The sequence below is a fragment of the Paenibacillus sp. S-12 genome (genome assembly GCF_030363895.1).
In the GTDB taxonomy this organism is placed as follows: domain Bacteria; phylum Bacillota; class Bacilli; order Paenibacillales; family Paenibacillaceae; genus Paenibacillus_B; species Paenibacillus_B alvei.
Genome location: NZ_JASIUF010000002.1, coordinates 173,014 through 286,699, shown reverse-complemented (window position 1 = coordinate 286,699; position 113,686 = coordinate 173,014). Strand labels below are relative to the sequence as shown.

The 113,686-nt window shown below is 46.6% G+C and carries 108 protein-coding genes and 2 pseudogenes (1 of these 110 cut by a window edge); 26 read left to right on the top strand and 84 right to left on the bottom strand.

The window, feature by feature from the left end; all coding sequences use genetic code 11:
* Window positions 1–357: 357 nt before the first annotated feature.
* Window positions 358–1,248, bottom strand: a complete 891-nt coding sequence (locus NO352_RS01325; RefSeq protein WP_005551222.1) for a hypothetical protein — start codon at window positions 1,246–1,248, stop codon at window positions 358–360.
* 120 nt (window positions 1,249–1,368) lie between these two features.
* Here NO352_RS01325 and NO352_RS01320 point away from each other — a divergent pair, with 120 nt between their 5' ends.
* On the top strand, window positions 1,369–1,767 hold the full coding sequence (locus NO352_RS01320) for a DUF2614 family zinc ribbon-containing protein (protein WP_005551223.1): 399 nt from the start codon (window positions 1,369–1,371) through the stop codon (window positions 1,765–1,767).
* A 197-nt stretch (window positions 1,768–1,964) separates the two neighbouring features.
* Here NO352_RS01320 and NO352_RS01315 read toward each other — a convergent pair whose 3' ends face one another.
* From NO352_RS01315 to uptA, 16 genes and pseudogenes are all read right to left on the bottom strand, one after another.
* Window positions 1,965–3,728 carry a glycosyl hydrolase family 18 protein gene (locus tag NO352_RS01315; protein WP_268620040.1) on the bottom strand — a complete coding sequence of 588 codons (1,764 nt, stop codon included), beginning with the start codon at window positions 3,726–3,728 and terminating at the stop codon, window positions 1,965–1,967.
* Window positions 3,729–3,847: 119 nt separating this feature from the next.
* Window positions 3,848–4,288, bottom strand: a complete 441-nt coding sequence (perR, locus tag NO352_RS01310) for a peroxide-responsive transcriptional repressor PerR (RefSeq protein WP_005551225.1) — start codon at window positions 4,286–4,288, stop codon at window positions 3,848–3,850.
* Between the two features lie 146 nt (window positions 4,289–4,434).
* Window positions 4,435–5,631 (bottom strand): DUF4097 family beta strand repeat-containing protein, encoded by a 1,197-nt coding sequence (locus NO352_RS01305; RefSeq protein WP_289354769.1) that lies wholly within the window; start codon window positions 5,629–5,631, stop codon window positions 4,435–4,437.
* Between the two features lie 26 nt (window positions 5,632–5,657).
* Window positions 5,658–6,359: a DUF6677 family protein gene (locus tag NO352_RS01300; protein WP_005551227.1), complete on the bottom strand. Its 702-nt coding sequence runs from the start codon at window positions 6,357–6,359 to the stop codon at window positions 5,658–5,660.
* 12 nt (window positions 6,360–6,371) lie between these two features.
* Window positions 6,372–6,962, bottom strand: a complete 591-nt coding sequence (locus NO352_RS01295; RefSeq protein WP_289354768.1) for an RNA polymerase sigma factor — start codon at window positions 6,960–6,962, stop codon at window positions 6,372–6,374.
* Between the two features lie 418 nt (window positions 6,963–7,380).
* Window positions 7,381–7,848: pseudogene (locus tag NO352_RS25250) on the bottom strand (MgtC/SapB family protein); the annotation flags it as partial.
* On the bottom strand, window positions 7,802–8,314 hold the full coding sequence (locus NO352_RS01285; RefSeq protein ID WP_289354767.1) for a GNAT family N-acetyltransferase: 513 nt from the start codon (window positions 8,312–8,314) through the stop codon (window positions 7,802–7,804). The pseudogene NO352_RS25250 and the gene NO352_RS01285, both read right to left, overlap by 47 nt.
* Window positions 8,315–8,470: 156 nt before the next feature.
* Window positions 8,471–9,913: an Asp-tRNA(Asn)/Glu-tRNA(Gln) amidotransferase subunit GatB gene (gene gatB, locus NO352_RS01280; protein WP_005551233.1), complete on the bottom strand. Its 1,443-nt coding sequence runs from the start codon at window positions 9,911–9,913 to the stop codon at window positions 8,471–8,473.
* Between the two features lie 17 nt (window positions 9,914–9,930).
* On the bottom strand, window positions 9,931–11,373 hold the full coding sequence (gatA, locus tag NO352_RS01275; protein WP_483311809.1) for an Asp-tRNA(Asn)/Glu-tRNA(Gln) amidotransferase subunit GatA: 1,443 nt from the start codon (window positions 11,371–11,373) through the stop codon (window positions 9,931–9,933).
* Between the two features lie 39 nt (window positions 11,374–11,412).
* Window positions 11,413–11,700: an Asp-tRNA(Asn)/Glu-tRNA(Gln) amidotransferase subunit GatC gene (gene gatC / locus NO352_RS01270; protein WP_005551236.1), complete on the bottom strand. Its 288-nt coding sequence runs from the start codon at window positions 11,698–11,700 to the stop codon at window positions 11,413–11,415.
* Window positions 11,701–11,871: 171 nt separating this feature from the next.
* The gene (locus tag NO352_RS01265; RefSeq protein ID WP_005551237.1) at window positions 11,872–12,252 is read right to left on the bottom strand and encodes a hypothetical protein; all 381 of its coding nucleotides are present in this window, start codon (window positions 12,250–12,252) and stop codon (window positions 11,872–11,874) included.
* A 151-nt stretch (window positions 12,253–12,403) separates the two neighbouring features.
* The gene (locus NO352_RS01260) at window positions 12,404–13,633 is read right to left on the bottom strand and encodes a M24 family metallopeptidase (RefSeq protein ID WP_268620043.1); all 1,230 of its coding nucleotides are present in this window, start codon (window positions 13,631–13,633) and stop codon (window positions 12,404–12,406) included.
* A 325-nt stretch (window positions 13,634–13,958) separates the two neighbouring features.
* Window positions 13,959–15,635: a hydrogenase maturation protein gene (locus tag NO352_RS01255; protein WP_289354765.1), complete on the bottom strand. Its 1,677-nt coding sequence runs from the start codon at window positions 15,633–15,635 to the stop codon at window positions 13,959–13,961.
* Window positions 15,636–15,860: 225 nt separating this feature from the next.
* Window positions 15,861–16,484, bottom strand: a complete 624-nt coding sequence (locus tag NO352_RS01250; protein WP_289354764.1) for an MBL fold metallo-hydrolase — start codon at window positions 16,482–16,484, stop codon at window positions 15,861–15,863.
* A 23-nt stretch (window positions 16,485–16,507) separates the two neighbouring features.
* On the bottom strand, window positions 16,508–17,074 hold the full coding sequence (locus NO352_RS01245) for a thioredoxin family protein (RefSeq protein ID WP_268600685.1): 567 nt from the start codon (window positions 17,072–17,074) through the stop codon (window positions 16,508–16,510).
* Window positions 17,071–17,688 (bottom strand): undecaprenyl phosphate transporter UptA, encoded by a 618-nt coding sequence (uptA, locus tag NO352_RS01240; protein WP_268620044.1) that lies wholly within the window; start codon window positions 17,686–17,688, stop codon window positions 17,071–17,073. Before uptA ends, NO352_RS01245 begins: the two co-directional genes overlap by 4 nt.
* Window positions 17,689–17,955: 267 nt before the next feature.
* Here uptA and NO352_RS01235 point away from each other — a divergent pair, with 267 nt between their 5' ends.
* The 3 genes from NO352_RS01235 (at window position 17,956) to NO352_RS01225 (ending at window position 19,893) form a co-directional block, all read left to right on the top strand.
* On the top strand, window positions 17,956–18,414 hold the full coding sequence (locus tag NO352_RS01235; RefSeq protein WP_289354763.1) for a cupredoxin domain-containing protein: 459 nt from the start codon (window positions 17,956–17,958) through the stop codon (window positions 18,412–18,414).
* Window positions 18,415–18,487: 73 nt separating this feature from the next.
* Window positions 18,488–18,799, top strand: coding sequence for a hypothetical protein (locus tag NO352_RS01230; RefSeq protein ID WP_040735083.1), 312 nt, complete (start codon window positions 18,488–18,490; stop codon window positions 18,797–18,799).
* 140 nt (window positions 18,800–18,939) lie between these two features.
* Entirely contained in the window at window positions 18,940–19,893 is a 954-nt protein-coding gene (locus NO352_RS01225; protein WP_289354762.1) for a D-2-hydroxyacid dehydrogenase, read from the top strand.
* A gap of 547 nt (window positions 19,894–20,440) precedes the next feature.
* On the opposite strand, the gene NO352_RS01220 is transcribed toward NO352_RS01225, so the two are convergent.
* The 9 genes from NO352_RS01220 to yyaC form a co-directional block, all read right to left on the bottom strand.
* Window positions 20,441–22,540, bottom strand: coding sequence for an O-antigen ligase family protein (locus NO352_RS01220; RefSeq protein ID WP_289354761.1), 2,100 nt, complete (start codon window positions 22,538–22,540; stop codon window positions 20,441–20,443).
* 103 nt (window positions 22,541–22,643) lie between these two features.
* Window positions 22,644–24,080: a hypothetical protein gene (locus NO352_RS01215; RefSeq protein ID WP_268620047.1), complete on the bottom strand. Its 1,437-nt coding sequence runs from the start codon at window positions 24,078–24,080 to the stop codon at window positions 22,644–22,646.
* Between the two features lie 72 nt (window positions 24,081–24,152).
* On the bottom strand, window positions 24,153–24,830 hold the full coding sequence (locus tag NO352_RS01210) for a PilZ domain-containing protein (RefSeq protein WP_005542778.1): 678 nt from the start codon (window positions 24,828–24,830) through the stop codon (window positions 24,153–24,155).
* Window positions 24,831–25,236: 406 nt separating this feature from the next.
* A complete protein-coding gene (locus tag NO352_RS01205; protein WP_005542779.1) occupies window positions 25,237–26,439 on the bottom strand; it encodes a class I SAM-dependent methyltransferase in 1,203 nt (400 codons plus the stop codon).
* A gap of 11 nt (window positions 26,440–26,450) precedes the next feature.
* Window positions 26,451–27,218 carry a DUF6483 family protein gene (locus NO352_RS01200; protein WP_005542780.1) on the bottom strand — a complete coding sequence of 256 codons (768 nt, stop codon included), beginning with the start codon at window positions 27,216–27,218 and terminating at the stop codon, window positions 26,451–26,453.
* A gap of 5 nt (window positions 27,219–27,223) precedes the next feature.
* Window positions 27,224–27,895 carry an SdpI family protein gene (locus tag NO352_RS01195; RefSeq protein ID WP_268600084.1) on the bottom strand — a complete coding sequence of 224 codons (672 nt, stop codon included), beginning with the start codon at window positions 27,893–27,895 and terminating at the stop codon, window positions 27,224–27,226.
* On the bottom strand, window positions 27,892–28,176 hold the full coding sequence (locus tag NO352_RS01190; protein ID WP_005542789.1) for an autorepressor SdpR family transcription factor: 285 nt from the start codon (window positions 28,174–28,176) through the stop codon (window positions 27,892–27,894). Before NO352_RS01190 ends, NO352_RS01195 begins: the two co-directional genes overlap by 4 nt.
* Window positions 28,177–28,328: 152 nt before the next feature.
* Window positions 28,329–29,123: an alpha/beta fold hydrolase gene (locus tag NO352_RS01185; protein ID WP_268620048.1), complete on the bottom strand. Its 795-nt coding sequence runs from the start codon at window positions 29,121–29,123 to the stop codon at window positions 28,329–28,331.
* 458 nt (window positions 29,124–29,581) lie between these two features.
* Window positions 29,582–30,154 carry a spore protease YyaC gene (yyaC, locus tag NO352_RS01180; protein WP_268600082.1) on the bottom strand — a complete coding sequence of 191 codons (573 nt, stop codon included), beginning with the start codon at window positions 30,152–30,154 and terminating at the stop codon, window positions 29,582–29,584.
* Between the two features lie 218 nt (window positions 30,155–30,372).
* Between yyaC and NO352_RS01175 the strand changes: the two genes are divergently transcribed.
* Window positions 30,373–30,597, top strand: coding sequence for a DUF1128 family protein (locus NO352_RS01175; protein WP_005542806.1), 225 nt, complete (start codon window positions 30,373–30,375; stop codon window positions 30,595–30,597).
* Window positions 30,598–30,694: 97 nt separating this feature from the next.
* Here NO352_RS01175 and NO352_RS01170 read toward each other — a convergent pair whose 3' ends face one another.
* Both NO352_RS01170 and NO352_RS01165 read right to left on the bottom strand, forming a co-directional pair.
* Window positions 30,695–31,396 carry a copper homeostasis protein CutC gene (locus NO352_RS01170; RefSeq protein WP_289354760.1) on the bottom strand — a complete coding sequence of 234 codons (702 nt, stop codon included), beginning with the start codon at window positions 31,394–31,396 and terminating at the stop codon, window positions 30,695–30,697.
* Between the two features lie 52 nt (window positions 31,397–31,448).
* Window positions 31,449–32,456 carry an asparaginase gene (locus tag NO352_RS01165; RefSeq protein ID WP_289354759.1) on the bottom strand — a complete coding sequence of 336 codons (1,008 nt, stop codon included), beginning with the start codon at window positions 32,454–32,456 and terminating at the stop codon, window positions 31,449–31,451.
* Between the two features lie 154 nt (window positions 32,457–32,610).
* Here NO352_RS01165 and NO352_RS01160 point away from each other — a divergent pair, with 154 nt between their 5' ends.
* Together NO352_RS01160 and NO352_RS01155 are read left to right on the top strand one after the other, a co-directional pair.
* Window positions 32,611–33,288, top strand: coding sequence for a phosphatase PAP2 family protein (locus NO352_RS01160; protein WP_262866347.1), 678 nt, complete (start codon window positions 32,611–32,613; stop codon window positions 33,286–33,288).
* Window positions 33,289–33,380: 92 nt separating this feature from the next.
* Window positions 33,381–33,767 carry a YtxH domain-containing protein gene (locus NO352_RS01155; RefSeq protein ID WP_268600079.1) on the top strand — a complete coding sequence of 129 codons (387 nt, stop codon included), beginning with the start codon at window positions 33,381–33,383 and terminating at the stop codon, window positions 33,765–33,767.
* 89 nt (window positions 33,768–33,856) lie between these two features.
* Here the strand turns inward: NO352_RS01155 and NO352_RS01150 are convergent, their stop codons facing one another.
* The 8 genes and pseudogenes from NO352_RS01150 to NO352_RS01115 form a co-directional block, all read right to left on the bottom strand.
* Window positions 33,857–34,627: a sigma-70 family RNA polymerase sigma factor gene (locus NO352_RS01150; protein ID WP_163976704.1), complete on the bottom strand. Its 771-nt coding sequence runs from the start codon at window positions 34,625–34,627 to the stop codon at window positions 33,857–33,859.
* Window positions 34,624–35,082 (bottom strand): anti-sigma B factor RsbW, encoded by a 459-nt coding sequence (gene rsbW, locus NO352_RS01145; RefSeq protein ID WP_005542814.1) that lies wholly within the window; start codon window positions 35,080–35,082, stop codon window positions 34,624–34,626. Before rsbW ends, NO352_RS01150 begins: the two co-directional genes overlap by 4 nt.
* Before the next feature lie 34 nt (window positions 35,083–35,116).
* Window positions 35,117–35,437: an STAS domain-containing protein gene (locus tag NO352_RS01140; protein WP_289354758.1), complete on the bottom strand. Its 321-nt coding sequence runs from the start codon at window positions 35,435–35,437 to the stop codon at window positions 35,117–35,119.
* A gap of 118 nt (window positions 35,438–35,555) precedes the next feature.
* Window positions 35,556–36,746 (bottom strand): annotated as a pseudogene (locus tag NO352_RS01135) (response regulator); the annotation flags it as partial.
* An 11-nt stretch (window positions 36,747–36,757) separates the two neighbouring features.
* Entirely contained in the window at window positions 36,758–37,624 is an 867-nt protein-coding gene (locus tag NO352_RS01130) for a CheR family methyltransferase (protein WP_005542818.1), read from the bottom strand.
* Window positions 37,625–37,670: 46 nt separating this feature from the next.
* A complete protein-coding gene (locus NO352_RS01125) occupies window positions 37,671–41,066 on the bottom strand; it encodes a response regulator (protein WP_289354757.1) in 3,396 nt (1,131 codons plus the stop codon).
* A 20-nt stretch (window positions 41,067–41,086) separates the two neighbouring features.
* Window positions 41,087–42,229 carry a fused response regulator/phosphatase gene (locus NO352_RS01120; RefSeq protein ID WP_268600091.1) on the bottom strand — a complete coding sequence of 381 codons (1,143 nt, stop codon included), beginning with the start codon at window positions 42,227–42,229 and terminating at the stop codon, window positions 41,087–41,089.
* Between the two features lie 176 nt (window positions 42,230–42,405).
* Entirely contained in the window at window positions 42,406–43,011 is a 606-nt protein-coding gene (locus NO352_RS01115) for a DUF948 domain-containing protein (protein ID WP_268600075.1), read from the bottom strand.
* Between the two features lie 213 nt (window positions 43,012–43,224).
* On the opposite strand from NO352_RS01115, the gene NO352_RS01110 reads away from it, so the two are divergent.
* The gene (locus NO352_RS01110) at window positions 43,225–43,386 is read left to right on the top strand and encodes a DUF1328 family protein (RefSeq protein WP_268620052.1); all 162 of its coding nucleotides are present in this window, start codon (window positions 43,225–43,227) and stop codon (window positions 43,384–43,386) included.
* Between the two features lie 101 nt (window positions 43,387–43,487).
* Here the strand turns inward: NO352_RS01110 and NO352_RS01105 are convergent, their stop codons facing one another.
* The 3 genes from NO352_RS01105 to NO352_RS01095 form a co-directional block, all read right to left on the bottom strand.
* Window positions 43,488–44,891, bottom strand: coding sequence for an L-cystine transporter (locus tag NO352_RS01105; RefSeq protein ID WP_268600073.1), 1,404 nt, complete (start codon window positions 44,889–44,891; stop codon window positions 43,488–43,490).
* Between the two features lie 73 nt (window positions 44,892–44,964).
* On the bottom strand, window positions 44,965–45,420 hold the full coding sequence (locus tag NO352_RS01100; protein ID WP_241734665.1) for a MarR family winged helix-turn-helix transcriptional regulator: 456 nt from the start codon (window positions 45,418–45,420) through the stop codon (window positions 44,965–44,967).
* 129 nt (window positions 45,421–45,549) lie between these two features.
* Entirely contained in the window at window positions 45,550–46,128 is a 579-nt protein-coding gene (locus NO352_RS01095; RefSeq protein ID WP_081505649.1) for a hypothetical protein, read from the bottom strand.
* A 232-nt stretch (window positions 46,129–46,360) separates the two neighbouring features.
* On the opposite strand from NO352_RS01095, the gene NO352_RS01090 reads away from it, so the two are divergent.
* The 4 genes from NO352_RS01090 (at window position 46,361) to NO352_RS01075 (ending at window position 50,602) form a co-directional block, all read left to right on the top strand.
* Window positions 46,361–47,008 (top strand): hypothetical protein, encoded by a 648-nt coding sequence (locus NO352_RS01090; RefSeq protein ID WP_268600071.1) that lies wholly within the window; start codon window positions 46,361–46,363, stop codon window positions 47,006–47,008.
* Between the two features lie 131 nt (window positions 47,009–47,139).
* Window positions 47,140–48,615, top strand: coding sequence for an MFS transporter (locus tag NO352_RS01085; RefSeq protein ID WP_289354756.1), 1,476 nt, complete (start codon window positions 47,140–47,142; stop codon window positions 48,613–48,615).
* A 171-nt stretch (window positions 48,616–48,786) separates the two neighbouring features.
* A complete protein-coding gene (locus NO352_RS01080; RefSeq protein ID WP_268620054.1) occupies window positions 48,787–50,028 on the top strand; it encodes a macrolide family glycosyltransferase in 1,242 nt (413 codons plus the stop codon).
* A 148-nt stretch (window positions 50,029–50,176) separates the two neighbouring features.
* On the top strand, window positions 50,177–50,602 hold the full coding sequence (locus tag NO352_RS01075) for a MarR family winged helix-turn-helix transcriptional regulator (RefSeq protein ID WP_040734834.1): 426 nt from the start codon (window positions 50,177–50,179) through the stop codon (window positions 50,600–50,602).
* A 96-nt stretch (window positions 50,603–50,698) separates the two neighbouring features.
* Here the strand turns inward: NO352_RS01075 and wsfD are convergent, their stop codons facing one another.
* The 5 genes from wsfD to NO352_RS01050 all read right to left on the bottom strand — a co-directional run bounded on the left by wsfD (window position 50,699) and on the right by NO352_RS01050 (window position 56,354).
* A complete protein-coding gene (wsfD, locus tag NO352_RS01070) occupies window positions 50,699–52,117 on the bottom strand; it encodes a glycan biosynthesis hexose transferase WsfD (protein WP_268620055.1) in 1,419 nt (472 codons plus the stop codon).
* A 62-nt stretch (window positions 52,118–52,179) separates the two neighbouring features.
* Complete coding sequence (locus NO352_RS01065; protein WP_373568833.1) at window positions 52,180–52,707, bottom strand: GtrA family protein; 528 nt, start codon at window positions 52,705–52,707, stop codon at window positions 52,180–52,182.
* Window positions 52,695–53,717, bottom strand: a complete 1,023-nt coding sequence (locus tag NO352_RS01060; protein WP_005542834.1) for a glycosyltransferase family 2 protein — start codon at window positions 53,715–53,717, stop codon at window positions 52,695–52,697. The genes NO352_RS01065 and NO352_RS01060 overlap by 13 nt, the downstream gene beginning before the upstream one ends.
* 223 nt (window positions 53,718–53,940) lie before the next feature.
* Window positions 53,941–55,041 carry a serine hydrolase domain-containing protein gene (locus tag NO352_RS01055; RefSeq protein ID WP_289354755.1) on the bottom strand — a complete coding sequence of 367 codons (1,101 nt, stop codon included), beginning with the start codon at window positions 55,039–55,041 and terminating at the stop codon, window positions 53,941–53,943.
* A gap of 122 nt (window positions 55,042–55,163) precedes the next feature.
* Complete coding sequence (locus NO352_RS01050; protein ID WP_289354754.1) at window positions 55,164–56,354, bottom strand: anhydro-N-acetylmuramic acid kinase; 1,191 nt, start codon at window positions 56,352–56,354, stop codon at window positions 55,164–55,166.
* A 376-nt stretch (window positions 56,355–56,730) separates the two neighbouring features.
* On the opposite strand from NO352_RS01050, the gene NO352_RS01045 reads away from it, so the two are divergent.
* Window positions 56,731–57,168 (top strand): hypothetical protein, encoded by a 438-nt coding sequence (locus NO352_RS01045; protein ID WP_005542840.1) that lies wholly within the window; start codon window positions 56,731–56,733, stop codon window positions 57,166–57,168.
* A gap of 79 nt (window positions 57,169–57,247) precedes the next feature.
* Here NO352_RS01045 and NO352_RS01040 read toward each other — a convergent pair whose 3' ends face one another.
* The 8 genes from NO352_RS01040 to NO352_RS01005 all read right to left on the bottom strand — a co-directional run bounded on the left by NO352_RS01040 (window position 57,248) and on the right by NO352_RS01005 (window position 66,266).
* Window positions 57,248–58,435: a trans-sulfuration enzyme family protein gene (locus NO352_RS01040; RefSeq protein ID WP_005542842.1), complete on the bottom strand. Its 1,188-nt coding sequence runs from the start codon at window positions 58,433–58,435 to the stop codon at window positions 57,248–57,250.
* A gap of 126 nt (window positions 58,436–58,561) precedes the next feature.
* On the bottom strand, window positions 58,562–59,239 hold the full coding sequence (locus NO352_RS01035; protein ID WP_289354753.1) for a serine/threonine protein kinase: 678 nt from the start codon (window positions 59,237–59,239) through the stop codon (window positions 58,562–58,564).
* A 170-nt stretch (window positions 59,240–59,409) separates the two neighbouring features.
* On the bottom strand, window positions 59,410–59,682 hold the full coding sequence (locus NO352_RS01030; RefSeq protein WP_005542846.1) for a transcriptional repressor: 273 nt from the start codon (window positions 59,680–59,682) through the stop codon (window positions 59,410–59,412).
* Window positions 59,683–59,730: 48 nt separating this feature from the next.
* Window positions 59,731–61,200: a catalase gene (locus NO352_RS01025; protein ID WP_289354752.1), complete on the bottom strand. Its 1,470-nt coding sequence runs from the start codon at window positions 61,198–61,200 to the stop codon at window positions 59,731–59,733.
* Window positions 61,201–61,496: 296 nt separating this feature from the next.
* Window positions 61,497–63,347, bottom strand: a complete 1,851-nt coding sequence (locus NO352_RS01020; RefSeq protein WP_289354751.1) for an ABC transporter ATP-binding protein — start codon at window positions 63,345–63,347, stop codon at window positions 61,497–61,499.
* Window positions 63,340–65,085, bottom strand: coding sequence for an ABC transporter ATP-binding protein (locus NO352_RS01015; protein WP_289354750.1), 1,746 nt, complete (start codon window positions 65,083–65,085; stop codon window positions 63,340–63,342). The genes NO352_RS01020 and NO352_RS01015 overlap by 8 nt, the downstream gene beginning before the upstream one ends.
* Window positions 65,086–65,572: 487 nt before the next feature.
* A complete protein-coding gene (locus NO352_RS01010) occupies window positions 65,573–65,803 on the bottom strand; it encodes a hypothetical protein (RefSeq protein ID WP_289354749.1) in 231 nt (76 codons plus the stop codon).
* On the bottom strand, window positions 65,796–66,266 hold the full coding sequence (locus NO352_RS01005; protein WP_289354748.1) for a class I SAM-dependent methyltransferase: 471 nt from the start codon (window positions 66,264–66,266) through the stop codon (window positions 65,796–65,798). Before NO352_RS01005 ends, NO352_RS01010 begins: the two co-directional genes overlap by 8 nt.
* Window positions 66,267–66,429: 163 nt before the next feature.
* Here NO352_RS01005 and NO352_RS01000 point away from each other — a divergent pair, with 163 nt between their 5' ends.
* A complete protein-coding gene (locus NO352_RS01000; RefSeq protein WP_289354747.1) occupies window positions 66,430–67,686 on the top strand; it encodes a DUF438 domain-containing protein in 1,257 nt (418 codons plus the stop codon).
* A 155-nt stretch (window positions 67,687–67,841) separates the two neighbouring features.
* Here NO352_RS01000 and NO352_RS00995 read toward each other — a convergent pair whose 3' ends face one another.
* Window positions 67,842–68,690: an EcsC family protein gene (locus NO352_RS00995; protein WP_005542856.1), complete on the bottom strand. Its 849-nt coding sequence runs from the start codon at window positions 68,688–68,690 to the stop codon at window positions 67,842–67,844.
* A gap of 336 nt (window positions 68,691–69,026) precedes the next feature.
* Here NO352_RS00995 and NO352_RS00990 point away from each other — a divergent pair, with 336 nt between their 5' ends.
* Together NO352_RS00990 and NO352_RS00985 are read left to right on the top strand one after the other, a co-directional pair.
* Window positions 69,027–69,965 carry a hypothetical protein gene (locus NO352_RS00990; RefSeq protein WP_005542857.1) on the top strand — a complete coding sequence of 313 codons (939 nt, stop codon included), beginning with the start codon at window positions 69,027–69,029 and terminating at the stop codon, window positions 69,963–69,965.
* Between the two features lie 68 nt (window positions 69,966–70,033).
* Window positions 70,034–70,276: an NHLP leader peptide family RiPP precursor gene (locus NO352_RS00985; RefSeq protein WP_163976750.1), complete on the top strand. Its 243-nt coding sequence runs from the start codon at window positions 70,034–70,036 to the stop codon at window positions 70,274–70,276.
* Window positions 70,277–70,357: 81 nt separating this feature from the next.
* Here the strand turns inward: NO352_RS00985 and NO352_RS00980 are convergent, their stop codons facing one another.
* Window positions 70,358–71,428, bottom strand: a complete 1,071-nt coding sequence (locus NO352_RS00980) for a sensor histidine kinase (protein WP_262866349.1) — start codon at window positions 71,426–71,428, stop codon at window positions 70,358–70,360.
* A gap of 1,258 nt (window positions 71,429–72,686) precedes the next feature.
* Between NO352_RS00980 and NO352_RS00975 the strand changes: the two genes are divergently transcribed.
* Window positions 72,687–73,292: a pentapeptide repeat-containing protein gene (locus NO352_RS00975; RefSeq protein WP_289354746.1), complete on the top strand. Its 606-nt coding sequence runs from the start codon at window positions 72,687–72,689 to the stop codon at window positions 73,290–73,292.
* A gap of 61 nt (window positions 73,293–73,353) precedes the next feature.
* Here NO352_RS00975 and NO352_RS00970 read toward each other — a convergent pair whose 3' ends face one another.
* Window positions 73,354–74,493 (bottom strand): phosphodiester glycosidase family protein, encoded by a 1,140-nt coding sequence (locus NO352_RS00970; protein WP_289354745.1) that lies wholly within the window; start codon window positions 74,491–74,493, stop codon window positions 73,354–73,356.
* Window positions 74,494–74,692: 199 nt separating this feature from the next.
* The gene (locus NO352_RS00965; RefSeq protein ID WP_289354744.1) at window positions 74,693–75,448 is read right to left on the bottom strand and encodes an acyl-[acyl-carrier-protein] thioesterase; all 756 of its coding nucleotides are present in this window, start codon (window positions 75,446–75,448) and stop codon (window positions 74,693–74,695) included.
* Window positions 75,449–75,804: 356 nt separating this feature from the next.
* On the opposite strand from NO352_RS00965, the gene NO352_RS00960 reads away from it, so the two are divergent.
* The 3 genes from NO352_RS00960 to NO352_RS00950 all read left to right on the top strand — a co-directional run bounded on the left by NO352_RS00960 (window position 75,805) and on the right by NO352_RS00950 (window position 78,979).
* A complete protein-coding gene (locus tag NO352_RS00960) occupies window positions 75,805–76,515 on the top strand; it encodes a futalosine hydrolase (RefSeq protein WP_268620060.1) in 711 nt (236 codons plus the stop codon).
* A gap of 2 nt (window positions 76,516–76,517) precedes the next feature.
* Complete coding sequence (locus NO352_RS00955) at window positions 76,518–77,360, top strand: 1,4-dihydroxy-6-naphtoate synthase (protein ID WP_289354743.1); 843 nt, start codon at window positions 76,518–76,520, stop codon at window positions 77,358–77,360.
* Window positions 77,361–77,767: 407 nt separating this feature from the next.
* Window positions 77,768–78,979 (top strand): MFS transporter, encoded by a 1,212-nt coding sequence (locus NO352_RS00950; protein ID WP_268620061.1) that lies wholly within the window; start codon window positions 77,768–77,770, stop codon window positions 78,977–78,979.
* A 353-nt stretch (window positions 78,980–79,332) separates the two neighbouring features.
* On the opposite strand, the gene NO352_RS00945 is transcribed toward NO352_RS00950, so the two are convergent.
* The 10 genes from NO352_RS00945 to NO352_RS00900 form a co-directional block, all read right to left on the bottom strand.
* Window positions 79,333–80,244 carry an ABC transporter permease gene (locus NO352_RS00945; RefSeq protein WP_268598271.1) on the bottom strand — a complete coding sequence of 304 codons (912 nt, stop codon included), beginning with the start codon at window positions 80,242–80,244 and terminating at the stop codon, window positions 79,333–79,335.
* 4 nt (window positions 80,245–80,248) lie between these two features.
* Window positions 80,249–81,160 carry an ABC transporter permease subunit gene (locus NO352_RS00940; RefSeq protein ID WP_289354742.1) on the bottom strand — a complete coding sequence of 304 codons (912 nt, stop codon included), beginning with the start codon at window positions 81,158–81,160 and terminating at the stop codon, window positions 80,249–80,251.
* A gap of 212 nt (window positions 81,161–81,372) precedes the next feature.
* Window positions 81,373–81,951, bottom strand: a complete 579-nt coding sequence (locus NO352_RS00935) for a class I SAM-dependent methyltransferase (protein WP_005542878.1) — start codon at window positions 81,949–81,951, stop codon at window positions 81,373–81,375.
* Window positions 81,952–82,217: 266 nt separating this feature from the next.
* Complete coding sequence (locus tag NO352_RS00930) at window positions 82,218–82,979, bottom strand: restriction endonuclease (RefSeq protein WP_005542879.1); 762 nt, start codon at window positions 82,977–82,979, stop codon at window positions 82,218–82,220.
* A gap of 274 nt (window positions 82,980–83,253) precedes the next feature.
* Complete coding sequence (locus tag NO352_RS00925) at window positions 83,254–84,129, bottom strand: radical SAM/SPASM domain-containing protein (protein WP_289354741.1); 876 nt, start codon at window positions 84,127–84,129, stop codon at window positions 83,254–83,256.
* A 307-nt stretch (window positions 84,130–84,436) separates the two neighbouring features.
* Entirely contained in the window at window positions 84,437–85,075 is a 639-nt protein-coding gene (locus NO352_RS00920; protein ID WP_289354740.1) for a DUF1349 domain-containing protein, read from the bottom strand.
* 92 nt (window positions 85,076–85,167) lie between these two features.
* The gene (locus NO352_RS00915) at window positions 85,168–85,632 is read right to left on the bottom strand and encodes an OsmC family protein (RefSeq protein ID WP_005542885.1); all 465 of its coding nucleotides are present in this window, start codon (window positions 85,630–85,632) and stop codon (window positions 85,168–85,170) included.
* A 154-nt stretch (window positions 85,633–85,786) separates the two neighbouring features.
* A complete protein-coding gene (locus NO352_RS00910) occupies window positions 85,787–87,310 on the bottom strand; it encodes an ABC-F family ATP-binding cassette domain-containing protein (RefSeq protein ID WP_289354739.1) in 1,524 nt (507 codons plus the stop codon).
* Between the two features lie 476 nt (window positions 87,311–87,786).
* Window positions 87,787–88,560, bottom strand: coding sequence for a DUF6612 family protein (locus tag NO352_RS00905; protein WP_289354738.1), 774 nt, complete (start codon window positions 88,558–88,560; stop codon window positions 87,787–87,789).
* 168 nt (window positions 88,561–88,728) lie between these two features.
* A complete protein-coding gene (locus NO352_RS00900) occupies window positions 88,729–89,589 on the bottom strand; it encodes a DUF6612 family protein (protein WP_005542890.1) in 861 nt (286 codons plus the stop codon).
* A 207-nt stretch (window positions 89,590–89,796) separates the two neighbouring features.
* Between NO352_RS00900 and NO352_RS00895 the strand changes: the two genes are divergently transcribed.
* A complete protein-coding gene (locus tag NO352_RS00895; protein ID WP_005542891.1) occupies window positions 89,797–90,357 on the top strand; it encodes an SLOG family protein in 561 nt (186 codons plus the stop codon).
* A 169-nt stretch (window positions 90,358–90,526) separates the two neighbouring features.
* On the opposite strand, the gene NO352_RS00890 is transcribed toward NO352_RS00895, so the two are convergent.
* From NO352_RS00890 to NO352_RS00835, 12 genes are all read right to left on the bottom strand, one after another.
* A complete protein-coding gene (locus NO352_RS00890) occupies window positions 90,527–90,964 on the bottom strand; it encodes an SRPBCC family protein (protein ID WP_289354737.1) in 438 nt (145 codons plus the stop codon).
* 50 nt (window positions 90,965–91,014) lie between these two features.
* Window positions 91,015–91,602 (bottom strand): TetR/AcrR family transcriptional regulator, encoded by a 588-nt coding sequence (locus NO352_RS00885; RefSeq protein ID WP_268620069.1) that lies wholly within the window; start codon window positions 91,600–91,602, stop codon window positions 91,015–91,017.
* Between the two features lie 425 nt (window positions 91,603–92,027).
* The gene (locus tag NO352_RS00880; RefSeq protein WP_289354736.1) at window positions 92,028–92,456 is read right to left on the bottom strand and encodes an NUDIX domain-containing protein; all 429 of its coding nucleotides are present in this window, start codon (window positions 92,454–92,456) and stop codon (window positions 92,028–92,030) included.
* Between the two features lie 115 nt (window positions 92,457–92,571).
* Window positions 92,572–93,171, bottom strand: a complete 600-nt coding sequence (locus tag NO352_RS00875) for a response regulator transcription factor (protein ID WP_005542897.1) — start codon at window positions 93,169–93,171, stop codon at window positions 92,572–92,574.
* A complete protein-coding gene (locus NO352_RS00870) occupies window positions 93,168–94,298 on the bottom strand; it encodes a sensor histidine kinase (RefSeq protein WP_289354735.1) in 1,131 nt (376 codons plus the stop codon). The genes NO352_RS00875 and NO352_RS00870 overlap by 4 nt, the downstream gene beginning before the upstream one ends.
* Window positions 94,299–94,367: 69 nt before the next feature.
* Window positions 94,368–95,429 carry a Delta(5) desaturase DesA gene (desA, locus tag NO352_RS00865; RefSeq protein WP_289354734.1) on the bottom strand — a complete coding sequence of 354 codons (1,062 nt, stop codon included), beginning with the start codon at window positions 95,427–95,429 and terminating at the stop codon, window positions 94,368–94,370.
* Between the two features lie 234 nt (window positions 95,430–95,663).
* Window positions 95,664–96,485 carry an alpha/beta hydrolase gene (locus NO352_RS00860; protein WP_005542902.1) on the bottom strand — a complete coding sequence of 274 codons (822 nt, stop codon included), beginning with the start codon at window positions 96,483–96,485 and terminating at the stop codon, window positions 95,664–95,666.
* Window positions 96,486–96,563: 78 nt separating this feature from the next.
* Window positions 96,564–97,532, bottom strand: a complete 969-nt coding sequence (locus NO352_RS00855; RefSeq protein WP_157266613.1) for a FecCD family ABC transporter permease — start codon at window positions 97,530–97,532, stop codon at window positions 96,564–96,566.
* Window positions 97,533–97,578: 46 nt separating this feature from the next.
* Complete coding sequence (locus NO352_RS00850) at window positions 97,579–98,586, bottom strand: FecCD family ABC transporter permease (RefSeq protein ID WP_005542905.1); 1,008 nt, start codon at window positions 98,584–98,586, stop codon at window positions 97,579–97,581.
* Window positions 98,587–98,624: 38 nt separating this feature from the next.
* Complete coding sequence (locus NO352_RS00845) at window positions 98,625–99,650, bottom strand: ABC transporter substrate-binding protein (protein WP_262866351.1); 1,026 nt, start codon at window positions 99,648–99,650, stop codon at window positions 98,625–98,627.
* A gap of 102 nt (window positions 99,651–99,752) precedes the next feature.
* Complete coding sequence (locus NO352_RS00840) at window positions 99,753–101,396, bottom strand: AraC family transcriptional regulator (protein ID WP_268600055.1); 1,644 nt, start codon at window positions 101,394–101,396, stop codon at window positions 99,753–99,755.
* A gap of 168 nt (window positions 101,397–101,564) precedes the next feature.
* Window positions 101,565–101,858 carry a hypothetical protein gene (locus tag NO352_RS00835; protein WP_005542909.1) on the bottom strand — a complete coding sequence of 98 codons (294 nt, stop codon included), beginning with the start codon at window positions 101,856–101,858 and terminating at the stop codon, window positions 101,565–101,567.
* A 164-nt stretch (window positions 101,859–102,022) separates the two neighbouring features.
* On the opposite strand from NO352_RS00835, the gene NO352_RS00830 reads away from it, so the two are divergent.
* The gene (locus NO352_RS00830; protein WP_163976814.1) at window positions 102,023–102,409 is read left to right on the top strand and encodes a helix-turn-helix domain-containing protein; all 387 of its coding nucleotides are present in this window, start codon (window positions 102,023–102,025) and stop codon (window positions 102,407–102,409) included.
* A gap of 315 nt (window positions 102,410–102,724) precedes the next feature.
* Here the strand turns inward: NO352_RS00830 and NO352_RS00825 are convergent, their stop codons facing one another.
* The 4 genes from NO352_RS00825 to NO352_RS00810 all read right to left on the bottom strand — a co-directional run bounded on the left by NO352_RS00825 (window position 102,725) and on the right by NO352_RS00810 (window position 107,512).
* Entirely contained in the window at window positions 102,725–104,353 is a 1,629-nt protein-coding gene (locus tag NO352_RS00825; protein ID WP_289354733.1) for a type 2 periplasmic-binding domain-containing protein, read from the bottom strand.
* Window positions 104,354–104,410: 57 nt separating this feature from the next.
* A complete protein-coding gene (locus NO352_RS00820; RefSeq protein ID WP_005542914.1) occupies window positions 104,411–105,295 on the bottom strand; it encodes a carbohydrate ABC transporter permease in 885 nt (294 codons plus the stop codon).
* 13 nt (window positions 105,296–105,308) lie between these two features.
* Entirely contained in the window at window positions 105,309–106,214 is a 906-nt protein-coding gene (locus tag NO352_RS00815) for an ABC transporter permease (RefSeq protein WP_238555754.1), read from the bottom strand.
* 119 nt (window positions 106,215–106,333) lie between these two features.
* Window positions 106,334–107,512 carry a Gfo/Idh/MocA family protein gene (locus NO352_RS00810; protein WP_289354732.1) on the bottom strand — a complete coding sequence of 393 codons (1,179 nt, stop codon included), beginning with the start codon at window positions 107,510–107,512 and terminating at the stop codon, window positions 106,334–106,336.
* A gap of 722 nt (window positions 107,513–108,234) precedes the next feature.
* Between NO352_RS00810 and NO352_RS00805 the strand changes: the two genes are divergently transcribed.
* The gene (locus NO352_RS00805; RefSeq protein WP_005542919.1) at window positions 108,235–108,630 is read left to right on the top strand and encodes a hypothetical protein; all 396 of its coding nucleotides are present in this window, start codon (window positions 108,235–108,237) and stop codon (window positions 108,628–108,630) included.
* 375 nt (window positions 108,631–109,005) lie between these two features.
* Complete coding sequence (locus NO352_RS00800; protein WP_289354731.1) at window positions 109,006–109,914, top strand: NAD-dependent epimerase/dehydratase family protein; 909 nt, start codon at window positions 109,006–109,008, stop codon at window positions 109,912–109,914.
* A 50-nt stretch (window positions 109,915–109,964) separates the two neighbouring features.
* On the opposite strand, the gene NO352_RS00795 is transcribed toward NO352_RS00800, so the two are convergent.
* Window positions 109,965–111,014 carry a LacI family DNA-binding transcriptional regulator gene (locus NO352_RS00795; RefSeq protein ID WP_005542922.1) on the bottom strand — a complete coding sequence of 350 codons (1,050 nt, stop codon included), beginning with the start codon at window positions 111,012–111,014 and terminating at the stop codon, window positions 109,965–109,967.
* 273 nt (window positions 111,015–111,287) lie between these two features.
* Here NO352_RS00795 and NO352_RS00790 point away from each other — a divergent pair, with 273 nt between their 5' ends.
* Together NO352_RS00790 and NO352_RS00785 are read left to right on the top strand one after the other, a co-directional pair.
* Window positions 111,288–111,974, top strand: coding sequence for a glycosyltransferase family 2 protein (locus NO352_RS00790; protein WP_005542925.1), 687 nt, complete (start codon window positions 111,288–111,290; stop codon window positions 111,972–111,974).
* Between the two features lie 74 nt (window positions 111,975–112,048).
* Entirely contained in the window at window positions 112,049–112,867 is an 819-nt protein-coding gene (locus NO352_RS00785; protein WP_289354730.1) for a WcbI family polysaccharide biosynthesis putative acetyltransferase, read from the top strand.
* Window positions 112,868–112,938: 71 nt separating this feature from the next.
* Here the strand turns inward: NO352_RS00785 and NO352_RS00780 are convergent, their stop codons facing one another.
* Window positions 112,939–113,686: the 3' portion of a hypothetical protein gene (locus NO352_RS00780; RefSeq protein WP_289354729.1), read on the bottom strand. It continues 320 nt past the right edge of the window; only the last 748 of its 1,068 coding nucleotides appear in the window; its start codon lies off the right edge, out of view — the gene reads right to left on this strand; it ends in the stop codon at window positions 112,939–112,941.

Here is a 113,686-nt window from a genome sequence, read left to right as displayed (position 1 = left end):
TATCTTTTGACGAGGTATTGCTACCTCATTCACAAACGTTGCTCGTTGTTCAGTTTTCAAAGAACAATCTCAGTCAGTAACCAATCTCTTAGTTACTTTCTTTTTCTCACCGCTTTGTCAGCGGCGACTCTTATAATATATCATGTTTGCCTTTTGGAGTCAAGCACTTTTTTTAAATCTTTTTTTCAATCTTTCGAATGATTGCTTTATTCAGCTTTCGTTCGAAGTGCTTCTCTCGAAGAGGCGAGTATTAATGTATCATACATCTCAGGCCGAAGTCAACACTTATTTCAAAAAAGTTAAAACGCTGCATGAGCAGCCATGCAGCGACCTGTCTTAATCTCTATTGCATTGCTGTTAACCAACCCACTCATATGCACGCGTACTTCCTAGTTTGCCGTACGGACTGGCATGGTCAATCAATTGTTCCTTTACACAACCACGGTGTGCGAGCTTGCTTAATAGTGCAGGCATATATCCAGCCATCCACTTGAATTCGTGATGTTGCATAATATCTGATATAGGTACTGGCCCTTTTGCCTGCTTCAGCCAGTTCAATAACGGGGCACAGCATTCCGCACTCTTCGTTGCCAGTGAGAACTCACAGGCAAGCATGGCAAGCTCAATTCGTTGCGATACGGTTTCTGAGCTCGTCGTAAATTCCTCATACATTTTATAGACACCTAGATTTAATCTCTTTACTTGCTGCCAGAGTGCTTGTCTTGGCATTTCCCCTTGCTCCATAATCGCAAGTGAAGCCAAATGATAAAATGCAAAATCCACGCATCGATAGGCATCAAGCATATATTCCAGCTTGCGTAAATGCTTCGCTTGATTACATGCCTCCAGGAACAGCGCATATGTCTTCATATACTGCATTTGATTCGGCGTCTTCTCTTCCTGAATCAACTGCTCCTGCCATAATGCCAGCATCCCATCGCGATCCACTCGAATATTGCCACGCCCGAAAAATGGAAGCAGTGATCTTGCCTCATCCGAAACGCTCCATTCCTCCCACCTGTCTGGGTGAATGCATATCCAGCGCGCAACAGAGCTGTCGTCAGCAGACACTTCCATCGACTCATAAGGATGAGACGGACACTCTTCATCAACAACCAGCACATAGCGATCCCATTCAATATATTGGTGCATATCAGCATCCAATTGGTTGCGCTCCAATATATAAAGACCGCTAACTGTAGCTGCACCAATTAATTGATCAATGGAGTTATCCAATACATGTTTCATTCTCGACCCCACGCTTTTTTGGCTTTCTTTTACATCAAATGATAGTTTATAATTCTACATAGAAACTCTCTTTCCTTCTTCCTTCGAAAACATTTTCAATCTTGAAATGGAGAGGCTGCGATGAAACAACGTCTTTTTAAAACGAGTAAAATCAATGAATTTCGCTTGTGGGGACTTGTACTTACTTTAGCTGGAATGGGAATGATGGTGCTTGGTACATCCGGCATCCTCATGTGGGGCACACAAGGACGTGTCTTCGCTGGAGTGTTCATGGTTCTGGGGATGATTCTGCTTTTAGGAAGCGTTGCAATCTACTTTTGGGCCGGAATGCTGTCGACCAGTGCAGTAGTGCTAGAGTGCCCAGAGTGTGCAAGGCAAACCAAAATTCTTGGAAAAACTGATCGTTGCATGTTCTGCAGAACCATACTGACACTTGATCCTAATAAAGCTACTGCAGAAAGTGGAGCTGTAGAAAGCAACGCAGAGCAAGACAAGAAAAATGATATTACAATATCATAGCGATGGAAGCATGCTTGAAAAGAGATTTCCTGCAAGAAAACTCGTTGAACCCTACAACAGCATGAATATACATCTCTGATTTCACGAGCTCGCTCCTAGTGAGTGAACAAATCAATTTCTAGCAATAAGAAAGACCCTCTCTCTCTATTCAGAAAGATAGGGTCTTTTATTTCATTTCAATCATTGTAAAATTCTAATTATGAGTTCCGATATTTCAGTACATTCCATATTCCGTCATCCGCGAAGCTCCGGGCCCATACTGCTACTCCGCCAAGTTTGAGACGTTCCGCCAACTGAATCCGGGACTGAATGGAATGCTTGTCTTCAATCCATATTTTCTGAGTCGATCCTTCTTCCTCGTACTCGATGTAGTGTTGACCAGTGCTCTCTGAAAATAAAGGCTTTAACTTACGTTCCTGAATCAAATCTTGAACTTTTTGCATACCAACTGCTTTAGAGGATACCTTTACTTCTCCTCCTTCTGCCTTTTCCGTCCATATGCGTGTATACAACGGCATCCCGAGCACAAGCTTCTCCGAAGGCACATTGTCTTCGTCCATAATTCGCTTCATCGCATTTTCCACCCACGGCAAGGATGCGACAGAACCTGCCGTCGGACTGGTCGCCCAATGCTCATCATAGGCCATAACCATCATGAAATCGACTGAACGGGCAAGTTGTTCACGATCTAGAAATTGAGACCATCTGTCGCTCCCTGACTTGGCCGTTACATCAATGGATACAACAAGGCCTTTCGCATGCAAACGAGGAGTAAGCTCTCGGACAAACTGCGTTAATTTATCGCGATCTTCTACATTTACATTCTCATAGTCAATATTGATGCCATCTACACTGTATTTATCCGCCAACTTAACCAACTGCTCGATCGTTCGATTTCGCTTGTCAAAGGTCGCGAGCGAAGCAGTCGTTCGATCTGGATCAAAGCTGTTGCTATATAATGCCCATACCTGTTTGTCATTCTGATGGGCCCATTGTACAAGGCGAGGTTCTGCCTTTTCATCTACATTTCCCTCATTATCAGCCAAACTGAACCATGTCGGGCTAATAACATTCGTTCCAGGCATGGAAGGCAACTTAGCAGGATCCGGGTTGCGCGAATAAACAGCTTCCCAAGCCAAACTTACAGGCCGCTTCTCCTTCACGAACTTCGGTACGGGCGCCGGAGAAGCCAGCGGAACTGTGATCCTTTCCTTACGTTGAATCTCATCTTTCGCTGCGTAACCGATGTTGCCGCCTTCTGCCTCAACTCGGAGCCATTTCCCTTCCTCTTTCCAAATGGTTACCTTCGTTCCGCCCGCAAGTTTTTCTACAATCGCAGCTTGGTTATCCGGGCTTTGCCGCAAAACTATTTCCTTATCCTCCTGTTGCTGTGCAACGATACCAAGCTGAAGAGATTGACCCGGTGTACTAATCTGAACTGCACCATTTGTGTCGTATTGCTTAGCATTTAAACCGTATATGTCTTGTAAAGCGGTCATCGGAACATATATTTCACCGCCAATTCGTTCAGCGGCAGCCGACCATTTCTTTTCTTGACCATTCAAACTTCCAGTAGAACTTCCAAGCGGCAAAGAGGCAACATCCTTCGAACTTGTCATAATCACCGCATCGGAACTCTCCTCATATACAACAGGGAGCTTATCAGACAAAGCCTGAACGGGGATAAGCAGTTGCTTTCCTTTCCCCTTCGTTCCATATCCACTCCAAGTACCGTCCCATATTAATGGCTGTTCTACGCGAGACATTTCAGAATCAGCCATATTATAACCCGGGAGCCAATCCCTGATGCCATCCCAGCCCTTCCATATGCTTGCACCTAAAATAGCCAAGCCAATTATGATAAAGAGACAACCGCCTCCCCTACCTTTTTTGCGCTTCCTTCTGCCTCCTTGTGAAGCGCGGTAATGCGGGGCGCCTCTCCCCATCCCATTGTTTCTCATCTAAAGTCACTCCCACTCTAAGACTGCATACATGTATTCATTTCAAATAAAAAAGCGCGCTAGCATTAATTTGCCGCGCGCATTTACATTTGTGCATTATATTGAATATCGACCATCATTTATTGCTCCTTAGCCGATTCCGCACAGGATTGACATACACCATAAACTTCCATCCGATGTCCCCGTACGATAAACCCAGTTGCCTCCGAAGCCGATTTCTCCACCGATTCCATTAATTCTGGAATGGCGAAATCAACAATCTTGCCGCACCGCTCGCAAATGGCATGATAGTGATCCGTTACGTTGGCATCAAATCGACTAGAACTGTCCCCATATGTCAATTCACGAACGAGCCCCGCTTCAATAAACAGCTTCAAGTTATTGTATACGGTAGCAACGCTCATACTCGGAAAATCCGGTTCGAGTGCTCGATATATTTCATCTGCTGTCGGATGATTCATCGCATCCATCAGGTAAGCCAATATCGCATGTCTCTGTGGCGTGATGCGTACTCCGGACATTTTCAGATGCCCTAATGCATGTTGAACCCGCGTTTTCATCTTGTCCACCGCCTTCTACGCTCACATTAGTTCTATACGGGTTACCCAATCAAATCGTAGATTGTAACGATTCTCAGAAAATAATTTCTATATGTCCATTGTACGTGGAAGTTTTTTATTTTGTCAATCCTTAATACGACGCGCTGTTACCGTTTTTGTATGCTTATGTCACCATTTGTGTCCAAATTTACTTGATACATGGCATTTCCTATTGTACCCTCTACTTTATTCTTTACAATTCGGAATGGCAAATCCGAATCCACATTGATGTCGCCAAAGCTATTTGTCGCGTGAATCGCAATATCTGCCCATTCTGGAATGCCGATGGTCGTATCACCTGCCATGTTCTGTAATTTCCAATTCCCACCGATATCCTGAGACTCGATAAGCATGTCTCCACTTAAGGTTTCAGCCTGTACGGCACCTGCCGATTCATGAATGTCAATGTCTCCAGATTTCGTTTCCGCCGTTGTCTTTCCACGAACGTCATATATGGTAATATTCCCATGCATAGTTGATGCTTTGGCATCTCCATGGATATTTTGTACAAACAGATTACCATTCATCGTCTCTCCCTGAACTGATCCTTCGATGTTAAGCAGCTTAACGTCTCCATTATTGCTTCTTGCCACCGATTCGGCCTTCATATCATGGATAGCAATGTCGCCGTTACTGGCTTTCACATCCGTCGACCATGCGAGATGAAGCGGAATGGTGATGATCATGTCAATCTTGATTCGTTGCTGTGAACCTGCGTATTTCGCGCCATCTGCCGATATTGTCACCATGTGATTTTCAGAATTATCCGTAATGTTCACTCCAGATTGATGAGCCAACGATTGTGCAGTATCTCTATCTACCCCGATCGCAATCGCGCTCAGCTCTACCTCAATCTTCTGCACATTTCCTATTTGAACCGTTACCGATCCGTTGTCATTGCGCACAACCAGCTTTGACACCGATTCAGGAATGAGGTGCTCGACTTTAGGAAGCTGGATTGCCATTCCCTTATCACCAGTCATCTCCTTCATCATCGAGAAGTCAAATTGGATGCTCCTTACCCAATCGCGGAAAAGGGATGGTTGAGCAATCATAAATACGGATACTGCGACGAACACCGAAACAAATATGCCTAAAAAATCTAAACGGAGCCGTCTAGTATCTCCTTTTTTACTATGATACACGCCAGTCCATATATACTCGATGCCCCAAATAATAAATATCAAGGGCCACCATGTCAGTAACAATTGTAAGGTATGGAATCCAAACAACTGATCGCACAGCAACATAATTCCGACAGTGACAAGAAGCAATGATGCAGTTATTCTTCCTACCTTAACCACTGAAGACCATCTCCTCCTGTTGTCCGTCAGCGTCTCTTGCGTGATTCCTTAATAAGCAAAAAGATACCGCCGCCAATGAGGAGCGCAGCTCCCGCATAGGATCCCGCATACGTAAAGAACCATCGTAGCCAGACTGGATCAACGGTTAGCAGTAGCATTGCAACACCGCAAAACAAAAGAAGCAGCCCTAAGAGCGGCCCCTGCCGCACTGGCTCAAATCCCCCATACATCGCTTGATGATTTACTCGTTCCGTATACTGCAGCGCATCAAACAGATTGAAGAAGTAGATAACTGGGAGCATTAATCCAAGCAACACAACAAGCGGCACATTAACCTTAGCATCTATAGCTGTAAAGTATACAATCGCTACGATATCCAACGCCAGCATCATCATAATAAGTAGCCCGCGCTGCATTAATCCCAAGTAAAAGTGACCCGCTCCAGGGAAGATAAAGGATAGAAACAAGGAAACAAATTTACTTTTCTTCGGAGGCATCGTTCCATACATCGGATGCGGCGGGGGCGGTACAGGCGCTCCCGGGCCTGGGGAAAACCCACGATGATCCTCATGAGCGCGAGACATGCGGCCTCTACGTTCGAGCTGCTCCAGACGCTTACGAAGGAATTGTTCATCCTGTTCTTTATTTGTTGCTTGCTCCTTTGTCGTATACTCCCTGTCTATTTCTCTATTCAAATCATGAAACGGTTCGTCGTTTCGTTCAGCCACGTTATCCCCTCCTTACATAGCCCCTATTCCAGCACGTTCTTGCCATGCTCGCTTAAACAACATTTTAGCGCGATATAATCTTGTTTCAACCGTTCGAACCGGCATTTCCAACACCTGTGCAATTTCTGCATAGCTTCGCTGCCGCATATGGTACAGCTCCATCACCATGCGATACTTTTCAGGCAGTGCTCGAAGTGCGCGCCGCACTTCTTCACATCTTTCTTTCTTGATGATAAGTTCATCTGGCATGTCTTTAACGTCATGAAGTTGGATGGACGCAATATGATACGGTTCTAATCGTTCTACATGGCTTTCCTTGCGTTTTTTGCGCAATATATCAATCATTTGATTCTTCGTAAGCCGATAAAGCCATGTCGTGAATTTCGAATCTCCACGGAATGAATGAATATGGCGATAAGCCTTCACGAATACATCTTGTGCGATGTCCTCTGCTAAATAGCGGTCTTGTACCGTCTGACAAATACACGTTATCACAAACGGACGGTATCTTTCCACTAAAATACGCATCGCTTCCTCATTACCTTGCTGTACTTGACTCACGATAAGTTCATCCGAAAATTGCGTTAACTTACGATACACCATAATCTCTTCCCTTCTCCACTCAGCAACATTCTTGCGTGAATTTGCTTTGCCGTACGAAATAAGCTTACGTTTATTGTACGTTGGAAAGAGAAATGAAAGAAACCTTCCCGAGTCTAGGAAGGTTTCACCGACTTTAGTCTAGGATCACTTTGGACTTATTCCATAGTAACCGTCCGGACACCGTTTATTCGTTCAAGCTGCCCAACAAATAAAAACATGTCAAACTGCTTTGGAATACCGAGAATAAGCTGTAATTCTGCCCGCTTTCCTGTCATCGGATCATCGGGTTGGTTCAATAACCGTTAGAACGTCATCTTCTTCACGATAACATCATGTGATTCCATGAACACATGGAGCTCATGAAGAAACTCAGAAGTAGAGTCCGCATCCAGAGTCAAAACGCGAATACGCTTCCCACTGAAAAATCGCTGTTCCACCTTATTAAACCCAAACAAAATAACAATAACAAGGATCGTCGTTACCACAGCCGCGTATTGAAATCCAGCACCTACAGCCAATCCAATCGCCGCAACAACCCATAACGAAGCAGCCGTTGTAAGGCCTGCGATTGACTTGCCTGTAAAAATAATCGTTCCTGCGCCAAGAAAACCAATCCTGTAATAACCGCAGTGGCAAGACGAGCAGGATCTACACGTACATTTCCTTCATATACGAAGCTTGAAAATCCATAAATAGACAACAGCATAATCAGTGCAGAACCAATACAAACCAAAATAGGTGTACGCAGCCCCGCCGGGTGATTCGCCTGTTCCCTTTCCAATCCAATCAAGCCACCGAGAAGCATCGCAAGCAGTAATCGGAGGGTCAACGAAAAGTCATCAATTACCCACGGACTCGTTGCAGGTATCTCCGCGAGCAATTCCATATGAACCCTCCCCCTTTCTTTCCAAATGGCGAAGCCACACGCCTGGTGCAATTTCTTCGTCGCGCACATATTGAAAACCTTCGCGCTCATACAACGTCAATGCAGGTATATTGCGAACTCCTGTTGCAATTCGGTGCGTATGCACGTCCGGCATATGCAGCACATGGCTTAATAGACCAGCTCCAATACCTCTACGAAAATAGTCCGGTCGTACCATAAGCCTGCATATATCCATAACGACCGGTCCGATCATCTCAATAGATACGGCTCCAGCCAACTGCTGCCCCTCCCACCAGCCAAAAAATATTTCACTAGTTCTGCGCAGATCGTCTACCGTTTCTAACAAGGGCGGTATCTTGTCAAAACCGATCATATCCGCTTCTATTCGATATGCGGCCTGTTGCAGATTCCACAGTTGATCCAAGGTTGCATCATCACTCATTTGCAGCTGACGTATCACGAACATCCCCACCTTATCGGAATCACACATTACAATCCTTATGAAAATCATATAAAGCTACAAGAAAAGCGGAGATTCACTCCGCTTTTCTGCATTGCTCTGTATTTTCTAATGCTTTCCGCATTCCTTTTCTAAATTCGGTGCCAGATTCGATTGAATATCTTACAGCTCGCCCAAGCATTGAACCAGTAATTGATTTACAAGACCAGGGTTAGCCTTCCCCTTCGTTTCCTTCATGACTTGTCCCACGAGGAAGCCAATCGCCTTCTGCTTGCCCGCACGGTAATCCTCAACTGATTGCGGGTTGCTCGCAATTACTTGCTCAACGACAGTCTTAATTGCACCTTCATCGCTAATTTGTACAAGCCCCTTCTCTTCAACAATAGCTTGAGGAGCCTTTCCAGTCTCCAGCATCTCCTTGAAGACGGTCTTAGCGATTTTGGAACTGATCGTGCCCTTTTCAATCAAGCCGATCATTTCGCCCAAGCCCTGACCGGTAACTTTTGAAGCATCCGCTTCAAGGCCATTCGCGTTCAAGTACCCGAGTAGGTCGCCCATAATCCAGTTTGCTACTGCTTTCGCGTCCTTCGTATATTGAAGGCTCTCCTCGAACAAATCAGCCAGCTTCTTCGATGCCGTAATAACTTCTGCATCGTAGCTTGTTAAGCCATATTCGCTCGTATAACGAGCCTTGCGCGCATCCGGCAATTCCGGAATGGATTGACGTACACGTTCTCTCCACTCCTCATCGATAATAAGTGTGACCAGATCAGGATCCGGGAAGTAGCGATAATCGTGGGCTTCTTCCTTACTGCGCATCGTAAGTGTACGTCCCTGCGCTTCGTCCCAGCGGCGTGTCTCTTGTACCACTTTGCCGCCATCATCGAGGATATCCGCTTGACGCTCTTCTTCATATTCAAGACCGCGCTGAACGCCGCGGAAGGAGTTCATATTTTTCAGTTCCGCCTTGGTGCCCAGTTCTTTCTGACCAATCGGGCGCAAGCTGATGTTCGCATCGCAACGCAGAGAGCCTTCCTCCATCTTCACGTCAGATACGTCACAATATTGCATAATCGCCTTCAGCTTTTCTAAATATGCCTTCGCTTCTTCTGGTGAATGAAGCTCAGGTTCAGATACGATCTCTACGAGCGGTGTGCCTACACGGTTGAAATCAACGAGGGAAGCATAGCCGCCATCAACGTGAGTCAGCTTGCCTGCATCTTCTTCCAAGTGCAGTCGGTTAATGCCGATCCGCTTCGTTTCCCCGTTCACTTCAATATCGATCCAGCCATTTTGACCGATCGGTTGATCATATTGAGAAATTTGATATGCTTTCGGGGAGTCAGGATAGAAATAATTTTTCCGATCGAACTTGCTAATCGGCGCAATTTCGCAGTTCAACGCCATAGCAGCCTTCATTGCATATTCGACCGCTTGGCGGTTCAACACCGGCAATACACCGGGATGACCTAAGCAAATCGGACAAGTATGGGTATTAGGCGGAGCTCCGAATTCGGTGGAGCAGCCACAAAAGATTTTCGAGTTGGTGTGCAGCTCAACGTGCACTTCCAAGCCGATGACCGTTTCATATTTCGTACTTGGCATGTCGTAAGCCTCCTCAATTACAACTGCGGACGCAGCTTATGGAACTCCGTGCGTTGTTCGAACGCATGGGCCGCCCGAAGCACTGTAGCTTCGTCGAACGCCTTACCAATCAACTGCAAACCGACAGGCATTCCATCAGCAAGCCCACACGGGATACTAATTGCTGGAACGCCAGCCAAGCTGACCGGGATCGTCAATATATCATTCAAGTACATTGCTAGTGGATCATTAATTTGCTCACCGATGCGGAACGACGTAGTCGGTGCTGTAGGTCCAAGCAAAATATCGAACTTGTTAAACGCTTCGTCAAAGTCGCGCTTAATCAAGGTGCGGACTTTTTGCGCCTTCAAGTAATAGGCATCATAATAGCCGGAGCTGAGTGCATAAGTGCCTAGCATAATGCGGCGCTTCACTTCCTGTCCGAATCCTTCACTGCGGGAACGATGGTATAGATCAAGCAGATTGTCAGGGTTGTCCGCGCGTACTCCATAGCGAACACCGTCAAAACGAGCCAGGTTGGACGAAGCCTCCGAGGAAGCAAGCAGGTAGTAAGTCGCCACCGCGTATTCGGTATGCGGCATCGATACTTCTTCCCAAGTTGCTCCCATATCCTCAAATACTTTCAAGGCAGCAAGCACCGCTTCCTTCACCTTCGGATCGACGCCTTGTCCAATATATTCAGAAGGCACTCCAATTCGCAGACCTGCCACATTTCCTGTCAACTGGCCCGCATAATCTGGGATATCTACCTCCGCTGAAGTCGAGTCCATCTTGTCATAGCCAGCAATCGCTTGGAGCACTAGGGCTGCATCTTCTACGTTTCTCGTAATTGGACCGATTTGATCCAATGAGGATGCGAAAGCAACCAAACCAAAGCGAGATACGAGGCCATATGTCGGCTTCAAGCCAACAACGCCACAATAGGATGCCGGCTGGCGGATCGAACCGCCTGTATCAGAACCTAATGAAAATGCAACTTGTCCCGCAGCTACGGAAGCGGCAGAACCACCGCTGGAACCGCCCGGAACACGTTCCAAATCCCAAGGGTTGCGTGTCGTACGATAAGCAGAATTCTCATTCGAACCGCCCATTGCAAATTCGTCCATGTTCAGCTTACCGATTGTAATTGCTCCCGCTTCCTTCAGCTTGCGGGATACTGTTCCGTCATACACGGGTACAAAGTTATCAAGGAACTTACTTGCACAGGTTGTGCGAATTCCCTCTGTTACGATATTGTCCTTCACCCCTGCAGGGATACCGGCCAAGAAGCCGAGTTCTTCCCCTGCTGCAATGCGCTTGTCGATTGCAGCCGCCTCGGTACGGGCACCTTCTTCATTCATCGTAAGAAATGCTTGCACCTGCTCGTCCGTGCTGGCAATGCGTCGGAATGACGCGTCCACCAATTCAGAGACGGAGAGCTTGCGCTCCAATATTGCTTGTCTTACTTCCGTTAATGACATCTCAAGTGGCGTCAATGCGGGCATCCTCCTTTATTTCGCTTATTCCAGAACGGCCGGTACTTTGAATTGTCCTTCTTCTTCCTCCGGCGCGTTAGCCATTACCTTTTCTATCGGCAGCGAAGGACGCGCTTCATCCTCACGCATGACATTCCGAATCGGCAGAACATGGGTCGTCGGTGTAACGTCATCCGTATTTAACTCATTTAATTTTTCGGCATATTTTAGAATCGCGTTCAGTTGTTCCGTGTAACGCTCTTTCTCTTCATTGCTCAAGTCGAGTCTTGCCAACTTAGCAACGTGCTCGACGTCTTTTGCGTGAATGCTCATCGGCAGCCAGTTCCTCCTTGCGCCATCATGGCCAAATTCATCCCCTTATTATAGCTTAGAAGCGTAATCAACTCAACGCGTCATTCTGCATAAGGACGGTGTAATCTTCACTTCAATCCAAAATGCAAAAAAACACCGAAGCACCGGAATATCCGGTGATCGGTGTCTTCTTTAAATCCAAGCTCTTAAATTCACTTGGCGAATGAACTCTTCTTGTGACATTGCGCCGTCCTGTTCGCTCTCTTCACTCTCAGGTTCTGCGCCTCCGTTCATAATTCGACGGAATAACGATTCATTATGAGTCGCCAGTGCATAATCGATAAGTGCTTCCCGTTCGATGCGGTCCGCTTCCTGCTGCAGCAGCCGTTCCTCTTGATCGACGTCGGATGCTGGCACAAAAAAGTTGCGGTTTGCTCTCGGAACTCGGATGACATAGTCGAATGCGTTGTCTGCATTGCGGTCATAGGCAATAATATAGCCGTATTCCCCGATAGGCAAATGTTGTTCGAAACGGTCGGCAACAATGACTACTTTCTCTCCCAAAGGCAGCATTGTCCATGCCTCCCATCCGTTAGATGTAGTTTATATGGTACTAGAATTTATGGCTCCTGTAAATGTATACGTACGAGTATATCAATTGGTCACAAAAGCAGTCTCTATAATTACTTACGGCTATAGCTTCAAATCTGACCCTCGCTTGTGCCTATGCATACGAAGAAATGATCCGCAATCCTTCTTCAGCTGTCGTTAACGTTTCATATCCATCTGCAGTAATCAGGTATGTATTCTCAATTCCTACTACACCACGACCTGGAAAGGTGAATTTGGGCTCGATCGCGATAACCATTCCTTCTTGCAGCGGCTGCTTAAATCCGCGAGCAAGAACAGGCCATTCATCAATTTCCATGCCAATGCCATGTCCGAGAAATTTAACTTGATCCTCGCCATATCCCATAAAGTGATCTTGCAGCCCGAACGATTCCGCCATTGCAAGTGCGTCTACATACAGCGACTCGCACACCGTACCCGGCTTCAATCGCTTCTCCGTCGCACGCAATATCGCTTCCGACGCGTCGTATGCGCGCTGCAGTTCCTCCTCCAGTTGGCCCATGACGAGTGTGCGTGTCTGATCAATAACGTATCCGTCGATGCAGCACCCGATATCAACAAGAACAGGCTCATTCACTTCTATTGACTTCCGACTGGAACCTTGCGGACTCGCAGGCGTCAGCCCAAGCCCACCAGCTGGTCCATCGAAATAGGAAGGCTCTGCAGCTGCACTTCCCGAGGCCACCATCCCCGTAACAAGCTCCTGATTATAGCCATGCATCCGAATTAAACCAACATGCCCTTTAAGCCGGAATTCACGTTCAATATACGCAATGAGCTCCAGCTCTGTCATGCCTGGTCGAATATAATCTGCTGCGGCATCAAGCACTTGATGGGCCGCTGAGGCTGCCGTCCGAATGCGATCCAGCTCATAGGCGGATTTAAGCATTCTCAGCTCGCGGAACAGGGTAGAGCCATCCGTCCAACTCGTTCCAGGAATGACCGCCTTCAATCGTTCATACTGCTGAACAGGCAGCACATCGAACTCTGTTGCAATGACGACAGATCCTTCCCCTTGGAACAACGCTTCATAGTAAGATCGGATCGTCTCACCAAGCTGACGGAATGAACCAAGCGGAGCTGTGCGAATGATCGACTCCTTTTGCGCGCGCGGATAGCTGCGCTTCACGAAATAGACGGCTTCGCCGCATTTTGGCACAAGTACATAGCCGGTCTGCATCGAGCCTGTTAAGTAATATATATCCAGGTTGTGTGTAACTAAGTACAAATCGATCCCTGCAATCTCCATCTTGTGCTGAAGACGGGCAATTCGACCATGGTGCTCTGCTTTGATTATTTCATCCTTTGACTGTTCGGTATTCATAGGCTGTCTCCTCCCTATGTTACGTGATTATGCTTCACTTGCACAGATTGTGTTCCGTTTTGTGAAAAGGGACTGTCCAGAACCGTATGCAGACAGCCCATCGATGCTGTGTGCCTTCCTTCCTGAGCATACCATGAATAAGAAGAAGCTAGCAAAATTGAAACCTCTTCTTTTCAGCAAGCCAAAAAAGATAAAGAAAAAAAGCATCAAGCACCCTTGTATATCAGGAATACTTAACGCTTTTTTACTAGCCCATCAATACTTGTTTCTGCTTTTTAAACTTTGCAACAGAACCGAGAATGATAAACTGAATCACCTTTCTCTCTTAACTTAGAGTACAGTTTAATGTACTACTTGTACAAGGAATTTTATATACAAAATTATGTCGCGCGATATGATAGCTCTTATCTAGACCATAGAAATTATTCCACATATGCTTTAACTCTTCTTCTCGATATTGATTTAGTGCTTTGCTTGCTTCATCATTTTTTCTTTTTTCATTTTTTTTCGAAATAAACTGTTGAAAATCCAAAGAATTTGCTATTGTTTCCGCACGAAAAACGATTTGCTCTACAAACTCTACTGCAGTTTGACCAAATACATCATCTAATAACCCTATAGATTTTGCAGTTGCAGTACTAATTGGCAAGCATTTCTCTGTTAATTCGTACGCTTTCTTGTCCCCTACACGTTTTGGAAGAAGATATGTCCAATACTCTGAACCAAATAAACCACCCATTTTTTTATAATGAGGATTTAAAACCACACCATCTCGAGCATATATATAATCAGCTGCAAGTGCTAAAATTACTCCACCAGCTCCAGCGTTTCCTTGTAGAGCTGATATAACCAGTTTAGAGTTCATAGATATAATCTCCAAAATTAAATCATTCATAGCATTAATGTTTCTCCATGATTCATCCGCAGGGTTTTCACTGTGCTCAATCGTATTTAAATGAATACCATTTGACCAAAAATCATGTCCTCCCATTAATACAAGTACAGTTATCTCTCTTTTTTTTATATCAATCAACGTTTCTTGCAGACGTATACATTGTTCTGTACTCATCGCTCCATTATAGAAATTGAAATATAAATATCCAACTTTATTTTTTTCTTCATAAAAAATCTCTCTATATGAGTCTCCTGTATATATTTCAAAAGGCGTTAAAGAATACTCTGGTATATGATCTAACTTATTCTTTAACGCGAGTGCAGCAGGAATTTTAAAATATCCCTTAGGTTTCAAATGTGTGATCCAGATTGCTCCATCACCGGTAGCACGACAAATCGCCCCATCACGTTTTCCAATAATTTCACCCGGTGCTCCTCTGAGTTTACTTTCTTTGTGAGCCCCATACAAATAGTATTCTTCTTCAAAAATTGTATCAAGAACTCCCGGGTTACTGTCTGCTGCACAAATCTTTTTAAAAATCACTTCTGTAGAATCATTCCAATCAATCTTCCGATGTATTTGTTTCATTGTAATATGGAGCCGCCCTTTTACTTCTGAATTTTCATAATTAAGGGGGATAGGAGAAAATCGATTACTCTGAAATTTCTTTATTACATCTAATAAACATTTTACCCCTGCTTGTGTAACTTCGTGGCGATATAATGCACTCTTCGTTTTATTGCTCATCACAAAATTGTCTGTAGACCATATATCCCCTGCATCCATCTCATGATTTGCTTGTAGGAAAGTGACACCCCACTCCGGCAGATTATTAGTGATTGCCCAATCTAATGAAGAAGGGCCGCGATCTCCCACAATCCCTGGATGAACAATGATACACACGTAATTTTTCCAAATTTCTTCTGGAATTGCTGTTTTTAAAAACGGGCATATAATTAAATCTGGATTCTGATTTTGAACAGTTTTAATCATGTCACATTTAGTTGTTGTAATGTGAATTTCCACCTTGTAACCTCGATCTGTTAGTTCTACAAACATTCTTTGACTCATGCTATTATGAGCAGTTGTGATAAATAAAATTTTCATACCTGCTTATTCCCTTCGTATAATCTTCAATCTTTAAAAATGGAGTACTTGCAGACAGCCCATCGATGCTGCGTGCTTCCTTTCCTAAGTATACCATAAACAAGAAGAATATGGAAAAGATTGAAACCTCTTCTTTTCAGCAATCCAAAAAAAATAAAGAAAAAAGCATTAAGCACCCTTGTATATCAGGAATACTTAACGCTTTTTTACTAGTCCAGCCTCATATTAAGTAAACGGGTTATGGCTCTTCTCATAGCCAATTGTCGTTGTCGGGCCATGCCCTGGATAGACCGTTACTTCGTCACTCAGTGTGTACAGCTTTTTATGAATCGAATTCAACAATGTCTTCATACTGCCGTCTCTCAGATCCGTTCTCCCCACACTTTCGCGGAATAGAACGTCACCAGCGAACAAGTGCTTGTCATGGAGGAAGCTCACACTGCCTGGCGAATGCCCCGGCGTATGCATCACGTAGAAGGAATGACCGATAAGCTCCAGCGTATCCCCATCTTGCAGCAAATGTTCGGCTGGCTTCATAGACATTGGCGGCGTTACTTGCTGCCACATTGTCGAGCCATTAAGCTCTGGTGTTGTCAGCCATTCTGCTTCAAGCTCATGAATGTACACCGGGCATGGGTGTGCCTTGCGTACGAGATCCACACCGCCAATATGATCGAAATGCGCATGTGTGAGCAATATTGCCTTCACACTCAGCCCATCGAGCGCCTGCAGCAATCGATCTGGATTCATACCGGGATCAATAACGACCGCTTCCTTCGTCTCTGCGTTCGTCAACAGGTAAGCGTTCGTTTGGACAGGACCTAGGTTGAAACTTTTAATCGTAAACAATATCTTGTCAGCTCCTTGCTATATTAAAACCCTGACAGCAGTTCTCTCAACTCGCGCGTAATTCGGGCTTGATAGCCCGTTCCCTCGCCATATTGCTCCAGAATCCGCTGTCTGGCTATTTTTAAATTATCTTGATAATCTGGTGCTTCACGATCCGGATTCTCTTGCTTGAATCGAATCATGTGAGCCTGAACATCGCTTGGACGCGGTCCCCATTGACCAAGAACAAAACCGCCCGTATCTGCAAAAATAACGATTGGAACGGATCGTCCGCCCATTGTCAGGAATTGATCCATAATCTCGGGGAACCGCTCCATAATCAATACCTCAGTACTGATACCTGCTGCTTCCATAGCGCGGAATACAACAGGTACATTGCGAACTACATCGCCACACCAATCTGCCGCCAAGATAAGACAGCGGATATCATCACGATATTGGAGTGACTCGAAAAACTCCTTTTCCTCTTCACTTGACCAAGCAAACTGATCATACCAGGAAATGAGGGCTTCCTTGTTTTTTTGCATAGAGTCGATAAATGCTTGCGGTGAAATTCCTTGACCCAATATATTCGCTACATGTTTGCTCATTTCGGGTTCTCCTCTTTCCGCTTGGATTTCATATATTTTATAACAAAATATATCGTGAGACCGGCAAGTGCAATCAAAATAAATGGCTGTACATAAGGTGCCGCCTTCTCATTAATATGTTCCCACTGGTCTCCAAGCGCGTATCCCAAGTATACGAAAAGGATGGTCCACGGGATTACAGCCAGTGTTGTCAGGAACGTAAATCTTCCTACCGGCATCTTGGATATCCCTGCTGGTATGGAAATCGCGTGACGAACAACCGGTACGAAGCGTGCAGAAAAGATAACGCCTGTTCCGTACTTTTCGAACCACTCTTCTGACTTCTCGATATGATGCTTGCGGATCAGGATGTACTTCCCGAACTTCTCCAAAAAAGGACGTCCGCCATATCTGCCGATCGCATATACAATCAGCTGCGCCAGCACCCCGCCAATTGTACCGAAAATGACAGCGCCAATGAAGCTCACCTTACCAATCGAAACTAGATACCCACCATAGGCTAACACGATTTCGCTCGGTATGACTTCAATCATGAGCCCCAGCATTATTCCCCATTCCCCTAGCTGCTGCACCCAGTGAAGCAGCGAACTTACCACATCATGTATCCATGCCATAGCTCGTCTCTCTCCTTTTTAATTCCCAGCTTATTCTATCATACGGTTCATCATGACTCCAATCGTCGACTTTGGCTTTTTCGATCTTGGTGTTCCTTTTACCCGGAACAAACCAAGTCATGCGCCAATCTAATCATGCATACACATAGACTAAGCTTAAGCTTGTACTCTCAATCATTTTCAATAGTCATGAATGCTCCCCCAATATAACTGCCCGAGCAAGCACTAATATGTGATACTCATTTAGTTAAAAGGAGGTTTCAAAAATTGACACGCTTTTGGATCGTTTCTCGCAAGCAATTGCGAATTGGTGCAATTGTATTCTCTGCCATACTGGTCGCCGCAGCGTTCTGGCGATATGAATCCATTCGTTCGGAGCAGGCTGTAGAAGCCGATCCCCAATCGACCCGAATTGTTTACATGGTGACCGGAGAAGTGAAATCCAAGCTGGAAAATGGCAGTGAAATCGAAATGTATCAATTCATACCCGGAACGGTTCATGCTAAAGCCGGTGAGCGTGTAGAACTGCGCATACGAGGGGGTAACGGCATAAAACATGATTTCGAAATCGAAAGCATGAATCTAAAAGGAAGCATCGAGAAGGACAAGGAAACCGTAATCACCTTCACTGCAAAGGAAGGCGTCCATCGCATCGTCTGCCTAACCCATCCGGATATGAAGCATGAGGGCCCGATGGTAGGCTATATCGTAGTAGATTCCAAATAGCGTGTAACAAGGCACCTAGGTCGGAGACCTGCATATGATGAACATAAATATGCAGGAAAGGAGTCGTCATCGATTGAAAGCCCCGAAGGAGCGCCATGCAAGGCCTCTTCCTACCGCCAGAAGAATCCGCCGTGCCTGCAATAATGAATTGTATCGAACCATTAAGCGAATGAACGTCTGGATTCCCGAGGATCTTGTCCAGCAAGGAGAACAATTATATTACCGCAAGGTAATCGAGAATTTGATCTGGATTCATGAGAATGGAGCCAACCGCAAGAAGCTGTCCGATTGGTGGGACGAGAATGTATCCGCCGAGTTAGCTGCGCTGTGGAATGTGGATCAGGCCAAATTATCCGCAAGCTTCCGGAAATCATTCGGAGGCTAGCTTTTTCTAATTTACCCAAACTGTCGGCTGCCCTCCGTGCAGCCTATTTCTATTGTCTTTGTTCCACCGGAGCTCTCGTAGACGTGCCAATTGGATTCAGTATATGATGATAAGAAATAGACGCTAAGGAGGACTTCATCTTGAGAAATATCGTATGTGCACTAGATTTGCCGCCTGAACTTCTGGAGCACGTTCGGATCACTGCACCAGGCTTCAATATCATTGCTGGACGAGCTAAAGAACTGGATCGTGACGTGTTCCGCCAAGCTGAGGTCATATTCGGATGGTCACCCGCCGTCAAGGAAGAATGTTTCTATGATGATTCCCCGCTTCGCTGGATTCAGCTATGGACTGCCGGGGCGGATTATGTACCGATGGACGCGCTTCGCAAACACGATATCACACTCACAACTGCTGGAGGCGTGCACCCGATTCCGATGATGGAGACGGTATTCGCTATGCTGCTTGGCTTTACACGTAATCTTCCGCAAGCGATTCGCAATCAAGCTCGCCATAACTGGGACACGAAAGGAAAGTTTACGGAGCTGCACGGCAAGACGATGGGGATTATCGGTGTCGGTCAAATCGGTACAGAGGTTGCACGAATCGCCCAAGCTTTCGGTATGCGTGTCCTAGGTGTCCGCCGCTCTATTCGGTCGACTGATCATGTAGATAGCCTGTATACAATTGAGCAGTTGAATGAAGTCCTGCCTGAATGCGACGTAGTTGTAAATATATTGCCGAAAACCTCACAGACGGTGAACTTGTATGATGAAGCTGCGTTTGCCGCCATGAAGCAAGGAGCGCTGTTCATTAACGTTGGCCGCGGGGCATCCGTGAAGACAAGCGCACTTACCGACGCTTTGAAAAATGGCCATCTTGCAGGTGCAGGCCTTGATGTGTTCGACATCGAACCGCTGCCGGAGGATCATCCATTATGGTCCATGGATAATGTTATCATCACCCCTCATATCGGGGGCAATACCGATCAACTGAAGGAACGTGCTGTAAGGCTGTTCCTTGAAAATTTGAAGGCCTATGTTGAACATGGACAGCCTGCCCGCAGTATTGTCGATTACGATAAGGAATACTAAGAATAAGTGAAATCAAGCTTCTCACGAACAAAGACCGATCCAAGAGCGGTAATGGCTCAAGGATCGGTCTTTGGGCTATGTTAGGGAGATTAGCCGATAACGGCAAATGCTTCGACACCTGCCGGTACGCTGCACATTCGGAACAATATTCCTCCTAGTCGAAGATTTGTATCCGAAGCCTGCATTCGTTAAGGTTTACATTTTGTTAAAAGCGAACGACTCCAAATCTGTCGAAGGGACTTGTTTCGAGCACCCTGCCGTTCACAAAGAAACGGGCAAAAAATCCATTCGTTCTGAAAGGAACTCCGTGAGACTGAACCTACAATACCGTGAAACAATGTAAAATCGGCCCAAGTATTCGCGTCCTGTTGACATACTTTACGCGCCTAGACAAGCGTGTTGTCGAGCGTTTTGGATCCTTCTGCGGCGGTTGGATTCACGGTAGCTTCTTCATCATCGTCTCCTCTTTCGTCCATGAGTTACTTCCCTAGTAACGTATGTTCGCAGAGAGATGTGCGTGTGGGCATGTATGTCAGCCGCCTATAATCTACTGAATCATCCTGTACGAAGCAATGGAGCCATATGCACGCTTCGCTTCCTCTGTCAGCGCAAAGCGTTTATCGTTGGCAGGCTTGTGCATTCGCTGAACCAGCAGCACTTCCGATTCGTAGCGGCGATACAGTCTGCTCGCCGCGGTCGCATATAAAGCTGCTTGTTCGCGATTCGCATCGAGATGCGCCGCGAGAGCCAGCTTCTCAACCGCTTCGGTCTGCAGCGTGCGATCGAAGCGGTCGCTGCTTACCGCCGCCTCCCACCAAGCGCCGGCGTCATTAGCGCGGCCCAGGCGCATGCTTGCCAGGGCGAGCGCACGATAGAGCCCCTTGCCGTCGCGTTCATAGCGCAGCCCTTCCTCCAGAAGGGCAAGCGCTTCCCGCGGAGGCAAGGTGCGGCTCACGGCGATGCGAAGCGCCGTGTTCGCAGGCGCCCAGCGCAGCGCGGCCTCTTGCTGCGCATGCGCACGGGCTAGGCCGGCAGCGCCGGTGGCCCTGTCGGCAGCAGCGCTGGCAGCCGCGGCGAGCTGTTGTGCCACAAGGTGGCACGAGGCGAGCACAACTGCGGCTGCCAATGGCACGGCGAGCAGCAGTGCAACGAACTGCTTGCTGCGATTCGTGTCCGTATGCCGAGCCATAAAGCATAGTCTTACCGCTTTGCTGTTCATGTTCGCTGCGTCGTCATACATGCCAAGCGTTAGAAATGCAGCGAGCAGCAGTCCGACAAGCCCATAAGCCATGTCAAAATCAAGCAGACTATGTGCCAGCACCATTGCTGCTGCCATTCCCCACCCAGCATGCCGACGCCATACCATAATCCATGCTGCAATCAATAGACTGACGACAGCCAGAGTCCATACCAGCCCGACATCAAGCAGCATATCCAGGAGGCTGCTATGCACTTCCTTCCCCACATATGGCTGGCTCTGTATGCGGCTGAACTGCTGCCGCCATGCATCCCCCCCTGACCCGAACCATGGATGTTCCCTCCACAGCACTAGCGCATCCTTGTAGAACATCGTGCGTGCACCAGCAGTGGCATAATGATCCGTAATCCGGCTGCTTGCCCCTGTAGGCAGCAAGTAGCTGCTGCATAGGAGCAACAGCAGCATGATCGCTGCAAATAATCCGCTTTGCAGCCAGCGAATCCGACTCCGATACAGCAACACCCCTCCAAACAACATAATCGAGGCAATCCAAGCAACCAATAGAGGAAGCGGCAGCCAGCCTTTTCCGCTTTGCCATATGGAAGCACTCCAGGAGGCCGCCGCGAATGACCATGCCCCAAACCAGAGAAATGTCAGCACATAGGCAATGCGATGCCCTTGCGCCCTCCATATTCCGACTGCCCATACTATACTGAACACGATCCAAGATCCTCTCGATTCACTAAGACCAAGGACGGCTAGATGAGGAACAAGCGGGACAGCTATGATCAGCCATTGCTTGAAAGAACGACGTGTCAGCCCGTTCACCGATGCTCGAGCTTGAAGCGCTATGTATGCCGTTTCGTTCAGATGATATAGTGCAAATGCCCCCGCAAGCACGCCAAGTGTATTCGGATATTGGACGATCCCGCCTAAACGAAATCCAAACGCCGATAATTCCGAATTTCCACTCACCATCACACCGGATTTATTCGGCACCCATCCGTACAGCATGCTAAGCGCGCTGATACTGATCAGAAATCCGACAAACAGCAATATACCTGTAATATTCCTTTTGGCCTGATTCCCCCCTCTATTCAGTACAATGGCCAGCAGCACAATCCATGCCAACAACATGGCGTTTCGAATAAATTGCATCTGCGTGCCATATACGGTCGCAGGCCCTAGGGCCCAGTTTACGGAATATCCAATCATGAGGAGAAGCGGATACATGAGCGGAAGTGGAAGTGCCGCTTCCCAATTCGATTTCCATTTGACAAGCATGCCTGCCGATACCGCACATAGAAGGAGCGACAACACAAGCACATCGCGATCATAGAACAAGCCCTGCCGCCACAACGCAACAAGCAGTACAGCAAATAGGATTCCGATTCCTATATACAAGATAACTAAATTGCTGTCTCCGTCTCGTTGAAAGCCCGCCTTCATCAACACCCTCCCTCCTTTCTCGATTCTACCAATTCTATATCTATTATGATGGACAATCAAAAAGAAGGCCAACCCTATAGTTGACCTTCTGTCTATAACACTTCTAATTCGTCAGCAGTGCCATTACAATCTTGGCACGGACGAAATTATTATCACCCTTCGTGAACAGCCATTGCTGAGCGTCCACTATATTATAGTTCGATTCCCCTCTAGCAGCAGCCAGCTCCTTCAGTTCCCGAATGACCTTTTCTTTTCCTGTCAGTTCAATGGCATGTTCCAGCTTTACCGTGGATCCATCATATTGATAGAGACCGTATTTGCCCGCTTTAAGCTCCTTAGATTGACCACCTTGTTGATCAATAACGAACTTTAGGCTGCCCGCATTTGTAAGCTCCGCCTTCCGTGCGTCCCCCACAGTCACTTGCTGTTCAAGCTCTGCTTGCGTAGGGAGATATGTGGTGAATGGCGCCATATAATATTCCCCGTTATTAGCTGGCATCATTTCAACTTGGTTATCCACTTCAGGATATGTACCGGCAATCCCTACAGCAAGCGGCTTGCTGATATGTAGTGCAAGTTTGCCATGAACGGTGCCTCCCCGTTTATCATCAGCCTCTATGATGAGTTCGTCTTCTCCCTCTGCGGAAAGCATTGGGCTAATCAAGATCTGATCACCGCCCAGCAGACTAACTTGCACCTTGCCATTTTTAGACCGTATGGAATAGAATAGCTCATCATTATCCGGATCAGTAAATAGATGCTCTATTGAAATATTTGTCTCTACACCTTGCAAAAGCTGCAATGGAGCCTTGGGATCCGGTGTAAATGCAGGTTCTTGGTTCACTTTAAAATCTTTATAATAGGTCGCTGTTACGGACTCAGTACCGACCTTTGTTGTCAACTTGAATACCCATCTCTCATCCCCAGCCTTCATAGCTATAGCTGAAAATGGACTGCCCGGTTTACTTGTATCTTCACTTACTGGACTAAAGACACCGTTGTTAGACGCGTATTGAATCTGTCGATCGTTGGTTTGGCTCCAATCAGCATCAAATAAATCTCTAAAACTAATGATCTCAGCAGAATAAAGCTGCTTATAGCTATCTTTATAGTCATATTCATTAATAAATTTGACCGTTGGAATCTGGATCGATATTGCCGGATCCGTTACCGTTACCGTAAATTTATGATAGATATCTTCCCCACTGGGCTGAGTCCATTTGTATTCGACTGTGGTTGTACCTGCCTTGTGAGGATGAATGACATACTGCTGCTGCGGCAAATCAACATCAACAAGCGCAATCCCGGGATCAATATTCGTAACTTGCTGATACGTAACTCCTACAACAGTTGCCGGAATGTCCCTTCTATCCTCTTTATCCTTCACCAATGGCTGGTACGGAATTTTTTGAATCACTTTATCCGGAAAACGATTATTTACCCTCGCCGCAGAAGTTACTGATGGAAAGGCGCTTACTAGGAGCGCGATGCCGATACACCAGGCTAATATAATTCGTAAATGACGAGAAGCAAGCTTCAAGCATCTCCATCTCCTTTCTCTCCTACCATTTCATATCTATGTACCTGAGAAAGTATACACTATTCTGGCACGTTATGGGCGAGCTATTTTTGAATTATTTGATTTACGATCAATATGAAGCTTGATCTGTTCCCGCATAATAAATGCACGCAGCGAACGGAACGCAGAATCACTGGTCACCTGCAACTTGGCGCCATAGAAAGTATCCTCTTCGCGCATCATCGTGCGAATAATTTTCAATCGGCAAGGCACAGCAAAGCCAAGCTGCAATTCAGCTTCTGCTTCGCTCCCCTCCTCTAATGGAAATGCTCCTGTCATATAAAATCCGACGCCATTCAGGCTAATATCTTCAATTTGAATCGGTATCGGCGTCGGCGTAATTGCTATCCCCTCTGTCGGTCGTGGCGGCAATACATATCCATGCTTCCGTACCTCAATCCGCGGATACAGGCGTTGATCTGTAAATTTACGCTGCTGATGCGGCGGATGAATAAGCAGCAAAGAGCCTTCATGCCGCGCTACCGCCTGGGTATGAAAATTGAAGATGCCCACCGCTGAATAAATGGTCACCTTCAGTGATTCTCCAAGTTCAAACCGCTCGAACTCAGGCAGTTCTACCTCCATGACATCTCCTTCTAAATAAGACAATACTCCCGTAGCAATACAATTATCTCCCTCAAGCACTGTACGACTGTGCAAAAGCGACATTAGCAAGTACTCCGGAGTATCTGTGACATAAGCTCCCGTCATTGACTGTCAACCTCCTAGGTTTTTCGTTTGCAGTACAGCCTATTGTTCCGCTTTGTCCCGCTCTGTTCGTCCATCCTGCTCATGCTGTTCGGATCGAGCGGACATAGGCGTCCTGCATATTCTATTGCGACAACGTAATCTGCCCTGATCGATTACCGATGTATTTCCCTATGACGGGCATTGACATGTTATGTTGCCTAATCCAATTCTCCTATTCCTCTATATCGTCCAATTTCAATGGAATTTGAAGAGAAACATGTTGTTAGTTGTCCCAGGAGACGCCTTAAGTACGCAAGTGTGAACCTGTCTTCCTTTCCCTTACACCACTGCCCGCTCCATGTAAAATGGAAATGAAAAAGAACCCTCTAGAAGACTAGAAGGTTCTTTGAATTTGAATGATCGATATTTACATCGTTCGCTGACAGCCTCGTACTGCGAGCAGATCTTCCAGCGCATGCTCTAAATAAGGATCTGCCTTTAAAAACTGTCTGAACGTCTCATATTCACGCCACATCTGTGGATCGGTCTTTGACTCTTGCCCATCAGATTCTTCTGTACGAACAGCACGAATAAGAATATTTTTTGGTGTATGCTCCATGTCTATGAACTCGAGCAGTTGCGTGCGGTAGCCAATACAATCAAGCAACTTAGCCCGCAGCCCATCTGTCGCGAGTGCACTGAACCGCTCCTTTAAAATACCGTGTCTTAACAAAGGCTCCAATACACTCTGCTCAACCTGACGGTTCAGTTCATGCTGACAGCAAGGCACGGATAGAATCACCCGCGCTCCCCAGCGGACGGCCTTGTTCAACGCTGCATCTGTTGCCGTGTCGCATGCATGCAGTGTAACCACCATATCGACCTCATCGGTTCCTTCATATTGGGCAATATCACCCATCAGGAAGGATAGTCCTTCATAGCCTAGACGTCTTGCAAGCGCCTCGCACCGTTCAATAACGTCCCGCTTCAGATCCAATCCGACAATGTGAACGGGAAGCTTGGATTCTACATGCAAAAAATGATACAACGCGAATGTCAAATATGATTTACCACAGCCAAAATCAATAATGCGCACTGTGCGGTTACGCGGAAGATGCGGCAACACATCTGCCACCATTTCTAAGAAGCGATTAATCTGCCGGAACTTATCGTATTTCGCTGCGATAACATTGCCTTCCTTGCCCATAATGCCCAGTTCCACCAAGAAGGGAACCGGAACACCCTCATTCAGTACATATTGCTTCTTCCGGTTATGCGACACATCTACCTTGCGCACAACTGCAGCTTGCTTGCGAATCGTAACCTTGAATTTCTTGCTGATCAATACCTGGTAGTCGCCCTCTGTTGTCCGCAGCAGCCCCTGCTTGAATGTGGTCTCAAACAAAGACATCATCTTTACAGCCGCTTCTGTTAATGGTACATTATCGTGCGTTACCTTGTTAGCATAATGGTATTCGAATTGAATCTGAATTTGCCCGCGCAGCCGCACTGGTTTGACCAACACCTTGGTGTAACCTTCTTCCGGCTTGCGCCGCAGCTGGCTGAGCACCGCACTGCTCAATATTTGTTCCTGTACCACTCGTTCGACTAGCTTTGTTAATTGTTCCATTTTGTTAACCCCTACCGTTCCATATGCAATGCTGTAATCTTGCTAATATCCTCTATGCCAGTATGAATCTCCTCCCGGCTTAAACCGCCCTCTAGCAGCAATTCATCTGACATTGCATCCAGCCGTTCGTAAAATTGCAAGGCTTGTGCACAGCGATTTACTACCTGTTCTGGTTGATGCATCTCTGCACGACGCAGCCATATGAACAGAGAGTCCTCCGCGTCAGCCAAACGCCCTTCCCGTTCGAACCAGCGCCACATCTTTTCTCGCAGACGATCATCGATATGATAGCCCTTGATTGCCTGATAAATCGAATCCATCGCCTCCTGTACGGGAAGCAGCCTTCGATCACTGCCATGTGCAGTTGCCTCTATCAGCAGCTCGTAAGACTTCATCAATCTTCTTATATATAACGTCTCTTCCGTCCCAGCTTCCAACGTACTTTCTCCATACCGCGGCACTTCGGTAGCCCCATACGGCAATGCTGCTTCATTATTTCTGCTGCGTTCCCACTCCAGCTTAGCCCGCTCATACAGCACGATTGCCAAGGCTTGTATCTCATCCGCATGCAGGCGTTCTCCTGTCCGGAACAGCCGCATAATGTCCTCTGCCTGGAGCTTATCAGCAAGTTCTCCGCTCATACGGAAACGGCGCTGCAGCAATTCATCCCACTCGACAATCAGTTGTTCACGCTTTTTCTTCTCCCTAAGTCCAAGCGCTTGGCCAATCATGCGAGTCATCTCTTCAATTAATCGGAGCAAATAATCCCTTTGGTGCATGACAGTCACCTCGGTTGTGAATTAGATCGAAAGACAATATAGGAATAAATCGTCGGGACGAAAACCGATGTCGCTACTGCTAGTAAACCAATATATCCGTCCCAACGAACAGGCATCAGCCAGGCCCCTGTACATGCAAGTAAGCCTGATAAAAACCAGACCTTTCCTGCCAGCCGATGCGTACTGCGCCATACCTGCTCGTTGGCAAGCGTCCACGGTGTACGGATACCAAAAAAATAGTTGAAGCGAACGCGCCCAAGCATATTGCCAAGGAACATCCACAGCAATCCAAGCGCAGTCAAAATCAGGGATTGGACTGGAATATCGCTAACGAAATAATAGCCGATCATGATGCCAAATATGGCCTGCAGAAATACAGACAATGCCCACCCGAACCATATGTATGTCGATTCGAATTTCTTGTAATTGTGCTGCTGCGGATCTGCTCGTCGAAGTAGCGGCATAAGTACGGGGACAAGAATTAAGATGGCAGAGAAGATCGTAAACGCTATCGTCTTCTCCGTCGTGCCGTCAGGCTCGCCATGGAAGTTAAAATGGGATACGACCCTGTCCGGAAGCTTTGGATATGCCAACCACATCAATCCAGTTACGATCACATTGTACACTAACAATACAAGGAATGCCTTTCTCTCCGGATTTTGATTAGGCAGCTTCATTGGTCATCACTCCCTCTTTTATCCTGATATGAAATAATATCAAGAAACCAGCCAAGAGCCTCCTGCAATACGGTTGTGTTGAGCGAGTACCATATATGCTGGCCCCGCCGCTCATCGATAATGAGTTTAGCCTGCTTCAGCCCATTCAAATGATGAGACACGCTTGGCTTCGTCATACTGAAGTGTTCAGCGATATCGCCTGCCGTCATGTCCTTATCCTTCAGCAGGGTTATAATCTTCCGCCTCGTCGGATCCGCAAGTGCTTTAAACGCCTCATTCATGCCAAAGCCTCGCTTCATGTCAATATTTTCGTGAATGCAACATCCAAAAAGTAAGTCAAGTATAGCGAAAAAGGGCATCTTCCTCAAGTGAAGATGCCCTTAACGCCTTATCGCCCATTTATTCTGCATCTACTGGTACATTTTCCGATCGATTAACGAAATACCTTCGTCAAATACGTATGCAGCGCATCCGCTAGCGCCATCGGTGTCTCCATCATGCTCATATGGCCCGCCTTCTCCAGTGTGACTTGAGAGATATGTTCACCGCTGGCCGTAAATGCTTTCTCTTGCGTTACAACTTGATCATTCTCCCCTGCTAATAATAGTACAGGAATACGGGAAGCCTCCAGTACTGCAGTCCGGTCAGGGCGTTCTCTCATCGCCAGTGCTGCCCCAGCAGCCCCTTGCGGTGGAGTGCCATAACCAATTTCCTTCGCCTTGTTCACTTGTATCGCATACTCATCGAAATGCTGCGGTGCGAACAGCTTCGGAACCAGCCCATCTACAACAGGAACAATGCCTTGTGATTGCAATGTCTCAACAACAGACAAGCGGTTCTTCTTTCCTTCTTCGGTATCAGGCAAGCTAGTGGAATGAACGAGCCCAAATCCCTTTAATCGGTTGCTAAAGCGCTGAGCGAATGACAACGCAATATATCCGCCAAGGGAATGGCCAAGCAGCACAAATTCTGTAAGCTCAAGCTTATCGGCAAGTGCAAGCACATCATCTGCCATTTGCTCAATCGTATATGCACCTACTGGTGAATCTGACTTGCCATGCCCCCGCAAATCAGGTGCAATGACGCGATAGCTCGTCGCCAGCATCGGCATAAGTTCTTCCCAGTATTGCGAACTTCCGCAATAGCCGTGAAGCAAAATGACAGCAGGCCCTTCTCCTTGCTGCTCCACATTCATCGTAAAATTAGGATCTACCTGAATTCTTGCCATGTCTCATCCCTCTTTCATATAGGCGCACTCACTAAAAACGCAAATTTCCATTTTACGCAGAGCACACCGAATTATGCGCCTTTTATTACCATTACATAAAATTTTCAAAAAAGCTTGTCCAAAGCATTCTTTCATTCCAAAAACATCCATACATATATAGTATATTACACTACCCATATATACCCGAATCAGCAGCCAGTTCAAAGCATCGCTCATACCAGTAATCTGCGACTTCATACAGATGGGGGGTGAACGATATGCAAGGGTTCGAAATTTTCTTCGCCACGAGTGCATTTATTCTCGGGTTAGTTCAGCTCATTATCAAGCTGACGGACCGGGAAACCAAAAAATGATCCGTTCCCCTAGAACGGATCGGTACAGCATCTAAACATACATGCATATGAACCACATGATGGAGGCGGCGGGTGATCCGGCTCCATCTTTTTTTGCCCACGACATCATTTGTATGGAAGATGATTCGGATTTATGCTTGGCTGTGGAAGAAATGATTCGATGATCGCCCCCGCTACATCGTCTGCCATCTTCATAACGTGATGCAAGGATGTGGTCTGTAGGGTCCAGTATGGCTTCGGTCCGTTCACATTCACGACACAGGCTATGCTGTACTGCCCTACTGCCGGCATATCCGCACCTACCGATTCTGCTGGCTGCAGGGAGGAATACCTGACTAGATATTGTCCAACAGAACCCGGATGCCCCAGACAAGCGTCGATTGCAATCGTCACTTCCTCCTTACGCAAAGAAGAAATACGGAATTCCAGATTGGTGGCATCGCATGGCTCCTCCATGGTTCCAATCACCTTCAAGCCGCTTTGTGCAAGGCGCGATCCAACCAAGGGTCCGAGCGCATCACCTGTAGACCGATCTGTACCGATACAGATGAACACAACTTCCTCTCCTTGATGCTCGCTGGCAACCTGGCGCAGCCATTCACGAAGCCGTTCAATGGTGCAGCGAATTTTTTGCCCGCTCTGTTCATATACCTTATTCATCTTTCCATTGACTTGCATGGGCAAAAGCTCCTTCTGATCATTGTACTTAATGATTCATTCTACTGTACATTTCCACTGATGCCAAGCGGTGTGCGAACACAAGAAAAAAGCAAGCGCATCAAGAGAAACCGCATTGAAATAAGCAAGAACATGCATTTTGTTTCCTCTTCTTTCGTGATACAATACGGACATGTTGAATAGGACGTTATCGAGCATAGCGTCTAAGGAGGAGAACCATGATTACCAATGAAAGAACGCAAGCCAATGTAGAGATGATGATTGATGTGATCAAGGATAAATTAAAGATGGCTACAGCAGCAGCCATGCAGTCCTCTGCGTTCTCCGTGGAGCAATATGATGACATTAAGGACATTTACGATATCATTATGAGCAAGCCTGCCTTCAGCATAAGTGAAGTTGAGGCGATTGTGTCCGAGCTTGGCAAATTGCGCCGCTCTTAATCCACTAACCTGATCGCACCACCGATTATCGGATGAATGTAAAAATAGCTCCCAGCTCGCACTGCTTAGCAGAGCGGATTGGGAGCTATTTCTTATTTTACACCGTTATCGTATTAAGAGACGATCGCAATGCACGCAAGCGCTCAGGATCGATTGGCGCTAAGGAATGACCGCCAATGCGTACATTCGAGCCGAAGTGAACCTGCTTCACTCCAGCCTTTCTTACAAAATCAACTACCGTCTCTGCTGTAAGGCCGCTTCCGGCCAATATTTCAAGCGATGAACCGGCTGCTTGGACCATTGCCTGGATACATGCAAGTCCTTGCAGCGCACTTGGCTCGCCACCGGAGGTCAGCACGGTTGTTACTTGCGGATAAGCCAGCAGCACATTCAAGGCTTGAAGCAGGTCGCTGGATTGGTCGATCGCACGATGGAAGGTCAGCGGTATCTCGCCGGCTGCATCCAATACCCGTTCTAGCAGTTCAGCGTCTACTTTGCCCTCTGGTGTCAATGCGCCAAACACGATGGCATTCGCTCCCGTCTTACGTATTAAGCGAATATCACGCAAAATCGTTGCTTGATCATCCTTATCATATACGAATGAGCGGCTGTGAGGTCGCACCATCACATTAACCGGAATGCTGACAGAGGCGACCGCCTCTTCAATAAGCCCAAGACTGGGGGTCAATCCCCCTTCTGAAAATGCAGTTATCAGCTCAATGCGATCCGCTCCATGCAGTGCTGCTTCCTTCACTTCTTGCACAGTTGTTCCGATAACCTCTAACAGTATGGAATTCATAAGCTCACCTCTTCTGCAATGTCATGCTGCAACCGATTGCGCGTCATCTCGATCACTCTAATGCTTGGAGCTGGAATACCGCCTTCTGCTCACCGACTATTCGACCGTTGTCGTTCAGAATTGTACCTGGGAACACTTGACGGATACGCTCTATCGTTGACTTTTCTTGATACCCGATCTGCTCAAGTATGGAACCGACAATAAGTGACCATTCCTCATCTGATCCATCCGCAACCTTGAACGCGAATCCTAATCCCTCATTGCGCAGTCCGAAAGCGAATATTCCTTTGAAGCCGCCTTTGGCAACGATATTCTTATCCTCCATAAGCAGCGAGTCAATTCGATTCGTACCGCCAACTAATAATGGATGCTCCTGCATCGCGTTTCGAATCCGCTCAGCAGCCGTACGAGTCGCTTTATCCGCAATGAGCTCAGGACAGGCCATCTTCATATATGCGGTTGCCAACCCTTGAAGTGGAAGTGCATATACGGGGAAGCCGCAGCCATCGGTACCTGCATGCATCTGTTCAGGAGCAATGCCAGCCATCTCACTAATTGTACGCGTAATTTCCTGCTGTGCCGGATGGCTTGGCTCCGCATACGTATTCAGATCCCAGCCCATCATATGGCTCCATGCAAGTACGCCAAAATGCTTCCCGGCACAATTATGGTACGCTCTTCGGCGCTCTCCGCCATTGCGCAAATACTGCTCTTTCACTTCTTCGTTCAGTGGATAAGAGGGGGAGCAAATCAGATGCTTCTCTTCAAGCCCTGCACATTGCATAATGTGCTCCATCGTATCAATATGAATGGATTCTCCCCGATGAGAAGCCGTCATGAGTGCCAAATCCCGAGGCGCCAAACCATAATGCTCGAGTGTTCCGCTTCGCACAACAGGGATAGCCTGCAACGGCTTTCCTGCTGAACGCAGGAACATCGGTGTATGTATATCCCCAAGCGCATATTGAGGCTGCATTTGGCGATCAACACCACAAATTGCTCCGCGATGCTCACACTCCAACCAGCCGTTTCGTGTTTCCTCCACTAAACGTTCATTCATGGTCGTCTTCCTTTCATTCTTCCAGTTGCAACAAAGCATGGAAATATGTTATTGATATTACATATTTACCTTTTGTCCCTATTTCGTACATTAAGAAAGATTATCGGACATCTTGTAATGTAAACATACACCCAAAGGAGAAGTGTTGACAACTGTGAATCAACAATATCGAGGCATTACGCCAGAAGCAAAGCGCAAGTTTGCGCTAAATCTTCTTGGGGGAGCAGCCGCGACGCTTATCTTGGCTATCGTTTTCTTTTTTATAACTAGAAGTGTGCTTCTGAATCAAACGACTGATTTCGACCGTTACGTAACCGAAACGGTTCGCCAAGCAGCCTCCCCGACGTTAACTTCTATCGTTACCTGGATTACCCATATAGGCTCCAGCCGTGTCGTTGTGCCATTGGCTGGCATACTCATTATACTCCTTGCCTTTGTGTTCAAGCGCAGATGGGATGCCATGAGCCTGCTGACTGCCTCGCTCGGAGGCGCTTTAGTCAATGAAGGATTGAAGCTCTGCTTCCGGCGGGCAAGACCAGACTGGGAGCATTGGGTTGTTGAGCATGGGTACAGCTTCCCAAGCGGGCACTCCATGGTCAGTACCGCCTTTTTCGGCATGATTGGATATTTGATATGGGTGCATCTGAAAGAACAAGGAAAGCCTGCCGGATATGTTCTTGTGCTTACCGCTCTACTTATTATATGCATCGGGCTTAGCCGCATTTATCTAGGCGTTCATTATGTCACAGATGTGCTGGGCGGCTTCACGGCTGGTGCTATCTGGCTTCTATTCACGATCATGGCGATGCAATGGTTGAGGGATCGCAAATAAGGAATACGATAAGCGGCACCTCTGTTTCAAACTTCCCAAATATGTGTAATCCACTAGTAAGACAATGGACTACGCGTAAAGGAGAGGTTATCATGAGCCAAAATGCAGAATGCAACAACGCACAAACAAATTGCAGTACATTCGTAAAGGGGCTTCTAATCGGGAGCGCTATAGGTGCTGCTGCCGCTCTGCTTCTAGCACCGAAATCTGGACGTGAGCTACGCGCGGATATTGGAGATAAGGCACAGCAAGTAGGGGGTAAAACAAAAGAACTGGCAACAGATCTTGGATCCCGTACAGCCGAAACGGTAAAAAACGTCGGTTCAAAAGCAGGAGCCGTCGTGAGCAGCGTAAAAGAAGCATCTAAGGAATTCGCTGCAACAGTTAAGGAAGCAACAGCAGGCACTGCGGATCAATTGAAAGAAGCAACAGCAGATGTAGCTGAGGAAGTTGCAGAAGAACTGAAGAAGGAAGAATAGAAGGAAATCCTTCATTAAATGGAGTTCAAGAAATTGAATATCACACGAAATGAAGATGCTGTCTATATAGACAAGCATCTTCATCTATTCTACGAAGCGTCATTCGCAGTCAATATTTTTTTAAGCTTTTCCGTTGCACGACGCTGAATGCGAGATACGCTCATCTGAGAAATGCCAAGGCGATCCGCTGCGGTGCGTTGTGATAATCCTTCATTATAAATAAGTGCCAACACATTTTGTTCTTCCGGTTTGAGCTCTTTTATGGCTTCCATAAGATCCATCTTGCGTTCCACTGACTCGAAATCATCGGCCTCAGACCGAATCAGCTCCCCTAATGTAGCAGCACTCTCATCCTGAGATAGAGGCGTATCTAGGGAGACATAATGATAGCATTCGCGTCCTGCCAACACCTCGACAGTTTCCTCGACGGACAATTCCAGCTTCTCCGCAATCTCATTTACATTCGGCGATCGTTCGAGCTTCATCGTCAGTTCGTCAATGGTTTGCTGCACGAGCGCGCCTTTTTCCTTAATGCGGCGGGGTACTTGGATATACCATGATTTGTCACGCAAAAAATTCTTCATATGGCCGATCATGCTTTTCATTGCATAAGCTTCGAAAGGAACGCCTAATGAACTGTCAAACTGCTTCAATAAGCGTATTAATGCCATATTGCCAACTTGCATCAAGTCTTCATACAAATCTGGTCGGTTGCGCGATATCTTGCCAGCAGCCATTTTTACCATTGGATCATACTTCTGAATGAGGATAGTAGCGATCTCATTATCATTTGTTGCTTGGTATTCGTGGATAAGCCGGATTGCTTTATCGGATGAATGATGTTGAGGGGCAGCACTCATAGAAGTTCCCCGCTTTGTTGCAGCCGCTTCTTCATCTTCACTACGGTGCCATGACCATCGACACTTTTCACTTCAACCTCATCCATCAACGCCTGCATTAAATAGAATCCAAGTCCACCGGCCTGAATATCTTCGAGCTGCTTATCGTGCAAAGCTTCCAACCCATTGGTCTTGCTTGCTGCGTCAAAGCTCGCTCCCTCATCCTGCACGATGATCTCAATCTCATCCTCAGCAACCTCAAACAATACTTCAACGACTCCACCATGCGAATCATACGCATACAGCACCGCATTGTTACAAGCCTCCGAAATCGCTACCTTCATATCCTCAATATCTTCATAGGAAAATCCGATACGGCTTGCGATACCGTACAACGTTAATCGTGCCAACTCCACATATTCGGCCTGTGCCGGCAATGATAATTTAACGCGCTTCAGCTCTCTTGCGTGTTCCATAATTCTGATTCATTCCCTTTCATCGTTCATTTGTTTAGGCTTGCGGGGTCAGAAATTTCGAAATGCCAGTCATATCAAAAAGTTTTTGGACATGTGTCGGTACATTCGTAATACGGAAAGCAGACTTCTGCTCATGACGCATCTTCAAAATCGAGATCAAAATTCCAATCCCTGTACTATCTATATACGTCAATTCATTCAAATCTAATGTAAGCTCTGTCTTCGCATCGTTCACAATCGGTTCCATCGTGGAACGGAACTCCTTGGCTGCTGCCAAGTCCAAATCTCCACAAGGTTGAACAATTACTTGCCCCTCTTGCTGGATTATCTTCACTGCAAACTTCTTTCCGCTCATAACTTTCCTCTCCTAACACAGGTAAACTAGTAAAGTGTACTTTAATTGGTAAATAACCTTCATTCACTGAATCGAAACAAATGGGAAAAGAATGTGGCAATTACTCGCCACATTCCTTAAGCCATACGTCAAATGTAAATAATGCTCCCTCCGGAACCGGAGTAGCACGAATATCTCCATTCATCAGTTGCACGAGCGACTTGCATATCGCAAGCCCCAATCCACTTCCGCCATATTTGCGGTTCATAGACGAATCCAGCTGTGCAAATGGCTGGAACAGCCCTTCCATTTTATCTACCGGAATACCGATGCCCGTATCTCGCACATCGAATTGAACGTGGAACTGCTTCCCTTGTTCAGTCTGCTTCGTGTCGATAATAGACACATGGATACCGACATTTCCGTTATTTGTAAATTTAACCGCATTCCCTACGAGATTAATGAGAATTTGTCTTACACGCAGCATATCTCCATACAATAATGCAGGCACATCCTCATCCATCGAATAGGATAAGGTCAAATCTCTTTTATTCGCCTCGACCATGAACAGCTCGTACACTTCTGTAATGAGCGAGTTCGTATCAAACGGAAATTCTTCCAGCTCCAGCTTCCCCGATTCCATCTTGGTGAAATCGAGAATATTGTTAATGGTGCGGATGAGCGTATCAGCGCTCTTACGGATCAGTTCCGCATAGTTCAATTGATCGCTGTTCAGCTCTGTATCGAGCAACAGATCAACCATGCCGAGCACTCCATTCATCGGCGTGCGAATCTCATGGCTCATCATCGCTAAAAATTGCGTTCTGGCCAGCGCGGCACGTTCTGCAGCTTCCTTGGCTGCGGCCAGCTCACTATTCATCCGCTCCAGTTCTTTCGTCTTCTGATGAAGAAGCATTTTCTGCGCTTGCAGCCGTTTCTGTGCCTGAAATATGCCTACAAAGCTGTGAATCTTTGATTTCAAAATATGAGGAACGAACGGCTTCACCATATAATCAACCCCGCCGGCTGAATAACCAGCGAATAAATGCTCGGTTTCTTTATAATTAGCAGACACGAATATAATCGGGATATTTTTAGTCTTTTCTCGCGCCTTAATCCATTTTGCCGTCTCAATCCCATCCATGCCCGGCATTTGCACATCAAGCACAATAACGGCAAATTCCTCTTTCATCAAGTGGCGCAAAGCTTCCTCTCCAGAAGTAGCCTTGACCAAGCGATAGCTTTCCTCGGACAATACGGCTTCAAGCGCAAGTAAGTTCTCGTGCCTGTCATCAACGAGCAAAATATTGATTGGTTCCAAGGTGTTCACAATCGTGCCTCCTATCGTATTTTACGATAAATCTTCTCGTTACGATCAATCTCCTCGTATTGAGATTCTCTCCCTGTAAAATGCAAGGACTCCTTGCCTCCGACAATAAGCACACCTAGTGGCGCCAAGCTCTCATAGAAAAGATCATGAACCCGGTTGCGCAGCGGCTCATTAAAATAAATCATGACATTTCGGCATAAGATGACGTTAAATTCATTAAAGGATCGATCCGTTGCCAAGTTATGCTCCGCAAAAATGACATTTTTACGCAAGTACGGATGAATGACGACTCCCTCTCCAGAAGCTGTATAATATTCGGAGAAGGAGCTCGTTCCACCCGCATCCAAATAATTTTTCGTATACGTACGCATCTTGTCCATCGGGCAGACGCCTTCTTTGGCTTTCTGCAGCGATTGCGGATTCATATCGGTTGCATACAGCCTCGTCTTCTCATACAGCCCTTCCTCGTGCAGCAAAATCGCCATGGAGTAGACTTCCTCACCAGTTGAGCAGCCCGCATGCCATATCCGAATATATGGATAAGTACGCAGCATAGGGACGACCTGAGTACGAAAGGCCAAGAACATCGACGGATCGCGGAACATCTCTGTAACGGGGATCGACAAGCTGCGGACAAACCGCTGCAAGCAATCTCGGTTATAGAGCACTCGGCTCTGCAGCTCCGATATTGTTGCCACATTCTCGGCATGTACCTGATGCCAGATGCGCCGTTTGAGCGAAGGATATGCATAGTCCCGGAAATCGTAGCCGTAAACTCGAAAAACACCTTCAAGCAGCAATTCTATTTCAATGCGTTCTCGGTCCGCATCCTGGGGTCTTCTTCTCTCATCATGTAAACCGAGTCCGTTTCCGTTCATGTCTCATCCTTGCTCCTTCATTCATCGTCTCAACATTGATTCTCTGTTATTTATATAACCATACTCGCATCAATGAAAGCAGCTGCTCTGTTTGGAACGGCTTGCTGACATAATCAGACGCTCCTGCTTCAATGCACTTATTGCGATCTTCCTTCATAGCCTTTGCCGTCAGCGCAATGATCGGCAGCTTCTCAAACTGCGGCTGCTCGCGAATTCGCCGCATCGCTTCGTAGCCATCCATCTCCGGCATCATCATATCCATGAGAATAAGATCGAAATTCGTTTCCTTATCCAATGCTTCTAGCGCTTCACGACCATTTTCGGCGTACACGATGTTCATGTCATATTGTTCAAGCACACTGGATAGTGCAAATACATTGCGGACATCATCATCTACAAGCAGCACGCGCTTGCCTGACAGCAGCAAATCACTTGGCCCTCGGCTTTCCTCTTCAGCGCCTGACTGAGATTCCTCCGAGCGCTTCAAAAGAATCATCGTTTCCTGCAGCAGACGTTCAGGAGATTTCACATCTTTTATAATGATACTCTGCGCCCGCTTCTTTAGCTCCGTCTCTTCCTTTGCGTCCAACAGCTTGCCTGTATAGACGATAATTGGAATGCGGCGTAGACGAGAATGATTGCTAATCTTGTCCATTAATTCGAATCCCGTCATGTCAGGAAGCAGCAGATCGAGAACCATACCGTCGAACTTTTCTTCCCCTAGTACCTTGAGTGCTTCCGTTCCCGTCGAAACAGCCGTAACTGCTACATCTGCTCCTTCGATCAAAGCAATCAAGGATTGGCGCTGCGGCCCGTCATCTTCGACGATGAGCAGCTTCCTCTGTCCAAACGGCCACCCATGTCCTTCCTCTTCTTCACCAGCAGCAACTTCTTTAAGCAACGTTTCTTCCCATTCTGTAAGTGCAATTGCCTCATTAGTCATAGATGTTAATGGCATATGCGGCTTGCCAAGCTTACTATTCTCCAGTTCTGCATGCTCATGCTCCTTCTCTCCAGATAGAGAGGCTTGAGCTTCAGCAATTGCCTTTTCATACAGGGCAACCGAGGAATTGACCGGAATAGAAGACGGCTCAATTGCCTTCATAGGAAGGAAGAAAGTAAAGGTGCTTCCTTCATTCTCTTGGCTCACTAATTGCAGCTTGCCGCCTAGCAGCCTTGCCAGCTCGCGGCTGATGGACAGTCCGAGTCCTGCACCGCCATAGTTGCGGCTTGTTGTCCCATCCAGCTGCTGGAACGCTTCAAAGATCAATTCCTGCTTATTTCGCGGAATTCCAATTCCTGTATCTATCACATGTATAGCCAAATATGATTCTTGACTTTCCTGAAGTGAAGAAGGAAGTTGATCCGGTTTCGCCTTCGTGATTTGCAGGGTGACCGAGCCTTTCGTTGTGAACTTGAACGCATTGCCAAGCAAATTGCGAACGACCTGCTTCACCCGATGTCCATCTGTGACAAGGGAATCTGGCAAATCGGGTTCCATTTCTACATGGAACTTTAAGCCTTTTTGTGCCGCAATCGTCTCAAAGCTGTCGCGCATAAAGGATGCCAGTTCACTCAAGTAGATCTTTTCAAAATTCAATTGCATCTTTCCTGCATCTATCTTGGACAAATCCAGAATTTCATCGATCATCTTCAGCAAATCAGAGCCAGACATATTAATGGTGCGCGCATATTCGACCTGCTTCTGTTCCAAGTTGCCTTCCTTATTTTCCGCTAGCAGTTGGGACAGTACGAGCAGACTGTTCAGTGGAGTGCGCAGCTCATGGGACATATTAGCCAAAAACTCCGATTTATACTTCGACGCCAAGGCCAATTGCAGCGTCTGGCGCTCTAATATCGTCCGTGCACCCTCAAGCTCTTCATTCTTCTCTTGAGTTGCCAACATCTGCTCTTCCAGCGCACGCGTCTTGGCGATCAGTTCGGTATTAAAATGCTCCAGCTCCTCCTGCTGACGCTGAAGCATTTCCTCTGAACGCTTCAAGGCCTCGGTATGAGATTCCAAATGTTCATTCGAACGCTTCAATTCTTCTTGCTGTGTCAACAGCTCTTCAGACTGGGCCTGCAGTTCCTCAGTAAGCGCCTGTGATTCACGCAACAATTCTTCTACACGCAAGCGTCCTGAGATGGTATGCACGATTACGCCAAGCTTCTGTGCGAGCTGCTCGAGCAGTTGATGCTGAACAGGAGACATCTTGGTCAGCGATGCCATCTCCAGCACAGCAATTACTCGTTGTTCGAATGTTATTGGGAACAAGATCAGCTCAATCGCTTGAGATTGGCATACGCCTGATTCAATGCGAATGGAGCAATCCTTCATGTCGCTTATTATGATTGGCTTCTCATCAGCCACGCATTGCCCAAGCAAGCCTTGGCCAACAACCATTTTGTTCTGGGCCTTCAGCTCTTCTGTCGCCGCATACGTGCCGAACAATTCAAACTCATCCGGATGGTTTGCATCATTTCGAATGTACAAAGCTCCATACTGCGCACCAAGAGTAGGCACAAACTCACTGATGAACATCTGCCCTACTTGATTCAGAGTGGCTGCTCCGTTGAGCAACTCCGTAACGCGCGCAGCGTTGCCGTCAATCCATGCTTGCTCCTCTTGGGCCTTGCGATATAATTCCTCATTCTTCTTGCGCGCTTCCAAATCTTCAGCCATGCGCTTGAATACTTGAATGACTTCCCCGATCTCGTCGTTCGTATGCGGTTCAAGCTTGCGTACAATTCGAAGCCGGCCACGCGCTAGGCTGCGCATCATGATCGACATTGTGTTCAAGTTGCGTGTAACGCTAGGAATAACCCACATCATAATTGCAAATGAAAGAACAAGACCAGTAGCCATAATTCCTGCAGTCCAAGTAATCGATTGATCATAATGCTTTCTCGCATCCAGCACTTGATTGTCAATGCTCATTTCATGATAATTCGCGAGGTCATTCATGCTGTTTAGCAAATTTTGTTGATAGTCCAAGCCTTCGCTGTTGCGCAGCTTGTTGGCTTCCTCATAATTATTCTTATCAGCTAATCCCACTGTCTTCTGAACGTAATTATCGTACTTCACCCAATCGCGCTTCGCTTGATCGATAAGCCTCTGCTCTTGAGCCGTCGAATAGTCTTCTGTAAGCTCTTGAAATGCGGTAATGATGTTCTCATGATACATCTTCCCCTTTTTCATTAGCTCATGACCACTATTCACACCAACTGTCGGGTTTAGCATTTCTGTTACTAGTTCACGCGAAATGTTATTCATATTGTCACGGATCATAAAGGACAATTCTACTTTGCGGAAGCTTTTCGAATAGATTTCATCCAGATCCTGCTGCAAGCTGCTCATGCGATCATAAGACACCCAGCCAAGTCCGGATATGATAAGCATGAACAGAACGAAGCCAGCAATCAATTTCGTGCGTAACTTCACTGTCTGCTCCTCCTTCTATATCAATGAACGTCCACCCAAATCAGACACTTGTCATCTTCGCTGTCCTCTTCAGATCCATGGGCAAACAACTCATCCCACGCGCTTTTATCCAGCGTCTCCTCTTGACGGAGAATATTGGCGATGCGCTCCATCGCTTCCTCCACGCTGCCCCCTGCTGACTCCATCAGACCATCGGTATACATCGCAATTCGAGCACGCGAATGGCACTGTACCTCTTTGGTTTCTACCTCTAGATCCGGGAACATGCCTACCGGATATCCGGTAGATTCCAAAGATACAAGTTTACCGTCCTCCATCAATACAACGCCTGGCGGATGCCCTGCATTCGCATACTGAATGCAGCCCTTGTCCGTATCTACAACAACGTATAATGCAGTCATATAATAGAGCATTAAATTCCCGTTCATATGAAGCTGATGAAACTTCGTATTCAACCTCTTCAGTACAAGATCCGGCTGTTCAATCTGCATCACGGCATCCCGAAGGACAGATGCAATGAACATGCAAAGCAGGGCAGAGGATACACCATGGCCCATGACATCGATAATAATAATTCCGTATCTTCCCTTCCCTAATGGGAACCAGGCATATAGATCTCCGGCAAGCTCCTCAGAAGGCTGATACAGTGCATTGATCGCAATATGCTCATCCTGATAAGGCTCTGTCAGTACAGAGTTCTGCACCTTCGCTGCTAAGCTTAACTCATCGCGAATATGGCGATCCCGCTCCTTATGCCAATCCTTCTCCCGCTTCAGTCGAAGCGCCAACCGAATGCGAGCCAACAACTCTACCCGGTTGATCGGCTTCGTTACATAATCAACTGCACCTGCATCCAGCGCTTCAGCGAGCATATTAGAATCCCCAATCGCTGTTACGATAATGATCGGAATATCTCGAAGCTCGGAGTATTGCTGGATTGTGCGACAGGCTTCCAAGCCATCAATCTCCGGCATCATCATATCCAATAAAATAAGATCAATATCGGGTACATACATCGGTCCAAGCGGTCCATCCATTCCAAGCACTTCATACATTTCATGGGCTGACGAAGCCGTCTGCACTCCGTCGTAGCCGGCTTTACGAAGGATTTCCCGAATGAGCATGACATTCGTCGGATTGTCATCAACGACGAGAACGTTCATCATACTCTCCTCCCCTCATCGATTATGATATATAGTTCGTTTCTATTCGACATAGTCCCCCATAATTCCCAACTACCACTATACCGGAAAAAGTTAAATAAGATCATCTTTTTTGTTACTTGCTTGTGAAAAAAAGTGAAAGCCGGCTAACTATACTGTTAACCGGCTTGGCTGCGCTAACCGCGCTGTCTCCATAATTGCCACAGCTTCGTTCCGACATCAATCCATTCCTTCCAATCCTGCCGATGGGCAGCTGATGCATGAGCTTGACCCTGTCCCTGTGGCAGTTGTTCCCGCAATTGATTATCCTCAATTGTACAAGGTATCTCCTTCGTTGCTGCAGCAACCTCTGGCTGCCTCTGCGTCGCTGCCGGAGCTGGCGCTGATACAGATGTTGCCCGGTTCATCTTAGGTTCCCGTTTATCTATATCTGGCTTGCGTTCAAATCGGCCTGCTGCTCGGCGTACTCCCTTAACTAATCCGACCGAAACTTGCTTCGCAGCGATTGAGATTTCGTTCAATGCTTCACCTGCATGTTGAACGGAATCCATAACCGGCTCCATTTTCTTCAATTGCTCAGATAGATCCTGAGAGAGCTCATTTGCATTTTTGGCGACACCCTGCAAGTCTCCGCTCAATAAGCTCACGGTTTGCTGCACTTGTTCAAGCGTATCTGCAGCCCGCTCTAGGGAGCGCTTAGCTGACAACAACGTTTGAATCAAATAGAACACCAGCACTGCGAACGCTATTGCAGCAAGTAATGCACTAATCTCCAATATCATAGGTGAATACCGCCTTTCTCCGTGTTCCCAAGCATAACACATTTTTCCGCATAGCAATTATGAATTAATACCCTGAAGAAGGGGCTTTGAAACAGAATTAGCCAATTGTTTGGTAATCCTAAGCTGTGGTTAATCAACATGCAAACACGAAAATTAGGCATCTGAAATCATTATTTCGAAATCAAAATGATCACAATGAAGGAGGAACACCTTATGCTTAAATGGTCAGCCGTATTTTTGCTTATTGCCATCATCGCAGGTGTGTTTGGTTTTTTTGGTATCGTCGCAGCGGCAGCTTCTATAGCCAAAGCGCTGTTCTTTGTATTCCTTGTTCTCTTCGTTATCTCTCTAGTGACAGGAAAGCGTACATCCTAACTGTTATATATACGTTACATGCAACCAACTGAAAAGAAAGAAAAAAGGCTCGTCTGCATGACGGGCCTTTTTGGCTGCAATTCATTTCAATATGGCATTTTCTAAGACTCATCCTCGGTTGGGTGTTTATTTCCGCGCATGAAAGATTCTTTATCCCACTGTCCAAGCCAGCGCGAAGACAACACCCCTGCGAGCATTGAACCATTCACATTCAATGCCGTGCGTCCCATATCAATGAGCGGCTCTACAGAAATGAGCAGTCCCGCCAGACCGACGGGCAGGTTCATCGAGGACAACACAATAAGCGCTGCAAATGTAGCACCTCCGCCAACGCCAGCTACACCAAAGGAACTGATTGCAACAACAGCAATGAGCTGAAGAATGAATCCCGCGCTTAACGGGTTCATCCCTACGGTAGGTGCAATCATAACGGCAAGCATGGCGGGGTAAATGCCGGCACATCCATTCTGGCCCATTGAAGCGCCAAACGAGGCGCTAAAATTTGCAAAGCTCTCCGGTACCCCCAGCTTATCCCGCTGCGTATCCACATTGATCGGGATCGAACCAGCACTTGTTCGCGATGTAAATGCGAAAACTAACGCAGGCGTTGCCATCTTCAAATAACGGGCAGGCGAGATGCCCGACAATCCAAGCAGCAGAAGATGAATCAGGAACATGACAATGAGCGCTACATAGGAGGCTATCACGAACCGACCTAGCTTCCATATCTCCGCTGGTGCTGTCGTAGACACGACGCGGATCATAAGTGCCAGCACCCCATAGGGCGTCAATCTCAATACCAAAGTCACCATCCGCATAACAACGGCATGAAGCGCATCAATAATGGAGGTGAACATGCGCCCATGCTCTGGCTTTTTCCTTGCAACACCTAATGCCGCAATACCGACAAAAGCGGAGAAAATGACAACTGCAATCGTAGATGTTCTTCTTGCCTCCGTCATATCAAGAAAGGGATTCGTTGGTATAAATTCCAGTACCTGCTGCGGAATGGTCATGTCGCGCACTTCACCGACCTTCTCATTCAAATCCCGTCCGCGTTCGGTCTCTTGCTGCCCTGCCTCCATGTTCACGGCCGACAAGTCAAAAGCCAGTGCAGATCCGATGCCCACAGCAGCTGCCACAGCAGTTGTCGCAATGAGAATGCTAATAATCACTACACTCATCTTGCCTACACCGGTCTTCGTCGTCACATGCAAAATCGCGGATATGATCGATACGATAATAAGTGGAATGACGACCATATGCAGCAGACTCACATAGCCGCCACCCACAATGTAGATCCAATCATTGAGCACGTGCACGGTGTCATGCTCAACCCCGTATAGCTGCTGAAGTAGCGCTCCATACACAATGCCTATACCGAGTCCGGCAAATACCCGCTTTGTAAAGGATACATGTTTCTTCTGCATCCTATAAAGCAAGTAAAGAAGTCCGATTATTACAACAGCATGAACCATCAACCACCAACCGTTACTCACGGCCATTTCACTCCTTGGTCGCAGGAGGCGCGGACATTCTGATGTCCATGATTCCATCCAGCATCATGTGATGCTTTTATTACTCCCCAACTTCTGAGATTTCATCCAGATTGAGGTTCACTTGCTGGCAAATGTGCAGAAAATGCAGCAAATCTTCATCCGGTATCCCTTCAAAGTAACGGGCGAATACAAACTCACGTTGTATTTCCACTGCCTTGACCTTCTGCCGCCCTGCTTCCGTAAGCTCCAAATAATTGATACGGCGGTCAAGTTCATCGCGATTGCGCGCAACATAATCCATTTGAGTAAGTTTGTCGGTAATGCCCGTCACTGCGCCAGGTGTCAAACGAAGCTCCTTTGCAACATCGGTTACTTTCATCGAGCCATTCCGGAATAGTAAGTCCAGTACGGCAAATTGAGTCATATTTACATTCAAATTCTGCAGCTCCAAATGCCGTTCCCATTGCGTGCGCATCCCGCGCAGCATAGAGCGGAAGTTCATCTGAAGTTGGAGCAGCTGTTCACGATTAGGCAAACCGTCACATCCTCTTCTATCATCCGTATTCTTCAAGGTACAAGTCCTTGACGCGTACGTCACTTATATACTCCTGTCCAGCAAGGCCCGTAAACTCATTACTGCGTACGAAAAATGTACGGAGCAAAGTTACAGCTTCAATCCGAAGCGAAGCTTCCACCCATCTTCTAGGAATTTCACTTCCTTGACCTTAACCCATTCAGGGAGCTGTGAAGATAACGAGAATTCCATCGGTTTTAGCGAGAACCACGAGAGCGGAAGTGAAATGTTCTTCACGCGGGCATCAACGGGCACTGCACGAATGGATTGACCGCTGTCGCTCCATTCCAATTCATATTTAATCTTTACTTCAGCCTGCACATGAGAGATGGGCTCCATTTGAATGGTCGCTTCCATTTCTCGATTTGCAAGCCTTGTCTTCATCCCAGTAATGTTCCACTTTTCCTTCAACGAACGATAAGGCTCAGTTTCCTGCATATGCTGAGAGCCCCATCCATTAATTTCTTCCTCGCTAATTTGTATCGTAAGTGAACGATTGTGTACCATTTGCTCCAAACGATCAGCCAAGGACACTTCAACTTGAGGAGGCCAGCCTATCGCAGTAGAAGGCTGAATGTAAAAATACGCCGCTCCAGCAAGCAAAATAAACAATATGATGACCGTCAACAATCCACGGCGCAGCCACTTCCACAATGTCTTCACCCTCATCATCCTTTCCAAATTATTGTTTCACTACCATGTAAACGGGTTACATACTGAACAAGGCAGGGAACATTCCTCATATCACTCCTATAATTCGACCTTCATGACCTCATCACGAAAATATACACCTAAGAAAAGGCTATACCATGCTGACTTATTCAGCAAGCCCAGCAATTGGAATGTTCATCTTAGTAGTAAACCATACCATTGTATAACCATGAGAGAGGAGAATTCAATAATGAAGAAATTAGTGGCAGTGATGGCTTTGACTTTGGCGTTCAGTACGGTTGCTGCAACAGGCGCATTTGCTGAGCAAGCAGCGAATACAACTGGTGCCGTGACGAAAGAAACTGTATTCGTAGACCTGGAACAAAACACTACGCTCTATGATTCAGTTGGCGGCAAAAAAGTAGGACTCTTAGGCCCCCAAGTGATTTATGTGGAGGCAGCATCGAAGGATGAAAACAATATTACCTGGTACCGGGTATTTACATGGATAGGCACAGTGTGGATGAAGGATCCGAATGCTTACAACAAGCTTGTTACACTAAGCTCCAATACACCGATATATAACAGTCCAAACGGCAAACAAGTCGGCAATCTTAGCGCACAAATCGCCCCAATCATCAATGAGCAAATCGATAATTCCGGATTGATTTGGTATCAGATTAATAGTTATAAAGGAAAAGCATGGGTAAGGAATCCAGAGCAAAGCCAGCTTGTGAAGCTGACCAAAGCGACAGCAATATACCAATCCCTTAACGGCAAAAAGGCAGGCGAATTAAAACCTCAGACGGTAACTGTACTTGCAGTTAAATATGATAAAAAAGGACAGCGATGGGCCAACATTCCGACCTGGAAGGGCAATCTGTGGATGAAATGGTAATAACCTTTTCAAGCGAAAAGGATTGATTTACAGGTATTGACATAAATAATTGTCGTGCATATAATAGTCATAGCAACTAATAATGATAACGAAGAGGCATAACCATTGTATAGGATCCATACACGTCGGTTATGCCTCTCTTATCACTAAATAGTTGCTACGACCAATATCGTCAAAGCAATCTTTTTTTTGGAAGGAGGTGTGTTGGTATCCCCCCCGCTAACACTGGAATCTTTCAAGTCCCGTACCGTGCATTAACGATTGGCATCATACTTATTTTAACAACTGTCGCCTTCGAAGGCCTCGCCATTACGACAATTGCTCCCGCACTTGCACAAAGCCTGGAAGGCATCCATTTATACGGTTGGATATTCAGCACATTTTTATTGTTTCAAATTATCGGCTCAATGGTTGTAGGACAACAAATCGACAAACATGGTTTAATTGCATCCATTCTAATTTCGTTCTCTATCTTTGTAGCTGGCATCGTCATTGCCGCACTTTCCTTTCATATGTATATGCTTATAGCAGGAAGGGCCCTGCAAGGGTTCGGCGCCGGTGCGCTTGTCACCTGTGTGTACTACATTGTAACTGTCCGTTATCCTGACTCATTGCGCACCGCCATATTGGCTGCCTTCTCTGCCGCCTATGTGCTTCCCGCACTAATTGGACCCTACATTGCCGGCCTAATTGCCGTTTATGTATCGTGGCGATTCGTGTTTTGGCTTGTGCTCCCCTTTATTGCGATCGCACTTATCATGACGCTGCCTTCCTTCCGGAGCATAACGAAGTCAGGTAGCTCTCGTGCACAAGATAGACGCAAGGAAGCGTATTCCGTATTGCTCGCTGTCGGAACAGGGCTTCTACTGACGGGATTAGGTCGAATCGACGATTGGTTGGGCATTGCACTTACTGTGATTGGATTAGTCGTCATGGTATTACCGCTCCAAAAGTTGCTCCCGCATGGAACGTTTACTGTAGAACGCGGCTTACCCGCAATTATCGTATCAAGAGCCCTGTATATTTCCTGTTATTTCGCGACTGAAAGCTATGTGGTTCTCGGATTGACAAAGGTAAAAGGCATATCAGAAGCGAATGCAGGGCTACTCGTAGCGGCAGGAGCATTAAGCTGGTCAACCGCTGCATGGTTGCAAGCAAAACTGGACAGGCGCGACCAAGGAACTGGCCGAAAAAGGAGAATCACGCTCGGTTTATGTATTATGATCGTGGGAATTGGGCTCGTCATTACATCCATGCTGTTACCGGGCAGCAACATCGCGATGACACTGTTGTCGCAAATCATTACCGGTTTCGGTGTTGGGCTGGCTACTCCAACGATCGGTGCCATAGCCCTGCAGCAGGCAGAAGAAGGCAAGGAAGGCGAAGTGTCGGCCACACTCCAATTCGTTGATTCATTCAGCATAGCCGCAAACATTGGCATTTGTGGGGCAATTGTAGCCTTAAGCGAAAGTTTTCACTGGGGAATTTACGCAGGTGTCATGATTGCATTATCTTTGCAGATTTGCTTTGTCTTATTAAGTCTGATTGCCTCTTCCCGCATTGCGAAGAAGTCAGTCCGCATCGCTCAGTCATCAATCACCCCTTAAGGCTTGTTATTTGGATTTTAACGGAACCTCATTAGAAATAAAGCCGAAAGGTCGGCTCTGCGCCCAAAACTTGCTACTCCTGTGCTATGCTGACCTTTTCCAACCTGTACGCAATAGAGAAATGTCATGAGGAAACAATCTTATTCATATTCATTATCGGAGGTGGACGATTTGGCACGAGCATTAGTTGTTATTCCCCCTGCTGAAGGGCATGTTAACCCATCATTAGGCTTGGTGCAGCAGCTTGTGAAACAAGGCGAGGAAGTCACTTATGTATGTACGGAAGAATACCGCGAGCGGATTGAGGCAACAGGTGCGAAAGTGTTGACTTATACGTATGCCATGGGATCCTTTGCCGAGGATCCTGTATTGAAGCCTATTATTTACAAACATCCTTATCAATTTATCCAGTTCATCCTGCGCGGCATGATCAAGCCGATCATCCCAGAGGTTCTTGCACTGACTGAGCAGAACACATATGACTATTTGATTTACGATTATTTATTGGGCTGGGGCGGGCAAATGATTGCCGAACGGCTTGGCATGCCAGCAGTATGCTCCATCACTTCATTCGTGTTCACAAAACCACTTGGCTCGGAACAAAAAATGACCGAGCAGGAGGAGCGAGAGATGCAGGCGATTTATGATTCCTCGATGGAAATCGCCAAGCAATTAGCTGACCGTTATCAATTGTCTGTCCCTGCAATTTCAGATATCTTTAAGGCTTATGGGGAGCTAAAGGTCGTGCATCTTAGCCGTGATTTGCAGCCGGACGCAGAGCAACTGGATGACAGCTATGTGTTCACTGGCTCGTCCATCGTACCTCGCATGGATGCCCCAACTTTTACGTTGGATCGCAGCAAGCTTTCTTACACGCAGACGGTCTATATATCGCTAGGGAGCATTTTGAATAACAACCTTGAATTTTACAAGCTGTGTTTCGCAGCATTTCGAGATGAGCCAATTCAATTCATTTTATCATCCGGCAAAGAAACCAATATGGAGCCAATCGCTGACCTGATTCCAGATAATTTCATCATCAAACCGTATTTGCCTCAATTAGAGGTTCTGCAACAAGTAGATGCCTTTATTACACACGCTGGCATGAACAGCACCAGTGAAGCCCTATATTACAATGTTCCGCTCGTTATGATTCCATTAACATCCGATCAGCCTATGGTCGCTCAGCAAGTACAAAAGCGAGGCGCTGGTGTTATCGTCGATCATCAAAGTCTTACGCCGGAAGTGCTGCGAAATGCGCTATTGGAAGTATTAAATCACCCTACCTACAAGGAGAATGCCCGCTCCATCGGCAAATCTCTGCGCGAAGCAGGAGGGTATGAACGTGCCGCCGAGATGGTTATGAAGGTTGTCGGCAAAACGGCTTCACAGCCCCTGTCGACACAGAAGTAACCCGATTTGCATTGCAGCCGACCACCAACCAGTTTCATTGACACGTTATTTGTCCTTACCTATAATGGTCATAACAACTATAGGGGTTGTTCAAAGCAAGCGCTTTGAGCAATATAATAACGATGTGAATGAACCTGGGGGTCCACATTTGGAATTAGAAAAGTATATCGGAGTCATTGTTCATCGGGCGGATCTGAAGCTTAATAATTATTATCAGAAGGTCGTAAACCCTTTCGACATCACCGTAGACCAATGGGAAATCCTAGTGGTGTTGTGGGAACAGGAAGGAATTACACAGAAGGAACTTGCAGAGCGACTTCATAAAGACCAGACGAATGTAGCCCGCATGCTGTTCAAGCTAGAAAAGAAGGGCTTCATTTATCGGGTAACGCATGAATCGGATCGACGATCACTTCGTGTATTCTTAACCGTCAAAGGCCGAGAGATCAAAGAGGAAATACTAGCCCCATCAATTGAGGCTTATCGGAAAACAATCGAAGGATTGACGGAGGAAGAAGTAGAAACATTCCGCAGAATCTTAGCCGTCATGCACGACAATGTGAAGGATTTATAAGAAAGAGGCCGTCCCTATGTGGCGGCCTCTTTGTCATGAATCTTCCAAAACAGAAGACGGACACAGGTACAACCATTCCACCTGTTCTGCCATCTGTTACAATTCCGGTGAACGATCAAATATGCGGCGTACCTGAGATACTAGCCAAATGATTGTGAATACGATCATAATATCAAAGCTCACATTGAACAAAAACAAATGCTTGCCCAAATCCGCTTCTCCATCGCCGACTAGCGGCACCGCGACAGAAATGATAGCAACCAACGCTACAATGATCGTAACATCAAGTACATGCCGCTTATATTTATTGCGGATATATTCCTTTAATATAACGCCAAAGTAAAGCAAAAAGAAAATAAAGAAGAAGATGAAGTTCTTAGGAATCAAATTCTTTTTGCCCTCACTCCAAGTGCTGTAGGTGTACGCTATTGCACCGCGAGGCTGACCCAGTTCCTTCTCATAGCTCCCTAAGTAATAAGGACGAATGAATGTTGCCTGTGCAGATGCAGCCTCAAGCTTGTCGATGATTCGACTAGGATGGCGCAAATAGTAACCGACAATGTCCATATGTCCAAGCCTAGAGTATACATGCTCCGTCAGTTCAGGCGCATCCTGCTTGATCGGCACATCGGTCTGAAAATAATTTGTTCCAGCAAGTACGGCATATTTCTGAGGGATGCCCAACGCATCCAAGTCCTCTGAGACGTGAGGAGAATCTTTTAAGATACCGAAAAATATCGTCTGGTACAAATTAATCTGCTTCAATTCCTTCGGTGCGAAAACATAGATGAGCCCCGTCGTCGCGATCATGAAGGCGACCCCACCGGCAATTACCCGTTTCCAAGATTGGTCTGACCGCTTTCTATACAATCGAAGCCCGTACAAAGCGAATACCAATCCAACCGGTGCATTCTGAATTTTGGAAGCCGCCAGTATAAACGCACAAACAAACAACAGTACGAGCCAGGTAATCGAAGGTTGCTGCTGCCTTGCTAGAATGACGGAAATTGCTGTGGATAGCAGTAAAAACAGGAGTGAGACTGATTCTCCGAAAAAAGAATGAAAATAGGCAACATAGCCAATATCGAAAAAGACGAGCAGTACACACAGTGCTGCAGTTATCTGCAGCCAGCGCTTGCCAGCGCATGCGTAACGAATAATGACGAATAATGTACTTAGCAGCAGCAACGAATATACGATGCCCATTGCCTGCATCGGAAAATAAGATGAATTCAGCACTCTCCCAAGCAGACCTGCAATGAAGACAAACAGCACTTGCGAGGAGGCATAATTGATCGCAAATGGACCATACTCATATTTGGAATGGCTATATCCGAAATATTTGTCATCATAAGTAAATGTATCGGGCAGAGGCGATATTCCCCCACTGCGTACAATCCGGTCAAAGTCCCCGTTATCCGCGACTCCGATATATGGCGATGTAAACAGGATGCTGATTAAAATGATAGCTCCAATGAATACGGATCCCCAAGCTACCCAATCTTTTCGTCTCATGCAAAAATCACTCTCCTCATAAGAAAAACGGCACTTCCCCAAAGAGGAAGTGCATCATCCCATTATTGGCGTTCTGCTCTACGGTAATTGTCATAGTCTTCTCTGAGGTGTTCATCATTCGCTTGCCTCGAACGGGCAGTATTGTCTGATACAGATGATGATGCAGCGAAGGTAATTAGACGATGAAGAACGAACGAAGTCACTGTATATGCTCCCGCTTCACCTAGCACAATCAGCGATTGCTGCCATGACAGCGGCAATGAGCCAAATAATGACGTAACCAACGCTGAAAATGCAGGATGGAGCAGCACGTATGCTGCTGCATAGCACAAAAGGGAAATCACAAGGAAGCGTATGAAGCTGCGCAACTGCGCCCCCTCATACTGAAACGTAAAGCGCCGATTCAGGATGTAACTGCACAGCACCCCAATGGTATTCCCGACAAATGTCGCTTCGAAGTGAGCCCATCCTGCTAGATGCATCAATGCGTAGATTAATCCCAAACCGATGCACGTATTGATCACGCCTACAATGGCGTAACGGCTGAACAGTCCAAGCCAGCCTGCTTGCTTCTGGCTCAATGGGACCACCCCTGTGCATCTGATTTGGCACCTGGCCAAGACGGCTTGACTTCGTCTTTCGACACGTTTTTGTCCGACAATACAGTCTCCACAATATATGGCGGTCTGCGTTTTACTTCATTATATATCTTCCCAATATATTCACCGATAACGCCCAACGCCAGCAATTGAATGCTGCCGATGAACCAGACCGAGAACATCAACGAAGCCCAGCCAGATACGGTATGACCCGTCAGTTTCGATACAAGTGTGTATCCTCCTGCAGCAATACTCGCTCCTAAGCTGATGAAACCGAGTGTCGTAACTAGCCGCATCGGCTTAATGCTGAACGACGTAATGCCATCCCAGGCAAATGACAGCATCTTGCGAAGCGGGTATTTGGATTCGCCGGCAACGCGCTCCATGCGGTCATAGGACACCGTGGTGGAACGAAATCCAATCAAGGGAACTATCCCCCGCAAGAACAAGTTCACTTCCTGGAATTCACCTAAATGCTCAACCGCACGTCGGCTCATCAATCGATAGTCCGCATGGTTATAGACCAAAGGAATCCCCATCTTACGCATCAGCTTATAGAAAGATTCAGCACTCCAGCGCTTGAACCAGGTGTCTGTCGCTCGGCTGTTGCGAACGCCATACACCACTTCATAGCCTTCATGGAACTTGAGAACAAACTCTCGAATCGCCCCTGTATCATCTTGAAGATCAGCATCAAGCGACACGATGCAGTCTGCATGCTCCTTTGCATACATCAACCCAGCAAGCAGCGCCTTTTGATGACCTGCATTGCGAGCAAGCTTCAATCCGCAGATGGCAGGATGAGCGGCGCGAGCCTTCTCGATCTGCTGCCACGTGCCGTCGCGGCTTCCGTCATCAACAAGCACAATTCGACTATCGGCGGATACCAGCTTGTCCCGTTCAAGTCCTTCAAGCAGCTCTACCAGCACCGGTGTCGTAATCGGCAAGGCCTCCTCCTCGTTATAGCAAGGAATGACCATATAAAGAATTGGTAATGTCATCAAAATGCTCCTTTAATAATGAAAATGCGACATGTTTCCACAACACAGATGATTTCCATTATATCCTATTACATGCAAATATGCATAACCAAAAATAACAATTCGGCTCATCTATTATACCGAAAGACAAAAACGCCTGCTGTTCACTCATGGCGAATAACAAGCGTAAATGGATGGAAATCATGAAAAAGAAGTCACTATACCTCAATATAAAGCTGTAAAATCAGCTTTTTCTGTCTATTGCTTCAAAAACCGCTTCGTGAAATTGTTGGCGAAGCTCTACTACACTCTTCTCTCGGCCAAAGTGTACACGGTTTGTCAACAAGACAATGCTTGTATCCCATTCGGGATCAATCCATATACTTGTACCTGTGAAACCCGTATGACCAAAGCCGCGTAACGACCAGCCCTTCCCTGCAAAATCAGCAATATCGCCGCGCAGCACCCAGCCAAGCCCCCGCTTCGCACCCGGAATGGCAGTTGTCTGACAGCCAAGTGCATCTTGCATGATGCTGTCTGACAGCAATTGTGCCCCGTATCTATGCTCCGCTCTTCTTAGCCAGAGACTCGCATAGCGTGCAAGGTCACGCGCTGTGGTGAATAACCCCGCATTTCCCGCGATTCCGCCTAATGCAGCCGCGTTCTCATCGTGAACCCGTCCCCAGCAATACGCCCCCAGCCTCGCATCATATTCGGTTGCTGCAATCCGCAACCGCTTCTCTTGCGGCGGATTATAGCAGCTATCTGTCATGCCGAGCGGCTTTAACAGCATTTGTTCCACTGAATGAGCGAGCGACTGGCCGCATACATGCTCAATGATTCGCCCAAGGACAATATAACCGAGACAGCTGTATTGACACCCTTCACCCGGTCGATACTCCAATTTCATTCGATTAAGTGCTTGCGCGATTTTATCTTGTGACCATCCCTGTGAATACAAGTCTCGATGTGCAGGGAGTCCTGACGTGTGCGCAAGCAAATGGCGAATTGTAATCATTTCCTTTCCATAGTCATGGAATTCAGGGATATATGAGGCTACAAGATCATCCAACCTAAGATTCCCAGCTTCTACCAGCATCAGTGTTAGCGGAAGCGTAGCTACGACCTTCGTCAAGGATGCGCAATCATATAAAGTATCGATCGTAACGGGGAGCATATCGGTATCTGTCACAATTGCATTTCCACTGGCATACTCGAACGAACGGCCACCACACCGAATATGCACTACTGCTCCAGGAATAAGTTCGTTCGTAATCGCATTATCAATAAGAGCGAACGCGTTATGCAATCGTATACTGTCCATCTCGACATGCTTCTCCAACATCGTCCAATTCCCTCCACATTACAGTGATGAATCAAAGATCATAGAGTGCAAACGAAAAGCATGTATCTAGAAATAAGCCTCCGCTTCCATTTGAGTGTTGACACAGCTGTCATGATTGCATTTTACGGCATGGCCAGCTTGCCCATAACCGTCGGCCGTGCGGCTCCCGTAACACGAGGCAAATTATTCGGCAGCCCATGTATAAAATCATTTGCTAACAAAGCAAATGCGATTGCTTCTTTCGCATCTCCAGGCAAGCCCATTTCATCGGATGCCACAACCATCTGCTCTGGCAGCTCCTCTGCCAGCCACCGCATCAGCGTAGCATTTCGCGCTCCCCCTCCGCTTACAATGACATCGCGGACGGAATGATGAGGGAATACGAACTGTCGATATGCATCTGCGATCGTGCGTACTGTCAAAGCGGTGAACGTAGCTACAATGTCCTCTGCTTCTAGCCCACGCGCTCTCCCTTTTTCCAGCCATTCCAGAGCATAGTCCTCGCCGAACATTTCACGTCCAGTCGTCTTCACAGGAGGTTGATCATAGTAAGGATGAGTAAGCAGTTCATCCAGCAGTTCATGGTTCAATTGGCCGCGTGATGCCCATTCTCCATTGCGATCATAGGTCAGAGCACCGCCGGACAATTGATAAATCGCTTGATCTATTAACATATTGCCTGGGCCTGTATCAAAAGCAGACACCGAGTCCCGATCTCCACCAGCCGGAAGAATCGTACAATTGCCTATGCCGCCAATGTTCTGTGCAATTCTGCCCACCTTCGAATCCCGCAGCAATAAATAGTCCGCGTAAGGAGTTAATGGTGCTCCTTGTCCGCCAATCGCCATATCCGCCGGTCGATAATCTCCGATGACGGGAATTCCCGTATGCTTGGCAATGACCGATATATCCCCAATTTGCAAAGTAGAAGGAACTGCACAGCGATCTGCCAAATCCACCACAGGCTGGTGCCATATCGTCTGGCCATGGGAGCTGATAAAATCGATATCCTCCATAGCAACTCCAGCACTGCTTGCCGCCTCCTGTGCCGCCAATGCGAACACTTCTCCCATATATGCATTCATGATGCATATTCCTTCTGTGCTCGTTCCTCCTCTTGTACACAGTTTCTTCAGCCGCTCTCGAAGTTCATCGTCATATTCCTTGCAATGGAAAGCAAGCATATTCGCCTTAGACGATAGGCCAGCTCCCTCAATATGAACGATTGCCGCATCTACTCCATCTAGCGATGTACCTGACATTAGGCCGATGATAATATGCTCCGATTTCACAGCTAATGATCGTGTGCGCAATATGTTTCCTCCTTAGAACCTTTGTGATATCTATCTTTCATGCCTTTCATGTAAACGCATTCAAATACAGCAAGGATGCAGGTATCTTTCTTACGACAGTATGTCCTTCTCACATTCTATTTTTTATTATACCCTTCTGAAATATTATTTCAATTTATGATATAATTAAATAATTATTATTTTCTATTTGATAGCTTAAAAGGAAAATGGAAGCTTATTTTAAAGAATGATGGCAGCACGACTTTTACTTCCTTTCATTTTCAAATTACGCGAACTGGCCCTCGTAACAAAATTGACACATTGTATTTCTTTATCTGACAGATTATAATCTATCCAAATCAATCCAGAGATTTCATTCCACTAAGGAGCTGATTGTATGAACTTCCCTTCTCTTCAGGACATTGAGTCCCTTGAGAGAGACGAACAAATTGAAACCATTAAGAAGCTTCGTCTTACAAATCGTATTCATGAGATGGCAGAGGGCTTCGGGTTCAAAAGCTCTTCGATGTATTACAATTGGTTGAAAAAACTGCAAATCTATGAGGACCTGTGCGGGAAAAAGAGTGTCTTTAATCCAGTTGTGCCGCGTCCATCCAGTGACATGATGCATGCAGGCTCAAGTTATGCACTTCGAGATGAAATGGGCAGCTTTCCACAGTCATCTCAACAAATCGTTCTATCCCAGGACGAGATGAAATTCAAATATGAATTAACTGCTTCAGGATCACAGACTGCTGCCTTGCTTCGTAAAATTGCGGCCTATATTGAAGATGAAGAAAGCGATTTCAAAATCTCGCTATGTATTGAAAAATAATGAGCTGTAATCCAAACCAAAAGGGCTGCACAAATTTGATTTGTGCAGCCCTTTGCCATTCAAGCCAAATATGATGGTTCTACGACAGCCCCAACTGCTCGAAGGAACGATGCATATCCTCAATGAGCAAATTTGGATCCTCAAGCCCAGCATACAGCCGTACAAGCACAAGACTTTCGTTCTTTGAACCCGCTTGGGGACGAACGACCTGTACTAGGCTTTCATAACCACCCCAGCTTACGCCGATACGGAACATTTGCAGTCGATCCGCCCAATCCAGCACCTGCTCAAGCGGCAGATCCGTTTCGAATGAGAACAAGCTGCCATACCCGCTCATTTGCTGCTTTGCCAGTTCATGCTGCGGATAAGAAGCAAGTCCCGGATGATTGACTCGAGTAATATATGGATGCTCGTCCAAATAAGCAGCAATGGCCAGACCATTCTGCTGCAGTCGTTCCATACGCAGCGGAAGTGTCCGCAGCCCGCGCATGGCCATACATGCCGTTTGCGGCGTCATAATTCCCCCATACAATAGGAATTCTTGACGGCCGATTTCTTTTAGTCGCTCTTGTGAGCCGATAATCGCTCCTGCCATAATGTCGCTGTGTCCACCTACATATTTGGTTAAGGAGTGGACAACCAGGTCGATACCCAAAGCAAGCGGATTTTGAAATATCGGAGTTGCCCATGTATTATCAATAATCGTTGTGGCTCCAATCCGCTTGGCCAGTTCAGCGCAGGCGCGCAGATCCTGCAATCTGATCGTCATGCTTGTCGGGCTTTCCAGGTACAACAGCGATGTATTTGGCCGAACCGCAGCTTCTATACACTCTATTGATTGCCCATCTACGAATGTCGTCTCGATCCCGAAGCGATGCAGGTAATTCCCAAGCATCTCACGAGTTGGCCCGTATACATGCTCCACACATATGACGTGATCGCCGCTCTTAACGGCCGACATGATTGCTGCGGAAATAGCCGCCATTCCAGAAGCAAAGCAGCGAGCGGCCTCTCCGCCTTCCAGCATAGCCAACCGCCGCTCCAATTCATTCACGCTAGGATTGTTGCCTCGCGAATACAGATGGTGCTCAAGTGGGGAATCCAACGCCTCATAGAATTCCTTATGACAAGAAAATGTAAACAAACTATTCTGATACATGGGCATCGTAACTGCGCCAAAATGCCGTTCGTCGTGGCAATCATGCACGACTAATGTTTGCTTGTCCCACTTCTTGTCTGAAGCCGGGCTTTGTTTCTCGGTTGACATAATCCTATCGTTCCTTTCACAGCAGTAATCACTTCATTTATCATACACGAACTGTGGCCTGCAACCTCCATCTATCCTATGCCGGTGTATAATCGTTGAGGTTTATCTCATGCTCTATTTCCGCCTTTAATCCCTTGGATTTGTAAATACAGCCGCTCGTCTGCGATAGATCTGATAGCCTTTGCGCAGCAGCTCTAGCAGCCACTCTGGAACTGGAACTCCCCACTTCAGACCAAGCGGCTTATACAGTAGCTTGTAGGCACGCTTGAAATCTTTCCACATTCGATCCGGCTGCGGGATAAGAAAGTCAGACACGTCCACAACATAGCCTCTGCTGCCATCGTACATGACATTTTTCCCATGAATGTCCCTTGGTGTCAACCCCCTCATGGATGCATACATCAGCGCCTCATCAATATCGTCTAATACAGACTGCGGTATTGAAATTCCTTGCCGAAAGCAATGATACAGCGTCACCCCAGGAAGACGTTTCATTACCAAATAGCCTCTGCCCACGCAGTAGCATTCAGAATAGGCAGGGTGCTTGCCAAGCCGCCGATATACTTCAGCTTCGTCCTCCAGCCCTTTTCGACCTGTCGCATATACTTTTACGGCTAGATTGGCATATTGCTTGTGGCTAAATACGACAGCATAATTTCCTGCACCAATCACATCCCAGCCGGCCGGGATGTTGGACACTTGAACGGGATTATCTCCATTCAAGCTCCGAATATCTGCTTCAGGCAGCAGGACAAGTTCAATCTGCTCACACAGCGATTGAAGCTGTTCTGGATTCGGCTTCAATAGACATTTCTCCTAACCCTCGTTACAACATGTATAACCGATTCGTAGCGTTCACTACTCCCTTAATATACCATAATCATCCCATATCAGCTGCAATCATCGCCTGCTCATTTATAAAAAAAGAACACCTCTCCCTCTCGGAGAAGTGCTCTTATCATTCATCATTTTATTTACTTCGCAATACATTCATAGCGTTTCGAAGTATGGTCTTCATTCAATTCGCGCACGATACCGTTCTTCACAAAATATTTTAAGCTGCAATACACCGTAGAGAGCGAAATACGTCTTGTATTGGCACGCATCCCGATATAAATTTCAATCGCGGTAGCGGGGGATTCCGCTTGGTTCACGAACGATAAGACCGCTTCTCTCTGCTGTGTCAAATGTACGGATTCTCGCTTATTGTCAGGTTGTACGAATGAGTTCATCGAATGGCGATTCATATGGGTCCCTTCCCTTCTTATCGTTGTTTTTGTAATGTGAAATGCTTGTTATTGGTTCATATGCTGCATATGTGCACTTACATCAATTCCTAAACCTGCTGCAACCCGAGCACCATAGCCTGCGTCTGCCCGGAAGAAGTTGCACAATGCGCGCATTTGAACCTCCGGTCTCACCTGCTTTAGATCACTGACCAAATTCGCAATCAATCGTGTTTGCTCCTCTGGCGTCAGGCTGCGGTACTTATCGCCTGCTTGCCCGAAATCATTTGTCTTGCTAATCGTCCGTCTCATCGTCGTACCGTCAAGCAGCATTTCACTTTCTGCGTATTGTGCCCCAGCTTCAACATATGCACCTGGATGGCTGTTCGGTTCATAGTGAATCGGCGACGGATCCTGATTCACATTCATTGCACCGTCGCGCTGGTGATTGCGAACCTGAGCAAATGGACAGTTCACCGGAATTTGCAAGTAATTCGCGCCCAGACGATAGCGCTGTGTATCCGGATAGGAGAACAAGCGTCCTTGCAGCAGCTTATCTTCGGATGGCTCGATGCCCGGCACCAATACACTAGGAGAAAATGCAGACTGCTCAACGCTGGCGAAGAAGTTCGCCGGATTCTCATTCAAGGTCATTCGACCTATCTTTATCATCGGCACAAGTTCTTCTGGCCATACCTTCGTAGGATCAAGCGGATCGAAATCAAAATCATCGCTTTGTGCTGGATCGATCATTTGTACATGTAAATCCCACTCAGGAAATTCGCCTGCCTCAATCGATTCATACAAATCACGGGTAGCATGGTTGAAGTCCTTCGCTTGAATTTGCTCGGCCTCTTCTGCAGTCAAGCTGCGCACGCCTTGAAGCGACTTCCATGTATATTTTACATAGATAAATTTGCCATCGGCGTTCACCCATTTGAAGGCGTGCACGCTGAATCCGTCCATTTCACGATAATTCGCTGGGATACCCAAATCGGAGAACAGCCATGTCAACATGTTCGTTGATTCAGGTGACAGCGACATGAAATCCCAATAATGATCTGGAGTTTGGATATTGGTGTGCGGCGCTGGCTTCAAAGCGTGCACCATATCCGGGAACTTAAACGCATCGCGGATAAAGAATATAGGGAGGTTGTTGCCTACCAGGTCATAATTGCCTTCTGTCGTATAGAACTTTACGGCAAATCCTCGCGGGTCGCGAAGCGTCTCAGGAGACGTTCCTCCGTGAATAACTGTGGAGAAGCGTACGAATACCTTCGTTTCCACCGAAGGATCCTGCAAAAAGGCTGCCTTCGTATATTTAGCCATACTTTGATAAGGACGAAACACACCAAATGCGCCTGCACCGCGCGCATGTACGACTCGTTCAGGAATACGTTCTCTATCGAAATGCGCCAGCTTTTCAATCAGATGGTAGTCCTCCAGCAGCACTGGACCGTTTTGCCCTGCTGTTTTCGAATTTTGATTATTGGCTACGGGGGCGCCTTGGTTCGTTGTCAGTCTCGTCGGCTTGCTCAATACTATCGCCTCCACAGTATTTATTTTATCTTTTACATGATAATTATTATTATTAAGCGTGTTATTAATTTAGCACACTGCGGAGTTATTATCAATAATAATTATAATTTAATATTTATTTTTAGTTAAAACATCAGACCAATCCTGTATCCATTATGAGTCAACCCATCATAGGGAATTCGAATTATAGGGCTCAGAAATGTAGAGAGGAAAAGCCCCTTATTCCCTGCGCAAATCAACTATCAGATTACAGGAGATAAGGAGCTTCTGGTATTGAGTGATATATGCAGATGGTGTTAGGCTCTTCGTTGATTGGAACGAGAATGATGAATCAGTTCGGCATAGTATCCGTCCTGTGCTAACAGCGATTCATGTGTCCCCTGCTCTGTCACGCGGCCATGCCGCATCACGATAATACGATCCGCATGCTGAATTGTAGATAAGCGATGAGCAATAACGAGCGTTGTCCGTCCCTCGGATACAACTTGCAGTGCTTGTTGAATAAGCTGCTCTGTATGAGAATCCAGGTGCGCCGTCGCCTCATCCAAAATAAGAATGCGAGGCTGAAACACAAGAATGCGCGCGAAGGAGATAAGCTGTCTCTCCCCTGCCGACAAACCACTTCCGCGTTCTGACAGCCTTGTATCATAACCCTTCTTCAAGCGTTTGATAAGACCGTGCGCGCCGACAGCCTTGCATGCCCAGACCACTTCTTCACGAGTTATCGTATTTTGAAATAATCGGACATTATCGAGGATTGAGCCGGAATAGAGAAACGGATCCTGCTGTACAAGTCCTACAATTTGATGCAGTGTATGTTGCGGCAGCTTGCGGATATCGACCCCGTCAATTTCCACGCTTCCCCGCTTGACATCATAAAATCGGGCTAGAAGGTTCACAAGTGAACTCTTGCCTGCCCCCGTAGTACCCACGATGCCTATAAATTCGCCTGGTCTAATATGCAGATCCAGATCGTGCAGCACGTCTCGGTCATCGACATAGGCGAAGCGAATATGGTTGAAGTCAATCTTCCCTTGGACATCAGAGGCTGCCACTTTATGGGTATCTTCCGGTTTTGGATCGGTCACTTCCGGCTGCACGCGGAAAATGCGCCATAAGCGATCCATAGATACGCTCGTCGACTGAAGCGTATTCCACTGCTGAGTAATATGGTTGATCGGCTGGAAAAATTGCCGAATGTAGTTGATAAAAGCATATAAAACACCGAATGCCAAAGAAGTATCCAATACCGCATAACCGCCAAGCCACACGATGAATGCAATGGATACGTTGCCCAATATATCGAAGGAGCGGTTGAACATGATGCTTGTTCGCACCTCGCGCAGGTTTTCACGCAAATACTTTCGATTCTGCTCAGTAAAGCGTTCCGTCTGCTCCTGTTCCTGATGAAATGTCTGAATCAGACTCATGCCTGACAGATTCTCCGCCAAGAAACCTATGAGTCTGGATAGTTCTCCGCGCGCGCGTTGATAGGCAGATCGCAAGGCCTTGCGAAAGGCGACCGCAATCGCAAAAATAATCGGAAATAAAATTAAGCTGTACAACGCAAGCTTCGCGTCAAGCGAGAACATAAAGGCCACAACCAATATAAGCGACAATCCATCCCTTACTGCACTTAGTAACACCTGGGTAAAGAACCGATTAATCGTTTCGGTGTCGCTCGACACGTTCGTCACAAGACTGCCCATCGAATGGCGATCGAAGAACGACATTGATTGCTTCGTAATATGCTCGAACAAGTCTTTCCGAAGCTGTCCGACAATCCCTTGCCCTACCTTCTGCAGCAGATTGGCCTGGATGTACGTAAACAATAAGCTGAGCAGCGCCAGCAGCAAATAACCGCCGCCAAGCATAAACAGCGTCTCCACTCCATGCTTGCCAGCTAGTACATGATCGTCAATTGCTATCTTTACAAGGTAAGGCTGCAGCAGATCCGCACCAATTGCGAAAAAGGTACATAAAAAAATCGCGAGAAACGTAAGGCGGTACGGCTTTGCATACGCAAGCATGGCGCGAAACGATTGCCTGCGATCGTCTGGAGATCTATCTGCAAGGCGTGGGCCGGGATTCTTAGGCTGGATCCGAGGGTTATTCCTACTGTTCTCATTCATTGTCGGCTCAGGCATTTCTCATCCCCTCCTCTTGAATCATATAGAGCGAGGCATAGTAGCCGCCTGTCCGGACAAGCTCTTCGTGCGTTCCGCGTTCCGCAATGCATCCATTTTCAAGCACAACTATTTCATCGGCGTGACGAACAGCACTAATGCGATGCGCAATAATGATATTGGTCTTGCCCTTCCTTACTGCTCGCAAGTTGTTCAATATCGTCGTCTCTGTCACAACATCGACTGCACTTACACTATCGTCCAATATGAGAATGGGGGCATTCTTAATAATCCCCCGCGCTAGGCTTGTGCGCTGGCGCTGGCCCCCGGACAAGGTAAGACCGCGTTCACCAAGCTTCGTACGGAATTGATCCGGGAATCCCATAATATTGTCCCATACATCCGCATGCTTTGCTGCATCCTCAACGGCTTCGTCTGCTGCATTCCGGTCGTAGAAAGCAATATTATCGCGAATCGTGGTACTGAACAGGAATCCATCCTGCGGTACATAGGCAATTTGCGTCCGTAAGCTCTCCAGCGTTCCTTGGCAAATGTCCTTGCCCCCAATCCATATCGTCCCTTCCGGTGGATCGTACACGCGTAGCAGAAGCTTCACCAGTGTCGACTTGCCGCTTCCCGTCTTGCCGACAATCCCCAGCGTCTTCCCGGTCGGAACATGAATACTCACGTCAGATAAGGATGCGCCGGTACCCTCAGGATAAGTAAATGATAAATGTTTGATTTCAATTGCCGCTTTCTCTGCCGAAATAGGCATCGCATCATCCAGTTCGCGGATGTCCGGTTCTTCAGTTAGCAGTCGGTTCAAGCGGTCAAGCGAGGCTCTGGAGCGCAGCATCACATTAATTACGTTGCCGATTTGCTGGAGGGGCGTCATAATCATGCGCAAATATAGGGTCAATGTAACGAAGCTGCCAAGAGACAACTGTCCCTGAATGGACAGAATGCCTCCGTACGTGATCGCAATAACGAGCGAAAGTGCGCCTGCGAACGGAATGAGCGCCTGAAACAAAGAAGTCATACGAACAAGCCCCAATTGATTGTCACGAATTTCATCGACTGTAGCTCCAAAGCGTTCCTCTGCCACATGCTCCACTGCGAACGTCTTCGTCACCTTCATGCCTCCGAATTGCTCTTCTGCAGATTCGGTCATTGCCGCCAGTGATTCCTGCACCGCTCGCGAGCGAGTTCGAATGCGCGGCCCGAAATAGATGACGATCAGCGGTATCGTTAGCAGTGGAAGCACACATACGAATACCAAGTACAACGGAATACCGCTTATGCCCATCATGATGATGACAGACAAGAGCAGGATCGTAGCATTCGTTGTCTGGTTCACACCGTTGGCGATCGTTTCTCGGACTGAGGTCACGTCATTCATGAAGTAGCTTAACAGCTTGCCTACACCATGATTCGAATAATAGTGCTCGCTCAGCTTGGTGAATTGGACGAACAGCTTCTGCCTCGTATTGAATTCGAACTCGCGTCCAAGGCGGTGATTCACGTATTGTCCGATACCGAACAAGAGACCGTAGCCTATTGCCACTCCCAGCAGCCATAAGCTGTAATGAATCACCGCTTCCTTCGTCAGCCCCTTCATCTGCAAATCATCTGTGAACCGCCCTAGCAAGGTCGGGAATAGAGAATAAATGATATTGGCTAATGCCATGCAGCCCACAGCTATCACATACAGCGGCAGATGAGCCCGGACATGACTAAGCAGCAGCGTCTTTCCCTTCATGGATAGCACCACATCCTGTCTCTTATTCTTTTGTTATAGCCGCTGCTTCACCATACAGCATCGGCTGACTCGTTATCAGCCGCATGCGGGTGCAGCGTGTTCATTGCATTTTTTGAAAGTTATTTTGTCACTGCATTTTCTTTATCGCACTGTGTATATCTGTACATAAATAGTAATGGAAATGTCCACCACACACAAACCATATTTTTACATACAGACATACAAGCAGCCATACTTTACTTTACAAAATATTCATCCCTTCCTTCTTAAATATAAGGTGTTCACCCCATCCAAATAGGCCGTACGGTTCAGGAGTAGGTATAGAAGAAATGAAGTCGGCAAAAGTTTTGCGTTAGAGATAATGCGGACAACGTTATTGCACAGGGAAACAGAAAAGCCGCTTGCCTCGATCTGAGGAAGCGGCTTGAAACTGCAAATAACGTCATCTACGTGCGACTTATGAAATTGTTCGGAAACAAGCTACAAGCTAATTATGGGCAGCTAAAATCAATGCCGAGGCATCTGATGCATAAGGCGCCTTTTCAAAATTACTGTAAGCTTCGATATGATCAAATCCGCATTGTTCAAGCATCTGCACTAGCTGATTGTACGTAACCGGGATCAAGGGGATGGAGCTGCTCACCGACTGACCATTAGCCGTCAACGTCGTCGTAAACAGCACCTTATCATCAACAAGCTCGTAGCTTCTTTCAAACATTGCGAATGACCGGGAACGTAAAATTGCTTCCGGCAAGTACGTTATCATAGTTCACAACTTGAATGAGCAGTGTTCCGTGTGCCCGCAAACTCCCGTACGACTGCTGCAGAAATTGATGAATCTCCTTCCTGTCCTGAAGGTGTGCAAGCGTATTGCCCACACAGTATATGCCATCATAGTGATCGGTGAGCTGCTCCAACTCCAGCATAGAGGTTGAGATGGCCGTAAGCCGCCCGCATTGCTTCGCTTTCGCTCGGATGCGAGCACACATCGCCACCTCAGGTTCGGCCGCAGTAACGTTGTAGCCCGCTTCCGCAAGCGCGTAAGCAATATTGCCTGTGCCCGCTCCCATATCAAGCAAGGAGCTTCCTTCTGCATAATAGGATGAAATATATCGCAGCTGCTTTTCATTTGCCGGAAAGAGAACATCATAATACGGAGTTAAAGCGCGATAGAACGTCATGTGAAAGATCTCCTCTGTTAAGCCTTTATTAGCATATAATCGGATTTAACTATATCGTAAAAACTTGATGCAAAATGTGATCTCAATCAAATCATCCAGAGTCTTTCTTTGCTATCATAACCATGCATTGATAATGAATCTCAATTGCAAAGGAGAGCTAAAAATGAGTGAACTTATTAATAATCGCGAGAACTGTACCTTACATCATACAGAACGTCAACAGCTTCTTAAACAAATCATAAAGGATCTTCATAACGGACAATCAGAAGATGCTGTGCGCGAACGATTCAAGCAAGCGATCGGCAATGTTACCGTACAAGAAATATCGCAGTTGGAAGAAGCCTTGATGAGGGAGGATGGCATTCCTGTTCAAGAGGTGCAGCGTCTTTGCTCTGTGCACGCTTCCGTCTTCGAAGGATCGATTGAGGATATCCATCGTTCGGATCGCGCCGAAGATCAACCAGGACATCCCGTTCATACGTTCAAGCTGGAAAATAAAGCGATCGATCAGCTCGTCAATTTCAAAATGAAACTTCATAGCGAACAATATGCCAAAAATGATACAGAGCAGAATCGATACAAGCTCTTAAATGACCTGAACTTGTTGTTAGACGTCGATAAACATTACAGCCGTAAAGAAAATCTGCTATTCCCTTATCTTGAGAAATATGGAATTTTCGGTCCAACAAAGGTAATGTGGGGCGTTAATGATCAGATTCGGGCTTCCATTAAAGAGGCGAAGCGTCAATTAATGGAGCACACACCTAATCAGCAGAAAATCCTGAATCTGCTTCAGATCGTCATACATGAAGTGACTGCCATGATATCGAAGGAAGAGAATATTTTGTTCCCGATGGCATTGAACGCCTTAACGGAAGACGAATGGCTCAAAATCGCGCATGAGAGCGAAACGATCGGCTATTGCTTGGTAGAGCCTGCTGGAACGTGGAGCCCAGCGCGCCATCACATTAAAGACTTCCCCGAACAGAATGATTCGACTGATGAGGAATCACTTGACGGTTACGTTCGCTTTGAGACTGGAATCTTGTCCGTCAAGCAACTGGAAATGATCATGAACCATCTTCCCGTCGATCTTACCTTCATCGATCAAGATGACGTGGTTCGGTTCTTCTCTCATGGCAAGGATCGAATCTTCGCGCGCACGAAAGCCGTAATCGGACGGACGGTTCAGAACTGCCATCCGCCACAGAGCGTCCATGTCGTGAATGAGCTGTTGGCGGACTTTAAGGCAGGCAAGAAAGATGTCGAAGATTTTTGGATACCATTCAAGGATAAGTTTGTATATATACGCTATTTCGCGGTTCGGGATGAATCGGGGCAATATATGGGGACATTGGAATTTACGCAAAATGTAAGCGAGATACGAGCATTAGAGGGACAAAAGCGCATCATGTCCTAGATAACTCTGTTCTCCAACACTGGCTCACCGGTACCGTCTTTCTTACGCGAAATGTACCGTAGGCAGCACAATCAGCCCAACTGCTGCTTGCAAGCCGCTTTCCTTTTCATTCAAGGGAGCGGCTTGAAGCAATAAGCACTGTCTGCAACTAACGCTTAGCAACTTGCATCCGGCACCTTCATGCGTTCCAGTACCGCCCGCTTGCGATACAGCATCTGCGCCGTCTCCGCCATGTCATGAATCATGGAGCGGTTCATGAACGAACCGAACACCATTCCGATGACCGGCACGGATTGGAACAGCTTCTTCCAGCCAAAATTATCAGTAAAGGACACCATCGTTTCCCGCCAGCCCTGTACTTCAGACAGGGAGTCACGAAGCCTATTCGGGTTGTCATAGTCGCCAATGTCCTGCAGCACTGCCTGCTTGCCTACAATGTCCGACATCGTAAGCTGCATGCACTTTACAATAAAGAGCCTCTCTCTTGGATCATCCGGATCAAAGCCGTAGCATATCGCCGTCTCCTGAAGCACTTTCAAAGCAATCCCTAGAACCGCGGGGATATCAACCGCCAACGTAAATATGCCGCCAAATCCGGTCGTCGCTCCTTGCGCAAATGCTACTGTTTTATTGGATTCCTTTACCGAATCCGCAACAGCATTGCTCAGGGCCAGCGGCATCTGCCTCACACCTGACAAATCCAGAGGACTCCCCTGTGCAGTGAAGGCCGCGAACGAGTCAGGCTCTTCTTCTTTCCACTTGTTGCAGAGCTTCTGCAATATGCTTTTTTTCTGGACTAAATAGCTTCCGCCTGTATGGAGATAGCCCCCCAGCTCATCCAGCAATTCAGCCATTTTGTTTTGTATCCCTTTGGGAGTAAAGCGATCCAGCAGCGTGAACGGCAGCCGTCCTACTTTTTCAAAAATGGATAAATCCTTCTGCTCGCGTTCCCATACTTCAATCGCTTGCAGCATCTGTTCAAGTTCAAGTCTCGATTCTCCCATCGTTCTTTATCTCTCCGTCCCCGCATTAGAATAAACAATTATTTCTATACCATACGGAATGACTTCATGTAGGTTGCGTCTCCTTTTCTCCCAAATGCTCTGCAGTTCGCTTAATACAATCGGAAACACAGCAGGGATATAGATGCCAGCGAAAAGTTGGAAGAGATTCATACCGAAGGGTCAGCAATTTTCTTGTCGTTTTGTCCAATCTTCCTCTATACTTGGTGGTAATTAAATAAATTTTTATATTTTCATATATTTATGTTCCTGCAACTTAATCTTTTATCTATCTTCATTGATGTCTTCATGTTCGTTCCATAGAAAGAAGGGATAACTATGCATTGGTATGAACCGTTCCAGTCTGAGATTGAACAAGTCTTTCATGAGGCCGAATGTATCATCGGAGCATTCCCAGCCCCTTTGAATGCGGCAGGATTACGTTATTTGGAGAAGTTCAACCCTGGCAATGATCGAAGCACGGACAATTATATATGTTATTGTCTGCCTTATTGGATGCAGGACATGACTGGACTCACGACAACGCATTGCCGCCGCTTGGCTCTGGCAGGAATATTCGTCATGCTCTATTACTTCATTCAGGATGATGTCATGGACAACGATTGCGGTAATCCAACCGAGCAGCTTGCCTTAGGAAATCTATGCTACATCGAGCTGCTTGACATCTATAGACAGCTATTCCCTCCCCAGTCCCCATTCTGGGACAGCTTCAGGCAGTACACATTAGAATGGGTCCATGGCGTCACAAGCGAGCGTATTCAGGATGTATTCATGACGAATCGCCTTAAGGTCGCTTATAAGGCTGCACCTGTCAAGCTGGCAAGCAGCGGAGCTCTATACTTAACAGACATGGAGGACAGGCTCCCGCAAGTATCCGAGGCCATTAATACTGCGCTTATCTGTTTGCAAATGAATGACGATTGGGCAGATTGGCAGACAGATCTGCAAGATGGAAGCTATAATTGCCTGCTGGCCTGGATTCGTTCTATAAATCAAATTCCGACAAATGAACCACTTACTGAGCAGTTCGTTCGACATGCCATTACCGTATCGGATGTCCTTTATTCCTTTGGTCAAGAAGCGTTGACACTGCAAGCCAAGCTGGATGCCATGCCGGAATCAGCCCCTCATATCATTGAATTCAGCCGCTCATTAGTAGAAAATCTGTTTGAAGAAGCCGACCGGATTCGACAACATCGGGAAGCTCTGATGATGGGCGGATTGTCATATTGGTTGTCGAATTCGGTAACAAAGTAGTAGTTTGCGGAATACGCAGAATGATACATTGGAAGCGCAAGATATCCCATTCTAAAGGAGGGGTACACATGGTTTCTGCGGATCAACTACTTAAAAACCAAATCATTCACAAAGCTTGGGAAGATCCCTCATTTAAGGAACGATTGCTGTCTAATCCGAAAGCAGCTATTAAAGAACTACTGGGCATTTCAATTCCTGACCATGTTGAATTGACGACTCAGGAAGAAACAAAAGATCACTTCATCCTCGTCATTCCTCCAAACCCGGCAGAAATACTTCCTACCGACAATGTTCGGCGTTTTTTCTGGTAATCCATTTTTCCTTCCTCGAAAATGGGCTTCCCTATCATTCTCATGACTTGTGGGATGCCCTTTCTCTCTAATTAATCTATTTTATGCCCCACTATGTAACGATAGAGGCGGCTCCTCAAATGCTGCGGGGAAGCGCACAACTGCTTCCGTCCCCTTCCATTTTTCGCTATAAAAATGAATACTTCCTTTCATAACTTCTATAATTCGGAAGGTAACCATTAGACCTAACCCTGTCCCCTTTGTCTTGTTTGAGAAGTAAGGTTCACCTAATCTAGCAATCTCCTGATTATCCATACCAATGCCAGTGTCCTTGACGCAAATGATAATATTCCCCTCTGCTGCATACCCCTCAATTCGAATCGCTCCTCCATCCTGCAGTGCTTCGATGCTATTCTTGATCAGATTGATAAAGACTTGCTTGAACTTAGAAGAGTTTCCGTAAATAAACAGATCTAGTTCTACGTCCAGATCTATGACTCCACCCTGCATATTTGCAAGCGGAGTCAGTATCCCTTCTATTTGCCTGAGCTCATCCCCAACATCCAGAATCACAACATCCTCCAGCTCCGGCTTCGCGAAAGTTAGAAAATCAGTTATTATTCCTGAAGCCCGATCAAGCTCAGTTAAGGCTAGCTTCACATATTCCTTTTCCTTGTCATCGGAATGATTTCGCAGAAGTTGAAGGAATCCTCGGGTCACTTGGAGCGGATTACGTACTTCATGGGCTACAGAAGCCGCAAGTTCACTGATGATGTGCATCTTTTCGGAGTGCTGCAGCTTACCGTTGTACATTTCTAGCTCTTTGGAATACTCAATTACTTGTTCATGGTTGGCAACAATTCGTCTGCCCATAATCATAATAAAGGCAATAACAAAAGCCACAACGCCCCATTTCCAAATGGTAAGTTCATATTGACCAGATCGAACCAAAAACCAAACTAATTCTCCTAATGTCACTACAGCAAAAACAATAAAGCCAATCGCAAACAATATTGCATCCACATTTTTTCGAACAGCATATACAATCGATAGACCAACTAGCAAACACAACTGCAGGACAATAATAATGGCATACACAGTAACTGTAAGAAAATAAAAGACGCCGTAAAATTGATTGTTCATAGGGGATATGAAAATCACGCCCAAAAGCATAAGGATTCCATATCCTATTTGAAACTTTCGGATTTTAGAGGTTAGAGAATACGGTCCAGGACCGGTAATTTGTTCAAAATAATAGGTTAACGCAGGAAAGAGAAATTGCATGGCTATATCGAATAAGCGAACAGTATACCTTCCATATTCTCCGAAAAAAATATAAATAAATTTTGAATGCGTGATCATAATAATACCCGCACACAATATAACAATATTCAGAGACAACCAGCTCGGTAAGTCAATGTTGCGAAGACATAGGACACAGATGAACATCACGAGGGCGACAAATATCAAGGAGCTTCCTAGTAGGATATCAATAAGCCCTTGGCTCGCATAATCTTGTATAATGTCTTGATAATCGCCAATAATAACTGGTTTTTGAATCCCTATTCGTTCAACTGTTGAAAATGCGTGAATGTAGATGTGCTGCCCGCTTGAAGAGGGTTTTATCGGTACTAAGACCTGAAAAACATCAGATCCATAATCGCGTGCAGAATGGTATAGTCTTCTTCCTTCCTCCGAATATACATCTACACTAAATCCGTATAACATACTTATGTATAATCCGGGTTGCTCCCAATGGACAGAGGGAATTGATATTCGATACCAAGCAGATTGGTTTCCTTGGGGCTTCAACGGAATGTTAGTTTGAATATCAACAGGCTTCCATCCCTCTGCTCTGCTTTTAATGTCCTTCCATGCGCTTTGCCGCTGCTCCCATATTACATCCCATTGGGTAAGCGTGATTTTTGAGGGTTCTGGTTGTGTGGATAATAGAGAAGGGAATGTTATTGCTCCAATAACCAATAGAATGAGGCCAATGAAAATACCTCGCGTGATCCAGTTTCTAAATCCCATTTCACACCTCTGCATGTATTCAAGGATCATTCCATATCCGATAAGGGCAATACTTCAACAAAAATATGTAAAATCCTTCTTATAATCTGGAAATCGAACCAATTCTGATACGCGTCTCCAAAAAATATAATGAAGTACAGGGATCTTGTTGAAAATGCCCGCTCATGCCACTTATGTGTCGATCAATGTGAGGGAGAAGACATAGTGATAGTATATACGAAACAATTGCGAGATGACTGTCGAAAAAAGAATGTCGAATGGATTTTTTCATAATCGTATCCTTTGTTGGGTTCGTTCCTAACAGATGCATTGCAAGCAGGCAGATTTCCTTGTTACGATGAATACATAAATAGATGATATACATCGTACGTAATGTAATCTACAAAGGAGTAACCCTATGACAACTTATATAGAAGAACATTATAACGGCAACGATTTCAGCTATGTGAATTGGAGCGAGTCTGAGCTTCGCAACTGCACGTTTACCTCCTGCCGTTTTCGAGGCGCTCAACTGGCCGGAGCATTGACAACAGGCTGCCAATTTATTGACTGTGACTTCACTGGAGCTATACTTAATGGCTCTATCCATACGCGAAGCGCGTTTACGAATTGCCGATTTACAGGAGTTAATTTATTCGCAGCAAAATTTGAAGAATGTAAAATGGTAGGGACTGATTTCACCAATGTATTATGGGACGGCATTACGATCAACGGAGGAGATTGGTCGTATACAAATTTGCGCCATGCGAATTTTACGAGGCAGGATTTGCGCAGTGTTCGTTTCATGGAGGCGGATCTAACAGAAAGCAAGCTGGAGAAAGCTGACCTGCGGGATGCCGACTTAACCCGCACAAATCTTACCAAAACTAAGCTTACAGGTGCAGATCTGCGAGGGGCTGATTTGAGCGGAGTGAATTTCAAAGCGCTGGATCTTGCTAAAGTCCGAATTGATATGTTCCAAGCCGTTGCATTTGCTAAGGCATATGGAGCCAAGGTAGATTAGTATATAGTAACAGCCGTAATCTGCTAATATAGCAAATTGCGGCTGTCATTCATCATGCTTTTTATTTGAAAATAAGCAGCGCATTGCTAATGCTGCGCCCAGGGTATGTCATATATCTTCCATTGTAATAAAGGCCACTGGATGCCCCGCCATCCAAATTCATAGCCTGATAAGCGCCAGCCTGCTTCATCACTCTAGCAAGCTCTGGAATCGTAGCACTAGATGTAGTCAAGATAATTAGCTTGTAATCCTTCGTTAGACCAACAGCACTGCGTATACTGCTGTGCTTCAATATTTTAGGGTCTTTAAATCCCTCGCCTTTCAGATTGACGGTGATCTTGCCATCTGTAAGAAGACGCGGCCCTACCTGCAGCGCTCCTTGCACATCTCCTTCATTAAATCGCTCCAAGAACGATTCTCCCGGGATCATCTCTACCTGATTCCCCTTCGTAAACACAAGCACACTCCGTTTATCACCAGAGCCATTATGTATCATTCTTCCATTTCTAACTACATAGCCATACGGGACTCTCACCTTATTCTTGGAGTAGGCATCAAAATAGCCCCCATTTATCGCAGCTACGGCATAATTACGCTGTGCCATATGCTTGAGGTTATCGACCGAGCCCTCTCCTCCGTAACCAACTCCTACGCCGAGACGAATACGAGGATGCAGCAGATTTATGGTCAGCATCGAGGCATACACCCGCTTGCTTCCAACCTTGAATGCTCGCTTACTCTTCTCAATCGATGATGCTTGGCTGCTCCGCTGCTTCGAAACGACAGGCAGGCGAACATGACTGTCTCCACTCCAAAAATGGACAACCGATCCGTTCTTGTCCCATTCCATGTTCAGACTCATCGCTTCGCTGACGATTCGTACCGGAACATAAGTCGTCCCCCCTGATCGGAAGGGGGCTGCATCCAGCTCCGTATCAACCCCATTGACATATGCCTGCGTCGTACCTAATGTCATCTCCAGATAATTATCGTCGCTTACCACCTCTATGCGCTTGCTCACAGGCTCCCATGTCACTTGATAATGAAGTTTATCGCTCAAATAGCGTATTGGAACGTAAGTGCGGTACGCCTTCGTATCCATAAGCCCATATGAACTCGCATCTGCATTAGCTTGCCCCTGCGGTATAATAACTGTAAAAGTTAAGGCTAGCCCTAGAACTGCTGTGATTATTTTTTTCAATTTTGGCACTCTCCCCAAGGTGTAAATCCAAATTCAGGAATATAGTATCATATCATCATTTTGATGACGGTGTCTTTTTTCGACAACAATATCAATTTGCCGACGTGATCTGAGGAATCTGACGATTGATGTCGTGGTCAATGAGAAGAGGAGCGCAACGTCAGCGCTCCCCAATATCCGGCACCATCTTATCCAGTAACTAACCTTCTCGATAAATAACTTCCGCATCGAACAGCGTACTGCCATCTGAAGCTTGTCCACGAATAAAGCAGCGGCTATCTTCTGCATGCAGCGTTTCAGCAGTAGATCGATATATATCTACCTGATCCCCGAGAATGATTTCCTTATGGTACGTAATTCGAAAGCGCGACACACCTCGCTCCAATTCCTCTTGCGTCATCGCATCCAAGCATATATCAGCAAATCTGGCATTGTTCAAATGGCCGTTCATATCAATGCTGCTCTGTCTAACGTATAGCGTGTACGACAATTCAAGATGAGTCTCATCCGGTATCACGACTTTCTCCGGCATGTCTCCTACAGAATCCTTATCATTCACCGGAACGTCATAAGGAAACGCTGAGGCTCGCAAGATGCGCCGCTTGTTCAGGTCGACAAGCGCCCATGTGGTGCAGGACTGTGCCACTAACTGCCGCTCTGCATCATACGCAACATAATCACGCAGCCATTGTACACCCTTGGCCCCCTTATGCCATGTATCCAATTGAAGCACATCACCGTACTTCGGCGTGCGCATCAGTTCAAGGTCAACTGTCAGCAACATCCATGCCATACCGCTGCTCACCAACTCATCCATCGATACTTGATGTGCTGCGAGGTGGGAATCCCCTGCCCGCTGCATCCATTCCATCAAGGTCGATAAGCGGCAATCCCGCTTATAATCACAGTTATCGGATGATACTTCATGCTGCTCACTCCAACGCCGAGTGTCCACTTGTACCCCCCACTCCTTCCGAACCAACGGCCGTCTACATCTGACTCGCCTATCGTTTTATTCCTTGTTTATCATAACCGATAATCACTTCGAATGGCGTTATTCATCTGACCAAACCTGTTATTTTTACCGACATTTCATCTCTTCATCAATCTCCGTATAATATGTTAGTATAAACATAATGTATGAATCAAGCTAAAAATCAAGCTGAGCTTGTACGAATTCAGCAAGTAATTCCGCTCTTTACAGAAATTCATGAACAAGATACTTTGAATGAAGTATATCAATTTTAAATAATCATGGATGCAATAAACGGCGAACGAAGCGTTTGTCTTGCATGGGTAAGGAGTAAACACATGATGAAGGAAATGAAAGCTGCCTCAACATGTACCGATGAGGCGGTTGCACAAGATGCGGGCGGACGCGTACTTATTGTGACCTCAGTAGCGCCCGAACGGGATGCTGTATTGCGTGGTCTTCAACAGCATCCGCAATTTGACGTTATCATCGGCGGAGTAGGTGTCGCATCTGCCGCTGCTCGGACGGCACGGGCGCTGACGCTCGCGAATTCATCGCATTATCGGCTCGTCATATGCGCAGGTATCGGCGGAGGATTTCCAGAGCAAGCTGAAATTGGCTCATTAGTCGTCGCAAGCGACATCATTGCTGCCGATCTTGGCGCAGAGACGCCGGAGGGCTTCATCAGTCTGGACGAGCTTGGATTCGGCTCCGCACGCATCCCTGTCGATGCTGAGCTTGTTGCTCGCGCAACGGCAGCACTGCAAGCAGCGAATCTGCCAGCACGCTCCGGCCCTGTGCTAACAGTTGCAACTGTCACAGGCTCGGCAGCAACAGCGGCACACATGGCAGTACGTATTCCCGGTGCTGCCGTTGAAGCGATGGAAGGCTATGGCGTAGCTACCGCAGCACATGAATTTGGCTTGCCGGTGCTGGAGCTTCGTTCCATATCGAACGCCGTCGGCCCGCGCGATCGTGCTGCTTGGCGTATTCAAGAAGCGCTGGAATCACTGGAAGCTGCCAGCGCTGTATTAACGGAGGTGCTGTAAACATGAAGATTGCCTATTCCCCTTGTCCAAATGATACATTTGTATTCCATGCCTGGGCGCATGGTCTTATACCGGGTGCCCCGGAATTAGAAGTCACGTATGCAGATATCGACATCACGAACCATCTCGCTGCTAGCGGCAATGGATTGGATGTACTCAAAATATCGTATGCTGCGCTGCCATGGGTGCTGTCCGAATATGCGCTTCTGCCTTGTGGCGGTGCGCTAGGCCGCGGCTGCGGGCCGCTTGTCCTAACGAAGGAAGGGACTTCGTCCCAAGCCAGCCCATCCAGCTTGTCCGGCCGCCGTGTAGCAGTTCCAAGTGAACGCTCCACAGCCTACTTGTTGTTCCGTCTATGGGCAGCGCAGAACGTGCCTGGCGGTGTTGGGGAAATTGTCGTGATGCCGTTCCATCAGATCATGCCTGCCGTTCGCGATGGCCACATTGATGCCGGACTCGTTATTCATGAAGCTCGGTTCACTTATCCATCCTACGGTCTTACCATGCTCGCCGACCTAGGCAACTGGTGGGAGGCTGATACAGGATTGCCGATTCCGCTCGGCGCCATAATCGCCCGCCGCACACTTGATGTGGATGCACTTGCTGGCTGGGCTCGCGCATCCGTCGAATATGCATGGGCACATCCGGAATCATCGCGTGAATACGTGTTGGCTCATGCACAGGAGATGTCCCCAGAAGTAACAGATGCCCATATTAACCTGTACGTCAATGAATTTACGAGAGATTTAGGAGAAGACGGCTATGCCGCGGTCGAGGCTTTGCTTGGCCGCGCGGCGAAGGAGGGTCTTGTTCCTGCCTTCGATCTTGCAGCACTTCGCTTGTAGTCTGCCGTATGATTCGCGAACGCTAGAGGTGTACCAAAAAATAGAGCGCCCGCGAGGAACGAGGGCGCTCTATTTTTTTCGCAGTCTAGCTATCGTCATAGTGATGCCAGAGCCGACTCTCGAATTGGGTTGCAGCACACAAAATGAGTGATAACTGCTATAGAGAGTCATATGCACTGTCTCTATTGGGATCGCCCATTCTTACTAAGTTGCAGTCCATTCGACATTTCCCAGCATACGCTACAACGAGAAATAAGATGCAAAAGCTGCCGACGTAAGCTTTTCATAGATGGGTCGTGTATAATAGTTTCGTGCTAAAGGAAATAGGCAAATAGAAACGAGATTCTAGGAAAACACTCCGAAGGATTCGCTCTCTTGCTGAAAACAACTACAGGAGTGAAAGTCCAATGGAAACATGGAAGAAAAATTTATGGATTCTATGGTTTGGTACATTCATTGTTTCATCAAGCTTTTCCATGGTTGTCCCGTTCCTGCCGCTCTTTTTGATTCAGATTGGTGTAAAGGATCATATTGAGCTGTGGTCGGGTATCTTATTTAGCAGCGTATTTCTAGCTGGTGCCATCTCCTCTCCGTTCTGGGGGGCAATTGGTGATAAATACGGTCGCAAGCCGATGATCATCCGAGCCGGAATTGTGCTATTTGTGACGTACATCATGCTGGCCTTTGTTACAAATCAGTACCAGCTGCTGGTGATTCGCATCTTGCAAGGTCTACTGACAGGCTTTATCCCGGGATCAATTGCGCTCGTCGGTACGAGTACGCCGGAAAAGAAGGTCGGTTATGCCTTATCGATGATGGCGACCGCCACCGCGACCGGGACCATTATGGGCCCGCTCCTTGGCGGCATCCTATCGAAGCTATTCGACAGCCGACTGACATTCGCATGTGCAGGTGTCTTGTGCTTGATTGCAACACTGCTCGTAATTTTCTGGGTGAAAGAGGAGAACTTCGTTCCTACCAAGGATAGCGGCTCGATCGTCAATACCATTCGGATCGCATCTGTCAATCGTCCATTTATGATTGTACTTCTGCTGTCTCTGTTGACTCAATTCTCGGTCATGACGATTGAACCCGTTCTGCCTCTCTATATTGTAGAGATCGGACATTCGGCGAAGGACGCCTCCCTAGTTGCAGGATTTGTGTTCTCGCTTGTTGGTATTGCAAGTATTCTATTCGCAGCAAGATGGGGGAAGCTTGCCGACCGTATCGGCTTCCAGAAGGTTCTTCTGATCGGCCTGCTTGCGGGTGGTATCGGTACACTCGCTCAAATTCCGTTCCAAAATATATGGTGGTTCTCGATTATTCGCTTTACATATGGCATCTTCTTCTGTGCTGTGTTCCCAGCATTAAATGGACTCGTAGTGCGGACAACAGATAGTGATTTCCGCGGACGCGCTTTTAGTTTGAACCAGACCGCGAATCAATTTGGCGGAATGCTCGGCCCGCTCGTCGGGGGAGCAATTAGCGGTATCTTCTCGATTCATATGGTATTCTGGGTCACCGGTATACTGCTGCTCGCTACGATGGGTCTGGCCTTCTGGACGCAGCGCACCGCTCCCGTACCCGTAAGTGCTTCTGGTATCAACAAAAAGGGATAATGTTATAAAGCACTAATCACTGCAAAATTTTCATAGTAATCATAAGGGGCTATCGTCGCTGCAACATGGGTTGCGAGTGATGAGCCCCTTTTCCATTCCCCAATAGAAGGTTGAGATTCTCCTTACCGAGTTGGTTCTTAATTTCTCCAATAGGTCGATAATATTGTCCGCCTATCGCCTACATACGCTTACTTCATCAGCGTTCACAATGTTCATTTCATATCCGTCCGCAAACATAATTGTGATTTGTCATCTCCATTTCATTAAAAAAGATGCTCCCTCAATTGAAGGGAACATCTTTTTGTTCGTCTTAATCTGGTTCGTTTACACAAGACTACTTACCCGGGTCACTTTTATAAATACGATCCCATTCTGCGGTTAAAATGACGTCTCAGGCCCTCTCCCAATAGATTGAAGGTAAGCACCGTCAGCAGGATCGCGAGCGCTGGGTAAAAGACAAAGGTAAATTTGCTTACATAAATATCTCTGCGTGTCTCTGCCAGCAAAGACACCCAGTTCATGCTCGTATTCAGGAACTTCATAGTGAAGTAATTAACCTCCACCCAGTTATGCGTCAAGAAAATACTCAATACGCCTAATTGTCCAATAAGCAGCATAACCTTGCCTACATCAATACAGAAGTTTATGATGATTTCCGGAACGAGTGACGGCATATAATAATTGCGAACCATGCGCCATCTGCTTAATCCCAGCGACTCCCCTGCCTCCACGAACAGTTCATGCGAGATATGGTTCGCTTGCTGCTGCACGATATATGCTACCCGTCCAACTTCAAGCAGAGCCAAGATCGGAATAACCCACATGATGCGATTGCTCGAGTATTGAATGAAAGGCATACTAAGCAATAAAATAGCCGAGAAAATAACAGGCAAAAACGTAAAGATTTGATTGAAACTTGTCAGTATCCAATGGGCAATCCCCTTCTGCTTATAGGCAAACAGACCTAAAGGCACTGCTATCATATAGCGCAGCAGAGCGATGCAAAATACAATATAAATCGTTTCCTTCGTCCCCACGACAAGCTTGCTCAAGTTGTCGACACCATTCTTATCGGAGCCGAGCCAATTCAAATCCGAAGGTTGGAACGGAGGCAGCATGAGCTTGCCCTGCTCTGACCATCTATGTTTTTCAGGCGACAGCGACTTGTCTATGAACGGCAATTCCGGACCGAGGAACATGACAAAGAGGATGACGGCCAGCATCGCCCCACCGATCCATAGGGTATAGTTTTTCAATGAGGACACTCCTTTATCTCGATCTCGGTGTAACGGAACGCTTCGCAATGAAGGAAATCCACTGGACGAGCACAATCATAATCATGAAGCAGCAGGCGATTCCAATGATAACGCCCGGCTCATAATTCTCACCAGATCCAAAGCTTGTATCATAATCAATCGCTTGGAACAAACGGTAGGCTGCACCCGGATAACTCATTAAATATTCGACCATTAGTAAATTAGACAGCAAGTATCCGAACAAGGAAGGCAAGTGGGACAATATCGTCCCCAAGCTGTTGCGGCCCACATGCTTGTACAAAATCATTCGCTCCGCCACGCCCTTCGCTTTCGCGACCTGAATATACATCTGGCCTTCTTGTCCTGCAATGGCGGCACTCGTAATTCTAGCAATATACATAGCCGGATATATGGAAACAAGTACAGATGGAATAAGAAAAGCATACCACTCTTTTTGCTCAAAAAAATGAATAAACGGCATATACCGAATTACAAACCATTGAATAAGCAGTACAACCATAAAGTCAGGCACGGACTGAAACAGCCACGTCGTTCCGTTCCCAATCGCATTCCATTTTGATTTGGATAGCTTATAGTCTGCAAGCCCCTTCATGACACCAAGTATCGAGCTTAGTAAAAAGCCGATCACGATAATCGTCAAGCTTTTCCCGATCGCTGTCTGTACTACAGCACCTATGGGCTCCACATAACGCGTTACTCCTAAGGTATGATCTACAAAGACACCGTGCAGGAAGCCTGTAATGTTGTCGGCATACTGCGACCAACTGAAATGATAGCTTGCCGACATCTTATAACCTTGCAGGCCAATATCGAGCTTGCGTGGAAATAACACGATAAGCACAACTACAAGTAATGCAAAAATGCTTAGGCATAGTGATTTCAACATATGCAGTACTAGATTCATAATTTCCTCCTGCGCACCCTCTCCAGATCCTTATGATAGTGATACCATATCATTCCTGCATTGTGAAGACTATGAAATACTGATTTGGATATTTAATCCATAAGGTGGATAGTTATTCGTCCCCCTACGCAAAAAAGCCGTCCATTCCCAATCCAAATTGAAAATGCACAGCCGTCGCGATTTTCTTTTTCTATGCTCCCGGATTACCGAATCTACGAATCTGCATCGCCCTTCTGACATACATATACAAAGGCTGGGGGGACATTCAAGAGTACAAAGTGGATGTTTTGAATATCGAAATAACGGGATAACTGCGGCTTCATCTGCTGGGAATATTGAAAGGCGATGAATAATCCCCCTGGCTTAAGTGAAGCATGAATTTGCCCAATGAGGTGTTCTCTTAGCTGCTGTGGGAAGTTGTAGAAGGGAAGGCCACTCAGCACGCAATCCAGCTGCTTTATGTTTTCTCGATCCAATACTTTGTCAAGCTCGCCAGCATCGGGATAACAAGCGTAGTCTGGAAAACTGTTCGTCAATCGGGCAAGCAGTATTGGATCTTTTTCAAATAAAAGAACTTTTGCCGCATCCGGCTTCACCGCATCAATGAATGTGGTAATTGCTCCTGTGCCCGCACCTAATTCAGCTACATGTTGTATCTCTTGCCATGCTACAGAGCCCAACATGCGCTGTGCAAGGAACTTAGAGCTAGGTATAATGCTCCCAATCTGTCGAGGTGATCGAATGAATGTTTTCAAAAATAAAAACTTTTCCTGAATGGTGTTCGTACTCATATGACTTCTCCCCTTCGTACTTCTTCCTGGATGTTCTTATCATATCCAACATGTCTTGGGATCATAGGGGAATTGTTCTGAAGAAGTAATAAATGAGTTCGTAAAGATTTCTGAATGGAATGGACAACTTCCATATCTATGCTTAATAGTAACACGGTAATTCTAAAAAACGTATAGAGGATATAAAAAAATCGCCCGCATCGAGTTGATCCGGGCAATCAGTAAGTTAGAAATGTATTCTGTTCCTGAAGCTTCCTAGCGTATCATCATATAGATTGCGTATGTCTGCATTTCGGATAGGTTGAGCATCCCCAAAATGCTTGTCCTTGCTTACTTTTTCTTCTCACCATTGGGGAGCCGCAAGTACAAGTCTTTGACGCAGTTGCTGCACTTTCCTTACTACCTTTCTTCCACTCTGCTTTTGCAGTTTCTATTTCCTGACGGCTTTTCTTCGAAGTTCTTTTGCCGGGATTCCACTTCCCCCATGAACGAAGCTTTTGTTCAATTAGTGCACCATGCCAATAATCTACTTTGAATTGCTCAGCTTCTTTCTTAGCTGGCCCAGTCAAATCTGAAGTCGTAACCAATAAGGACAGAATACAATCATGATTTCGCTTAGCTCCAACGAGTTCACGAACTGTCTGCACAGGAACCTTATGGTGACTTGCATAGCATTTCGCTTGAACAGCAGTCTTCTCTCCTCGTCGATCCGTAATCACAAGGTCCACGCCTCCGTCGCTTCCGCCGACCCCGACCTCTGTGACCCCATAGCCTTGATCTCGGAAATAAAGGGCCAACAGACGCTCAAACTCAACCCCAGTCAAATCCTCTAACTTACTTGATAAAATTGCTTCATCTTCTCGACAACGTGTTGAGGCTCTATTTATAGTCCCTCTCTTTGTCCGATTTTGGGACGCTCTCCCGTTCTTCTTCGGTGACTTCTTACCTTGAAGCGCAGCCATGATCGAGATCCCAAGCAAAATTGCGATTACAACAACCGCGATCAACATCCATTCATTGTTTCCCATGATAAATCTCTCTCCTGTTGTTCGTATATCAACATTTTACAACTTGGAAACATTTTGATAAACCCTTGAAATGTCTGCCTCCTACAGTTCCCCTCAATCAAGCAGCGAATAAAAAAATAAGCAATCCTTAAACAAGCAGCCAAAGCCAAAGAAGCCCTTATCCACCTTGTACGGTTGGTAAGGGCTTTACTTCTTGCAATATTTGTAATGCTCGAACCAAAAAGAACTTTCCTCTCCTCGATCCTCTATTCGTTTCGATCGCCAATCCATCGTCCTATGTGCCGAAGCGTTTGCGATATCCGCATTTGCGGCACAGCTCTTCCACAGCTTCTCTGCGAGAGAATCCATAGAACAGGTTGTTGGCTCGCTCACTTTCGACGATCTCTGAGAACGAGTCCTGATTCACGTTACCGAGGTTAATGACACCTTCCCCATCCAGGCAGCAAGGCACGACTGTACCATCGACCAATATCGCAGCTTGTGTGCGAAGCGCATGACAGAAGCCTTTGCCTTCATCTTCAGGAGCATTCAAGCTCGGCCATTCAAATTCATGGTCTTGATTCAAATAGACACGATCCGCAATTTTGACACCGCTGCCCGGAACGATCTTCTCTTCAATTCGGAAGTCCAAATTGAATTCTTTTTCGATAATTTCAAGCGTCTCGCGGTTGCGATTCCGCTCCATGTTTGTTTTATTATCTTGGGTCAAATTCCACAGCCGGAACGAGAAAATGACCTTATGCTCTTCAGCCTCACGCACGAACTCCAAAATATCGGCAAGATATTTGTCACGGTTCTCCGAGCCAATATGGCCATCGAAGCTGTGGAGCGAGAAGTTCATCTGGCGCAGCGCTGGCTTGCCAAGCAGCTTATGCTTGTTCTTGCGTATGAGCGTCCCGTTTGTCGTAATATTGACCTTAAATCCCTTCTCATGGGCTGCGTCCAATATTTCATCAATCTTCGGATGGAGCAGGGGCTCCCCTTTGACATGCAAATAAATGTGCTTCGTATGCGGCTTAATCTCATCTAGAATATGATGGAATGCATCCAGCTTCATGAAGTTCGCCTTGCGCTCCGTCGGCGGGCAGAATGTACAAGCCAGGTTGCATACGCTGGTCAGCTCTATATATACTTTTTTAAACATTTTCAAGATTGTTCCCCATTCTATTGTAGTAGTTCCGAACTTTCCTCATCCTCTACTATGCACGAAAACGCCCCTGCATTCAACTTATTCCAAGCGGAACATTCAGGCACTAACACGAAAGAGCATAATGCAGTCTACTGGAAATCCACACGACTGGAAAATCAGAGGGGATACCGTCATTAGATTCGAACATCACATTCTTTTCCTTTTCCTTTTCCTTTTCCTGTACAGAAAAAAAGACCCTTATCAGGAAGGGTCTCTCTGGATACCATTTCGCTTATAAACGTGAAAAACAGTCTCGTGCAAGAACAAGTTACGCATATACTTGCGTGCGATCATCAGAAAGTTCTTCAATCGTTATGTAATCAAAATGCGCCTCATATCCTTCGCCCTGCGGACTGCAGGCATAGATGCCCACTTGAATTGGTTTGGACTCCTGCTCGAACAAATGTGTCATGCGGAGCTGCTTCCAGGCAGAACCGTCAAGCGAGTAATCGACATAAAAATCATTGCTGATTCGTGAAATACGGAAATAAAGCGGAGCCTCGCCGTTATCGACTTCTTGGGTCGACCAATCCGAATAGCCGTGGTTAGTCACAACCGCGCCGAGCTTGTTGCTGGCATCCGGGATATACTCTACAGATGTTTTGAGCCAAGTGTCTGGCGAATAGCGAACCATTAATCCTGCCTGGTCATAACGGTGTACAGGATACGAGCAGACCTTCGTCGTCAATCTGAAGTTCCCTTCCAGCTCCCTATATAGAAAATGTCCATTATCGACCTGAAAGCCATAATGCGTCTTTTGCCAGTAGTCGGTTTCTTTGGCAGTACGAACAATGAGTCTTGCTGTTTCTTTATTGATTTCCCAATCCCGGGGCGGCGAGTACCACTTCAAACTGTTGTCCAATTGCCCATTGCTGAAATCTTCATTCAGCCGAATTGAATTGCTCATCTGAATTGCCTCCATGTCGTAGTCTCTCTTCATCATAGGAGGAATCAGCCGTATTGTACAGAGCAAAGCCCAAGGTTAAGGGAAACCATAATTTATGAAGTGACCTGTGGAGTATCCTGCTCCAAAATAATGTCATTCAATACAAGACGAACAGGTGCGCTGATCGTATCTCCTACCGGACAGGTGCGCTCAATGAACTGCACGAATTGTTCGACTTGCTCATAGGAAGCACTGGTCTTGACATGAATGTTGTAGCGAATTTCGGAGTAGCCTCGGCGGACGTCCGACTTGTTCATAAAGCCGTCCGTATCCAAATCCCCCTCGAGCTCAACAAAAAATTGCTCCAAATCAATATTGAACTTGCGGGCGTATGCTCTCGCCACAATGGACTGGCAAGCGCCTAATGCACACAGCACTACTTCTACCGGGTTCATTGCCGTGTCCGTACCGCCTAAAGATTTGGGCTCATCAATCGTTATCTCGAAATTTCTCGATCTGGCCTTTACAACCATACCCTTTTGCAAATGTGCAGTAGCAGTAAATGTCTCAAGTGGCATTCACACGACCTCGCCTTCCTAATTTTAACCAATATTATATCACGGTTATAAAATATGAATAGTATAATTTTGCATAACGCGATGAAAGGAAGAAAAGGAGACTGCAGCATTCTGCAATCTCCCCCCTGTTGATCGAGCTGTAAACCGGCAGCCCTTATTTCAACGACCACACCTGTGTAACCCAATCTGCATAAAAGTCAGGCTCATGAGATACCAGCAGCACTGAACCGTTGTAGCTGCGAAGCGCCTCAATGAGCGCCTCCTTCGCCCGCACATCCAAGTGATTCGTAGGTTCATCCAGTACGAGTACGTTGCTATCTGTCAGCATCAATTCACATAACCGCACCTTAGCCTGTTCCCCACCGCTTAACGAACTGAGCGGCTGCCGAATATGCTCCTCCGTTAGTCCAGTCATCGCAAGCAGCTTGCGAATTTGCTGCTGCGTCAGATCAGTACGGAACGCACATAGTTGATCGAGGGCTGTATCATCGGATACGAACACTTCTTGAGCAAAATAGGCAACCTTTACTCGTTCCCCTTGGTGCACGGTACCGTGTAATGGTGATAATTCTCCAAGCAAGGTTTTGAGCAAAGTCGTCTTGCCGACGCCATTATGACCGATAATCGCGATCTTCTCCCCTCGCTTCATGGACAGATTCAAAGGCCTGCACAACGGCTTGGCATAACCAACCTGCAATCGCTCTGCCTTGATAATTGTCCCCTCTGGCTCCATATTAACTTGGAATTCAAATCGCGGCTTCAAGCCTGATATCGGGCGGTCAATCCGTTCCATACGCTCCAGCATCTTCTCCCGGCTCTTAGCCTGCTTCGCCTTGCGAATCTTATTTTTCTGGACAAAATCTTCGAGTCTGGCAATTTCCTTCTGTTGTCTACTGTACGCTTCGTGCTGCTGGAGTTTATTAAGCTCGTATACGCTGCGGAATGCCTCATAGTTGCCGACATAACGCTTAATGTTCTGGTGTTCGACATGGAAGATCGATGTGGCAATCTCATTCAAGAAGGAATTATCATGAGAGATAACTAAGAAGGCTTCCTTATACCCCTTCAAATAGCCCTTCAGCCAATCAATGTGCACCTCATCCAAATAGTTCGTCGGTTCATCCAGCAGGAGAACATGCGGCTCTTCCAGCAGCAATCTCCCTAGAAGCAGCTTTGTCCGCTGACCTCCGCTCAGCTTCTCGACATCTCGATCCAGACCAATATCAAGCAGCCCTAGGCCTGCGGCGATCTGTTCCAGCTTCACTTCAATATCGTAAAACCCTGAGTGCTCAAGACGATGCTGAAGCTCTCCGTACTTGGCAAGCCACATTTCGAGATTTTCGGCATCCTCTGACATCTTGTGCGCAAGCTCCATTAAGCTCTGCTCCATGGCATACAAATGCCCGAATGCCCCCCGTAAATAATCTAACACTGTCGTGCCGGGCTGTAGGTCAATATGCTGCTGCAGATAGCCTACCTTTACATGAGGAAGCCATTCGACAGTGCCCTTATCGGGCAATAGCTCCCCAGATAGGATCCGCAGCAAGGTTGATTTTCCAGCTCCATTGCTGCCAACAACTCCAGCATGCTCGCCTGGTAGCAGGCGGAAACTAATATCGAGAAAAATTCGCTTATCCCCATGGTAATGGGTTACTTGTTCTACAGATAACATACTCATTTCATTCTCTCCTTTAACGTGTGCATAATCATGCTCAACGCCAAGCGAGAGAACAGCCTAATAAAGAGTTATTCAATTCGGTATGCAAAATAGGGCAAGGCGAACAAACGCCTTGCCCTATACAAATATCCCTATATAGATTCATCCAAAAAGCTTCAGGTTACGCCGCACTACAGCTGTTCTGCATAGTGATCGTGCGCCTAAGCTTCATAGAGACATACTTGTATATGAAAAAGGAATCGGTTCTTTATCTACTGTTCTTCGATTTGGCGTTAAGCTAAAAATGGGCAGACTTCTCCCGTCTTAAGCCAATTTCCGTTGAAGAACAGTTGACAATACCGCCATCCCCTTTCTAATCCTTATCCTCATAAAATGGTATTACGAGGAAAATGATACATGATCTATGCTAGTCCTGTCAAGAATATGCAAAAAACCGCTGAATCCGATGGATCCAGCGGTATGTATTCGTACGATGATTAAGCCGCGTTATCTACTACTTCCTTCGGCACCTTAATTTCGGCCACTTCATTGTGCTTAGAAATGGTGCTTGTCATTTTCATACTGATTGAAATCTTCTGTCCGTTCTCTTCCCCTTCGAGCACGAGTGTAAAGTCACTCTTCGTAGGGAAGAAATTATCCTTGTTCACACCATATGCCATCGTAAGCGTCTTGACGTTCATCTTGCCTAGCGCCTCTGCTGCTTCTGCGCCAGATGACTCGGACAACAACGTCTTCGCCAGCTCCTTGCCCTTATCGCCGGACACATCCGTAGTCATCATATACTCATTGCCTTCAAGAGTGATTTTCGCTTCCTTCTCCAGTGACTTGAATTTGTCCAAATTTTGCGTCAAGCTTGTTTGGCTTTTGATGTTCGCTTCCCATTGGCTCTTCAACTCATCTGGAACCTTGGCCCATTCGCCATTAACCTGAGAGTATACCCCTTCTTTGGCGAAATATTGTTTAATCGTTTGGTTTGTTTGGTCAGACACAATAGACGTATCTTGATAGAAGCCAAGCGGCTCCTTTGTGAAGTCGGTTTTGATTTTGATATCCGATTTTTGTTCCTGACTGCTATCGCCTTGAACTGCATTTACTTGCTCGACATGAACATCCAATGAATAGCTTTTCAATGTCTTATCTGCCTCAGTTGCCTTTTGAATCAACTCTTCCGCCGTAGGCGTTGATTTGCCGCAAGCGGTTAATCCTATAACTACCACGATCCCAACTAGTACTGCCTTCCACTTTTTCAAAATCGTCTGCCTCCCAAAATAGAATCCTTTCTCATCTTAACGAATCTATGACAGCAGACAAAGTGAGCATAGCCCTAATCCGATACAGTAACTAGTAGGATAGGACTATTCATCAAATAAAAAACCGCCGAATCCATAGATTCGACGGTTTTGGATATGCACTTGCAATTATTTTACGCTGTCCAATACTTCTTTCGGCACCTTAATTTCGCCAATCTCATTATGCTTGGAGAACGTGCTGTTCATAACCATATGAATTTCAACTTTTTGGCCTTGCTCCTCTACGTCCATCGTCATATCAACATCAGATTTCGTAGGGAGATGCGTATCCTTGTTCACACCATATGTCATTTTAATGCTTTTAATATTCATTTGATCCAACATCGCTGCCATTTGCGGGTTGCTATTCGAACCAGATTGGCTCATTAACGACTTCGCCAGTTCTTTCATCCCGTCACCGGACAAATCTGCAGTCAAGATATAGTCATTTCCTGCTTCGGATACTTTCGTATCTTTCGCAATCGATTTGAATTGTTCCAAGGACTGCTCCGGGCTTGCCCCTTTTTCGGCACCTTCCAGTACTTGCGCCTTCATATCATCCGGCATCTTCGTCCATTGCCCGTTCATTTGTGAATAAACGCCATCCTTCGAAATATACTGAACAATCTTTTGCTCGCCTTGTCCCGTTACGGTCATTGTCATTTCTTGATACAGGTTGAACGGCTCTTTCGTTATGTCGCTTTTCAGCTTCATTTCTGTATTTTGCTCTTGCTTCTGCTCCCCTTGGCTAATCGTAAGATCCGTCTTAATTTGGGCTTCCATAGCGAAATTCTTGAGCGATTTGCTTGCATCAATTGATTTTTGAATAAGTTCATCGACAGATGGAAGCGAAGCTTCTTTTTTCTCCGTATCAGTTGTCGTCTGTGCTGTAGAAGAGCTGTTTGTTCCGGCAGCGTCTTTTTTATCTCCACAAGCCGTCATGCTTACTACTAATATTGCCCCCAATAATAGTGCAACCCATTTTTTCAAAATTTTTACCCCCTAAATGTTAGTACACTTACTCATATTAACCAATGCATACGTCTCTGCAACAGGGATTTTAGAACTAAAACATGTGTCAAAACCGTAGAGGAAACTAGATATTTAGACCTAGTTAACGTAAAATTTATTCATTTCTGGCTGTACAGTCTATAATCATCCTATACAGACATATACGTTCTTCGGAGGATTCATGCATTGAAAAATCTACTTGTCACCGGCTACCGAGCACATGAGCTTGGTATTTATAGCAACAAGCATCAAGGCATTCCTTATATACGCAAGGCTATTGAATCTCGGCTAATCCCCCTTCTGGAGGAAGGGCTGGAATGGGTCATTACTCCTGGACAATACGGAGTCGACTTATGGGCTTGCGAGACTGCCATTTCGCTGAAGAGTCAGTATCCTCAATTGAAGTGCTCAATCATAACGGCGTATGCCAACCCAGAAGCACAGTGGAGCGAGGAGAAGCAGGCCTATTTTGAAGAAATTATGCGCGGCATTGATTATTATGGAACGGTAAGCAATGCGCCCTATAGCGGCAAGTGGCAGTTCATTGCAAGGGATGACTTGCTCTTTCGCAAATCAGATGGCATTCTGCTCGTCTATGATGAGGATGCTGGGGAGGCAAGTCCGAAGTTCACGAAGGAGCGTGCCTTGAAGAAGCAGGAGGAAGAAGGCTATATCTATATCAGTATCGGAGCAGAAGAGATTCAGGCTATCGCCGATGAGGAAAGAAGCAATATGTTCTTCGAATGAGGAATATACGGAATGAAAGATCCTGAAAAAAGAAAAAAGAACCTGCTTATGCGATTGACGGGCGGGTTCTTCTGCTTGCGCAAATTAGTTCAACCGATCCAGCATCTCGTACTTGTTGCCGCAAGGGTCTTTGAAATAAACCGCGTATTAGGTCGGACTGATCGGCATATTAGGATTGGGAAGTTTGCTCCCGAATTGCAGCCAATACGTCTTCCCAGTGCAGCTTCATCTGCTCACGCGTAACCGGGTGATCCAAATTTTCCTGGTGGAAACTGATCGTTGTTTTGTCTGGTTGATTGGACAGCAGCCGAATTTGCAGCGTGGACGGCTCCACCCACTCCTTCTTCGACCATCGTAAACGGAGCTGCTGGTACGGTTTGACGACCCGGAATTGGCCGGAAATGCCTTCTGCGGATCGAAAGGTCTCCCCCACGCTAAAGGACAGGGGCGATACGGTTCCAATCCATAGCTTCAAGCCTTCGGCAGAGGTTAGGTACGCCCATGCTCGTTCTGGCGAGATCAACAGCGTTCTTCGAACCCCTACCTGATAGCCCATCGAAGCCGTTAGACCGACAATCTTGTTCGATGTGGATCTTTTACTTATCATTGTATCCCTTCTCTCATTTTTATTGTCCGTACTTACAACGCACAAAACTATCAGGGACTCACCCCCCTAACGAACAACTCGATGCTCGACTCTATAAATGCCTGAAGGGATACTTTCGTAATCGTCGTCGCCCCAAATAGCTGTGTCATAAATGCTCCGTAATTCATCCACATAAACGTGATCGCCTGCGTTTCTGCGTCTATCTGAATCATTCGATTTCTACTCTGCATGTCGGTAAAATATTGCGTCAGCAATTCCAGCAATTTGCGCGGATGCTTCTGAGCCTTCTCACGGATTTCGATCAATTCGTCGTCCCTTAAGACGATGAGGAACAATTTGCGATTACGGTCCATGATCTCATGATACATCTGGCTAATCCCAAGCAGATCCTTCCTCAGATCCCAAGTCACTGTCTCGTTAAAGATCCGGGTCATTTCAACCGAATAATGATAACGGTCAACCGCATTCTCCAGCAAATTGAGTTTGCTCCCGAAATTACGGAACAAGGTCATCTCACTGACGCCCGCTGCTGATGCGATTTCCTTGGTCGATACACCCTTGTAGCCTTTCTCAGCCATTAAGTCGATGGCAGCGAGCATCAGCCTGCTTTTGCTGTCCAAGGTCTGCTTGTCTTTCACATGATCACCTTCCTGGTACTCTTCGAACGATACAATAGATAGTTAGTGCTCACTAACATTTAATATGTTAATATTATCCTTATCTATCCTGAGTGTCAATGACCTTTTTTGCGGTGTTGCATGCAAACAACCGATTGACGCTGTATAAATAAGAGCTGTGTATTTTCATGGGTTTTGTTCTACATGAGAAGAGTTCAGCTTTTTCAACAGTTTGATCGGTATTTGCGCTCTGCAGTATTTAAAATTTTTCTGCTCGTTAGCGTAACAATTATTCCTCGATAAATAACAACAGCAACAGGATACAAGAATTCTGTTGCTGTTAGCAGTTTTGTTCTGTTTTGTCGCTCCACCACATTATTTCCCGGAAAATGTTGCGCCCCAACATATTTTCACTCGTTCCACTTAAACGAAACTAGATTCAAGTCTTATACTTTTCCTAGTAATCTATCTATTGCCGGCTTCGTGAAGCATGCCAATTGATCGGGCAGCTCGTTCAGGGAGAACCAGCGCATATCCCCGATTGCTCCGTCTGCCTCATTATTTCGCGCTTCGCCTCTCTGTACCGTCGTATCGAAGATAAGTGACACCCAGTGCTCTTCATTTTCGGGACGGATCGTTTCCGCTGTGCAAAGCAATTGGGTTACGGTAATGTCGAGGTTAACTTCCTCTTTCACCTCACGGATAACGCATGCCTCTAACGATTCGTACATATCCAACTTGCCTCCAGGAATGCTCCATGTCCCTTTTTCCGGATTCCGATTGCGCTTGACCAGCAGAATTTCGCCTTGGTGATTGCGAATTACCGCTCCTACACCTAATTTCGGAATTGCTGTTATCTGATTTGAAATCGTCATTATCAATCACCTCGTATCGAATATTCACTCATTAGACTGTTCAGATTCTGCTATGGTTTCATAAAAAAAGGAGTCGCACATTGAGCGCACTCCTCTATTGATATAGATATCCGGCTTACTTGAACCAGCCCTTCTCCTTAAAGCGCGTAATCGCCTCAATACGATTACCCACATTCAGCTTGTCGAGAATAACAGAAATATAGTTGCGCACGGTTCCTGTCGTGATATACAGCTCAGAGGCAATTTCCTTCGTGTTCTTGCCGTCTGCAATCAGGCTGAGCACTTCCTTCTCTCGTTCCGTCAGCGGATTTTCCTCTGCATAAGCCTCATCAACCAATTCCGAAGCATAGATGCGTCTGCCCGCCATAATATTGCGGATCGAGTCTGCCAGTTCCTCGCTCGGGCTGTCCTTGAGCAAATATCCATTCGCGCCAGCTTTTACAGCTCTCTCAAAATACCCCGGACGGGCAAAGGTTGTCAGAATGACGACCTTGCAATCGGAGCCCTTCAATTCCTCGGCCGCATCAAGCCCACTTTTTCCCGGCATTTCAATATCCATCAGGCAAATATCCGGATTGTGCTGATGAACGAGCTTCACAGCCTCATCTCCATTACTTGCTCGTCCGACAACACTCATATCCTCTTCCAAATCCAGCAGAGACGCTAGCGCTCCAAGCAGCATCCGCTGATCTTCCGCAATAACAATTCGTATCACGTCCCCACCTCCTTAATCGGTTGTTTCGTTATGATCGGCACTCGAATAATAATGGTCGTCCCTTGATCACATACAATGTCCATACTTGCGTTAATAAACTCAAGCCTTTCCTTCATTCCCAGCAAGCCATTCCCTGTTGATTGAATGCTGCTGTCTATTCCGATCCCATTATCCTTTACCTTAACAGTATGCTCAGTCGGAGAGGTCTCAAGCTGAATCGAGCAGACCGTTGCATTGCTATGCTTCACGATGTTCGTTACTGCTTCCTTCAAGCACATACTGAGTACATTTTCATGCAAGAGAGAGAGATTCGTAAACTTATCGCCTTCCAGCCTGAACTCAATTTGAGCTGCCTTCAAAATTTGCTGGATGCGGAACAGTTCATCCTCCAGACGCGTCCCCCGCATTTGCGTCACCAGTTCCCGCACTTCCTTCAATGCCGTTCTCGCGGTCTGCCGCACATCATTGATTTCCGCTTGTGCTCGCCCGGGATGTTTATGAATAAGCTTGCCTGCAAGGTCGCTCTTCAGCCCGATTAATGACAGCTTCTGACCGAGTGTATCATGCAAATCACGAGCTATGCGATGACGCTCCTGCAGCTTAACGAGCTCGGCAATCCGCTTGTTGGCATCCTCCAGCTCCCCCTGCAGCTTATCCCGCTTATTGCGGTTATAGGTTGTTACAGGCAGGAGGATGACTCCGATCATACTGACTAGGACAAACGGAAGCTGCGTAATGAGCACAGGGTTCTTCGTTACAAACCCATAATTAATTGTCACAATGGTACTTATAAGGTGAATCGTATACAGCGTAATAAACCCGATCTTATGTTGAATGTTCCCAATAAAAAACGCTAAGAACAGTGAAAAATAAACATACCCAAACAGCACGGTCATTGTAATCGAAATGATCACTTGGAAGGCAGTCCAAAAGTAAACCCACCAGCCTTTTGATACAAACGACAGCACATAACAGCCGAAGAACGCTAGGATCATAACGATTCCGATAACAACTTCATACGGTGAAGAGGCCCGAAAAATAAAATAAAAAGGAAGGATATAAAAGACCACCCATACATACGGGCTCAATCCCGTACTCCTGTGAAATATATGGTACCATTTCTGCATGGTTGTCCCCTCCTTCCCTTACGCCATATTTAATTGTATCTTACCATAAATGATGCCAGGCAGTGCTTATTATTCCCCTTGCATGCCTGCTCTTGGAGCCGGCTTGATAGAACTTCTAATGCGGCCTGATTTCTGCAGCAGCAACTGCTTGTGTTCCTTGAAGCTAACGAATACCTTTCTCTCTTCATCCCATAGTCGGAATCGGAGCGATTTCAAGCTCGTATGCAAGGTGATCGTCGTTGCCTTCTGCAGCGGGATGGACGCATCATGCGCCTTCTCCAAATTGTAGTTCGGCACCTTCGGGCTCAGATGATGCACATGGTGGAAGCCGATGTTGCCGGTTATCCATTGAAGCAGCTTCGGCAGCTTGTAATAGGAGCTTCCTTCTACGGCCGCCTTCACATAGCTCCATTCATCCTCATGCTCGAAGTACGTCTCCTCGAATTGGTGCTGCACATAGAACAGCCAGATGCCGAGCATGCCCGACAAGAAGAAGATTGGCCCTTGGATCATTAGAAATGCCTGCCAACCAATGGCCCAACACAGCAATGTATATAACACTACAATTGCAATATTCGTAATGTACGTATTCACTCGCTCCTTACGCTTCGCACCTTTACTATTGAAGCGATACGCAATAAGGAAGATGGCAATCGGCCCGATGCAGAGCATAACCAGCGGATTGCGGTATACACGATACACAAAACGCGTCCACCAGGGAGCCTCCTCGTACTCCTCAACCGTCAGCACCCACATGTCGCCAATTCCCCGTTTATCTAGGTTGCTGCTTGTGGCATGATGGATAGAGTGACTGTGCTTCCATTGCTGGTACGGAACAAGGGTGATCACCCCTGTAATCGTCCCAAGTATATCGTTTGCCTTCCGGCTCTTAAAAAATGATTGATGACAGCAGTCATGAAATATAATGAATGTCCGAATGACAAAGCCGGACGCAATTACGACGAACACGAGCGATAACCAGTAAGATACCGCAAGGCTTGCATAGGCGGCATACCATAGAGCCAAAAGCGGCAAAATCGTATTGCATATTTGTCGAATGCTCGATCGCATATCGATCTGTTCATACGGCGCAACTTCCTTCTTCAAGCTAGTAAGCTTCGAATCGGCCATCGTGTCAGTTCCCCCTAAATTGTTAACGAACATAGGTGATATCGCGTAATTCCTTAACTTAATAACCTTAAGTATAAAGAATCCGACAAGCACGCAGTAGTCACAAACGTCAGTTGGAGGACATGATAAATGTCATATAGGACAGTGTGTCGCAGTTAGTCCAAATACTACTGTTTTCCAAAGCCAATGTTAGAACAAAACAGCCTGCTCTATGAGCAGACTGCTAGATCAACCTTATTTATGAAGCGCAAATCGAACCGCTCTACCAATCAAGCCGGGTAATACCGATAAATGTCCTTCACCGGGAAAAACGTGAAAATCAACGGATAAGCCGTTCTCCTCCAGCTTCTTCAAGCGCTGGTGCATCTCTTCCGCATTATGTAACATCCGGTTCGGATGCGAGGCCTCCTCTTCCCCGACGGTCATGAGCAGCCGCACAGGGGATGGATCAGACTCCACAGCACGGATCGACGTAAAGGTCTTCTCCGCCTCCAACACGCAGCGATTGCTCCACCAGATGGAGGGGCTGCCCGCAATATAAGTCTGGAACAGGTCAGGCTTCGTGAACATCGTATTCAGCGTGAACAAGCCCCCAAGCGAATGACCGAATAGCGCTTGCTTGGATCGATCTATCGGATAAGCCTCTTCTATTTTCGGCTTCAGTTCCTCCTCTATATAGCGAAGGAAGTTGTCGCCGCCGCCTGTAGGCGGCCATTCCTCCCCGCCCGGTCTTGGCGGCAAGGATGCGCGATCCGTTGGAGGCGTTAGTTCATAGAAGCGATCCGCAGGAAAGTCCCCTTCCGTCAAATAACCAATCCCCACAACAAGCAGCGGACCGAAGCCGCGAATGCCTCGCCCCTTCAACACGCGTGCCGACTCCGCGCAAAGAGGAAATAACGCGTTGCCATCGAGCACATACAGAACCGGGTATCCCTCCGAAGGAGCTTCGCCCTCGGGAACACTGACACTAATTCGGTAGTCTCGGTTCGTATGCGTAGACACCATATTATATACCGTAGAACGCGGCAGCGTAATCGGTTGTTCTGCTATTTTCATGCTGGTTCCTCCCCTATTGATGCGGAATGAATTCCGATGACTCTGCCGAGGCCAATATTATGCCTTTCTAGCATTGAGCTATTTCGGAGCTCGATACAGCAAATAAATAAAATACGGAACGCCGAGCAGCGCCACAACGATACCTGCCGGCAGTGAAATCGGCGCAAAAATCGTTCTGCCGATATAGTCCGAAACCACAACGATAACCATCCCGATAATCCCGCAAACGGGCAGCATACGATGATGGCTCACACCGACCAGCTTCCGCGCTATATGCGGTGCAATCAAGCCGACAAAGCCAATGCTGCCGGATACGGATACACAAGCACTGACAAGACCAATGCTGGCTATCAACAGCACATTCGTCTCCCGATTGACCGCCACGCCAAGACTCATCGCACTGTCGCGCTCGAATTGCAGCAAGTCTAACTTCCTTGACTTAAACCAGATGAAAGGGACGCAAATGATAAGCCATGGCAATGCGGCTACAACGTAATGCCAGTTTGCATTCCACACACTTCCTGACATCCACACCGTTGCCATCTCAAAGTCCTGCGGGTTCATCTTCAACGAAATATACATGGACAAGGCGCCGAGACCTGATGCTACCGCAATACCGACAAGAATCAAGCGCTGCGGATCCAATCTGCCTCGATGCCATGAAAATGCAAAAATAAAGATGGCTGCCAGCAGTCCACCGATAAGTCCGAACAAAGGCATCGCCATCACAGCAAACCAATCTGTGCCGACGATTTTCCCTTGGAAGAAAAACATAAATAGTACGACTGCTGCACCGGCACCGGAGTTTATGCCCAAAATGCCTGGATCAGCAAGGCCGTTTCGCGTAATGCCTTGTATGACAGCGCCTGCTGTGCCCAAGCCGAGGCCCACTATAGCAGACAGCACAATGCGCGGCAATCTGAACTCGAAAATGACAAGATCATGATCCGGCTGCGGGTTAATACGCAGTAGCGTATCGACGACCTCTTTCACAGTCATGTCAAAGACACCGTTCGTCGTGCTAACATAGACAGCGGTTAAGAACATAGCAATTCCTACGCCAAATACAATCCACCAACGAAGCAATGAATCTCTATGCACGTTCTCCCCCTCCTTTTTTGCGAATGAGATAGAGGAAGAATGGAACACCGATTAAGGCTGTCACTACACCAACCGGAGTTTCGAATGGATAGTTGATGAATCTGCTGAGCACATCAGCGAGGCCAAGGAACAATGCCCCCAGCAAGCCTGCACAAGGCACCGTCCATCGGTAATCGAGTCCAACCAGCATGCGTGCAATATGGGGAACAATTAAGCCAACAAAGCCAATTTTACCTGCCAGCGCCACCGAAATACCGGTCAAAATGACGACTGAAGCGGTTGCAAGCAGCTTCACGAAAAATGTCTTCTGCCCTAAGCCAGCCGCAACATCCTCGCCGAGCGAAAGTGTCGTAATTGATCTGGTGACGGACATCGCTAAAATAAATCCAACAATGGCAAATGGAATAACAAGCTTAATTAATTGGGGATCCAATTGATGAAGCCTTGCATTATACCAGAAGCTGATGTTTTGTGAAATTTGAAAATAAACTGCAATCGCAGATGAAATGCTGCTGAGCAGCGTTCCAATAACCGTTCCGACAATCGCCATCTTCACCGGTGACAACCCTCCTGGAATCGTGGAGGCCAACCCCCACACGACGGCGACGCCAAACAATGAACCTAATAACGAAAAGAAAATCATTTCAATGGATGATGCAGAAGGAACCAAAATCGTGCACAACGTAATGACGAAGGCCGAACCATCAGATACCCCCATAATAGAAGGGGATGCAAGATAGTTTCTTGTCATCCCCTGCATCATGGCCCCTGATATGGCTAGAAACGCTCCGATCAAGAGCGCTCCTATTACCCTCGGCATGCGCGAGTGCATAATAATTTGATGATCTACATTGTCCGGATTGAAATGGAATACGGCATTCCATACGGTATTCGCATCAATGTTCTTAGCTCCATATAGCACGGATAATACGATGACCGCCACCATGGCAATTGGTGACAAGATCATAATTGCAATCGCCAATGCCTTCTTATTATGCATATCGTACCAACCTGTTGTTTATTATTTGAACAGCCGAATTATTGGGACAGCTTATCTACTGCTGCTTCAAGGAACAAGAATTTGCTAAGCGCCGTACCGCCTTGCGCAAGCGGATCTACAACATTGACGAACACTTTCCCATTCTTAACCGCATTAATGCTCTTCCAGATCGGATTGTTCTCCAATTCTTCCAGTGCTTTCGGTGTGTCCTTATTCTCATCTGGAGAAAACTGAACGAACAGATAGTCAGGATTGATTTCCGAGAATTTCTCAAGCGAAATCAATTCTTGCGCTTTCGCTGCTTTCACTTCTGCTGGAGCGGTAAAGCCCAAATCTTTATAAAGGGAAGCATTAAAGAATACGCCCTCAGGGTAAATCGCAAGATCTCCCTTACGTACGCGAACGGCCAAAACCTTCTTATCCTTCAGTTTATCGCCGAGCTTCGCCTTAGCCGCATCCAGATCGGCTTTATACTTGTTCAAAGCTTCTTCCGCTTCTTTTTCCTTGCCTGTCAATTCCGCCAAAAGCTTTAAATTAGCTTCCCAATTCGTCGAAACGTGGGATACCGGAACTGTAGTCGTAATTTTTTTGAACTTCTCGATAGCCTCTGGTTTGAATTTCGTAGAAGCAAGGATAATGTCAGGCTTCAGCTTTAAGATGCCTTCGTAGTCTGGCTCCATCTTCTCTCCAACCGATACCGCTTCCGTTGTCGCTTTCTTGAACAAGTCTGGGAACTGACCGCTCACACTGATTGCGCCAACTGGCTTCGCGTCAAGCACAACTGCATCTTCCATGGATTCCATAGAACCTGAAATCACAATGCGCAAATCCTTTTTAGCAGGAACTGTATATGTCTGATCCAAATATGTAATCGTTCTTGTTTCTCCGGACGGTGCAGCCTCTTTATCTTTATTTTCCGTGTTAGACGCTGGTGCAGTCGTTTCCGCAGCAGAGCCGCTCTTTGTGTCAGCTCCCTCTTGCGTCTTGCCGCCACCAGCACCGCACGCTGTCAAAGCTAGTGAAAGTGAAAGCAATAATAACCCCTTAGCCATCCATTTGTTCATTTATTTCTGAACTCCCTTCGAATTCTATCAATTGATAATGATTATCACTATTAAATGATAGAACGTTTGTCTCAAATCTCCAATGGATAATTTCCTGAATTGTTATGGACATTTTCCGGATAAAAGCTCGAGCATGGTTTCCATCATACGTTCCATTGCAATAGGTGAATACTCTACCCATGGATCCGTATGTATCATGTGCATGCGCTGATGGCGCACAGCCTCCAGCTGCTGCCATCGCCAGCTCTCTTGAAGCTGCTGCCACGAGGCCAATGTTTCACTCTCTTGGCAGACATTGACGAGCAGGCGATCCGGATTGATTTGGGCGAGCTGCTCCAATGACATTTCTACGTTATATATAGGCTCCTTCCATTGGAATGCGGGCTTCAACTGCAAGCTGCCGAACATGACCTCGGCAATTCCGCGATTGCAATATGCGAAAATTTGCTGCCTCAGAATTCTGACGAAGAGAAGCGACTCATTCCTCACACGCAACGGAAGCTGTTCCCTTATCCAATTCACTCTGCGGTCGTACCGTTTCAACCAATTTTCAGCATCACTGTCCTCCCCCAGCAGCTTCGCCGTATGCTTCAATTGATCGCGCCAATTCATTGCGCTAGGAATCGAGCAAATGTTGCCCATCTGCTCGAGCTGCTCCTGCTCTTCCCTAATCAGATCGTCCATTGTCACGATGATATCCGGCGACACTTCTTGAAGCTTTTCAATGTTGGCAGCCCAATGTTCGTTCACACGGTATGCACTGAGATGAACCGGAATGTCATAGCGATATTGATCATAATAGTATTTCGTCCATTTCGGGTGCAGCGGTGCGGCATACGGAATGATATTGAGTGCAAGGAGATAGCCTGCAACGCCCGTTCCGTACGCTGCAATTTTCCTTTTGCGGCTTCTCATATATACCGAAGGCGAGACTCCAACCACTTGCTTGAACTTGCGGCTGAAATAGAATTCATCCTGATAGCCGACCTGATGCGCAATATCGCGCAGCTTCACGCCGGATCGGTTGAGAAATTCCTTCGCCTTGTTCATCCGCAGCTCTGTCAAATAATCATGGGAGCTCATGCCATACGTCTTTTTGAACAGATCGACAAAGTATTTGGGACTTACACCTGCAATAGCACCGAGATGCTCGATCGACAGGCTGTCGTTGTAATGAAGATCCATGTAAGCCTTCGCGCGTTCAATTGCTGGGCTGCTTTGCTCGCTCATCGCCAGCGGCGTATGGTTCAATAGCGTATACAGAAGCTCCTGAAAGGCGAATTGGGCGCGGAATCGCTCCTGCGCATGCACACTGCCATGCATGCGAACGACCGCATCACAATGCAGGGCAAGCTCCCCTACGGAGGATACTGCAATACTCTCGTGCTGCTCCAGCTCCTCCTCACGTCGAAGGGGCTGAAGCTGCGCTTCCCCCTCTACTTCTTTATACATATCAAAATAAAAGAGATAGGCCTCTATTCCATCTTCTGCGTCAGACCGCAGGCCAAATGTATGCTCGGGAACGAACCAATACGCACAATCGCGGGACAAGGAATACTCCCGGTTATCGAGCTGCAGGGTTCCATGCCCCTGAGTCGTAATGAAAAGCAGATGCGTGCTTGTCCATTGCTGGGCAGATTGATAGCCCTGGATCTGCTTGTAATATTCAGCCCCGCGAAGCCTGTATGTTGCTTCACTCCAGGTGATACGGCTGCCAGCCTGATTTACTTGCTTAATCGTTTTCATGCTGCCTCCTATTTATATAGAAGAAATCGGTGAGCTTGCACAGCTCTTCTAACCATCATAATGATAATGATTCTCATCGTCAATATTTGCTTTGCATGCCTGCAAATTAAATAGGCCCAACAGTTAAAACCGTTGGGCCTCATGGCAATCTTTATGCTAGTTCGTGTTCTAGCTATCGCTCTTGGTCAACTCCTCTTCTGACTTGTGCAAAAAGATGAGCATCTTTAGGCCATCCTGTACGCCCTTTGCATAAATCCATCCCATTTGCATGGAAGCAATCTCGTTCTGCACCTCTATCCACTCCTTGAGCAATCTTCGGCCATTGCGTTCCAGCTTGCGCTGTATCGCGCTTTCCAATTCATCTAGCTTATTCTGCAGCTGTATAATATCCGGCAGTCTATCGACTTGTGTTCTTAGAAGTTCCAATCGTTGATGCAAGGTATCCGTTACCCAATCCGACATGATTCTTCCTCCACCTCGATTACTAAACTAACTGCAATTATCCACTATCCATCTAAATTTCCATATACTAGTTCCATTATAGTATAACATTTATTTTATTGTTATGTTATAGTGATATCTCATTTTCTTCTGTGATTCACTAACCTCTAACTGAGGTGACCATCATGTCAGATTTGCTTAAGCTTGTTGGCGAACAGCTAAGGATGATTCGAATCGCAAAGGGATTAAGTCAGGAGCAAGTTGCCGAAAGAACCGGGAAAGAAGGCATGGGCAAGTCACGCATATCCGATATTGAATCCGGTAAAGTCAATGTAACTCTGAAGACATTGGAATCCCTTATGCACGCGCTGGATATTGTACCTAGTGAACTGTTTGACTTTCAGAAGCTCAACGTCGCGGACGGCATCGAGGATAAACGAATGCTTCTTGATCTACATAGAATTACGCTCATGGAAAGATCAATTGATGAGGTTAAGTATGTGGTTCGGACTACGAAGGATTTCCTCAACACGATAGATGCACACAGCTCGAAAGGAAATAAGCGTTCCTAAGCACAGCAACCGATAATCACGGCCAAAACATCAAAATACGAAAAGCCCGCCATCTTAATCCAGCGGGTTTTTCGTATTGCAAAATGGCGAACGTCCCTGGAATATGGTGTGGCTGAGACACTTGCTAGATCGTCATTGCTCATTACCTTTCATGCGTTTCATTCGAAATCGAGTGACCCCATTATCCGAAATTTCATAGTAATGGCTTATGAAAACGGTGTCAATATTTTTTCTAAGCCCTTTCACGCATAAAAAAGTGACCCGCAATGCAGCACTTTTCCAAGTGTACACTGCGAGCCACATTATCGATTATAGTTATTTTCCGCCCTTATAACGCTCATAAGCAGCTTCATAAATTTCCAAGTAACGCTTCACGTTCATTTGCTCCAACTGCTTCACGTACGCATCCCACTGATCGAAGCCTGCTGCTCCAGAGGCGAACTTGTCGCGCATCTCGTCGATATATGTCTGAATGTCCGTCTGGATCGTCGTCAATTCTTCCTGTTCCTCTGGCGTGAAGTTGAAGGATGGCCACACATCCTCCATTTTCACCGAGAATGGCTCTGCATCCTGCGCATTTTTTATAGAAGAAGGATAGCCCTCTGCACCCTTGAAGAACTTCTGCTTCACGATGCCCGGATAGTAGCCGCCCGGCCACGTTAGGTATTGGCTGATGGCTTGATCCAGATTCAAACCATCCTTGTTGTTCTTAATCGCATCTAAATATTCATAGTCACCCTTGTCGTTCACCTGATAAGTAACGCCTTCAAAGCCCATGAAGAACATCTTCGCGCCTTCATCGCCATAGAAATGATCAATCCAGCGTATTGCGGCTTCTGGATTCTTCGCTTTGTCCGTCAAGACGAACATGCCGAGGTTGCCGAGCGGCGAACCGATATTCGTCAGCAGCTTCTCCCCGTTCACCCCTTGAATGACCGGCATCCCCACATAGCCGTCCTGATTGTACACGGCCTTCGGATCAACACCGTCCAAGAATCCATATAAGCCGGCGCTCGCTTTCGACGTAATGTCCGTATCCTTCATCGTGAAGGTTTCCTTATCCAGCAGTCCATCCTTGTACAGCTTAGCGACATATTGCATCAATTGCTTATATTCATCAGTTGACTGAACAAAGCGAAGCTTGCCCGTCGCCGGATCGAGATCTACATTCGGGTTGGCTATCCCATTCTTGCTTAAGCCGAAGGGACCGCGCAAAACGTTGATCATAATGCTGACGCCCCGAGATCCCCACGGAATCTCATCCTGCTTGCCGTTCTTGTTCGGATCCTTTTCCTTAAACGCTTTCAACACCTGAACCAATTCATCCAGATTCGTTGGCGCCTTCATCCCTACGTTATCGAGCCATTCTTGTTTCACCCACGGGGTGCCATAAAACAGCGATTTGAACTCCGGATCGAATATCGTTGGGAAGCCGTAAATGCTGCCATCCGGCATTGTAATCCCCTTTTTCACAATCGGGTATTGCTCCATAATCTTCTTGAAGTTCGGCGCATATTGATCAATGAGGTCGTTCAGCCTTAGAAATGTTCCTTGGCTTCCGTATTTGATTAAGTCCGTCTTCGGCAGTGCAGAGGCGAAAAACATCTCCGGATAATCGCCGCCCGCCAGCTTAATGTTACGCTTCTCCTTCAGACTGTCGACCTGCACTGTCTCCCACTCGATATGGATGTTGCTCATTTTCTCGTATTCCTGCCAGAGCATCAGCTTGCTCCAGTCGGCAGAAGCGAAGAACTTTCCGGCAAAGGCCGTCATCGTCATTTTGTCCTTCGCGATCGGCATGCCTTCCTTGTTCATCAGCGCCACACGCTCATCGCGATTGCCTTCGTTCGCTGCACCTCCGCCGCCTCCGCCGCACGCCGTTACGAGCAATGAAAAGCTTAGCACCACACTAAGCGTCAATGTGAACCATTTTCTTGAACGCATCACATGTCCCCCTTGATTATTCAATATTAGAATATCGATGGCAGCGCCAGTGCCGAGCTACCCCTTCAATGCGCCAATCATGATGCCCTTTACGAAGTATCGCTGCAAGAACGGATACAACATCAACATTGGCAAATTCGCTACGACGAGCACAGCGTATTTTAACCCTTCCACGCTCATCTTCATCCGTACCGCTGATTCAGAAGTCAGCTTCACGAACTCGCCGGAATCGCTTTGAATCAAAATTTCACGCAGGATAAGCTGCAAGGGGAATTTCTCCTTCGTCGTCAGATAAATCAAGGCATTGAAGTACGAGTTCCAATGACCTACTGCATAGAAAAGCACCATAACAGCAATAATCGGCATGGACAGCGGCAGTACGATACGAAGCAGCGTTTGAATGTGGGTGCATCCATCAATCATCGCGGATTCCTGAAGCTCACCGGGAATCGACTGCTGGAAGAACGTGCGCATAATGATGATATTCCACACGGATACGGCATTCGGGATAATCATGACCCACAGCGTATCGAGCATGTTCAAGTTTTTAATCAATAAATAAGTAGGAATCAATCCGCCCCCAAAGAACATCGTGAATACGATAAGCCCGGTTACTAGTCCCCGCCCCGCCAGATCACGGCGAGATAATGGATATGCGGCACATATGGTCATCACGACATTAAGCGCCGTTCCGATAACCGTATATAGAACGGTGTTGCTGTAGCCGAGCAGAATGTCCTTGTTTTGAAAAATTTTCGCATAGGCATCAAGGTTGAAGCCCTTCGGAATGAGCCACATATCTCCGCGTAGCACGTGTTCCGGATTGCTGATAGAAGCACTCAATACGAATACGAGCGGGTATAAAACGATGAGAGTAAGCAAAGTAAGCAGCGTGTAATTGATTAGGTTAAATAGGCGGTCGCCAAACGAACGGTCAATCATCATCTGTCCCCCTTTACCATAGGCTCGTCTCGTTGACACGCCGCGCAATGTAGTTCACAAGAATCAAGAGCGCAAAATTGACAACGGAATTGAACAATCCAACGGCAGCAGAGAAGCTGTACTGCGCGTCCAGAATACCGGTGCGATACACATAGGTGGAGATGATATCTGAGCTGCTCATATTGAGTGAATTTTGCATGAGGAATATTTTCTCGAAGCCGACTGACATGATGCTGCCCAGATTCAAAATGAGCAGAATGATAATTGTCGGCGCTATCGTAGGCAGATTAATATGCCAGATGCGCTGTATACGCGTTGCACCATCAATGGTAGCTGCTTCATGCAGTTGGTGGTCGACACCGGAAAGCGCAGCCAAGTAGATAATGGAGCTCCACCCCATCGTCTGCCATACATCGGACAGCACATACAGCGTTTTGAACCAGCCCGGTGAGGTCATAAAGGTGATCGGCTCGCCGCCCATCGCCACAATCAGATGATTGATAATGCCTGTGCTCGGATTCAGAAAAATAAACAGCATACCCACAACGACGACAACCGACAAGAAGTGTGGGGCGTATGTGATGGTCTGTACGATTTTCTTGAACCGCTCGGCCTTCACTTCGTTCAGCATCAGCGCAAGCAGGATCGGAATTGGGAAGCTTAGCGCCAAGGAATACAGACTGATGAGCACCGTGTTCGTCAGCAAGCGTTCGAAGTAGAAGCTGTTGAAGAAGCGTTCGAAATGCTTGATGCCCACCCACGGGCTGTCCCATATCCCCTTATTCGCCATGAAGTCCTTGAAGGCAATCTGAATGCCATACATCGGCAAGTAGTGAAAGATGATATAGTACAGCACGACCGGAAGCAGGAGCAGATACAGCTGCCAATTTTTCACCATTCCCTTGCGGATTCGCTCCATTCTGCTGTTGCGTCCAAGTGCAAGCTCACCGGAACGCTGCATTGCAAGATTTGTTGCCTTCATCGCCTCTTCCTCCTCGGTGCATCGTCCAAGTTCAAGCTATCCGGCTGCTTCATGGATTAGCCCTCCGATAGTATGGCGGCAGCGTCCAAATTCGGTACTGGCGAGACAGAGACAACACCGCCGCCTTGGCGAATGGATTGGGTTGCCGCACAACCTACAGCCACGCTCATGCGGCCCGAAAGAGGAGTTGCTATCGGCTCCTTGCCATCCAGAATCATATCGACGAAGTCCTTGCAAATATTCGGATCCGCTCCGCCATGCGATCCCTTCGCCTCCTTAATCTGATACACGCGGTCTGCAAGCTCGCGCTCTGTATTGGATTTGCGCGTCCATACGTATACTTTGTCTTCCATCTCGTTATTTTCCATCCGGCCTTCCGTGCCGATAAAGGTATAGTTCCGCTGATAATCAGGTGTGAAGTGGCATTGTAAGTAGGAGGCCTTAATCCCGCCTTCCAGCTCCATAATGACCATGTTATTGTCCTCTACATTCACCTCTTCACGGTATGCGCATTCGATCAGTCTCCCTGGACTCGCTTCCGTACACGTAGTCCGCTCGTCACAGGTTGGACAGGTTAAATCATTCGGCTTATCCCCGCCATAAAAGTCCAAGCTGCCAAATGCGCTCACTTTCGTCGCATAGCTCCCTGTAATCCAATGAATGATATCGATATCATGCGATCCCTTCTGGAGCAGCAATCCAGTACTGTTCTTGGAGTTCGCATGCCAATCGTGGAAATAGAAATACCCGCCCCAGCCTACAAAATGTCTTACCCATACGGCCTTGATCTCGCCAATTACACCAGAATCCACAATTTCCTTCATCGTGCGGTACATATTCATGTAGCGCATATTGAAGCCGACCATCAGATGCTTGCCGGATTCCTTCCATGCGTTCAAAATGTTGTCGCAGCCTTCCACCGTAATCGCCAGCGGCTTCTCACAAAATACATGCTTGCCAGCCCTCAGCGCAGCTACCGCATGCTCCTCATGACAGAAATCAGGCGAGGTCACCGCGATCGCATCGATATCTTCGCGTGCAAGGAGTTCCCGATAGTCTGTCGTGACGAACGCTTCCGGGTTAACATCATCCTTGAATTCCTGAAGGCGCTCTGGATAAATATCAGCTGCCCCCACTACAATGGATCTCCCGTCCGGCTGATGCCAATATTTTGCGATAGTCCCTCTCCCTCGTGCACCAATCATGGCAATTCGAACTTGCTTCTCTGTCTTCATTTCCTCATTCTCCTCTCGATTACGCTTGCAAGCTTTGTCCATAAGCGGCCGCTTGCAGCAGCACATCGCCTTCTATAATAAAGCGCTTACAATACGCGATGCCGAAACTCTTTCTTGACTGCTAACATAGACAAGGGAAACGAAATACAAGCAAATAAAGCACGAATCGAATCGTTATGCTTTCTGTCGGCTTGATTATGAATGAGGTGAATTTGTAAGACGCTATTCATGTCATACAGCAATAATTGATGGGCGGATGCTCTCTTGCTTATTTTTTAACCTGTTGCGGATTCTTGGGCTTGCGGAAATAGTAATGAGGTTTGCCCAAGGTGTATTGGAATTTGGGCGGTTATCACTTTGCACAAATAACAAAGATATTTGGGGTGAAATTTGAAGTTTGGATAGGAATCAAAACTATATCCCAATTGGTAATTATTACACTTATAGACTTGTCGTCATTATATTATGCGCAACTTTATACCGTCAATAAGATTTTGGATAAAATTTCGAAAAGCCAAATTTAAATAAATTTGGGGCAAATTCAACGTTGCTCAACCATGCGCGTTAACGCGCGATTGTTTAGGATCTTTCTCGCTGCTGTTTACACTATAAGTAAAATTACCACCTGAAACAGTCATAACTCTCCACTAACACAAAGATGGTAAATACTATAAGATTTGTTTGAGAATACGAAGCACACAATTTCGAGGAGGGAAAACGATTTGAAGAAGACATTACTAGCTTTCTCTGTGATTGCCATGCTAAGCACATCATTCGTACTAACTTTCAACACGCCAACGGTTGGGGCCATCCCGGCAAAAGAATGCAAAGCATCTAACTTCGGCAAGGATACTGAACCTCGCAGACTGAAGGTGGACGACTGGGGTTCAACCATCTTCTATTGCGGCAATAGCCGCCATCCTGACGATCAGATTAATTTGGAGCGGGAGAATGGAGAAATCGATCATGAGTACGACACCTCCGTTGTTGATGATGTAAGCATCGATGGCTCTGTACTGGAATATAGAGCGGTCGGGCCAGGCACAACGAGGATTAGTGTATGGCTGCCTAAGGCGAAAAAATTTGCAAGTGTAAAGGTTACAGTTGAGGACGAATAACTCCTCCAACCATTGTCAGTTTTCTTTCTCAAAGTAAAATAGTAGATCACCTATGTAGTTTTACTAAATTGTACTACCTGTGAAACAAACGTTACCTTCAGAAAAGGTGGAGTTAGGGGGGTTATATTTGAACCCGAACTCGACCTTTTTTCTTCATTGTGCTGCAAATGTCTGCTTCCAAGTCCGTTGGAATATAAAGTAAATACATGTTATATTGAATGTACAAAGAAACTGATCTTTTCGTATTTGGTGGGTCGCACTTCCTTTTACTAAAGAACGGTTTCTTTTCTATATGACAAAAGAGGGAATACTCCAAGTCATTCTAGACTTCGAGCCCCCCTGTCACCTTATGAAACAATAAGGGAGGAGTTTGGCATGAGTAAAGTGTTGGTTTTAGGCGGAACTCGCTTCTTCGGAAAAAAGCTTGTTCACTTGCTTATTCAAGAAGGAGCTGATGTGACCGTAGCTACACGAGGACATACGGTCGATTCATTTGGCGACCAAGTGAAGCGGCTTCAGCTTGACCGAACCGATCCGGAGCAATTGCGCGCAGCCGTTGCCGATACCGAGTGGGATGTCGTATACGATAATATCTGCTATCATCCGCAGGAGGCATTCCAAGCTTGCGAGATATTCGTAGGCAAGGTCAAGCGATATATTTTTACGTCTACCTTATCCGTCTATCCCTTCGGCCAAACTGAAAAATATACAGAAGGAGCATTTTCCCCTTATACATACGCAATTCCAGCGGATGTACCTAAAGACATTGCATATGGAGAAGGCAAAAGACTTGCCGAGGCTGTTCTGTTCCAGAACGCCTCCTTCCCCGTATGCGCCGTTCGATTTCCCATTGTGCTCGGTATGGATGACTATACAAAGCGGCTCCATTTCCATATCGAGCATATTCAGCGAGGTCAGCCGATTGGACTTCCGAATCCGCAGGCCAGCATAAGCTTCATCACCTCAGACGAAGCTGCCCGCTTCCTATTCTGGCTAAAGAACCAGCATTTCGAGGGGCCGGTCAATGCCTGCTCGGACGGTGCCTTGTCCATTAGCGAGATCATCAGGCTCATTGAAGAAAAAGTCGCCAAGCAGGCAGTTATCGTGGATACCTCTGATTCCGAGCAGGATGCAGCCCTTGATGATGCACACCGTTCTCCCTTCGGTATATCAGACGATTGGGGAATGGACACAAGCAAGGCAGCCAAGCACGGATTCAAATTTGACTCGATTCACGATTGGTACCCTAAGCTTCTTGAACAAATCATCCGTTCAAATGAGTGAGGTTGAGAAAGCAAGCGAAACCTCTCCACAACGGTAAGGAGCATTTCAAGCTAGGATGCTCCTTGACTATTCGTTGACTCGCGCACAACCAGTTCAAAGGGAAGCAGCATGCGAAACGGTGTTGGATAAGGAGCGGTAAGCCCATCCAACAGCGCCTTCGCTGCTGCGTACCCCATTTCATACTTCGGAATATGAATGGACGACAACGGCGGGGAGCTATATTTTGCAAATTCGATATCATCTACGCCGATAAATGCGATGTCGCTGGGAATAGACATGCCTTCCTCCGCCACTGCGCGCATCGCTGCAATCGCCATCATATCACTCGCACAGAACATTGCTGTGGGGCGATCCTCAAGCTTGACCAGTTGCTTCATTCCATCATAGCTGCGATCCGCATCCCATTCTGCATCGACGACCCAATTTGGATTCAGCTCACAGCCTGCTTCCTCCAGAGCAATTCGATACCCACGATACCTCTTCTCCCGCTCCAGTTGACCGAGAAGTCCCTTTCCGCCAATAAATCCGATTTTACGGTGACCATTCTGAATAAGGTGACCAACCGCAACTCTCGCCGCATTCATTCGGTCATAGGAAATGACCGGTACGGTAGGATCCGCTACGTCGATACCTACAATATTGGGCACTCTTTCCTTTAGCCACTTATATAGCGCAGGTTTCATTCCTTCCACACAAATGATTCCGCTAAGCTGATAAGACTGGAGTAAAGATTCAAATAGTACGGGGCTTTTTAGTTCGGCCTGGGTATGCAAAAATGCAAGTGAAGCTCCTGCCTCGAGCAGCTTAGCCTCTATTCCTTGTATGATTGGAGAAAAGTAAGGATGATTGTACTTGTTGTCGGGAAGTGAAAGGATGCAGCCAATCGCATGAGTGGACACTGGAGTTGAGTGGTTCCGCGTGCGGGTACGCGCTTTGGAATTGGCTGTGGATGTCGCATGATAATTGAGTGATTTGGCGGCTTGCCATATTTTCTGCTTCGTCTCTTCACTGATTCTCCTACTGTCATCGTGATTGATGACTCGTGATACGGTCGAAATCGATACGCCGACCTTCTCTGCAATATCTTTCAGTCTGACCATGCTTCCTCCCTGGCAGTATGACATTATCTTCTCGACATCATGTAAGCAGCCTTGTTGTAAATCACAGCATACCACAGGGATCATACACTTGAAAGCATGAAGTAAGCATATTATTGTTCTGCTCTCCATCTGAATAATCCGTCGTTATACTGTATATTTTTTTGCAAATAGGGACATTTTGTCCCTGACCAACGGCAATTGTTCTGCATTATATATACAAACATAAGATCATCCAATCCGCTATGTGTCGGAGCTTTGTGGAGGGACTTTCAGATGAATTATATTCTTGGCATTTTTTATGTCAACCGGCTCGATTTATTAGTTCAGGCACTTGCGAGCATTCAGCCTTGTTGGCCGCATACAGTCGTTATCGACAACTCCAGCAGCCGCGATCTCCGCCGGGAAACCTCCCTTTCTTCCATCGTGTCTATTTATGAGCCTCCTATCCCTTTTTCACATAGCCAATCCCAAAATATGCTGCAGAAATGGGGCGCAGAGAGGAACTGCGATGCCGTGCTGTATATGCATTCTGATGCAGAAGCACTTAAAGGGGTTCCAGAAGCATTATTATCGACAATTGCAGCTTGGCAGCAAGTAGGTTACAAATGGGGAATTGCCTTCACGAATCTGGATACACTCGCTGCTTTTCAGATGGAGGCGATAAAGACTGCCGGCCCGTGGGATACGCTGCTGCCGATGTACTTTTCCGATCAAGATTGGTATCGGAGAGTAGTATTGTCAGGCTACCCGATCATTCATACTGGGCTTCAAGTGACTCATCATAATACCGGGGCGTCAACGGTGAAGTCTGATCCGCTCCTATCCCACCTCCATCAAGTTACCTATCCCTTATATCAGCGATACTACGAAATCAAATGGGGCGGTTCATTGGGGCAAGAGACATACCAACTCCCTTTCAATCATTTTCCTCTTAATCCCGTAGATCACTATCTCCTGTAGCTTGATCCCGAATACGAACCGCAAGCATGGATTGACATTCTGCCTGCATAGGCAAGACAAAGGGGGTTCAGTCGATGAAAAAATGTATTGTATTCGGGAATTGCCACGTGTTTCCGATACGCAGGTATTTGATGTCTTCACACACATTCCGTTATAGTTATAAACTGCTTGAGATACTTCCTATTCAAGGTTGCAATCAAGAAATTGGCGTAGGCGATGATCTTCTGGGCGAATGCGATCTGTTCATTTACATGAGAACGAGCGACGCTTATGGTCCGTATTTGTCCAGCGAGTATTTGTTAAGCAAGCTCCCAGAGCGATGCGTAAAAATCAGCATAGGCAATGCCTACTTTAAGACCTATTACCCGCAATTTACTTTCGATAACAAGGATACCCTTTACGGATACGAGGATCAGAATGTTATCCGATTGTTAAAGAAAGGGGAAAGCAAAGAACGAATCGTCGCGATGCTGTCTGATGAGCAATTTTATTCAGCCCAGCAATTGCACATAATCCATACTGACTTCATGAACAACCTCCGCCAACGGGAGATCGGCATCGATATTCCGCTTGCGAATTTCATCGAGCAGCATTATCAGAAGGAGCATCTGTTTTGCACGGTCTGCCATCCTCGATACCATATTATCCGTTACTTAGCGATGAACATTTTGCAGAGAATCGGAATTTCCCCGCTCGAAATTGCGAACGCCTTTTATGATGTCGATTTTATTGATTTGATTCATCCTATTTATCCAAGCGTCATCAAGCATTTGAACCTAAAATTTCTGCAGCCGGGTGCCCGTATCTATTCGCTGGGAGACGAGAAATTCTCCTTCCAGGAATATATTGCGCGGTACGTGGATATTCACAGCAAGGAGCTGCAACTGGTGTAGAGTTCACATAATCTCGTCGGAAGAGACTCTGATCAGATGTAAAAAAATCAGAGAGCAACCAGCTCTCTGATTTATTCTGCTGAAAGAGCGCCTAAAGCCTCTGATTTCGCAACGAGTTCTCTGTTTAGTACGAAGACCTTTCCTTTTTCATTTATAGCTGCCAAAATGCTTGGACTGCCCTCTTTCAAAAACGTATAGTTGTTATCCTCTACCTTTACTTGGTATCCTGTCACGTCGATGCCGAATATGTTCTTAATCATCGGATTCATTGTTTTTATGGCTTCCGCAGCAGTATACTTTGGCTTGGCGAACTTCTTCTTCAACTCTTCCCTGGAGCTATAAACTGGTCTTTCTGCCCCCAAAGAAATATTCTGTACCTTACTCGTTGCCGCCTCAACCCTTACGTTTATTGACTGCTCGTTATTTTGAGTGAATAAATAAAGGTCAGCCCCTTCCCCTACAAAGCGTTGGACGGAATCGAACGCTATCTTCTTTCCGCCGGTTAATGCTCCTGCTGCCTGTTGAGCAGCTTGGACTGCCCTCTGATCAACCTTAGACTTCGGCACATTATAAATTGCCATCTGCACTTTGCCGCTTTTCGCGTCGATGGCAAGATGGTAAGGACCTAACGTACTGATTTCGCCGCTTGCTCCATGAATGTTCAATTTTGTAATATCGTCATACGAGAGACTCTTCTCTGTTTCTGTGATGGCTGCCTTGATCTTTGTCCGGATGCCCTCGTCCAAGGAAGAGAGTTGAGGATCGAGTCTGATTTGATAGATTTCGCCGGTTTGTGCTTTGATCGTAACCTCGGCAGCA

Coding starts and splice junctions, on each gene's coding strand:
- NO352_RS00840 (WP_268600055.1), bottom strand. CDS start 101,396: ATGAAAACGATTAAGCAAGTAAATCAGGCTGGCAGCCGTATCACCTGG.
- NO352_RS01210 (WP_005542778.1), bottom strand. CDS start 24,830: ATGACGGGAGCTTATGTCACAGATACTCCGGAGTACTTGCTAATGTCG.
- NO352_RS01190 (WP_005542789.1), bottom strand. CDS start 28,176: ATGAATGAGGCGTTTAAAGCACTTGCGGATCCGACGAGGCGGAAGATT.
- NO352_RS01030 (WP_005542846.1), bottom strand. CDS start 59,682: ATGAATCGCCATTCGATGAACTCATTCGTACAACCTGACAATAAGCGA.
- NO352_RS01105 (WP_268600073.1), bottom strand. CDS start 44,891: ATGGCCGTGAGTAACGGTTGGTGGTTGATGGTTCATGCTGTTGTAATA.
- NO352_RS01185 (WP_268620048.1), bottom strand. CDS start 29,123: ATGGCAAGAATTCAGGTAGATCCTAATTTTACGATGAATGTGGAGCAG.
- NO352_RS01320 (WP_005551223.1), top strand. CDS start 1,369: ATGAAACAACGTCTTTTTAAAACGAGTAAAATCAATGAATTTCGCTTG.
- NO352_RS00955 (WP_289354743.1), top strand. CDS start 76,518: ATGAAGATTGCCTATTCCCCTTGTCCAAATGATACATTTGTATTCCAT.
- NO352_RS00825 (WP_289354733.1), bottom strand. CDS start 104,353: ATGCGTTCAAGAAAATGGTTCACATTGACGCTTAGTGTGGTGCTAAGC.
- NO352_RS01110 (WP_268620052.1), top strand. CDS start 43,225: ATGCTTAAATGGTCAGCCGTATTTTTGCTTATTGCCATCATCGCAGGT.
- NO352_RS01200 (WP_005542780.1), bottom strand. CDS start 27,218: ATGCACCAAAGGGATTATTTGCTCCGATTAATTGAAGAGATGACTCGC.
- NO352_RS01000 (WP_289354747.1), top strand. CDS start 66,430: ATGAGTGAACTTATTAATAATCGCGAGAACTGTACCTTACATCATACA.
- NO352_RS00915 (WP_005542885.1), bottom strand. CDS start 85,632: ATGCCACTTGAGACATTTACTGCTACTGCACATTTGCAAAAGGGTATG.
- NO352_RS00815 (WP_238555754.1), bottom strand. CDS start 106,214: ATGGAGCGAATCCGCAAGGGAATGGTGAAAAATTGGCAGCTGTATCTG.
- NO352_RS01155 (WP_268600079.1), top strand. CDS start 33,381: ATGAGCCAAAATGCAGAATGCAACAACGCACAAACAAATTGCAGTACA.
- NO352_RS00800 (WP_289354731.1), top strand. CDS start 109,006: ATGAGTAAAGTGTTGGTTTTAGGCGGAACTCGCTTCTTCGGAAAAAAG.
- NO352_RS01150 (WP_163976704.1), bottom strand. CDS start 34,627: ATGAGTGCTGCCCCTCAACATCATTCATCCGATAAAGCAATCCGGCTT.
- NO352_RS01020 (WP_289354751.1), bottom strand. CDS start 63,347: ATGCCTGAGCCGACAATGAATGAGAACAGTAGGAATAACCCTCGGATC.
- desA (WP_289354734.1), bottom strand. CDS start 95,429: ATGGCCGATTCGAAGCTTACTAGCTTGAAGAAGGAAGTTGCGCCGTAT.
- NO352_RS00830 (WP_163976814.1), top strand. CDS start 102,023: ATGTCAGATTTGCTTAAGCTTGTTGGCGAACAGCTAAGGATGATTCGA.
- NO352_RS00855 (WP_157266613.1), bottom strand. CDS start 97,532: ATGTTCTTAACCGCTGTCTATGTTAGCACGACGAACGGTGTCTTTGAC.
- NO352_RS01245 (WP_268600685.1), bottom strand. CDS start 17,074: ATGAGCAAACATGTAGCGAATATATTGGGTCAAGGAATTTCACCGCAA.
- NO352_RS00920 (WP_289354740.1), bottom strand. CDS start 85,075: ATGAGCAATTCAATTCGGCTGAATGAAGATTTCAGCAATGGGCAATTG.
- NO352_RS01090 (WP_268600071.1), top strand. CDS start 46,361: ATGAAGAAATTAGTGGCAGTGATGGCTTTGACTTTGGCGTTCAGTACG.
- NO352_RS00860 (WP_005542902.1), bottom strand. CDS start 96,485: ATGAAAATAGCAGAACAACCGATTACGCTGCCGCGTTCTACGGTATAT.
- NO352_RS01010 (WP_289354749.1), bottom strand. CDS start 65,803: ATGTTTGAAAGAAGCTACGAGCTTGTTGATGATAAGGTGCTGTTTACG.
- NO352_RS00990 (WP_005542857.1), top strand. CDS start 69,027: ATGCATTGGTATGAACCGTTCCAGTCTGAGATTGAACAAGTCTTTCAT.
- NO352_RS01115 (WP_268600075.1), bottom strand. CDS start 43,011: ATGATATTGGAGATTAGTGCATTACTTGCTGCAATAGCGTTCGCAGTG.
- gatA (WP_483311809.1), bottom strand. CDS start 11,373: ATGTCATTAACGGAAGTAAGACAAGCAATATTGGAGCGCAAGCTCTCC.
- NO352_RS00820 (WP_005542914.1), bottom strand. CDS start 105,295: ATGATTGACCGTTCGTTTGGCGACCGCCTATTTAACCTAATCAATTAC.
- NO352_RS01045 (WP_005542840.1), top strand. CDS start 56,731: ATGAACTTCCCTTCTCTTCAGGACATTGAGTCCCTTGAGAGAGACGAA.
- NO352_RS00880 (WP_289354736.1), bottom strand. CDS start 92,456: ATGACGATTTCAAATCAGATAACAGCAATTCCGAAATTAGGTGTAGGA.
- NO352_RS00795 (WP_005542922.1), bottom strand. CDS start 111,014: ATGGTCAGACTGAAAGATATTGCAGAGAAGGTCGGCGTATCGATTTCG.
- NO352_RS01220 (WP_289354761.1), bottom strand. CDS start 22,540: ATGAAGGCGGGCTTTCAACGAGACGGAGACAGCAATTTAGTTATCTTG.
- NO352_RS01055 (WP_289354755.1), bottom strand. CDS start 55,041: ATGTTGGAGAAGCATGTCGAGATGGACAGTATACGATTGCATAACGCG.
- NO352_RS00890 (WP_289354737.1), bottom strand. CDS start 90,964: ATGATAAGTAAAAGATCCACATCGAACAAGATTGTCGGTCTAACGGCT.
- NO352_RS01130 (WP_005542818.1), bottom strand. CDS start 37,624: ATGAACGGAAACGGACTCGGTTTACATGATGAGAGAAGAAGACCCCAG.
- NO352_RS01120 (WP_268600091.1), bottom strand. CDS start 42,229: ATGAACGTTCTCGTCGTTGATGACAATCCGACGAATGTCATGCTCATT.
- NO352_RS01285 (WP_289354767.1), bottom strand. CDS start 8,314: ATGTTCGTGATACGTCAGCTGCAAATGAGTGATGATGCAACCTTGGAT.
- NO352_RS00910 (WP_289354739.1), bottom strand. CDS start 87,310: ATGAGTATGTTATCTGTAGAACAAGTAACCCATTACCATGGGGATAAG.
- NO352_RS01195 (WP_268600084.1), bottom strand. CDS start 27,895: ATGAAGCTGCCTAATCAAAATCCGGAGAGAAAGGCATTCCTTGTATTG.
- NO352_RS00940 (WP_289354742.1), bottom strand. CDS start 81,160: ATGAATCTAGTACTGCATATGTTGAAATCACTATGCCTAAGCATTTTT.
- NO352_RS01255 (WP_289354765.1), bottom strand. CDS start 15,635: ATGAAAATTTTATTTATCACAACTGCTCATAATAGCATGAGTCAAAGA.
- NO352_RS00835 (WP_005542909.1), bottom strand. CDS start 101,858: ATGTCGGATTGGGTAACGGATACCTTGCATCAACGATTGGAACTTCTA.
- NO352_RS01260 (WP_268620043.1), bottom strand. CDS start 13,633: ATGAATACCGAACAGTCAAAGGATGAAATAATCAAAGCAGAGCACCAT.
- NO352_RS01205 (WP_005542779.1), bottom strand. CDS start 26,439: ATGGAACAATTAACAAAGCTAGTCGAACGAGTGGTACAGGAACAAATA.
- NO352_RS00870 (WP_289354735.1), bottom strand. CDS start 94,298: ATGCAGAAATGGTACCATATATTTCACAGGAGTACGGGATTGAGCCCG.
- NO352_RS01265 (WP_005551237.1), bottom strand. CDS start 12,252: ATGCTGCCTTTGGGAGAGAAAGTAGTCATTGTTGCCGACCGTTTCGAA.
- wsfD (WP_268620055.1), bottom strand. CDS start 52,117: ATGAGACGAAAAGATTGGGTAGCTTGGGGATCCGTATTCATTGGAGCT.
- NO352_RS00980 (WP_262866349.1), bottom strand. CDS start 71,428: ATGCTTTTGGGCGTGATTTTCATATCCCCTATGAACAATCAATTTTAC.
- NO352_RS00850 (WP_005542905.1), bottom strand. CDS start 98,586: ATGCATAATAAGAAGGCATTGGCGATTGCAATTATGATCTTGTCACCA.
- NO352_RS01015 (WP_289354750.1), bottom strand. CDS start 65,085: ATGAAGGGAAAGACGCTGCTGCTTAGTCATGTCCGGGCTCATCTGCCG.
- NO352_RS01315 (WP_268620040.1), bottom strand. CDS start 3,728: ATGAGAAACAATGGGATGGGGAGAGGCGCCCCGCATTACCGCGCTTCA.
- NO352_RS00985 (WP_163976750.1), top strand. CDS start 70,034: ATGGTTTCTGCGGATCAACTACTTAAAAACCAAATCATTCACAAAGCT.
- NO352_RS01295 (WP_289354768.1), bottom strand. CDS start 6,962: ATGGTGTATCGTAAGTTAACGCAATTTTCGGATGAACTTATCGTGAGT.
- NO352_RS01140 (WP_289354758.1), bottom strand. CDS start 35,437: ATGAGCGGAAAGAAGTTTGCAGTGAAGATAATCCAGCAAGAGGGGCAA.
- gatB (WP_005551233.1), bottom strand. CDS start 9,913: ATGCCAAGTACGAAATATGAAACGGTCATCGGCTTGGAAGTGCACGTT.
- NO352_RS01325 (WP_005551222.1), bottom strand. CDS start 1,248: ATGAAACATGTATTGGATAACTCCATTGATCAATTAATTGGTGCAGCT.
- NO352_RS00975 (WP_289354746.1), top strand. CDS start 72,687: ATGACAACTTATATAGAAGAACATTATAACGGCAACGATTTCAGCTAT.
- NO352_RS00995 (WP_005542856.1), bottom strand. CDS start 68,690: ATGGGAGAATCGAGACTTGAACTTGAACAGATGCTGCAAGCGATTGAA.
- NO352_RS00935 (WP_005542878.1), bottom strand. CDS start 81,951: ATGAGTACGAACACCATTCAGGAAAAGTTTTTATTTTTGAAAACATTC.
- NO352_RS01165 (WP_289354759.1), bottom strand. CDS start 32,456: ATGAATGAACGTTTAGTGGAGGAAACACGAAACGGCTGGTTGGAGTGT.
- gatC (WP_005551236.1), bottom strand. CDS start 11,700: ATGAGCATTCACGCAAAAGACGTCGAGCACGTTGCTAAGTTGGCAAGA.
- NO352_RS01170 (WP_289354760.1), bottom strand. CDS start 31,396: ATGAATTCCATACTGTTAGAGGTTATCGGAACAACTGTGCAAGAAGTG.
- uptA (WP_268620044.1), bottom strand. CDS start 17,688: ATGGCATGGATACATGATGTGGTAAGTTCGCTGCTTCACTGGGTGCAG.
- NO352_RS00790 (WP_005542925.1), top strand. CDS start 111,288: ATGAATTATATTCTTGGCATTTTTTATGTCAACCGGCTCGATTTATTA.
- NO352_RS00950 (WP_268620061.1), top strand. CDS start 77,768: ATGGAAACATGGAAGAAAAATTTATGGATTCTATGGTTTGGTACATTC.
- NO352_RS00810 (WP_289354732.1), bottom strand. CDS start 107,512: ATGAAGACAGAGAAGCAAGTTCGAATTGCCATGATTGGTGCACGAGGG.
- NO352_RS01040 (WP_005542842.1), bottom strand. CDS start 58,435: ATGTCAACCGAGAAACAAAGCCCGGCTTCAGACAAGAAGTGGGACAAG.
- NO352_RS01095 (WP_081505649.1), bottom strand. CDS start 46,128: ATGAGGGTGAAGACATTGTGGAAGTGGCTGCGCCGTGGATTGTTGACG.
- rsbW (WP_005542814.1), bottom strand. CDS start 35,082: ATGGAACACGCAAGAGAGCTGAAGCGCGTTAAATTATCATTGCCGGCA.
- NO352_RS01175 (WP_005542806.1), top strand. CDS start 30,373: ATGATTACCAATGAAAGAACGCAAGCCAATGTAGAGATGATGATTGAT.
- yyaC (WP_268600082.1), bottom strand. CDS start 30,154: ATGCAAGTCAATGGAAAGATGAATAAGGTATATGAACAGAGCGGGCAA.
- NO352_RS00845 (WP_262866351.1), bottom strand. CDS start 99,650: ATGAACAAATGGATGGCTAAGGGGTTATTATTGCTTTCACTTTCACTA.
- NO352_RS00930 (WP_005542879.1), bottom strand. CDS start 82,979: ATGGGAAACAATGAATGGATGTTGATCGCGGTTGTTGTAATCGCAATT.
- NO352_RS01005 (WP_289354748.1), bottom strand. CDS start 66,266: ATGACGTTCTATCGCGCTTTAACTCCGTATTATGATGTTCTCTTTCCG.
- NO352_RS00785 (WP_289354730.1), top strand. CDS start 112,049: ATGAAAAAATGTATTGTATTCGGGAATTGCCACGTGTTTCCGATACGC.
- perR (WP_005551225.1), bottom strand. CDS start 4,288: ATGAAAACGCGGGTTCAACATGCATTAGGGCATCTGAAAATGTCCGGA.
- NO352_RS01085 (WP_289354756.1), top strand. CDS start 47,140: ATGCCTCTCTTATCACTAAATAGTTGCTACGACCAATATCGTCAAAGC.
- NO352_RS01060 (WP_005542834.1), bottom strand. CDS start 53,717: ATGACATTACCAATTCTTTATATGGTCATTCCTTGCTATAACGAGGAG.
- NO352_RS00960 (WP_268620060.1), top strand. CDS start 75,805: ATGATGAAGGAAATGAAAGCTGCCTCAACATGTACCGATGAGGCGGTT.